The sequence below is a fragment of the Blautia segnis genome (assembly GCF_014287535.1).
Lineage (GTDB): Bacteria > Bacillota > Clostridia > Lachnospirales > Lachnospiraceae > Blautia_A > Blautia_A acetigignens.
The window spans coordinates 57355-146824 of the sequence record NZ_JACOOT010000019.1; the positions used below are offsets into that span (position 1 = coordinate 57355).

88 protein-coding genes, 3 pseudogenes and 1 riboswitch (1 of these 92 cut by a window edge) are annotated in these 89470 nt (G+C 47.2%); of the genes and pseudogenes, 12 read left to right on the forward strand and 79 right to left on the reverse strand.

The window, feature by feature from the left end; all coding sequences use genetic code 11:
• From H8S54_RS08470 to H8S54_RS08485, 4 genes are all read right to left on the reverse strand, one after another.
• Positions 1 to 1328, reverse strand: the 5' portion of a protein-coding gene (locus H8S54_RS08470) for an alpha-L-fucosidase (RefSeq protein ID WP_186901288.1). 106 nt of this gene lie to the left of the window's left edge; only the first 1328 of its 1434 coding nucleotides appear in the window; the start codon lies at positions 1326 to 1328; its stop codon lies beyond the left edge, outside the window.
• Positions 1329 to 1342: 14 nt separating this feature from the next.
• Entirely contained in the window at positions 1343 to 2170 is an 828-nt protein-coding gene (locus H8S54_RS08475; RefSeq protein WP_117850267.1) for a carbohydrate ABC transporter permease, read from the reverse strand.
• Positions 2171 to 2180: 10 nt separating this feature from the next.
• A complete protein-coding gene (locus H8S54_RS08480) occupies positions 2181 to 3062 on the reverse strand; it encodes a carbohydrate ABC transporter permease (protein ID WP_117850265.1) in 882 nt (293 codons plus the stop codon).
• 111 nt (positions 3063 to 3173) lie between these two features.
• Positions 3174 to 4520 (reverse strand): carbohydrate ABC transporter substrate-binding protein, encoded by a 1347-nt coding sequence (locus H8S54_RS08485; RefSeq protein WP_117850262.1) that lies wholly within the window; start codon positions 4518 to 4520, stop codon positions 3174 to 3176.
• A 278-nt stretch (positions 4521 to 4798) separates the two neighbouring features.
• On the opposite strand from H8S54_RS08485, the gene H8S54_RS08490 reads away from it, so the two are divergent.
• Genes H8S54_RS08490 through H8S54_RS08500 form a run of 3 tightly spaced genes read left to right on the forward strand, consistent with a single transcriptional unit; the run spans position 4799 to position 10198 of the window.
• Positions 4799 to 6568 carry a sensor histidine kinase gene (locus H8S54_RS08490; RefSeq protein ID WP_186901289.1) on the forward strand — a complete coding sequence of 590 codons (1770 nt, stop codon included), beginning with the start codon at positions 4799 to 4801 and terminating at the stop codon, positions 6566 to 6568.
• A 29-nt stretch (positions 6569 to 6597) separates the two neighbouring features.
• Positions 6598 to 7776, forward strand: a complete 1179-nt coding sequence (locus tag H8S54_RS08495) for a response regulator transcription factor (protein ID WP_173767762.1) — start codon at positions 6598 to 6600, stop codon at positions 7774 to 7776.
• A gap of 43 nt (positions 7777 to 7819) precedes the next feature.
• Complete coding sequence (locus H8S54_RS08500; protein WP_186901290.1) at positions 7820 to 10198, forward strand: glycoside hydrolase family 95 protein; 2379 nt, start codon at positions 7820 to 7822, stop codon at positions 10196 to 10198.
• Positions 10199 to 10605: 407 nt separating this feature from the next.
• On the opposite strand, the gene H8S54_RS08505 is transcribed toward H8S54_RS08500, so the two are convergent.
• From H8S54_RS08505 to H8S54_RS08600, 21 genes and pseudogenes are all read right to left on the reverse strand, one after another.
• Positions 10606 to 11658, reverse strand: a complete 1053-nt coding sequence (locus H8S54_RS08505) for a HigA family addiction module antitoxin (RefSeq protein ID WP_186901291.1) — start codon at positions 11656 to 11658, stop codon at positions 10606 to 10608.
• A 22-nt stretch (positions 11659 to 11680) separates the two neighbouring features.
• Positions 11681 to 11896, reverse strand: a complete 216-nt coding sequence (locus H8S54_RS08510; protein ID WP_243176724.1) for a type II toxin-antitoxin system RelE/ParE family toxin — start codon at positions 11894 to 11896, stop codon at positions 11681 to 11683.
• 247 nt (positions 11897 to 12143) lie between these two features.
• A complete protein-coding gene (locus H8S54_RS19335; RefSeq protein ID WP_408610270.1) occupies positions 12144 to 12308 on the reverse strand; it encodes a DUF6783 domain-containing protein in 165 nt (54 codons plus the stop codon).
• 290 nt (positions 12309 to 12598) lie between these two features.
• The gene (locus H8S54_RS08515; RefSeq protein ID WP_021926933.1) at positions 12599 to 13699 is read right to left on the reverse strand and encodes an ABC transporter ATP-binding protein; all 1101 of its coding nucleotides are present in this window, start codon (positions 13697 to 13699) and stop codon (positions 12599 to 12601) included.
• A gap of 2 nt (positions 13700 to 13701) precedes the next feature.
• On the reverse strand, positions 13702 to 14754 hold the full coding sequence (locus H8S54_RS08520; protein ID WP_117850245.1) for a FecCD family ABC transporter permease: 1053 nt from the start codon (positions 14752 to 14754) through the stop codon (positions 13702 to 13704).
• A gap of 67 nt (positions 14755 to 14821) precedes the next feature.
• Positions 14822 to 16015 carry an ABC transporter substrate-binding protein gene (locus H8S54_RS08525; protein WP_186901292.1) on the reverse strand — a complete coding sequence of 398 codons (1194 nt, stop codon included), beginning with the start codon at positions 16013 to 16015 and terminating at the stop codon, positions 14822 to 14824.
• 16 nt (positions 16016 to 16031) lie between these two features.
• Positions 16032 to 19034 (reverse strand): hypothetical protein, encoded by a 3003-nt coding sequence (locus H8S54_RS08530; RefSeq protein ID WP_186901293.1) that lies wholly within the window; start codon positions 19032 to 19034, stop codon positions 16032 to 16034.
• A gap of 203 nt (positions 19035 to 19237) precedes the next feature.
• A riboswitch (cobalamin riboswitch) is annotated at positions 19238 to 19435 on the reverse strand.
• A 156-nt stretch (positions 19436 to 19591) separates the two neighbouring features.
• Positions 19592 to 21022, reverse strand: a complete 1431-nt coding sequence (locus H8S54_RS08535; protein WP_186901294.1) for a VanW family protein — start codon at positions 21020 to 21022, stop codon at positions 19592 to 19594.
• Positions 21023 to 21053: 31 nt separating this feature from the next.
• A pseudogene (hisI, locus tag H8S54_RS08540) lies at positions 21054 to 21368 on the reverse strand (phosphoribosyl-AMP cyclohydrolase); the annotation flags it as partial.
• A 36-nt stretch (positions 21369 to 21404) separates the two neighbouring features.
• Complete coding sequence (gene hisB, locus H8S54_RS08545) at positions 21405 to 21992, reverse strand: imidazoleglycerol-phosphate dehydratase HisB (protein ID WP_021926940.1); 588 nt, start codon at positions 21990 to 21992, stop codon at positions 21405 to 21407.
• On the reverse strand, positions 21989 to 23302 hold the full coding sequence (hisD, locus tag H8S54_RS08550) for a histidinol dehydrogenase (RefSeq protein ID WP_186901295.1): 1314 nt from the start codon (positions 23300 to 23302) through the stop codon (positions 21989 to 21991). Before hisD ends, hisB begins: the two co-directional genes overlap by 4 nt.
• A gap of 73 nt (positions 23303 to 23375) precedes the next feature.
• Positions 23376 to 24011, reverse strand: coding sequence for an ATP phosphoribosyltransferase (gene hisG / locus H8S54_RS08555; protein ID WP_021926942.1), 636 nt, complete (start codon positions 24009 to 24011; stop codon positions 23376 to 23378).
• Positions 24008 to 25144: an ATP phosphoribosyltransferase regulatory subunit gene (gene hisZ / locus H8S54_RS08560; protein WP_021926943.1), complete on the reverse strand. Its 1137-nt coding sequence runs from the start codon at positions 25142 to 25144 to the stop codon at positions 24008 to 24010. The genes hisG and hisZ overlap by 4 nt, the downstream gene beginning before the upstream one ends.
• A 303-nt stretch (positions 25145 to 25447) precedes the next feature.
• On the reverse strand, positions 25448 to 25978 hold the full coding sequence (locus tag H8S54_RS08565; RefSeq protein WP_186901296.1) for a Holliday junction resolvase RecU: 531 nt from the start codon (positions 25976 to 25978) through the stop codon (positions 25448 to 25450).
• Between the two features lie 2 nt (positions 25979 to 25980).
• Positions 25981 to 26550: a signal peptidase I gene (gene lepB / locus H8S54_RS08570; protein WP_021926945.1), complete on the reverse strand. Its 570-nt coding sequence runs from the start codon at positions 26548 to 26550 to the stop codon at positions 25981 to 25983.
• Entirely contained in the window at positions 26534 to 27532 is a 999-nt protein-coding gene (locus H8S54_RS08575) for an RluA family pseudouridine synthase (RefSeq protein ID WP_021926946.1), read from the reverse strand. Before H8S54_RS08575 ends, lepB begins: the two co-directional genes overlap by 17 nt.
• Before the next feature lie 11 nt (positions 27533 to 27543).
• On the reverse strand, positions 27544 to 28155 hold the full coding sequence (locus tag H8S54_RS08580) for a hypothetical protein (protein ID WP_021926947.1): 612 nt from the start codon (positions 28153 to 28155) through the stop codon (positions 27544 to 27546).
• A gap of 10 nt (positions 28156 to 28165) precedes the next feature.
• Complete coding sequence (locus tag H8S54_RS08585; RefSeq protein WP_173767471.1) at positions 28166 to 30076, reverse strand: YgiQ family radical SAM protein; 1911 nt, start codon at positions 30074 to 30076, stop codon at positions 28166 to 28168.
• Positions 30077 to 30117: 41 nt separating this feature from the next.
• Entirely contained in the window at positions 30118 to 30963 is an 846-nt protein-coding gene (locus H8S54_RS08590; RefSeq protein ID WP_021926950.1) for a GTP pyrophosphokinase, read from the reverse strand.
• 142 nt (positions 30964 to 31105) lie between these two features.
• Positions 31106 to 31939, reverse strand: a complete 834-nt coding sequence (locus H8S54_RS08595; RefSeq protein WP_243176726.1) for a M23 family metallopeptidase — start codon at positions 31937 to 31939, stop codon at positions 31106 to 31108.
• 207 nt (positions 31940 to 32146) lie between these two features.
• Positions 32147 to 33598 (reverse strand): aminoacyl-histidine dipeptidase, encoded by a 1452-nt coding sequence (locus H8S54_RS08600; protein WP_186901297.1) that lies wholly within the window; start codon positions 33596 to 33598, stop codon positions 32147 to 32149.
• A 268-nt stretch (positions 33599 to 33866) separates the two neighbouring features.
• Here H8S54_RS08600 and H8S54_RS08605 point away from each other — a divergent pair, with 268 nt between their 5' ends.
• Positions 33867 to 34790, forward strand: coding sequence for a nucleoside recognition domain-containing protein (locus H8S54_RS08605; protein WP_186901298.1), 924 nt, complete (start codon positions 33867 to 33869; stop codon positions 34788 to 34790).
• A gap of 64 nt (positions 34791 to 34854) precedes the next feature.
• Here the strand turns inward: H8S54_RS08605 and H8S54_RS08610 are convergent, their stop codons facing one another.
• From H8S54_RS08610 to H8S54_RS08635, 6 genes are all read right to left on the reverse strand, one after another.
• The gene (locus H8S54_RS08610; protein WP_117850224.1) at positions 34855 to 35490 is read right to left on the reverse strand and encodes an ATPase; all 636 of its coding nucleotides are present in this window, start codon (positions 35488 to 35490) and stop codon (positions 34855 to 34857) included.
• Positions 35491 to 35507: 17 nt separating this feature from the next.
• Positions 35508 to 35996, reverse strand: a complete 489-nt coding sequence (gene coaD / locus H8S54_RS08615) for a pantetheine-phosphate adenylyltransferase (RefSeq protein WP_021926955.1) — start codon at positions 35994 to 35996, stop codon at positions 35508 to 35510.
• A gap of 9 nt (positions 35997 to 36005) precedes the next feature.
• Positions 36006 to 36560 carry a 16S rRNA (guanine(966)-N(2))-methyltransferase RsmD gene (rsmD, locus tag H8S54_RS08620; RefSeq protein ID WP_117850221.1) on the reverse strand — a complete coding sequence of 185 codons (555 nt, stop codon included), beginning with the start codon at positions 36558 to 36560 and terminating at the stop codon, positions 36006 to 36008.
• On the reverse strand, positions 36557 to 36952 hold the full coding sequence (locus H8S54_RS08625; RefSeq protein WP_021926957.1) for a methylglyoxal synthase: 396 nt from the start codon (positions 36950 to 36952) through the stop codon (positions 36557 to 36559). The genes rsmD and H8S54_RS08625 overlap by 4 nt, the downstream gene beginning before the upstream one ends.
• A 347-nt stretch (positions 36953 to 37299) precedes the next feature.
• Positions 37300 to 39357 carry an ATP-binding protein gene (locus H8S54_RS08630; RefSeq protein ID WP_186901299.1) on the reverse strand — a complete coding sequence of 686 codons (2058 nt, stop codon included), beginning with the start codon at positions 39355 to 39357 and terminating at the stop codon, positions 37300 to 37302.
• 285 nt (positions 39358 to 39642) lie between these two features.
• Positions 39643 to 40059, reverse strand: a complete 417-nt coding sequence (locus H8S54_RS08635) for a YolD-like family protein (protein ID WP_186901300.1) — start codon at positions 40057 to 40059, stop codon at positions 39643 to 39645.
• A gap of 177 nt (positions 40060 to 40236) precedes the next feature.
• Here H8S54_RS08635 and H8S54_RS08640 point away from each other — a divergent pair, with 177 nt between their 5' ends.
• The gene (locus H8S54_RS08640) at positions 40237 to 41814 is read left to right on the forward strand and encodes a Y-family DNA polymerase (protein WP_173767515.1); all 1578 of its coding nucleotides are present in this window, start codon (positions 40237 to 40239) and stop codon (positions 41812 to 41814) included.
• Here H8S54_RS08640 and H8S54_RS19340 read toward each other — a convergent pair.
• Positions 41774 to 41947, reverse strand: coding sequence for a DUF6783 domain-containing protein (locus tag H8S54_RS19340; protein ID WP_408610271.1), 174 nt, complete (start codon positions 41945 to 41947; stop codon positions 41774 to 41776). The two genes, H8S54_RS08640 and H8S54_RS19340, sit on opposite strands and share 41 nt — an antisense overlap.
• Here H8S54_RS19340 and H8S54_RS18950 point away from each other — a divergent pair.
• Complete coding sequence (locus H8S54_RS18950; RefSeq protein WP_408610268.1) at positions 41918 to 42013, forward strand: DUF6783 domain-containing protein; 96 nt, start codon at positions 41918 to 41920, stop codon at positions 42011 to 42013. The two genes, H8S54_RS19340 and H8S54_RS18950, sit on opposite strands and share 30 nt — an antisense overlap.
• Here the strand turns inward: H8S54_RS18950 and H8S54_RS08645 are convergent.
• A complete protein-coding gene (locus H8S54_RS08645; protein WP_021926961.1) occupies positions 41997 to 43082 on the reverse strand; it encodes an endonuclease/exonuclease/phosphatase family protein in 1086 nt (361 codons plus the stop codon). The genes H8S54_RS18950 and H8S54_RS08645 overlap by 17 nt on opposite strands.
• Positions 43083 to 43157: 75 nt before the next feature.
• Positions 43158 to 43394, reverse strand: coding sequence for a GyrI-like domain-containing protein (locus H8S54_RS08650; protein WP_021926962.1), 237 nt, complete (start codon positions 43392 to 43394; stop codon positions 43158 to 43160).
• 165 nt (positions 43395 to 43559) lie between these two features.
• On the opposite strand from H8S54_RS08650, the gene H8S54_RS08655 reads away from it, so the two are divergent.
• Entirely contained in the window at positions 43560 to 43796 is a 237-nt protein-coding gene (locus H8S54_RS08655) for an alpha/beta-type small acid-soluble spore protein (RefSeq protein WP_021926963.1), read from the forward strand.
• Positions 43797 to 43908: 112 nt separating this feature from the next.
• On the opposite strand, the gene H8S54_RS08660 is transcribed toward H8S54_RS08655, so the two are convergent.
• The 7 genes from H8S54_RS08660 to H8S54_RS08690 all read right to left on the reverse strand — a co-directional run bounded on the left by H8S54_RS08660 (position 43909) and on the right by H8S54_RS08690 (position 47549).
• Positions 43909 to 44649, reverse strand: a complete 741-nt coding sequence (locus H8S54_RS08660) for a hypothetical protein (RefSeq protein WP_021926964.1) — start codon at positions 44647 to 44649, stop codon at positions 43909 to 43911.
• Positions 44643 to 45353 (reverse strand): ABC transporter ATP-binding protein, encoded by a 711-nt coding sequence (locus H8S54_RS08665; protein ID WP_186901301.1) that lies wholly within the window; start codon positions 45351 to 45353, stop codon positions 44643 to 44645. Before H8S54_RS08665 ends, H8S54_RS08660 begins: the two co-directional genes overlap by 7 nt.
• Positions 45354 to 45431: 78 nt before the next feature.
• Entirely contained in the window at positions 45432 to 45782 is a 351-nt protein-coding gene (locus tag H8S54_RS08670; RefSeq protein WP_186901302.1) for a GntR family transcriptional regulator, read from the reverse strand.
• A gap of 180 nt (positions 45783 to 45962) precedes the next feature.
• Positions 45963 to 46235: a hypothetical protein gene (locus H8S54_RS08675; RefSeq protein WP_243176729.1), complete on the reverse strand. Its 273-nt coding sequence runs from the start codon at positions 46233 to 46235 to the stop codon at positions 45963 to 45965.
• A gap of 61 nt (positions 46236 to 46296) precedes the next feature.
• On the reverse strand, positions 46297 to 46695 hold the full coding sequence (locus H8S54_RS08680) for an HI0074 family nucleotidyltransferase substrate-binding subunit (protein WP_021926968.1): 399 nt from the start codon (positions 46693 to 46695) through the stop codon (positions 46297 to 46299).
• Positions 46667 to 46948, reverse strand: a complete 282-nt coding sequence (locus H8S54_RS08685) for a nucleotidyltransferase domain-containing protein (protein ID WP_021926969.1) — start codon at positions 46946 to 46948, stop codon at positions 46667 to 46669. Before H8S54_RS08685 ends, H8S54_RS08680 begins: the two co-directional genes overlap by 29 nt.
• Positions 46949 to 47120: 172 nt before the next feature.
• Complete coding sequence (locus H8S54_RS08690; protein WP_178105259.1) at positions 47121 to 47549, reverse strand: hypothetical protein; 429 nt, start codon at positions 47547 to 47549, stop codon at positions 47121 to 47123.
• Positions 47550 to 47695: 146 nt separating this feature from the next.
• Between H8S54_RS08690 and H8S54_RS08695 the strand changes: the two genes are divergently transcribed.
• Positions 47696 to 47941, forward strand: a complete 246-nt coding sequence (locus H8S54_RS08695; RefSeq protein WP_186901303.1) for a helix-turn-helix transcriptional regulator — start codon at positions 47696 to 47698, stop codon at positions 47939 to 47941.
• A 69-nt stretch (positions 47942 to 48010) separates the two neighbouring features.
• On the opposite strand, the gene H8S54_RS08700 is transcribed toward H8S54_RS08695, so the two are convergent.
• From H8S54_RS08700 to H8S54_RS08720, 5 genes are all read right to left on the reverse strand, one after another.
• Entirely contained in the window at positions 48011 to 49495 is a 1485-nt protein-coding gene (locus H8S54_RS08700) for a L,D-transpeptidase family protein (RefSeq protein ID WP_186901304.1), read from the reverse strand.
• 19 nt (positions 49496 to 49514) lie between these two features.
• Complete coding sequence (locus H8S54_RS08705; protein ID WP_021926972.1) at positions 49515 to 50369, reverse strand: YitT family protein; 855 nt, start codon at positions 50367 to 50369, stop codon at positions 49515 to 49517.
• A 6-nt stretch (positions 50370 to 50375) separates the two neighbouring features.
• Positions 50376 to 51632: a DNA polymerase Y family protein gene (locus H8S54_RS08710; RefSeq protein WP_207725601.1), complete on the reverse strand. Its 1257-nt coding sequence runs from the start codon at positions 51630 to 51632 to the stop codon at positions 50376 to 50378.
• Between the two features lie 138 nt (positions 51633 to 51770).
• Positions 51771 to 54698, reverse strand: a complete 2928-nt coding sequence (locus tag H8S54_RS08715) for a TIR domain-containing protein (RefSeq protein ID WP_186901305.1) — start codon at positions 54696 to 54698, stop codon at positions 51771 to 51773.
• A gap of 1 nt (position 54699) precedes the next feature.
• Positions 54700 to 54912, reverse strand: a complete 213-nt coding sequence (locus tag H8S54_RS08720; RefSeq protein WP_147342965.1) for a hypothetical protein — start codon at positions 54910 to 54912, stop codon at positions 54700 to 54702.
• Between the two features lie 287 nt (positions 54913 to 55199).
• On the opposite strand from H8S54_RS08720, the gene H8S54_RS08725 reads away from it, so the two are divergent.
• Positions 55200 to 56423 carry a dicarboxylate/amino acid:cation symporter gene (locus H8S54_RS08725; protein WP_021926975.1) on the forward strand — a complete coding sequence of 408 codons (1224 nt, stop codon included), beginning with the start codon at positions 55200 to 55202 and terminating at the stop codon, positions 56421 to 56423.
• A 206-nt stretch (positions 56424 to 56629) separates the two neighbouring features.
• Here H8S54_RS08725 and H8S54_RS08730 read toward each other — a convergent pair.
• A pseudogene (locus tag H8S54_RS08730) lies at positions 56630 to 57112 on the reverse strand (iron-containing alcohol dehydrogenase); the annotation flags it as partial.
• Between the two features lie 44 nt (positions 57113 to 57156).
• Positions 57157 to 58392: a galactokinase gene (locus H8S54_RS08735; RefSeq protein ID WP_117849904.1), complete on the reverse strand. Its 1236-nt coding sequence runs from the start codon at positions 58390 to 58392 to the stop codon at positions 57157 to 57159.
• A gap of 297 nt (positions 58393 to 58689) precedes the next feature.
• On the opposite strand from H8S54_RS08735, the gene H8S54_RS08740 reads away from it, so the two are divergent.
• Positions 58690 to 59571, forward strand: a complete 882-nt coding sequence (locus H8S54_RS08740; RefSeq protein ID WP_186901306.1) for an AraC family transcriptional regulator — start codon at positions 58690 to 58692, stop codon at positions 59569 to 59571.
• Positions 59572 to 59707: 136 nt separating this feature from the next.
• Here the strand turns inward: H8S54_RS08740 and H8S54_RS18450 are convergent, their stop codons facing one another.
• The 9 genes from H8S54_RS18450 to H8S54_RS08780 all read right to left on the reverse strand — a co-directional run bounded on the left by H8S54_RS18450 (position 59708) and on the right by H8S54_RS08780 (position 65989).
• Positions 59708 to 59842: a hypothetical protein gene (locus H8S54_RS18450; protein ID WP_279288573.1), complete on the reverse strand. Its 135-nt coding sequence runs from the start codon at positions 59840 to 59842 to the stop codon at positions 59708 to 59710.
• Between the two features lie 125 nt (positions 59843 to 59967).
• Positions 59968 to 60504: a hypothetical protein gene (locus H8S54_RS08745; protein ID WP_021926979.1), complete on the reverse strand. Its 537-nt coding sequence runs from the start codon at positions 60502 to 60504 to the stop codon at positions 59968 to 59970.
• Positions 60505 to 60681: 177 nt separating this feature from the next.
• Positions 60682 to 61752, reverse strand: a complete 1071-nt coding sequence (locus H8S54_RS08750) for a hypothetical protein (protein ID WP_173767487.1) — start codon at positions 61750 to 61752, stop codon at positions 60682 to 60684.
• Between the two features lie 43 nt (positions 61753 to 61795).
• On the reverse strand, positions 61796 to 63535 hold the full coding sequence (locus tag H8S54_RS08755) for a helix-turn-helix domain-containing protein (RefSeq protein WP_117849900.1): 1740 nt from the start codon (positions 63533 to 63535) through the stop codon (positions 61796 to 61798).
• The gene (locus H8S54_RS08760) at positions 63532 to 63984 is read right to left on the reverse strand and encodes a hypothetical protein (RefSeq protein WP_186901307.1); all 453 of its coding nucleotides are present in this window, start codon (positions 63982 to 63984) and stop codon (positions 63532 to 63534) included. Before H8S54_RS08760 ends, H8S54_RS08755 begins: the two co-directional genes overlap by 4 nt.
• A 130-nt stretch (positions 63985 to 64114) precedes the next feature.
• Positions 64115 to 64621 carry an NUDIX hydrolase gene (locus H8S54_RS08765; protein ID WP_243176731.1) on the reverse strand — a complete coding sequence of 169 codons (507 nt, stop codon included), beginning with the start codon at positions 64619 to 64621 and terminating at the stop codon, positions 64115 to 64117.
• Complete coding sequence (locus H8S54_RS08770; RefSeq protein WP_021926985.1) at positions 64618 to 65148, reverse strand: EutP/PduV family microcompartment system protein; 531 nt, start codon at positions 65146 to 65148, stop codon at positions 64618 to 64620. Before H8S54_RS08770 ends, H8S54_RS08765 begins: the two co-directional genes overlap by 4 nt.
• A gap of 35 nt (positions 65149 to 65183) precedes the next feature.
• Positions 65184 to 65612 (reverse strand): BMC domain-containing protein, encoded by a 429-nt coding sequence (locus tag H8S54_RS08775; RefSeq protein WP_021926986.1) that lies wholly within the window; start codon positions 65610 to 65612, stop codon positions 65184 to 65186.
• Positions 65613 to 65623: 11 nt separating this feature from the next.
• On the reverse strand, positions 65624 to 65989 hold the full coding sequence (locus H8S54_RS08780) for a BMC domain-containing protein (protein WP_021926987.1): 366 nt from the start codon (positions 65987 to 65989) through the stop codon (positions 65624 to 65626).
• A gap of 211 nt (positions 65990 to 66200) precedes the next feature.
• Between H8S54_RS08780 and H8S54_RS08785 the strand changes: the two genes are divergently transcribed.
• A complete protein-coding gene (locus H8S54_RS08785) occupies positions 66201 to 67571 on the forward strand; it encodes an MATE family efflux transporter (protein WP_279288574.1) in 1371 nt (456 codons plus the stop codon).
• Here H8S54_RS08785 and H8S54_RS08790 read toward each other — a convergent pair whose 3' ends face one another.
• From H8S54_RS08790 to H8S54_RS08875, 19 genes and pseudogenes are all read right to left on the reverse strand, one after another.
• Entirely contained in the window at positions 67572 to 68489 is a 918-nt protein-coding gene (locus tag H8S54_RS08790) for a M14 family zinc carboxypeptidase (RefSeq protein WP_243000131.1), read from the reverse strand.
• Positions 68490 to 68610: 121 nt separating this feature from the next.
• A complete protein-coding gene (locus H8S54_RS08795) occupies positions 68611 to 70845 on the reverse strand; it encodes a hypothetical protein (RefSeq protein ID WP_186901309.1) in 2235 nt (744 codons plus the stop codon).
• Positions 70846 to 70933: 88 nt separating this feature from the next.
• Positions 70934 to 72175: a glutamate-5-semialdehyde dehydrogenase gene (locus tag H8S54_RS08800; protein ID WP_334298048.1), complete on the reverse strand. Its 1242-nt coding sequence runs from the start codon at positions 72173 to 72175 to the stop codon at positions 70934 to 70936.
• Between the two features lies 1 nt (position 72176).
• Entirely contained in the window at positions 72177 to 72758 is a 582-nt protein-coding gene (locus tag H8S54_RS08805) for a 5-formyltetrahydrofolate cyclo-ligase (protein WP_117849891.1), read from the reverse strand.
• A complete protein-coding gene (locus H8S54_RS08810; RefSeq protein WP_021926993.1) occupies positions 72736 to 72957 on the reverse strand; it encodes a DUF896 domain-containing protein in 222 nt (73 codons plus the stop codon). The genes H8S54_RS08805 and H8S54_RS08810 overlap by 23 nt, the downstream gene beginning before the upstream one ends.
• Before the next feature lie 36 nt (positions 72958 to 72993).
• The gene (gene proB, locus H8S54_RS08815) at positions 72994 to 73851 is read right to left on the reverse strand and encodes a glutamate 5-kinase (protein ID WP_021926994.1); all 858 of its coding nucleotides are present in this window, start codon (positions 73849 to 73851) and stop codon (positions 72994 to 72996) included.
• Between the two features lie 354 nt (positions 73852 to 74205).
• Complete coding sequence (locus tag H8S54_RS08820; RefSeq protein WP_173767498.1) at positions 74206 to 75219, reverse strand: DUF3048 domain-containing protein; 1014 nt, start codon at positions 75217 to 75219, stop codon at positions 74206 to 74208.
• A 31-nt stretch (positions 75220 to 75250) separates the two neighbouring features.
• Positions 75251 to 75445, reverse strand: a pseudogene (locus tag H8S54_RS18955) (DUF6783 domain-containing protein).
• A gap of 35 nt (positions 75446 to 75480) precedes the next feature.
• A complete protein-coding gene (gene ybeY, locus H8S54_RS08825) occupies positions 75481 to 75978 on the reverse strand; it encodes an rRNA maturation RNase YbeY (RefSeq protein WP_021926996.1) in 498 nt (165 codons plus the stop codon).
• Positions 75979 to 76168: 190 nt separating this feature from the next.
• On the reverse strand, positions 76169 to 77191 hold the full coding sequence (locus H8S54_RS08830) for a PhoH family protein (RefSeq protein WP_021926997.1): 1023 nt from the start codon (positions 77189 to 77191) through the stop codon (positions 76169 to 76171).
• 89 nt (positions 77192 to 77280) lie between these two features.
• Positions 77281 to 77943: a signal peptidase I gene (locus H8S54_RS08835; protein WP_021926998.1), complete on the reverse strand. Its 663-nt coding sequence runs from the start codon at positions 77941 to 77943 to the stop codon at positions 77281 to 77283.
• 3 nt (positions 77944 to 77946) lie between these two features.
• Positions 77947 to 79812 carry a DUF2357 domain-containing protein gene (locus H8S54_RS08840; RefSeq protein WP_186901311.1) on the reverse strand — a complete coding sequence of 622 codons (1866 nt, stop codon included), beginning with the start codon at positions 79810 to 79812 and terminating at the stop codon, positions 77947 to 77949.
• Positions 79813 to 79888: 76 nt separating this feature from the next.
• On the reverse strand, positions 79889 to 81595 hold the full coding sequence (locus tag H8S54_RS08845) for a hypothetical protein (protein WP_186901312.1): 1707 nt from the start codon (positions 81593 to 81595) through the stop codon (positions 79889 to 79891).
• Positions 81596 to 81600: 5 nt separating this feature from the next.
• Positions 81601 to 82368: a signal peptidase I gene (locus tag H8S54_RS08850; RefSeq protein WP_021927001.1), complete on the reverse strand. Its 768-nt coding sequence runs from the start codon at positions 82366 to 82368 to the stop codon at positions 81601 to 81603.
• A gap of 71 nt (positions 82369 to 82439) precedes the next feature.
• The gene (locus tag H8S54_RS08855) at positions 82440 to 83222 is read right to left on the reverse strand and encodes a hypothetical protein (RefSeq protein ID WP_117849877.1); all 783 of its coding nucleotides are present in this window, start codon (positions 83220 to 83222) and stop codon (positions 82440 to 82442) included.
• Between the two features lie 3 nt (positions 83223 to 83225).
• Complete coding sequence (locus H8S54_RS08860) at positions 83226 to 84086, reverse strand: hypothetical protein (protein WP_117849875.1); 861 nt, start codon at positions 84084 to 84086, stop codon at positions 83226 to 83228.
• Positions 84087 to 84126: 40 nt separating this feature from the next.
• Positions 84127 to 84999, reverse strand: a complete 873-nt coding sequence (locus H8S54_RS08865; RefSeq protein ID WP_186901313.1) for a hypothetical protein — start codon at positions 84997 to 84999, stop codon at positions 84127 to 84129.
• 32 nt (positions 85000 to 85031) lie between these two features.
• Positions 85032 to 85982 (reverse strand): hypothetical protein, encoded by a 951-nt coding sequence (locus H8S54_RS08870; RefSeq protein WP_186901314.1) that lies wholly within the window; start codon positions 85980 to 85982, stop codon positions 85032 to 85034.
• 224 nt (positions 85983 to 86206) lie between these two features.
• A complete protein-coding gene (locus H8S54_RS08875) occupies positions 86207 to 86734 on the reverse strand; it encodes a hypothetical protein (RefSeq protein ID WP_173767508.1) in 528 nt (175 codons plus the stop codon).
• Positions 86735 to 87211: 477 nt separating this feature from the next.
• On the opposite strand from H8S54_RS08875, the gene H8S54_RS08880 reads away from it, so the two are divergent.
• A complete protein-coding gene (locus H8S54_RS08880) occupies positions 87212 to 87946 on the forward strand; it encodes a Fic family protein (RefSeq protein WP_186901315.1) in 735 nt (244 codons plus the stop codon).
• A 139-nt stretch (positions 87947 to 88085) separates the two neighbouring features.
• On the opposite strand, the gene H8S54_RS08885 is transcribed toward H8S54_RS08880, so the two are convergent.
• The 3 genes from H8S54_RS08885 to H8S54_RS19350 form a co-directional block, all read right to left on the reverse strand.
• Positions 88086 to 88370 carry a DUF2442 domain-containing protein gene (locus H8S54_RS08885; protein WP_021925129.1) on the reverse strand — a complete coding sequence of 95 codons (285 nt, stop codon included), beginning with the start codon at positions 88368 to 88370 and terminating at the stop codon, positions 88086 to 88088.
• Positions 88371 to 88474: 104 nt separating this feature from the next.
• Complete coding sequence (locus H8S54_RS19345; RefSeq protein WP_186901316.1) at positions 88475 to 88864, reverse strand: hypothetical protein; 390 nt, start codon at positions 88862 to 88864, stop codon at positions 88475 to 88477.
• Positions 88864 to 89400, reverse strand: a complete 537-nt coding sequence (locus H8S54_RS19350) for an RpnC/YadD family protein (RefSeq protein ID WP_186901317.1) — start codon at positions 89398 to 89400, stop codon at positions 88864 to 88866. The genes H8S54_RS19345 and H8S54_RS19350 overlap by 1 nt, the downstream gene beginning before the upstream one ends.
• Between the last annotated feature and the right edge of the window lie 70 nt (positions 89401 to 89470).

An 89470-nucleotide genomic window follows, 5' to 3' on the forward strand; every position in this document is an offset into this window, starting at 1 on the left:
TTCTGATATCCTATAACGGTTCCTTCATAAACCGGAACCCACTTCTCTTCTTTTTGTGCGTAGACACAAAAGGCCTCCACTCTCTGGCTGTGCTGGATTGCCTCTTTTATTACCAGATAGCCCAGTGCCTTTTGGGTATGCAGATTGAAAATAAGTTCCGCTGGGAAAGCTCCGGTTTTGGCATCTGTCTCTGGCTGGTACCAGGTGGTTCTGGTGTCTGTGAGAACATTCTGAACCGGATGAGCGGCATCTTCGGAGGACGCAGTTATCTCTGCAAATTCTGCAAGATTGCCGGAAAATGCACTTCTCTTCCACTGTCCCAATTCTGCCAGCCTGGCAACATCATTTGGATGGAGCAGCCCGTTTGGCATAGGCGGAACATTAAGAAGAAAGGTAGCGTTTCCACCTACAGATCCGCAGTAAATAGAAATCAGCTCTTTAAGGCTTTTTACCTGATTATCTTCTTTTGCGTGATAAAACCAGCCCGGTCTTATGGAGGTATTGACCTCAGCAGGATACCAGATCAGGTCCTTTTCTCCCTGAAGAGCGGCTCTGCTTCCAAGATCCTCCATGTCACTTGTAATTTTTCGCTGACGGAATTCCTCATCATCTGCCTGCTGGCTTTTTTCCTGTATGCTCTCTGCCAGTGCAGTACGGGCAGGAACTACACTCCACTCGGATTTACGCACATCTCCGGCTTCATTGCCGCACCAGCGGATATCCGGGCCGCATACACAGATGCAGGCGTCTGGCTGATATTTGCGCACGCAGGCATAATAGCGTTCCCAGTCATAGACCTGTTTTTTGCCATTTGGTCCCTCGCCGCAGGCACCATCCAGCCAGACACTGAATATTTCTCCGTATCCGGTGAGCAGCTCGGTAAGCTGAGCCAGATAGTAATCATCATATTCCTTTCCCGTTCCATAGCAGGGCTGGTTCCGGTCCCAGGGGGAAAGATAGATTCCGAATTTCATGCCGTGACGGCGGCAGGCATCCGAAACCTCTTTGACTACATCACCGGTTCCCTTTTTCCATGGGCTTGAGGCAACGCTGTGACTGGTGTATCTGGTGGGCCAAAGGCAGAAGCCGTCGTGGTGCTTGCAGGTGAGGATCACGCCCTTCATGCCTGCGCTTTTGGCTGCAGATACCCACTGGTCGGCATCCAGCTTGGCAGGGTTAAAAAGCTTGGGATCTTCGGTTCCGTCGCCCCATTCTCTGTCTGTATATGTATTCATTCCGAAATGAAAAAATGCATAGAATTCCGTTTCCTGATAGGCAAGCTGCCTGTCACTTGGAACAATTCGAATTAATTCCTGATCTGTTGGCATATATAAACTCCTCTCTAACCCTTTAAGCCGCCTGCGCCGATTCCCTGCAGCAGATATCTTTGTCCAATAAGATAAATAATAATCGTCGGAATCATGACGATCACAAGTCCTGCAAACAATGCACCCCAGTCTGTAGCGTACTTTTGCACCTCAAACAGGTTTGCCATACCAATTGGAAGTGTTTTTTTTGCATCCTCTGTGAGAAGTACAAGAGCCAGCGGATATTCATTCCAAAAGCCCATGGCACTTAACATGGTAATGGTAGCGATTCCAGGCTTGGCAAGAGGAACCATTACCTTAAGCAGAAGCTGAAGGTTGGTAGCGCCGTCAATTCTGGCAGATTCCTCATAGTCCCTTGGCACAGCGGACATAAAGCCCTGGAGAGTAAAAATACAAAACGGAAACTGCATGACTGCATAAACAAGGCACAGTACCGGAAGATTGTTCAATCCGTTTATTGCCTGTAATTCCAGAAACAGAGGAATCATAATATAGGTTGCCTGCAGGAAAATGCATGCCATATAAATGGTTGAGATCAGCTTGCTCCCTACAAAACGGTATCTTGCCAGCGCATAAGAAATAGGAATAACAAATAAAAGCAAAAGCACGGTTGAAAGTACCGTTACCAGTACGGAATTTCCAAAATAGGCTGCAATGTTTGCTTTTCCCCAGGCTGCAATAAAGTTGTCAAAATTCAGTGCTGCAGGCAGCGCATAAGGATCCGTCAGATACTCTGTATTGGTTTTAAATGCAGACATCAGGTTCCAGAAAAGCGGATAAAGAAAAATAATCGTGAACAGAATCATCAGGATTCTGACACACCATGTTCTTACAGTTTTCATCAGTTCCCTCCTATTCTTTTTCAGACGACAGCTTTCGTGAGATTATTGCAATGATAATTGCAAGTACAAGGGTAAACATGGCAATAGCCATAGCATATCCGAAGTTGGCGTTTCGCATGCCCTGGGTATACATATACTGAAGAAGGACACTGGACGCCCCGTTTGGTCCGCCGCCTGTCATAACATTTGACAGGGTGAAGCTTAGGTTTATGGTTCCGGAAAGAGATAAAATATAGGTGGTTCCAATGGATTTTCGAAGAAGCGGAATGGTGATCTTAAAAAATTTCTGTGTTCCGGTAGCACCATCAATAGAAGCTGCCTCGTACACCTCCTGGGAAATTCCATCAATAGAAGCCACATGCATTACCATATAATATCCGATCGCCTGCCATACCAGAGCAGCACCGATACACCACAGAGCAGTTTTTCCCTCTCCAAGCCAGGCATGCTTCCAGGTGGAAAGATGAAACATATCCAGAAGATGGTTCAGAATTCCTCTTGTAGGATTAAACACAAAGGACCACACAATACCTACAACTGTCATGGATATAATACTTGGGAAAAAGAAAACAGTACGGTAAAAGGATTTTTCCTGAAGCTCGCCCTGGGTGAGAATAAAGGCAAAGATCAGACTAAGGAAAATAGTCACAGCCGGGATCACCAGCATCAGCTTAAAGGTGTTAAGCAGAGCCCGGATAAAATCTTTGTCCTGAAACATGTAAATATAGTTATCTAAAAATACGAATTTGCTGTTAAAGCCAACGCTGAGTGCAGTAGAGCTGGTAAAGGAAAGGTAAACTGCATTCACCATGGGAACGATCATAAAGATGATCGTAAGGATTAAAGCCGGAAGTGTACATAAGGCTATGAATAATTTCGGTTTTTTTACCACGCTAGGTCACCTCGTTTTTATATTAAAGTTATGGAAATATCCGTTTTGGGTGAAGAAAGGCTGCTGCATACATGTGCAGCAGCCTTTCTATGGAAAACAATATTCCTCCTGTTATTTTGCAGCTTCTTGGTCAGCGCGAATCTGCGCAAAAGCATCTTCTACATTCTGAGCCCACTCTTCTACTGTCATTTCATCATTCATAACAGAAGTGATCGGGTTGAAGATTTCATCCTTAGGATTCACCTTACAGTCAGCCGGAACTGCGGAGAAGCTCATAATCAAGGAGGATGCCTTTGCTTCTTCATAGATTCCGTACATGTTGTAGATTGCTGCAGACAGCTTGTCCTTTGCTACCTCGCGGGCACTCTTGGTTGCGTAAAGTGCACCGGAAGCCTCTGCAAATGCAGATACAGATTCATCGCTGTACAGGAAACGGAGGAATTCCTTTGCAAGCTCTGGATTCTTTGCAGCTGCCGGAATGGAGAACTGCTCGCAGCTGTCGAATATGTAATGCACATCGTCTGCGTTCTCAGTCGGAATCGGAGCCATTGCAAACTCAAAGCCCTCTTCTCTTGGAGCATCCTGCATCTCATTTTCCATCCAGGTTCCATTCGTGATAAATGCTGCTTTTCCAAGCATCATTTCTGTCTGGGATTCCGTATGGTTCATGCCCACAGTACCCTCTAACAAATAGCCTTTTTCTGCGATCTCTTTGATATGGGTAAGGGCCTTTAACACACCTTCGTTATTGAAAGAGCCTTCCTCATAATTGGCAATCCTGGTAAGGGCTTCCTCGCCGCACTCATTTGCGATTGCCGGCCAGAGCATTTCTTCCATGTATCCTGGATAAATTCCCTGATAGGTAAAAAGCGCACGTCCGTCAATATCCTTCAAGGTATCGCCAAGTGTGAAAAACTCATCCCATGTTTTGGGAACTTCCAGATTATTTTCCTCGAAGAAGGTCTTATTGTAGATCAGACCCTGCGGGCCGCTGCTAAATGGTGCAAGATAGATTTCGTCATCTCCGTAAGGCGCACATTTGGTGCTGGAAAGGATACCATCTGTAATATCATCCCGAAGAGTTCCGGTTCCTGCATAGTTTTCTCCGTCAAATACATCGTCCAGATTGAGAAGCGCATGCTCCTTGATCAGGGAAAGGATAACGCCATCCTCGGCTCCATCATTGAGGCAGATAAAATCCGGTGCGTTTCCGGCTACGATCTGTGGACGGATGATATCACCGATAGTCGGGCTGATGGTCATGTTTACCTTCACGCCCTCATGGCTTGCTTCAAAAAGCTCTACCATCTGGTTCCAGTAAGCATCTCCGTATCCGCCCTGGAAAATGGCAATGTTCAGTTCCTGCTCTTCTGCTTCCGCAAATGCTGTGAGCGGGGAAAGTACAGTAGCTGCGCTCATGGCAAGGATCATAGCGGATGCTGCAAATCTTTTTTTCATAGGGTGTTTCCTCCTTCTGGTTGGCTGTTTTATTATGTTTGCCTGATGATGCTATTATATTTGAAAAATCATTTATAGTAAATCGACAAAATAACTCTTGCTATGGAACATTTTCTTGTAAAATATATCTGATATGGATTTTCTTGCGGCATATATGTATTATTTTTTTGTCTTTTGCTTTTACATAGATTATTCTGTTTTTTTCCTGTATAATGAATGAAAATAATAATATTTTGACAGATATCCGTTAGAGGACAAAAGCAATGGGAGGATCCGCCATGGGAAAAAAACATCATTTTCAGGGATTTCGTAAATTCAGTATCAAAACAAGACTTGTAATTGCCCTTCTGATGATTTCTATTATTCCATTAGCGGGGATCAGCGGCTATTCTTTTCATATATTTTCCGTGGCACTTCAGGAGAAGCTTTCTGCGTCCATTTCCCAGACCCTGTCCATGATCAATCTGAACATGGTAAGCGAGATTGAAAAATACCAGTATCTGTGCGGCTCTATCTGCATCAGCGAGGAGATTAAGGAAGGCCTTCTGAAAAAAGACATGACGGACATGGAGAAGAATCAGGCGATCAATGAGATCCAGAGCATGATCCGCAATAAGATCATCTATCCCGCCCAGGCGAAAAACATTACTGTCTATGATACAGAAGGAAATATTTTTTATGATCTTGGCTATGACGGGTTTTATCAGGAGGATGTGGACAAAATCCTTTCCCGGCTTGAGGAGCAGGATCAGGATGTGTGGGCTTACGTACACACTTACCGGGACCGGGATATTCTGGTTCTTGGAAGAAGGATTTATGAGCAGTATTCCAAAAGCCGGGTAATCGGATATACCCTGATTTCCATTGAGGAGAAAATTTTTTCCAAGACGGTACTGGAGCCTGTAGGGCTGTCGGATTCTTCCAATATTATGTATATGAATATGGATGGAACCGTGCTTTCTTCCTGGAACCGAAGTATATCTCTGGGGAAGAAAATTGATAAAGAGCTTATGAAAAGAATCGGGGAAATGCTTCCAAAGAAAACAGATTCCTTCAGTATCCAGGAGGATGGGGAGGAACAGCTGGTAACTTACATTTATAACAAAAACCTGAATCAGCTATTTGTATATACCATGCCCTACCACTATATTAATTCAGAGGTTTATGCCATGCTAAAGCAGATTCTTGTGGTGGTGATGCTTCTGGTTTTGCTGTGCATCGGGATCGTAGCCATGGTATATCAGGGAATTATGTCTCCCATTAAAAGAATGCTGGAATTCTGTAAAGCACTTTCCCATGGGGACTTATCTGTGCGTATTCAGGACAATCATAAAGACGAGCTTTCCAGACTTTCCGGAAGTATGGATCATATGGCAGACACCATTGAACATCTGATGGCTCAGCAGAAGGCTCAGGAAGAGAGAAAAAGGGAACTGGAGCTGCAGATGCTTCAGTATCAGCTGAATCCTCATTTTCTTTTTAACACTCTGAACAGCCTTCGGTTTGTGGCTGCTATGCATAAGGATCTGATCGTAAGCGATGGAATTCAGGCACTAAGCAGTCTTTTACAGAATACCCTTACCAATAAGAACGAATATATTACCATTCGGGAAGAACTGGAAAATCTGGAAAACTATTTTTCCATTCTCAGAATCCGCTACGCTGGCAGCTTTGAGTATTCCTTCCATGTGGAGGAGGATGAACTGCTCTCCTGCCTGGTTCCCAAGCTGATTTTGCAGCCACTGGCAGAAAATTCGGTGATGCATGGCTCTTCAGATGACGGTACCGTAATGGAAATCCAGATTACCTGCTGGCGAGAAGAAGATCATGTGGTTATAGAGCTGTCCGATGACGGTAAAGGCTTTAAGGTGACGGACGACGCCCTGGCACCTCGCCCGGAGCGAAAAAAAATTGGCGTTGCCAATGTAAATGATCGGATCCAGCTGAATTTCGGACGGGAATACGGGCTGAAAATTGACAGTCAGCCAGGAGAAGGAACCAGGTGTACGCTTACTCTGCCGGAGCTCTATGCGGATTCACTTTCATAAAATACACAATTGGTCGGAAAGGATAATACATGTACAGTATACTGATTATTGATGATGAGCCCATTGTAAAGATTGCCCTTCGCTCCATCCTGCCCTGGGAGGAGCATGGCTTTTCTATTTGCGGAACGGCATCAAATGGGCTTGAGGCACTGCCTCTGATTGGCCAGCATCATCCGGATGTGATCATCACAGATCTGAAAATGCCCGGGATGGATGGGCTGGAGCTGATCCGTATCTTAAAGGAACAAGGATATCCCGGTGAAATTCTGGTGCTTAGCAATTACGAGGATTTTGATTCTGTGAGAAGTGCCCTGCTGCTTGGTGCTGCAGATTATCTGCTGAAAATTAAGATCCAGCCGGATACCCTTCTTGCCTGTTTAAATAAAACGGTAGAAAAATTAAAGGACAGAGTGCCCAGTCATTGGGAAACTGAAAAAAAGGATCCAAAAGAGAATATGCAAGCGCTGCTGCTGGAATTTTTCAGGAAGGATGCAAAGCTTTCAGATTTTATTGCTGAGCACGACAAAACCAGACTTGCGTTTATGGAAGCTTCCTGTGCCATCTGCTATGTAACCTTTGAGAAGTTTTTATCTAACGAAGCGTTTTCCATATCCGGAAATCTTCTGCGGGATATGATCCTGGATGCGGTCCAGGGAGTGCTGCAGCCCTATATTCTGGTACTGAATGATTATAGCGCATTGGTTGTTTTTTCCCAGGCAGAGCTGTCTGGCAGTGAAATTAAGGTGGAGCAGCTGGTGAAAAAACTGTACAATCGTTTTACCATGTACCAGTCCTTTGCACCGGATATGCCCTATCAGGAAATGATGAAAAATTATGAGGAAGCACGGAGTGTATTCCGGGAATTTTCCTCCAGTGAGGGACATTATAAAGCAGATGTGGCTAAGACCCTGGAATATATGGAGGAAAATTATATGTATAGGCTTACCCTGGCTTCTATTTCCGCAAATGTGAATTTAAGCTCCAGTTATCTGTGCAGGATTTTTAAATCAGAGGTTGGAACAAGCATTACCAACTATCTGAATAATCTGCGGGTGCGCAAGGCTGCAACCTTGATCAAAGAGAATACCCTATCCATGAAAGAGATTTCTTCCATGGTAGGAATTGATGATCAGCTTTATTTCAGCAGGCTGTTTAAGAAATACATGGGGATTTCCCCATCAGAATATGGAAAGAAGTATCATCAGTAGGCGGATCATAATACCAATAAACAATAAGGAAAGGACTACATATATGGAATTATATTTTAAAAATTCGGCAAAATGCTGGCTGGAAGGATTTCCTCTGGGAAATGGACGAATAGGAGCAGTTATTCACGGAGCCCCGGATCATGAAGTACTGCAGTTAAACGAAGATACCTTATGGTCAGGCTCTCCTTACAGCGGACAGACCGGGCTTTCCCCTGAAGTGGTGAAGCAGGCCGGGGAGCTTGCAAAAGCCGGGAAATATGAAGAAGCAAAAATGGTCATAGAAAAGAAGCTGGAAGAAGCTGAGGATGTACAGGTTTATCTGCCCTTTGGAGATCTGCATCTGGATTTTGTGGAGGATAATTATGGTGCTGATGAAGATACATTTGCAGGTGCTTCACCAGATTCTGATACATCTGTGACAGATTATGAAAGGTGTTTGGATTTAGACCGGGCTGTGGCCTTTGAGCACTATGTGAGAAATGAAGCTAAGGTTACACGTACCTGCTTTATCAGCTCACCGGCTCAGGGACTTGTGTATCAGATCAAAAACACCAAGCCATTCTCCATTTTTATTCACTGTGACGGAGCCTTTATCCGTGAGAAGGATTATAAGGAAAATCATTTCACGCTTACCGGAATCTGTCCGGGAAGAAGCGGACTGAAGGTTATTAAGGAAAATAAACCGGAAGAGTTCCTTTTCCCCGAAGAACCAGAGCTTCAGGGCGTACACTTTATAGGAGAAGGGTGTGTAACTGCAGAAGGTGGAAGGGCTGCCGTGTCTGCGGATGGAATTCTTTTGGAGCATGTGACAGGGGTGGAAATCCGTATGGCAATCCGTACCAGCTTCCGGGGATTTGACAAAGCATATACCAGCCAGTATTCCGATACAGAAATTCGTCATATGCTGGCTGATGATTTAGAGAAACTTTCAAAACCTTTTGAAGAGCTGCTGGATGAGCATGTGAAAGAATATAAATCTTTTTATGGAAGAACTTCATTAAGACTGTGGGATGATGTCCAGAAGCTTTCGAATGGAAATTCCCGGTATGATCTGCGGGAGCGTCTTGCCGCATTTCATGAGGGTGCATCTGACCCGGAGCTTTATGCAATCTTGTTTGCTTTCGGAAAATATCTGCTCATCTCCTCTTCCAGGCCGGGAACCCAGGCTGCCAATCTGCAGGGAATCTGGAGCAATGATATTATTCCCCCATGGTTCGGAGATTTCACCGTAAATATCAATACAGAAATGAATTACTGGATGACAGGTCCCCTGAATCTTGCTCAAATGCAGGAGCCGCTGGTAAATCTTTGCAAGGCACTGGTAAAAAACGGACAGCAAACTGCCAGAGAGCTGTTTAACTGTGAGGGAACCGCCTGCTTCCACAACACGGATATCTGGGGTAAAACCTCTCCGGCAACGGGAAAGGCGGTATGGTCGTTCTGGCCATTTGGGGAGGCATGGCTCTGCCGAAACCTGTTTGACCAGTATTTATTTACAGAAGATAAAGAGTATTTGAAGGAAATTATGCCTATACTGGAGGAAAATGTGCGATTCTGTCTGGCTCAGCTTCAGGAAACAGATCAGGGACTTGCTATCTGCCCCGCTACTTCACCGGAAAATCTGTTTTATGAGGATTGTTCCGTGGCCAAATACAGTGAAAATACCCTTGCCATTGTAAGAAATCTCTTTCGGGATTATGTGAAGGGCTGTGAAGTACTTGGTCTGCAGAGCCAGATTTTGTATGATGTACTGGAAGCCTTGGAGCGCATGGTACCTACTGCGGTGGGAAGCAAGGGGCAGATTCTGGAGTGGAACCAAGAATTTCCGGAGCAGGATGTGCATCACCGCCATGTTTCCCATCTTTATGAGCTTCATCCTGGCTGCGGCATTACTTTGCAGACACCGGAATTGTATAAAGCAGTGAGAAAGAGTCTTGAGCTTCGGGGAGACGAGGGGACCGGATGGAGTCTGGCTTGGAAGGTTCTGATGTGGGCGCGTATGGAGGATGGCGCTCATGTAGAGAAAATTATGAAAAATCTGTTTTACGTGGTAGATCCAACGGAAGAAATGGGAATGCGAAGAGGCGGTATCTATCCCAATCTGTTTTGTGCTCATCCGCCATTCCAGATTGACGGAAACTTAGGCTACAGTGCTGCTGTCGCCGAGGTTCTGGTTCAAAGCCAGGGCGAAGAGCTTGTCCTTCTCCCTGCGCTCCCACCCTCCTGGAGAAACGGGGAAGCCACCGGGTTCATTGCCCGTGGGAACATCCGCGTGGATCTTAAATGGGAGGGGAAGAATGTCACCTATACCTTAACTCCTGCTCATGATACCACTTTGCGTCTCCGTGTCGGAAAAGGGGGTGTGAGGGGGTATTCACTGCGTGGGGGTGTGGCATACGAAGGAAATGGGGGGCTGAGCTGAGGGGGGATTTAGTTAATCAAGGCGGACGCCTCTGGACACCTGTTATTCCACGCAGGTCGGTGCAACGCTCCGGTGAACTAACTGCTAACTACGGCTAAATCGTTCAGGAGAGCCTTCACGATTAAGCCTTCATAAGCAGTGGATTTCACCTCCGCTAAGGACGCACCTGAAATGACCTGCTTAGGAGTAACAGGTGTCCAGAGGCTGTGCATCGGCTGGAATTCCCCTTAATGCCAGTAAATAAGTATCAGTCTGAATTCCCTCTCAGTGTCAGTGAAGAAGTATCGTTTTAGCACATTCTCCTTGCGAACTCACGTCCTGGTAACAAAACAACTAAAACAACTGCTTCACTAAGTCCCGCCAATGTGGCAAAAACTGCATCATTTCTGTAGGACAGAAAGTTTCAATTACCCAATAATAACATAGTGTTCTTTCAACTCATTGAGCATATTATGCTTAATTTCACCTTCATTTTGCAATCTGCCAACTACAATTCCAGGAGCAATATGAATCATTCCTGCAAATACCCTCACCGCATCAATGGAAAATACATGATTCTCTTTAAACTTTATAAAAGCATCTGTTGGAATCAGCTGATCTCTCGCCCATTCATTTGCAGCAATTTCATCCTGCTCCGATGTTCCATCAGAATTTCCTATGTGTCCAAGCATAATATGCCCTAACTCATGGAACAGGCTGAACCAAAATTTGTCCGCGTCACTTCCTCTGGCAGTCAGGCCCAAAACAATTTTGTTTCCATCAAGAAATGTAGCTCCGTGCAAAAAAGAACCCTTCAAATGCGGCAAAAAAACTAATGCAATTCCATACTCCGATAAAAGAAATTTTAATTTAGGACTAAACTGTTTCGGCTCCATCAGTGTCAGCTTTCGAATCTCATCAAGTCTATTATTGAATCCTTTCACATTTATCGGTTTTGTTTCAATTTCCCTGGCAATAACCTTTACTCTTTGCGCCCAGGCCATAAGTGCCAAATCACTTTTTTCCGTAATCGCCAGTCTGCGGCAGGCAATTCGTGTAATCTGCCTGTTTTCTAACAAGGAAAGTTCCACAATCCCAAAATATTTTCTTAAGTTGATCACTTTTTCTTTTATATTTCTTGTAGCAGGAACCCAGCCATATTTTGCCATTTCACTATAAGGAAACTTTCTGGCAATTTCTTCATCCTGTTCCATTAAATTTTCAGCTTCAACCTTAATTAACTTCTCTCTGTAGGCGGCTTCAAGGTTATTCCAAAACTTGGCATACACACCAAGAACCACTTCCAGTCTGACTGCACAGTCTGGAGTAAGCTGCACCTCTCCATTAATAAGCTTGCTGATATGCTTCTCTGACATATTCATTCTTGCGGCAAATTCTTTCTGACTCATGCCTCTGTCAGTTAACTGCTCTTTGATTGTGGCTCCAGGTGGTGTCGCTATATAACTTCTGCTCCTGACCATAGTAATACCTCCGATATACTAGTTAATGATAATCAACGATTTCTAAAATATTCGCAATCTGGATTTCATTTCCATTTTTTTCAAATACTAACCGGTACGGATGAACAAGATCCATAGCATACTGGCCCTTTCGGTTTTGCGTTAAAGGATGACAGCGACCAATACGAAATTGAATCATCATTTCCACTGTGTCAGCCGCTGATATTTCACCTATACGCATGTCTATTTTTTCTGCCATTTGGGCACCGTATGTTTTTCAGCGACCTTGATATCCGTACAAATTTTCCTGATTTTATTGTTTTTGTACGTAATTTCCAACCGCCACTCTCCTATAAAAAATTTACCTGCTAGGTTAATAAAATATTAGCACATTTCTTAATATGTGTCAATTTTACAATTAACCTAACAGGTAAATTAAATATCCTACAACCATCTCGATTCCAGTGAGTTAACCGGAAACTGATGCTAAGATGCAGTTTAGTGAATCAAGGCGGACGCCTCTGAACACCTGTTATTCCACGCAGGTCGGTGCAACGCTCCGGTGAACTAACTGCTAAAGACGCACCTGAAATGACCTGCTTAGAGCGTGTTTGAAAAATCATTCCCGCAATCTGCACGCCCCACTTTGCTAGAATTCTCCTTAATGCCAGTCAATAAGCATCGGTCTGAATTCCCTCTCAGTGCCAGTTAAGAAGTATCGTTTCAGCACATTCGCCTTACCAGTAACCAGTGAGTTCACAAGGTATATTCGTGAGCAGGTCATTTCAGGAGCGCTCTTAACGGAGACGAGATCCACTGTCTACGAAGACTTAACATTGAAGGCTCTCCTGAGATGTTTAGTCGCAGTTGGCAGTTAGCTCGTCGGAGTGTTGCGACGACCTGCGATGAATATACCTTGCGAACTCACGTCCTGTAAACGACTGCTTCACTAAATTCCCCCTCAGCCCCTAACCATCTTTCCGCTCTTTTTTGCCGCCTCAATCAACTGCCCCAGCCGCATATTACAGCTACCCACAGGTACATCCGTGCAAATGATTCTCTCACACTGCTCCATCACACGGAGGGCTTTTTGAAAGGTCTCTTCAGAAATATCCATAAAAGGCCTTTCTGTTATCACATCTGCCGCCAGAAGTCGTGCCAGACGGTAGTCTACATCATTGGTATAAAGAATTCCCGCAATAAACGGCGTATGCTCCTTCTGCAGCTGCCGGAATACAGGAATACCGGTTCCGTTTCCGCAGATCACAAATGTTTTCGCCTCTCCCTCCGGCTTTGGAAGTTCAATACTTCCAAACAGAGGATCAAAAAAGCCATTGTTAATGTCATACAAATCCCGGATCATATTTTCCTCAAAAATATCCTCCGGCCTTCCGAAATGGGAAATGGTATCTCCTTTTACGCAAATAATCTTATCCGCAATCTTCTGTGCCAGATCGATTTCATGAAGAGACATGATCACTGTAATATGCTTCATTTTTGCCATATCCCGGAGAATGGAAAGCAGATCCAGCTTATGCTTGATATCAAGGAAGGAGGTTGGCTCATCCAGGATAATAATATCCGGCTCCTGGCAGATGGCACGAGCAAGCAGAACACGCTGCCGCTGTCCGTCACTGATATTGTTAAAATCACGGCTTCCAAGCTCCTGGGCATGTACTGCACGCATGGCCTCTTCTACTTTTTCCTCATCCTCTCTTGTAAGAAGACCAAGCCGTCCTGTATAAGGATAGCGTCCTGTTGCCACAATATCATGGCAGGTCATCAGCTCCGGCTTCATACGCTCTGTGAGAACCACCGCCATACGGGTGGAAAGATCCCTAAAAGAAAAGGAGGTGAGATTCTGGTCGTCAAAGTAAACCTTTCCGCCAATAATCTGCAGCTGACGGGTGATACTTTTCAAAATTGTAGATTTACCGGAGCCATTTGGTCCGATCAAAGTCACAATTTCTCCTTTTTTGATGCCAATACAGATATCGTGGATCAGTGCTTTTTTGTTGTATCCTACGGACAGATGGTCCATTTTAAAATAGTAATTTTCCATCTTTAGTTTCCTCTCTTTTTACGCAGCATCATAAAAATAACTACCGGTGCACCAAATATGGAGGTGACAGTACTGATATTCAGCTCTAGCGGTGCAAATGCCATTCTGGCGATCAGGTCACACATCATACAGAAAACAGCTCCTCCAAGAAAGGTTCCCGGGATAATAATAAGTGGTCTTGATGTGTTAAAGCTTCTTTTCATCAGGAAGGGAACTGCGATTCCAACAAAGGAAATCGGTCCGGCAAAAGCAGTTACGGTTGCAGACAAAATGCTGGAAAGCAGGATCAGGGCAACACGGAAGAAGCGGATATTTACTCCCATGCTTTGGGCGTATGCCTCTCCAAGCTGATAAGCACCTATGGGCTTTGACAGAAGGAAGGTCAGAATCAAGGTAATTCCGATTACCACAAAGGAAATATATACGTTGCTCCAGCTCATACCGGAAAAGCTTCCCTGAGACCAGCCGTGGAGATTAACAATATCGGAATCATCTGCAAAGGTAACTACAAAGTCTGTCACTGCAGAGCAAATATAGCCGATCATAATTCCGGCAACCAGAAGGGTAGCCATATGCTTGATCCTTTTTGAAATCAAAAGGATAAATCCAATTGAAATTAAAGAACCGATAAAGGCTGCAATGATCAGGGTATAAGAAGTAACATTTGCTGCTCTTCCAAGATAATAAATCATGGTAAGAGCTACTACCATTTTTGCACCGGAGGAAATGCCAAGTACAAATGGTCCGGCAATTGGGTTTTCGAAAAAGGTCTGCAGCAAAAAACCGGATAAGGATAAAGCGCCGCCCAAAATAGCTGCCATCAGGATTCTGGGCAGACGGATTTTCCAGATAATGCTGTACTCTTTTGTATCTGTCACTTTTTTTAAAAGAATATCTGCGATTTCTGACAGGGAAATATGGACATTACCGGTATTGATATTCAGCACGGTGATCACGCAAAATGCCAGGATCAAAAGAATAAACACCAGGGCGTAGCGGGATCTTCTTTTGAAATTTTCCATGTGGAAGCTGGTTCCACCAGGTTGTTTACTCATTCTAGGTTTACTCCATTTGTGTTTTATTATGGGAAAGCGGACCACTTTACAGAAGTCCGCTTAAAAATCAGTTCAATTTGTGCAGGAAGGTCATATCCTCCTCGCTGCCGCCTGTGAGCATCAGGTTAAAATCATTGATCAGCTCGCCGATGGTATCCGTATGCTGATACATGGAATTATCGGTGATCCATACATTTCCATCCTTTACTGCCTTGAAATCAGCCAGAAGACTGTCCTTAGCCAGAAGGTCGTCAAGGCTCTTTACAGAGGCATCAATGCTGGTATTGTAGATCAGATAATCTGCATCCACAGCAGTGTTGTAAAACTCTTCCATTGTGATGGAAACAGAGGTTTTGCCGCTGTCATCCTGAAGGTCTGCAAATGCATTTCGCCCGCCTGAAATGTCGATCATGCTGGAAATGTAATCTTTGGGATTTCGGACAACCGGGGAACCGCTGGTGTTGATATAGAAAAATGCCACGGTTTTCTCTGTGTTGGTGAAATCCTTTAATTTCTCAATGATCTGCGCCTGACTGTCAAAGAAAGCGGCTGCTTCCTCTTCCTTGTTCATCATAGCTCCGTAAAGCTTGATCCACTCCGTACGGCCAAGGGGCTGGCTTTCATAGCTGGAACGGTCGATAAATACCGGAATTCCAAGGGTTTCGATCATCTCCTGTACCTTTGGTGCGTGGAGGATCATGGTGGACTCAACTGCAAGATCACAGTCATCTCCTACCAGAAGCTCGTAATCCGGCTCATCATATTTACCTGCGAAAGTCATGTCGCCATTATTGATGGCATCTGCTGCTGACTGGATGTACCAGCCGGATGCGTCCAGTCCGGATAATTTGATGGAAGCTACCGCGCCGATGGCATCAAACAATGCCATTGGGGAAGTAGCTGCCATGTAGATCGTATCCAATGGCTGCTGGAGAACCTGAATGCTGTCATCCAGACCATCCGGTGCCTCCATTCCTTCCGGTACTACAAGGTACTGTGCATTATCATGGACATCCAGAAGCTTATAGCCATCATTATAGTAATACACATCAAAGCATTCTGCAAAGGACAGCTCCATGGTGGACTGGTAAGTAAGTCCCGGAAGCTCTGGTGCTGTATGGTCAGAGGAAGTGTCCACGGAAGCATCCGTTTCAGCTACTTCCGTATTTTCTTCTGCCCATACAGGAGTTACTGCTGTAAAAGTCATCACAGCTGCTGCAAAAATGCCAAGAATCCGGTATTTCAGCTTTTTATCGTACATAGTTTTCTCCTGCGGTTTATGCCTCTTCATCTGTTTCAGTGAAAATTGCCTGGTATGCTTTTGTCCATTCTGCTTTTGCATCCTCATTCTCTTCGTCTGCAGAGCGGTCAATAATAAACGGAATCTTCAGGGTTGCATACTTCGCTGCCATATCCTTCAGTGTTTCCAGCTTTTCTTCTGTTTCTGTTTCTTCTGCAGGAAGGATATCGGATGGAAGGATGGCAAGATTGCACTGGCTCTTAACAAGCTCTTTATAGTCGGTGTCATCGTATTTGCCTGCGAAGGATACAGAGCCATCCTCTAATGCTGCAGTGAGGCTGTCAGAGGTTACCTCGTCTTTTTCCAGGCCAAGGCTGGTAATCTTGTCAGTAAGACCAAGCTCATCCAGGATGTTAAGCGCACCCTCAGATGCAACGTAAACGCTTTCAACCGGTTTTTGGATCAGGATTACGTCTTTATCAAGACCTGCAGGGATCACTGCGCCTTCCGGCACGATCAGGTATTTGATAACATTGCCTGTGTAAAGCTTCTCAGAAGCGGATGCATCTTTATCTTCTGCCGCTGCAGCTTCCTTAGAATCTGCAGTTTCCGGTTTTCTTGCAGTGTCTGCGGTCATGTCAACCTCAAACAGGGTGATGCCTTTTGCATAGTTATACAGTTTAAAATATTTTGCATGCTCAAGCTTGGTTTCATTCTTGTACTCAAGCCCTGTGATCTCCGGTGCACTTTCATCCAGCTTCTTGTTTCCTGTGGAAAGCATACTGTTCTCATCTGCCGGATTTTCCTTGTCTGTTTTTTTCGGATCGCTTGCACCCTTTAATGCAGCATAAATGGTGTAAGTAATCTCATGAGCCTGAGACATTCTGGTGGTCATACCGATGATGGTATTGTTCTGGTTTAATGCAATCGGAATGGTGAAGGTGGAGGTACCGCCTCCGCAGGATCCGTAATAGGTGTTGCCGTTTGCCTTTACATATCCGTAATATTCACTGCTGAATACAATTGTTGCATAGGCTTTTCCGCCGGTTACAGTAATCTTATTACAGGAAATACTTACCTTACCGGTACCGCCGGACCAGGAGAAGCTGTCTGGTGTGTAGGTTCCGTCTGCCAGTGTGGTGGAGCTGTTTACAGAGGAGGTTCCTCCGCTAAGATCAGAGTCATATTTGGACTCCTTATCCGGTTCCGGATTTGGTGTTGGTGTAGCGGTAACAGCTGCTGTTGGAGTTGGTGTAGGAGTACCTGTCAGTTCAACGGATGGTGTCGCAGTCGGTGCCGGAGTTGTGTCTGGTTTCTGAGTGTCATCCTTGATATCACCGATCTTATTTAAGGTAGCTGACTCAAAGGTCAGGGTTCTGTCATACCAGGTCTGTCTTTTGTGAGAAAATGCAGCAATTGAAAGTCCCTGATCAAGAGATTCCACCGGAATTTCATAAGTATATTTACCATCAGCATTTACAGTGTATGGAATCCATTTGGAGGAATCTGCTTTTGCTGCCTGCTCACCGGTTCCTGCAAAGAGGTAATCATAGCCTGTGCCGCTTAAGGTAAGAACTGCTGTCATCTTTCCGTTTTTGGAGGTAAGGGTACAGCCTACTACTCGGAACATGGAGGAGCTGGAAGTTACATCCACATTGTAGATTCCGTTCTCACATGCACCGGATGGAACCTTAGTTGGCTCCGGTGTAGATGTTGGAGCCGGAGTTTCGCTTGGAGCCGGGGTCTCACTTGGCTGCGGAGCCTCGCTTGGACTCGGAGCTTCACTTGGCTGCGGGGTCTGTGTTGGCACCGGAGTTACCTCTGGCTGCTCACCGTATCCGGGAACTGCCGGGATTGTAATGGTAAGGATTCCTTTTTCATACCAGTGCTGGCTCTTCTTGGAATGAGGTACTACAGAAACAGTCTGTGTCTCCTTGCTTGCAGGAACTTCGAAAGTGTATGTATAGCCGCCTGCTGCATTCTCTACGCCGTGGACAGCTTTTGTCTCTTTATCTGCATCGCTGGAACTTCCGAAGTAAATCATGTCATAGTTCTGCTTCTCTGTGGAAAGGGTTACGATGTATTTGTCGCCCTCTAATTTTACAGTAGAACCAGTGATCACGAACATGGCAAATTCGTTGCCGTCTTCTTTTACCAGCTTGATGCCAGCGTCCTTGATCTCGTTGTCAGAGGCTGCCGGAGTCTCGGTTGGAATTGGTGTGGCGGTAGGCTCTGGAGTTGCGGTAGGCTCCGGAGTTGCGGTTGGTTCTGGTGTGGCAGTTGGTTCCGGGGCTTTCATTCCTGGAACGTTTAGCTTCAGATCCTGGGTCGTATACCATGCATTATTTTTTACAGAATGGGGAACCAGATAAATGGTCTGAGCTTCTGCCTTTGCATCAATTTCGAAAACGAAGGTATATCCGGTTTCTGTTTCTGTTCCTGCGATTGCATTGGCATCCATCACAGATGCAGCATCTTCTTTATGTCCAAGGTAAATCTTATTGTAGTTCTTTCCGTTAGAAGTCAGGGTTATTTTAATTTTATCACCCTTTAATTCTGCAGAGGAGCTTGCAATTTTGAACATTTTGTAAGCAGTATCATCTGCTTTATCAATGGTCATGTTTGAGCCGTCTTCTTTTAAATCCTCTGGCATGGTATAAGTGGCAATCCCATTGCCGGAAGCTTCTTCTGCAGCCGGAGCTTCTGTTACAGCTGCGTCTTCTGCTGGCTGAGCAGCAGTCTCTTCTTTGGCATCCTCTGTCTGTGCTGGCGCTTCTGTAACAGAAACCTCAGCAGTTTCTGTCTGCTCCGGAGTCTCTGTAGGTGCCGTGGTCTCTTCCGGAGCAGTTGTTTCTGCCTTCTCTTCCTGTGCAGGAGCAGTCTCCTCTTTCGGAGCTTCTGTCACAACAGCTTCTTCCGCCGGAGTTACCGTAACCTGTACGCCTGTACTCTCACTTTCTGCCTGTGTAAGGGCAGCCGGAGTGACGGTCATTGCCACAGAAAGAAACAGTGCCAGAAAGCGTTTTGAATTTCTTTTCATTTTTCTCCCTCGATTCTTTTATGGTTATCTTCTGGTATTGTTGCCTGAATAAATCAAAGACTGCCTCAGAGTATTCGGAAAATTCCAGAAAACTCTTCTAATGCAAAAAAATGCCCGCTCCCATAAGGGAACAGGCACCAGAAATCAATATATCCCATAGTCGAAATATATGCTACATGAGAATGAAGTGCTTTCCTCGGAAGCTTTCATTAACGAATTCAGCAGGTTTCCTGACTTACAGATCAATACGAAATCCAGCCTTCTCAGCAACGCATTGCCAATGGCATCTTCGGATTTCATTCCCTGTTTACAGTGACCGGATCGCTCAGGATTTGCACCTGATTCCCTCTTAGCCAGCAGATTCTTTTTTCTGCAAAGGCACTGAAAACGGATTTATTCAATTCATTTCATTATAGCAGACTATTATACTGAAATCAATAGGCTGCCAAGGCACTTTCTACCTGACAGCCTACAATTTGTTACTGTTCACTCCGTGCCCAGTAACTACAATTTAACATATATTTTAAATTATTGTGCGGGAAATACGCAACATCGCTTTACTGTTTATACTGACTATACCCAACCTCTTCTGTGCGGAGCAGGTTTCCCGCCTCATCATACACGCTGCGGTAGGTTTTGCAGGTGTTGGGATCGGAGTGTTCGGTGGTGATCTCTACAGTATTGTTGTTCTCCTTTGTACCGTAAATGGATACGGTCACAGACTCTTCTGCTTCGTCATAGACTGCGGAAATCTTAATGGGATAAGAGGTATTGTTCTGGAAGCGGAAATCCTGGCTTCCGTAAACAACTGCTGCATCCAGTCCGTCATCCACATAGTCAATACGCGCTGCATGGTTATGGCGTTCTACGATGGAAAGATCCGCCTGCAGGCACGCCATAAACAAGGTGGTGGACACCTGGCAGATTCCGCCGCCGATATCCTGGGCGTGCTCGCCGCCTACGATTACCGTCGCTTCCTTATAGCCCCGCTCTTCTGTTCTGGGACCTAAGGTATCATTGTAGGAAAAAGTCTGTCCCGGCTGCAGTTCCACCCCATCGCATGCTTCTACTGCAAGCTTCAGATTGGTGATCCGGTTCTTGGTACCGCCGCCGTAAGTGGTATAGGTTCCAAGGAGGTTCAGATAAGGCAGAGCCTCAATTTCCTCCGTGGAAACCTCTGGCAGAGTGATTTCAAGCGGAATGGTGATTACCAGTCCCTCTCTTGCCCGGTCAAGCCGGTTCTGTGCGGCTTCCACATCAAAGGAAATGCCCGTCACAGCAGGAATGATCTCGTTGTTTTCTCCGAGAGAAGCATCTGTGGCCTCTGTATGTACCTGCTCATAATAAGCTTCCATGTCAAAAGCTTCCGGCAGAGTTTCCATAGTCGGACATTCAATCACGGTCTCGTAATCTTCCCGGGAAATGGCACTTAGAATCTCTTTTTTCAGAGCGTCCAGATCCGGTCCAATTCCGGTAACGCCTTTCGTAATCACAAGACTGGTATCTGTGAGCTCACAGGAGGTCTGAATGGTAGTAGAACCGTTCTGAATCCCGGCTGTATTCAGCACCTCATCTAGGTCATCCTGATTGCGTATAGTAGGAAGAAGGGTCAGCTCCTCCTTCGTCTTGCTGTTCATAAGCTGGATGCGGTCTGTACCATGGGTAATCCAGGAACCATGTCCAAGGGAATAGGCACTTGCCACAACGGCTTTCGCATCTATGCTCAGCGCCGGATAAATGGACACCTGAAATTCCTGTCCGTTCAGAGTGACCGTCATCTGCTTGTCCTGATAATTTTTCTGGAAATCCTCTGTAATGGCGATGATGGCTTCCTCTTCGGTCATTCCCTGGATGGCAATGCCGTTTACTTTCAGCTTTGTCCAGATCACATTGTCTGTAAGAAAATGGCACCACAGACAGTATGCGCCCACAAGAAGCACGAAGAAGATCAGAACCTTGGTCAGGGTGTTTTTCATTTGTTTGTTCATATGATAGTTTTACCTTTGGCTTACTTTTTTAGAGCAGCGGGGTAAAAAAACATGTCCTGTTTCCAGTATGACACGCAGCACCTACCTGCTCCACTTTTGCCAAGATTGTATCATTATCACAGTCAATAGTCAATGATTTCACGTACTGAACATGGCCGGAGGTAAGTCCTTTGGTCCACAGCTCGTTTCGGCTGCGGCTCCAGTAGGTCATTTTTCCCAGTTTCAAAGTGGTAAGATAGGCCTCTTCATTCATATAGGCAAGCATCAGAACCTGGTCTGTCTTGTAATCCTGGACAATGACCGGAACCATGCCGTCACTGTTCAGCTTGAAATCAGACCAGGACAGTTTGCTTTTTAAATTTTCCATGTAAAAATACTCCTTTTACAAGCTTCCCTTTGTGGAAAGCACGTCTGTAATGCGGGGGTCAAACGCTACCGCCATGTCCAGGGCTTTGGCGAAGCTTTTGAACATAGCTTCTGCCATATGGTGGTTATTTCCCGGGGTAAGAACCTTAATGTGAAGATTCATGGACGCAGTGTAGGAAACCGCATAAAAAAATTCCTTTACCATTTCTGTGGACATATCGCCAATCTTTTCGCTTGTGAACTCTCCGTCAAAGGAAAGATAGGGACGTCCTCCAAGATCCACTGCGCAGAGCACCAGGCACTCATCCATAGGAAGAATGCAGCTTCCGTAGCGGCGGATTCCCTTCTTGTCTCCCACTGCTTCTTTAATGGCAGTGCCAAGGACGATTCCCGTATCCTCGATGGTGTGGTGATCGTCCACCTGAAGATCCCCTTTCACCTTCACATCCAGGTCAAACAGTCCGTGGCGGGCAAAGCCGTCCAGCATGTGGTCAAAAAATCCCACGCCAGTGTCCAGGCTGCTTTTGCCGCTTCCGTCCAAACCTAGCTTCAGGGAAATCTGGGTTTCTTTTGTGTTTCGTGTTACCTGGGCCTCTCTTGTCATGGCTCCTCCTTTTTGTCCTCATCCTCAAAACGGACTGCAATGGAATTTGCATGTGCGGTCAGCTGCTCGGAGATGGCAAACTGGATGATATCCTTGTGGATTTCTTTCAGTGCAGATCTGGAATAATATACAATGCTGGATTTCTTAATAAAATCATCCACAGAAAGTGCGGAGAAGAATTTGGCAGTTCCGTTGGTTGGAAGTACGTGGTTCGGCCCTGCAAAATAATCGCCCAGGGGCTCGGAGCTGTACTCACCGATAAAGATAGCGCCTGCGTTTCGCACCTTCATCATCACCTCGAAGGCATTCTTGGTCACGATCTCCATATGCTCGGATGCGATCTCGTTAGCCGCATCAATGGCTTCATCCATATCCTCTGCAATGAGAATGTATCCGAAATTCTCCAGGGATTTTTCAATGATCTCTCTTCTGGAGAGAACCTTCAGATAGCCATCAATCTCTTTCTCCACATTCTGCGCCAGCTCAGTGCTGGTGGTAATGAGGATTGCAGAAGCCATCTCGTCGTGCTCTGCCTGGGAAAGAAGGTCAGCTGCAACATAGTGTGGGTTGGCAGTCTCATCTGCAAGAACCAGGATCTCACTTGGTCCTGCGATAGAATCAATGCTGACATGGCCGTAAACGGCTTTCTTTGCCAGTGCTACGAAAATATTTCCAGGTCCTACGATCTTGTCTACTTTCGGGATGCTGGCAGTACCGTAGGCAAGTGCGCCGATAGCCTGTGCGCCGCCCACCTTGTAGATCTCGTCAGCGCCGGCTTCCTTGGCTGCAACTAATGTAGAAGGATTCACCTTTCCGTCTTTTCCCGGAGGGGTGGTCATTACAATGTGGGGCACTCCTGCAACCTTGGCAGGCACAATGTTCATAAGAACGGAAGAAGGATAAACTGCCTTTCCTCCTGGAACGTAAACGCCTACACGGTTCAGAGGAGTTACCTTCTGGCCCAGCATGGTGCCGTTCTCTGTGCTTGTAAACCAGCTGTTCTGGCGCTGTTTCTCGTGGTAGCTGCGGATGTTTACAAGAGCCTTGCGGATGACTTCCAGTAAGGAGGCGTCCACTGCCTCATAGGCCTCCTGGATTTCCGCTTCGGTTACACGGATGGTGTCTGCGGTAACCTCTACCTTATCAAATTCCTTTGTATAGGAGAACAGGGCTTCGTCTCCTTTTTCCTTCACATTGGCAAGAATGTCTGCAACAGCTGCTTCAAATTTGCCATAATTGTTTGGGCTTCTTTTTAACAGATTTTCCAGAATATCTTTTGTAGATTCCTTTGTTAATCTTACTGTACGCATTTTACTTCGTCTCTCTTTCTGTCTGTAACTGACTTTCCAATATGATCATATCGCTGGCTTGCGACTTTTTTCTTTAAATCACTTCTCTCAGCTCTTCGATCAGCTTGCTGATCCGCTCGTTTTCCATTTTCATGCTTACCTGGTTCACTACCATTCTGGCAGAAAGAGGGCAAACCTCCTCCAGAACCTTCAGGCCGTTCTCACGAAGGGTGCTTCCGGTCTCCACAATGTCCACGATCACCTCGGAAAGCCCTACAATAGGAGCAAGCTCAATGGAACCGTTCAGTTTAATGATCTCAACCGTCTGGTGCTTTTTGTTATAGAAATAATCCTTGGCAATATTTGGATACTTGGTTGCCACGCGGATGAGCTGGTTGGATGCAAGAAGGGGCTTTGCGCTCTCCGGTCCGCACACGCACATGCGGCAGGCACCAAAGCCAAGGTCCATCACCTCATAAAGCTTCCGTCCCTCTTCTAATATGGTATCCTTGCCTACAATTCCAATATCCGCTGCGCCGTATTCCACATAGGTGGGCACATCCGGTCCCTTTGCAAGGAAAAAACGCATTTTCAGTTCTTCGTTTACAAAGATCAGTTTACGGGAGTCTTTGTCTTTCATCTCCTCACAGGTGATTCCTGTTTTTTCCAGCAGAGCAAGGGTCTTGTCTGCAAGTCTTCCCTTGGTAAGGGCAAAAGTCAGATATCTCATAATTCCACCTCACATACCTTCGTTACTTTCTCCGGGCGAAGGGCTACGTTCTTGCCCTGGGCGCGAAGTTCTTTGGCTTCCTTGATTGCCTGGATCCGGTTCTCCTTGCGGTAAGTGATCACGGTCACGTCATCCGGGTCTTCCATTTCCAGCTTCTGTCTGGAAAGTGCCATAAGAAGGTTGTCTACCACAATGGCAAATCCAATGGAAGCTGCCGGCTTACCGAAATGCTTCATCAGCTGGTTGTAGCGGCCTCCCTTGATCAGAGGCTCTCCTGTGCCGTAGGTGTAAGCCTGGAAAATAATTCCGGTATAATAATGATATTTGCTGAGCATGGCAAAATCAAAGGTAATATACTTCTCATAACCATAAACCTTAAGAAGCTCATAAATTTCTTCTAAGCGTGCCACTGCCTTTAAAGCCTGCGGGTTATCGGTCAGGGCTTTGGCCTTCTCAAGAACCTCTGCGGAACCGAACATCTGAGGAAGCTGGGAAAGAACCTTCGCAAGGGATTTGTCCATCTTCTTGCTCTTAACAAGCTCTTCCACGCCGAAATAATTCTTCTGGGAAATCAGTTCCCGAAGCTCTTCTTCCTCTTCCTGGCTCATTCCGGTCTGGGCAAAAATGGCCTTATAGTAATCTACTTGGCCTACGCTTACCTGGAATTCTGTCAGACCAGCAGTCAGAAGGCACTCTACAGTCATGGCGAGAATCTCTGCATCTGCCTCCGGGGAATCATCTCCCATGCGTTCCACGCCCATCTGTGTGGTCTCTTTGAGTCTGCCGCGGAAGCTGGAATTGTTGATGAAGGTGTTGCCTGTGTAGCAAAGGCTTACCACTTCCTTCTCCGGGTTAAAATAGGTGGCACAGGCTCTGGATACGGACGGGGTGAAGTCCGGGCGAAGCACCAGGGTATTGCCCTCTCTGTCAAAAAATTTATAAAGATCCCTGGAGGGAATGGTTCCCACTTCCTTGCTGAATACTTCGAAATATTCAAAGGTGGGAGTCTCTATATCTTCAAATCCATACTGATGGAATACGTGGTGAAGCTTCTCCTGAAGCCTGCGCTTTCGGCTGCATTCCTGACTGTAAATGTCCCGTACTCCTTCCGGCGTATGAAAAATCCTCTGCATATCATATTCCTCCATGTTGTTTCTTAGTTGTAACTGCGATAATGCCACAGTTCTTCTTTGTTTTCTTTTGTGGTGGATAACAGGGAAAATCGATTGTCAGTTCCCGATGTTTTCGTAGTTTGTTAATCTATAGACACTTTACTACGCTACCACGATAATACAAAATCAATGTTGATTATAGTAGAATCAAGTGAGAATGTCAAGATATTGTTTCGTCCCGTTACCGGCAGGTCGTGCCGATGTTACCTATGAACAGTAACGCCGATGTTACTGTTCACGATCTGCCCGGTAACTTTATTGGCATTATCGTCTCTCCAGATCCAGCTTAATCCCCTCCAGATAAGGCACCAGCACCCCGCCCTTTTTCGGCAGGTAAAATTCTTCGGTCAGTTCTTCCTTCCGGAAACTCTTTCGCCCGCCCTCTTCCATCCTTTTCCAGAAGCCCATCAGCTCCCGGAAGGTCAGATAGTAGAATTCATTTAAATAGCTGAAAAATATAAGAAAAAATGCCACGCCGTTCTGTTTTTCAAAGTCCTCCATAAATTTCACCTGATGGGGGTGGATATTTGCCAGAGGAAACGTCTGGGCGCTGCATTCTTTTGCGTCAAAGCAGACAGGAATTCCCTGTACTGCACCTATGTAGTCAACGGTACTTCGCTGGTCAAAGTAGGCCAGGGTAATATGCCGGTTCTCCTTGTCCATGCGTACCGGAGTGATGGGGGTCGGGATCTTCTGCACAAGGGCAAGTCCCTTTTCCCTGTATTGTTCGTTGGTTCTGTTTACCAGGTCCTCCAGGGTAGAACCCCGGAGGCCTCGGCTGATCCATGTGGCCATGGTTACGGCTCCTCGTAGCCAAGAAGCTTGATAGACGGATAATATCTTACAATCGCTTTTCCCACGATCTGGTCAAACCGCACGAAGGTGTTGGTCCAGAAACGGGAATCCTTGGAGTTGTTTCGGTTGTCTCCCAGCATAAAATAGCAGTTGTCGGGAACAGTATAGGGTCCGTAGCTGCCTCGCATTTTCTCCGGGATAAAGGAGTCATCAAGAGGCGTCTCAGATCCGTCGATGTACACCTTTCCGTCCTTGATCTCAACGGTTTCTCCCGGAAGACCGATCACACGCTTAATGAAAAGCTGGCTCTCGTCATCCGGATACTTGAATATTACAATGTCAAAACGTTCCGGATCTTTGGTCTTCTTGGAAATCTCATGTCCGAACAGATCCAGGTTGATTCCGTAAGCAAGACGGAAGCCGAAAATACGGTCTCCGGTCATAATTGTTTTCTCCATGGACTCAGAAGGAATTTTCGCGTTGATCAGTACCACATTGTTGACCACCAGGACCACTGCCACTACAATGATGATCATTTTTACATAGTCCCATACTTCATGCCAGATTTTCATATGATTTATTCTCCTCTACGTGTTCCTCTTTCAGGATATTTTGAAACTGCCGGGGCAAAGGTGCTGTAAATTCTCTGCCGGACAGATAGGAAAGCCGCCCGGGAATTTCCGGGATCTCCAGTCTGTATGCATGGAGCAGCTGGGATTTCAGGCCATATTTCTTACGGTACTCCTCGTTAAAGGCGCGGGAGCCGTACTTGTAATCTCCCACAAGAGGGTGGCCGGTTCCAGAAAGGTGGGCCCTGATCTGATGGGTCCGTCCTGTGATCAGCTCCACCTCAAGAAGGGTGACGCTTCCGTTATCCCCAAGGGGACGGTATCTGGTCTCAATGGGAAGTGCTCCAGGGGTTTCTTTTTCCTGTACTGTTACTTTATTACATTTTTCGTCTTTATGCAAATAACCTTTGATATATTTTTCGTTTTTTATGACGCCCTTTACCAGACAGCGGTAAAACTTGTGAAGGCTTCTGTCGTGGAAAAGGCCAGAGAGCTCCTGCAGCCCGGCAAGGGTTTTGCCCGCTGCCACAATTCCGCTGGTATTTCGGTCCAGGCGGTTGCACACGGACGGGCGGAAGGTGTGAAGGGAAGCTTCTGTCACAGCTCCCTCCTCTAAGAGATATCCGGTGAGGTATTCCACCATGGACGGCTCCTTATCATCCGCAGGCTGGGAAAGCATGCCTGCAGGCTTGTTGATGAGAAGCACATTTTCGTCCTCGTATACAATCTCAAGCTTCTGGTGCGCCCTTGCCACCTTTTCCTCACTGCCGGAAAATTTTTCAAAGGTTTCATCGGAAAGGAACAGCTTCACATGGTCGCCGGAAGAAAGCTTCTCATTGCCTGTGGCTTTCCCTCCGTTTAAGGTGATGTTCTTCTTGCGGAGCATTTTGTAAAAAAAGCTTTTGGGCGCTTCCCGAAGAAGCTTCCCAAGATACTTGTCAAAACGCTGTCCCGCTTCGTTTTCGTTAATGATAAATTCTTTCATGGGAGTCCCCTTTAAATGCAAAGATTCAGGATCACATGTTTTACCATATCATCTCTTGTAAAATCCGGATATCTGGGATCCGGGGTGAATTTAAGCCCTTCTTCTAAGGAATCCTTGTGGGCGTTCATGGAATCCAGGCGCTCCAGAAACGGCCGGAGCTCGCTAAGGATCTTCACATCTACCTTGTAGCCGTTCTTGCGCACAAGCTTCTGGGCCTCTTCTGCCATAAAACCTGTGTCAGCCTTGGGATCGCTGGTGTAGCCCACCACTGTATTGCCGCACACGGCGATGGCGTCGATGGCACATTTCTTCTCGTAGAAAGTCATGTACATCTCATATGCCATCACAAGGTCTCCCTGATGGGCATGGATCTTCTTGTATACAGCAGGGTTCACAGGCTTGGCAAGCATGACCATGATCACGTCTACCACAGCCTTGCAGCCGGGAAGGGAGCCCACCAGGGCAATGATGGTCCAGATGGTGTTCCTTGTGCCAAGGTAGATCCACATGCTGATAAAAATAAATAAGGGTACGCCAAGCAAAATGGCAGCAATGATGATCCTGCGCTTCCGCTCACGCTTCAGATACCCGAATTCTCCTTTGTTTGTCTGCATTAATTTCATGAAAACACTCCTATTTCTGCTTTTTTCTTGTGTGGTTATTACGGATGGTTTTCTTTCTGCCGGAAGAGACATGTCCCTGCTGGTGCCCGAAACGGGATTTCTCACCGGATGCTTTCTCATGTCCCTCTCTGATTGGACGGATCAGGCACTTCTCTCCATAGCCTACCAGGTCCATGCGCCCTGCAATCTTCAATCCCTCCAGAACCAGCTCCCGGTTGGCAGGATTCTTATACTGCATAAGGGCACGCTGAATGGATTTCTCATGGGCGTTCTTAGGCACGTAAACCTTCTCCCCGGTAAGGGGATGGATTCCGGTGTAATACATGCAAGTGGACAAGGTGGACGGGGTGGGATAAAAATCCTGTACCTGTTCCGGGGTAAATCCAAGATCCCGCACATATTCTGCCAGCTTTACCGCCTCCTTCATGGTACAGCCAGGATGAGAGGACATAAAATAGGGAACTGCAAACTGCTGCAGCCCGGCGCTTTTGGTAGCCTTGTCAAATTCCTTCAGGAACTTCTGGTAAACCTCATGGGAAGGCTTGCCCATGTATTTCAGAACCTGGTCAGAAACATGCTCCGGTGCCACGCGAAGCTGTCCGCTTACGTGATACCGTGCAAGCTCATTGAGAAAGGTCTTGTCCGGGTCTGCAAGAACGTAGTCAAAACGCACGCCGGAACGGACGAATACTTTCTTTACTTTAGGAACAGCACGGAGCTTCCGAAGCAGGGAAACGTAATCCTTATGGTCTGCGGTCAGATTCTTGCAGGGCGTTGGGAAAAGACAGTGCCGGTTCTTGCACACGCCCTTGGTCAGCTGTTTCTGACAGGATGGCTGGCGGAAATCTGCGGTAGGTCCGCCTACATCATGAATATAACCCTTGAAATCCTTATCCTGGGTCATATGAAACGCTTCTTTGAGAATGGATTCATGGCTTCTGGTCTGCAGGATCCTTCCCTGATGGAAGGTGAGGGCGCAGAAGCTGCAGCTTCCAAAACAGCCCCGGTTGCTGGTGAGGCTGAATTTGATCTCCTCCAATGCAGGAATGCCGCCGTCCTTCTCGTACATGGGGTGATACTGCCCGGTATAGGGAAGGTCGTACACATCGTCCATCTCATCCTGGGTAAGGGGAAGAGCTGGAGGATTCTGGATCACATAGCCTTTGTTTCCGTAGGACTCTGCCATGGTGGCTGCTGTGAATGGGTCTGTGTTCTGATACTGGATGGCAAAGCTTCTGGCATAGGCCATTTTGTCCTCTTTCACTTCCTCGAAGGAAGGAAGAACAACAGGCTGGTAGGTGCGGGAAAGGTCTTTACACTTGTACACCGTTCCTGCCACATAAGTGATCTCCTCCACAGGAATGCCGCTGTCCAGGGCTTCTGCAATCTCGATAATGGAGTGCTCGCCCATTCCGTAGGAAATCAGATCTGCGCCAGAATCCATAAGAATGCTGTGCTTCACTTTATTTTCCCAGTAGTCGTAGTGGGCCATTCGCCTTAAGCTGGCTTCAATCCCGCCGAGAATAATGGGTGTCTTCTTATAGGTCTGGCGGATCAGGTTGCTGTATACGATCACGGCGCGGTCCGGGCGAAGTCCCATCTTCCCGCCGGGGGAATAGGAATCCTTCTGGCGATGCTTGCGGGCAACGGTGTAGTGGTTCACCATGGAATCCATGTTGCCTGCGCTGACCAGAAAGCCAAGACGGGGCTCCCCAAGCACGGTGACGCTTTCTTTTTTGCGCCAGTCCGGCTGAGGAATGATGCCCACCTTGTACCCCCGGCTCTCCAGAAGACGGCTGATAATGGCGCTTCCAAAGGAAGAATGGTCCACATATGCATCTCCTGTCACGTAGACAAAATCAAGCTGGTCCCAGCCGCGCTCTTCCATATCTTTTTTGTTAACGGGTAAAAATTGTGACATTGATTCTTTTCTCCTATGTATGGTCAAAATCCGGCAGGGCGTCAGGAAATGCATCCTTTCCCAGGCTGGTGACCGCCGATGTCATGGTAGACAGCCTGGGCCCGGTAGCCCTCTGCGATAATGTCAAGCTGTCTGTGGAAGCGCTCCAGCTGCTTCAGATCCTTGGTATGGAAAACCCGAAGGAATTCGGTCTGGATCTTGATCACTTCTCTCTCGCTGGATACGCGGTAAAGATTCTCTATATTATTGAGAATATCCTTCACAAGGTTGGACTGCATCTGGGAAGAATTCTGTGCATCCATGATCTCATTACGCACAGAGGACATCTCCTGGTCCAGAAGGATAATGGCGTCTGCCGCATTGGTCAGGCGCTCTGCAACATGGGGAGGCATGTCCCCTTTGTACTTGTACTGAAGGGAATGCTCGATGGTGGCCCAGAAGTCCATTGCCATGGTGCGGATCTGAATCTCCGCCTGAAGCTTCCTGGGGCCGTTTAAGGTTTCCACTGTATAATAAATGATCAGGTGAAGGCTTCTGTAGCCGCTCTGCTTCACATGCTTCAGATAGTTCTTCTCACTTTTGATGGTAATGTCAGAACGGTTCTGGATCAGGGAGGCGACTGTCTCAATATCTTCCTCAAACTGGCAGATAATGCGGATTCCGGCAATGTCTTCCACTTCCTCTTCCATGCGCTCCATGGGAATATGCTTGCGCTGCATTTTCTCCAGGATGCTGGCCACGCTTTTCACGCGGCCGCTTACCTGCTCGATGGGGGAATACAGATCATTTTCTCTGTGTTCGCTGATAATGTGTTCAAATTTGACGATCAGTTCCTTGACCGCCAGTTCGTAGGGGCATAAAATGCTTCTCCATAACTGTATTTCCATATAAATCGCTCCTTACAAAACGAATGCCCCCGAATTGCAGGAGCTGCTTTACAGCGAAGCAATTCGCGGATATCAGGGCGCGGGAAAATATCTTCCCCGGCACTATTGAGTTATTATAACATATATTTCGAAAAATTTGTTATCAATACGTGTATTTTTTCGCTTTTTTCTCCATAGCCTGTAAAACATAGTAGGGATTTACGCCAAGCTCCTCTCCCGCCTGGGTATCTATATAGATTCCAAGATGAAGATGCACCGGGAATTTCCCGGCGGTTCCTTCCTCTCCGTATCCGGTATCGCCCATATATCCCAGGATCTGGCCCGCTTTTACCGGTTCCCCGATCTGAAAATTTTTCTCATAGGAAGCAAGGTGAGCGTAATAAAAATAGCCGCCGTGGGAAGCACGTATGCCGATCCGATACCCGCCAAGAGGAAGCCATCCGATTTTTGCCACAGTTCCAGAAGTCATGGAGATCACTGGATAAAATCCGGATTCTGAAATCCTGCCAAAAAGATCACAGCCCTCGTGGGTGCGGCTGCCGCCATAATCCCGCCTGGCGCCAAAGGTGTTTTCATAGGAAATCTCTTCCTGAATGTCCGTCCCGGTCCGGGCGGGAATGGGGAAGGTTTCCAGGTCGTTCCAGATGGCGCTGTAGCAGTCTTTCAAAAAAAGATACTCGTCCTGTTTAAAGCGAAGATAGGGGCAGTTGTCGCCGGAAATCTTTTTGGGGTAAAACCTTTGGTTCAGCATAGTGGCAGTAAGAAGATCGGCAAATTCTCCATCCGTGTAATTTCCTGCTTCCAATTGCTGGTAAAGCAAGGGCGAAAGTGCCTGTTCACGGAAGCTTTCTGTAAAACAGGTGTCCGTGTGCAGCAGGGATGCCCTGCTCCTTTGCTGAATAAAATTCTGAAGCGCAGTTACCGCAAACAAAAGAAACAGAAGAAGGATCAGCTGTTTTCCGGTCTTTCTTTTCATGGCATTTCCTCTCTTAGATATGGGAAAATGTGGGGCGATTTTTTTACCCTCAGATAATATATGTGGAAAAGGAAAAAGTAGAACAAAAAAACAGCTGCGGCGGAAAAATTTTTCCTGTGCAGCTGTTTTGAAATTGTCAGAATAATGATTCAATTGGAACTTTTTCGATGAGAATCAGTTGCAGGAAAGCGAATCTTTAAGGCTGATTCAATCTTTCAAATTTTTCAAAACTTCTATTAAATATTCCCACACCCGTTTCACAGAACCCATGTCCAGACGCTCCTCAGAGGTGTGGATATCCAGAATATCCGGGCCAAGGGAGGTGCAGTCAAGCCCTTCCATTCTCTCATAGAAAAGTCCGCATTCCAGTCCAGCGTGGATGGCAACTACTTTCAGTTCTTTGCCGTACAGGTCACGGTACACTTCTACCATCTTATCCCGAAGAGGGGAATCCTTGCGGTACTCCCAGGCCGGATAATCGCCCTCTGTGTCGTACTCTCCGCCCAGGAACTCTGTGAGATACTGGATCTTGTGGGAAAGGGCTTCCTTGGCTGTGCCTACAGCGCTTCGGATGCTGGTCTGTACAAACAGCTCATCTCCGTACAGTTTCAGGATTCCAGGGTTGCAGGAGGTCTCTACCAGCCCTTCAATGGTGCCGCTCATTTTTTTCACGCCAAAGGGCAGGTTCATCAGGTAGAAAATTACTTTCTCCTGGCTGGTTGGGTGAAGGACGGATGCGTCTGCTTCCCCTTCTTTTGTTGCCTGGATGGTAATGTTTTCATCGGAGCCTGTGTATTCATCCCGGAAATCCTTCTGCATTTTTTCTGCAAGAGAGCTAACTGCAGATACTTCCTCCGGCAGCACAAGAATGGAAGCCTGGCACTCTCTTGGAATGGCGTTGTCCTTCTGGCCGCCTTCTAACTCTGCAAGGGCATAGCCGCAGACCGCACCCAGCTCATAGAGGAACTGGCCCATGAGAATGTTGGCGCTGGCACGGTTCTTGTCGATCTCCGCACCGGAATGGCCGCCTGTAAGGCCGCAGATCTTCACAGAAAGCTTTTCCCCGGATGCGTCCACACGCTGTACCGGAAGGTAAGAATTTCCGGAAACGCCGCCTGCACAGCTTACCCACAGACTGCCTTCGTTCTCAGAATCCAGGTTGATCATCCGTCTGCCCTTTAACACGCTGCAGTCGAAGCCGTCTGCGCCGAGAAGTCCGATTTCTTCATCTGCTGTGAAAAGGACTTCCAGTGCAGGATGGGGAAGATCTGTGCTGTCAAGAATTGCCAGCCCGTAAGCCACTGCAATTCCGTCGTCACCGCCAAGTGTGGTTCCCTCTGCCGAGAGAAAATCACCGTCTGCACGAAGATTTAAGCCGTCTTTGGTAAAATCATGTTCTACCTCCGGGCGCTTTTCGCAGACCATGTCCATATGTCCCTGAAGGATCAGCACAGGGGCTTTTTCATAGCCTGGGGTGGCTGGTTTATAGATTACCACATTGTTCATGTCATCCTGCACGTAGTCAAAGTCGTGGTCTTTGGCGAATTTTACCAGATAATCACTGATCTGCTTGGTATTTCCGGAGCCGTGGGGAATGGCGCAGATTTCTTCAAAATAGTGGAATACCTTTTTCGGTTCATAGTTTTCTAATACTGGCATGTAAAATTACCTCCGTTTTCGTTTTTTATGGAAAGTTTCGTTCTTTTTAGAATAAGATGTTAGTACGAAAGAACTGTCTGATTGCTGTTCACTGGCAGCGTTCCGCAAGGTGCTTTACTATGAAAGCCCCCAGACGGCAGCCAGGAACGAACCATGCCCCGCACGAGCGAATTCTTGGACATCGGGATGGTCGGCAGTTGTGGAAGCGCCCATAGGCGCAGTACAGCTGATTCAAGTGAACAACAACGTCAACATTTATGAGGTCAATATGAAAAAAAGAATCACAATTCTCACCATATGCCTGCTTCTGGCATTTCTTCTTGCATTCCCAAAGGAAGCACTGGCGGCTGCGCGGGAGGGACTGGGGCTTTGGCTGGACACCCTGCTTCCCACTCTTCTGCCCTTTTTGATCCTGACCGGGATCCTGCTTCGCACAGATGGAATTACAAGAATTGTACAACCAATCGCACCATTTTTCAAGGTGCTTACCGGACTTTCCGGAGAAGGAGCCTACGCCTTTGTTCTTGGCCTGCTCTGCGGCTATCCCATGGGTGCAAAGCTCACCGCCGACCTGTATCACGCCGGGAAAATCAACCGCCAGGAATCGGAATACCTGCTGACCTTCTGCAACAATCCAAGTCCTGCCTTTCTTGTTACATATGTGGGCCAGATCTGTCTGGAGGGAAAAGTTCCGGTGGGATTTCTGGTGGGAATTCTGTTTCTTTCAGATATGACCTGCATGTGCTTTTTCCGCTTCTTCGTCTTTCGAAAAAAAAGCACGCCTGTTTTTGCAGACCTGGAATCTACAGAAAACAGGGCAGCCGCACAGGGAGGCATCCTCGATTCCGTGATCATGAACAGTTTTGAAACCATGGCAAAGCTGGGCGGCTACATCCTGATGTTTTCCATTATCTCCGCCTGCGTCAGCCATTTCTGGTTTCTGCCGCCTGGGGGCAAATATATTTTTTTTGGAATGATCGAGGTAACCACAGGCGTCCACGGGCTTTTGTTTTCTGGCTTTCCTTTCCGGCTGCGGGTTCTTCTTGCCCTTTGCATGAGTGCATTCGGCGGGCTTTGCATTGTGGCGCAGACAAAAAGCGTACTTGGAAAGGATCTCTCCCTTCGTCCATACGCTTCTGCAAAATGCCTGAACACAGCCATAACCGCTGTGCTTACCCTTCTCTTCTTATAAAACTGGCACAGCATATATGAGAATACGCTGTGCCAGAGAAAAATTCCTGATTATGGACAATCATTTAGTTATCGCCAATCTCATTTAAAAGGTCTTCATCTTCCTTGGATGTCTCTGTATCAGATGTCTGATAGGATCCGGAAATGGCAGCTGCCTGTGCAGTCTGCGGAGCAAGCTCCTGACGGTTGTGATTTACAACGTCCAGGCAAGCCTGAAGGGCATCGATGAATCCTTTGTATTTGCCGCCTGCATCCTCAAGAGTCTGATTCAGAACGGAGCCGATGTTGGCCATCATATCATCTGTATAGGTGATCGCACTGAGACGAATGCTGTTGGCATCCTGTGTAGCGGAGTCAAGGATCTCCTGAGCCTGACGGTTCGCTGCATTGATGGTCTCGTTGGCCTGAGCGTATGCCTTCTGCATGATCTCATGCTGTGTCACAAGCTCCTGCGCTTTATTCTGAGCATCTGCGATCAGAGCGTCAGCCTTGGTCTGTGCATCCTCAAGGATAGCATCCTTATTGCTGATGATCTTCTGATAACGCTTGATCTCATCTGGTGTCTTAAGACGGAGTTCACGAAGAAGCTCCTCGATTTCTTCCTTATTCACTACAATCTTGGTTGTAGAAAGCGGCTGATATTTACAGCTGTCTACATACTCTTCGATTTCTTCAATGATCTGTTCAATTCTGCTGCTCATAGTAAACTCTCCTTATTCTATTTCTTCAAATCGTGCATCTTTTCCTTTACAGCTTTGGTAATTTCCGGCGGAGCAAATTTGCTCAGGTCGCCGTCATAGCTTGCCACTTCCTTCATGATGGTGGAACTGAGGTAAGCATATTCCAGGCTGGTCGTCAGAAACACGGTGTCAACATCCGGAGCAAGTACCCGGTTCGTCTGTGCCATCTGCAGCTCGAACTCAAAGTCCGTCACTGCACGGAGCCCGCGCACGATTACCTGTGCATGATTCTCTCGGGCAAAATTCACAGAAAGACCTTCAAATGCCTTAACAGTGACATTCGGCATGTCTTTTGTTGCCTTTTCTAGTATATTAACACGTTCTTCCACAGAAAACAACGGACTTTTTGCAGAATTATGCAAAACTCCTACGATTACTTTATCGAAAGAAACGCTTGCACGTCTGATTACATCCAGGTGACCGTAGGTGGCCGGATCAAAACTTCCAGGATAAACAGCTATTACCATGTATTTTTCTCACTTTCCCCGGCATAAAAATATATGCTTGTTGGTCTTATATTCTTTGGAACGCAGCTGCCGATATCCAAGATCCTCCACATATCCGAAATCTGTAGCCAAATCAGCTTCGATGATGATCAGTGTATTCTCATCAAGGATGGTGCTGTCCTGAAGATACTCCAGAACCTGGCGCTCCAGTTCGTGATTATATGGCGGATCCATGAATATGCAGTCGAAAACGCCCTTCCCCTCCAGGGAACGAAGGGCCTGCAGCACATCCATGTTCAGCAGTTTACCACTATCTGCAAGTTTTGTAAATGTAAGATTTTCTTTTATGCAGGCACATGCCTTGGGATTTTTCTCAACAAAAACAGCCTGAGCAGCTCCGCGGCTGAGTGCTTCAATGCCGATGGCTCCGCTTCCGCTGAACAGATCAAGAAAACGACAGTCCAGAAGTTCAGGCTGAAGAATATTAAAAAGAGTTTCTTTGATGCGGTCCGTGGTGGGGCGTGTTTCCATGCCCGGCACGGTTTTAAGGTTTAGTCGTCTTGCTTTTCCTGCGATGACTCTCATTTCAGATTCAGTCTCCAATCCAGATCTCCACGGGCCAGCCCCAGAATAAGAAGTTCTGCTGTAGCGATGTTGGTCGCTACCGGAATATTATACTGGTCACAGCGCTTCACAATGGCTGTGATATCCGGCTCCTTCGGATCTATCATAACAGGATTATAGAAAAGTATTACCATATCCAGATCCTGCCGCTCTACCATCTCCATGAACTGCTTATCGCCTCCGATACTGCCCGGTAAAAATTTGTGGACATGAAGGCCGGTAGCCTCTTCGATTCTTCTTCCTGTAGTGCCTGTAGCATAAACCTCATGCTTGGCCAGGATATTCTTATAGGCGATACAGAAATCTTCAATGAGAACTTTTTTGCTATTATGTGCAATGATACCTAAATTCATAATTCACCTCTCCCATTTCTTTCTGTTTATTGAGACAATTATAGCAAATTGACAAAAGAAGTGCAAGAAAAAGCTGAAAATATATACAAAATTCATTTTTGTTAAAAAATGTTCACATTTTCTTTTCTTATTTGCTCCTATCATCATCCAGAGCAAAGTGTGCAGCATAACTAATTTTTTTAACTTTTTATTCTTTCCCATGTAGGCCTTCCCCCTCAAAACTATTACTTTATAGTATACCTTTCCCCCAATAGATTCGACAACGAAGAGATACAGCTGTTTTTGCAATAAAAAACAGACTGCCGGAACTTATTTTAGCAGTCTGCATCTTTATTTTAAATAATAATTTACTTAGAAAGAACCTGTTCCATTGTTTTCAGCAGGACCTGAAGGTCGAAGGGCTTCGCGATATGGGCATTCATTCCGGCGGCAAGGGCTTTCTTTTTGTCTTCCTCGAAAGCATTTGCGGTCATGGCGATGATTGGAATGCGGGCCTTCTCCCCATCTAATCTGCGGATTTCCCGGGCAGCATCGTAGCCATTCATGTTCGGCATCTGGATGTCCATAAGGATCAGGCTGTAGTAGCGGTCTTTGGCATTTTTCACCATTTCCACGCAGATCTGGCCATCCTCGGCGCGTTCTGCCAGGAAGCCGTTCTCCTCTAAAATGGTCATGGCAATTTCTGCATTTAAGTCGTTGTCCTCTGCAAGAAGGATCCGCCTGCCTGCAAAATCAGATTTTTCATCTGAAGGAAGCTGGATATGTAAAAAGTCGATCTGCTCCTTTGATGCAGTTGGAAATGTTAGTTCAATGGTGGTCCTGGTTCCTTTTCCAAGCTCGCTTTCTACCTGGATGGTTCCCTCCATCAGCTCAACCAGCGCTTTCACAATGGGAAGTCCAAGTCCGGTCCCCACTACCTTGCTCTCTGTACTTGTGCGCTCTCTTGTAAACTCCTCGAAAATGTGGGGCAGATATTTCTCGCTCATGCCGATTCCGGTATCTTCCACAATCACGCGGGTAGAGACGCAATCGGCTTTTGGAGAAGGGATTTCCGTAACGATCAGGGAAATCTGTCCGCCATCCGGCGTGTATTTCACAGAATTGCCCAGTACATTTAAAAGGATCTCACGTACCTTGGTTTCATCGCAGATCACATAGTCATGGTTGATATTCAGCCTGCAGGTATATTGCAGGTCTTTCTTCCTCATGGTTGGCTCGAAAACAGCTTCTAAGGATTCCAAAAGCTTTCTCGAATTCACAGGTGCCGGATTCAGGGATGCCTTTCCGCTTTCAATCCTTGCCATTTCCAGAATATCGTTGATCAAAGAGAGCAGAAACTCACTGGAAGATTTAATCTTCTGGATATAGTCGGCAACCTTTTCCCGCTCTGTGATATGCTCCTCCAAAAGCTCGGAAAAGCCGATGATGGCGTTCATTGGCGTCCGGATATCGTGGCTCATATTGAAAAGGAAGCGGGTCTTGGCTTCGTTTGCCAGGCGGGCCTTGGCGGCGGATTTCTCAATCTCTCTGGCATATACCCGGTCCTTGTAGCGCTGCTGCTCAAACTGCCAGAATCCGATTCCCGCCAGAAATGCGATGGCAAGGGCAATCACAAAATCTGCCAGAACCGTGTTGGCGGATAACCAGCCGTTCCTTGCTGCAATCTCGAAATACCAGGTATCATTTGGCACCTTGCAGGCAACTTCCAGTGCAGAGGTCAGATCCAGGTCATCACACTGCGCAATGGAAACATCCTGGTCTGTGCTCATACTGTGCTTCCAGATCCGGTAGTGATAGTTGGCATTTTCAAGGGAATCAAGCCCCAGCCTGTCCACAAATTTATCCCAGTTCAGAACCAGAAGGGAAAATCCCCAGAAGGTTTCTTCCCCGGATGCATCTTTCATATAGATCGGGTCAAAAAGAAGGGCTCCGGTGCCGCCCTGTACCAGTTCAAAAGGGCCGGCAATGGTGTACTGGCCGCTTTCCTTGGCAAGCTGGGCTTCCTTCCTGCGCTCAGGATGGGTGAGCATGTCAAGTCCGATGGCTTCCTCATTTCCCTCCAGGGGATATACCTGGGAGACCAAACCGTCCTTGGCCAGCTCAAAGGCTTCGATTACATGTTCCTCGTCCTGAAGCAGCGTGGCCATCTGGGCAAACTGATTGTCCGTAACCACATAACCGCTTTCTACCACGTTTTTCATAAAATCGGAAGCGACCAGATACTGGTTCATCTGGGATTCGATCCGGTTTACTGTGGACTCTGCGGTAAAGGCAGCTTTCATCTGCTCTTCCTTCACCTGGTTCTGGTTCAAGATCACAGCGCAGATCATAACAACAGCGAAGGTTATCAAAAAGGCAAATACAGTGTGCAGCCTGATTGTTTTCGGGGTGATTTTTCTATTCATATCAAAAATGACTCCTCATCCATATGCTGAATGAGTTTATACTACCACAGATTCTTGCTTTTGTCCATTTGTTCCCCATTTTTCCTTAGAGCGTGTTTGAAAAGTTACTGTTCACTCCGTGCCCAGTAACACGCTTCGCGATGCACAGAAATCATGCTTTGCATGATTTCGCGCCGCAATCCTCGGGTTTTCTGTGAACTTTGTTCACAAAAAACACCTCGCGGAATATTACCTATGAACAGTAACTTTGAAAAAGCAGATCACGGAATAATCCTTCTGCTTTATTTAAAACTGAATATCATATATGTTTTCTAAGGGGATGATTTCGCCGTTTGCGAGAGTCAGGCTTCGCCGGGTGTGATCGATTTTGGTTATGTTTCCGGTAAAGGTGTGATAAGCGCCGCCCTCTTTTTTGGTGTCTGGAATAAAGTAGGTGATCGTGATCTCTGGGCGTTGGGAAAACTGCGTCTCAAGATCATGGAGCCGGATGTCCAGAAGCTCTTTCTCCGATTCGTCCAGCTCGATCTTCGGCTGGGTCAGACGCCTGGTTTCCTCTGCAGCCGCCTCATACCCCGTCAGCGCCGCAAACGGCGAAAACTGCGCCGCCCGGTCCATAATGTCCATAGGCGGATGGGTTTTAGAAACATGATGGGGCAGATCGATCATGTCGTCGTATTTATTTGTACGGTGTAGGGATGACATACTATACCTTCTCCTTTGCATTATCAGATTTTTCACTTATCATAACATTTCCCAGAAGTTTCCTCAATAGTGTTGAAAATTAAGGATGCCGCAGATTCGTCCCTTTTTTTGACCTGCAAAATGGATTATAATAAGAGAAAGAGAAACAGGCGGCAAGGGAGATTCTTTCTTATGGACATGAATGATTATGAAAATGATCGAAATATAGATTTGAAAAAAAATAAAACAGATTTGCAGAACCGCACTTATCTGTGCATCGATCTGAAATCCTTTTATGCATCCGTGGAATGTACCAGGCGGGGGCTGAATCCGATGGTGACGAATCTGGTGGTGGCGGATGCGTCCCGTACATCGAAGACGATCTGTCTTGCGGTTTCCCCGGCGCTGAAGGCATATGGGATTCCTGGAAGGGCCAGGCTTTTTGAGGTGGAACAGAGGATCAAAAAGGCCAACTACATGCGGCAGAAATACGCGCCGGGGCACCAGTTTACCGGGGCTTCCTGCGATACAGGCGAGCTTTTTGCCCATCCGGAATATGCCATCGACTATATCATTGCGCCGCCCAGAATGTCCCTCTACATGGAACAAAGCACCAGGATCTACAAGCTGTACCTGAAATACGTTGCACCGGAAGACATCCATATTTACTCCATTGATGAGGTCTTTATCGATCTGACCGATTACCTGCCCTCTTCCGGCAAAACAGCCTGGGAATTTGCCCGGGAAATGATCCTGGATGTGCTGCAGACCACAGGAATCACAGCCACAGCCGGAATCGGCACCAATCTTTACCTTGCCAAGATTGCCATGGACATTATGGCCAAGCACATTCCCGCAGATGAGTACGGCGTCCGCATTGCTTTTCTGGATGAGAGGGAATACAGGCTGCAGCTGTGGAGCCACAGGCCTCTTACAGATTTCTGGCGCGTGGGAAGGGGCTATGCGAAAAAGCTTGAGGAGAACGGGATTTTCACCATGGGTGATATTGCAAGATGTTCTCTTGGCGGACCTGGGGACTACTATAATGAGGAGCTTTTGTACCGGCTGTTCGGAATCAATGCCGAACTTCTCATCGATCACGCCTGGGGCTGCGAGCCCTGTCGGATTTCCCACATTAAGGCTTATAAACCGGAATCCAGCAGCATCTGCTCCGGTCAGGTTCTGACATGTCCCTATCCAGCGGACAAAGCACGGCTGGTGGTACAGGAAATGGCGGACCTTATGGCTCTGGATCTGGTAGAAAAAGGCCTGGTAACAAACCAGCTGGTGCTCACAGTGGGATACGACATTGACAACCTCACAGATCCCGCCATCCGAAAAAGTTACCACGGTCCTGTGACAACCGACCGCTATGGCCGCCAGGTTCCCAAGCATGCCCACGGGACGCAGAATCTTTCCCTGCAGACCTCCTCTGCCAGACTTCTCACAGAGGCCGCCCTTAGGCTGTATGACCGCATTATCAATCCGCACCTGCTGGTAAGGCGCTTTTCTCTTACTGCCAATAACCTGGTTCCGGAATCTGAGAGGAAACAGAACACTGCCTTTGAACAGATGGATCTTTTTACTGATTATGCTGCACTTGAAAAACAACAGCAGGAGGAGAACGCGCTTCTGGAAAAAGAGAAGAAAATGCAGCAGGCCATGCTGGATATCAAGAAAAAATTCGGGAAAAATGCGATTTTGAAAGGTATGAACCTTCAGGAAGGCACCACCACTATAGAGCGTAATAAACAGATTGGCGGACACAAGGCATAGGGGAATTCCCCGGTACCTTGTGCCCGCCTAATATATCCCTCATTTTGCAGTGCATTTCGCTCGAATTCGGGTGCGCAGCACGGGCTACGACAACCGAATTCGGGTGAAATCTCCCGCAAAGTGGGGCGTGCAGATTGCGGGAATGATTTTTCAAACACGCTCTAGCAGGGGAATCAGCAATATCAGGATTTCAGTTTAAATTTCATATACACCGGGTCGTGATCGGAATAGGAATATCCGGTGTTGATGTTTTCGTAGGAAATGCATTCCATATTGTCAGACAGGATAAATCCGTCCAGGGTGACGGTGTAGGTCACATCCGGCACGTACTCCATGTCTGCGTTGCGGGCGCTGTTCCACAGGCTGTCCCGCTCTTCTTCTGTAAGAAGGTCAATGCCGAAGGTAAAGTGCTCCGGCAATTCTGCCCTTGGGAACGGATAAGCCCAGGACTCTCTTTCGCTGTCGTCATCTTCAGACGCCTTTAAATCATGATTGAAATCGCCGCCGCACAAAACATAGTTTCCAGCTTCGTATTCTTTCTCCATGTCAGCGGTAAGCATGCTGATCTGGCCTTCCCGGATCTCATCGCTGTTTCCGTAGGCAGACATATGTAAGGCAAAAATCACCAGTTCTTTCCCATTTTCCACAGGCACTCTGGAAATGCTGTAGCATCTGTCCAGATCAAAAAACTTGGTAAAGGATGTGGACACCGGAAAGCTTCTTCGAAGTGCAAAAGTCACCGGATATCTGGAGAAGAGCCCGATGCCGGATTTGCTGCTTCCATGGGGCTGGGTAAATGGATAGAACAAAAATGCGGAGTCATAATTCTGTGCAAACACATAATTGTAATCCGGGAAGCAGTCCTTCAAAATAGAATATTCATCTACATGGTAACTTCTTGTGGAGTCCAGATCCACCTCTTCGATCATGGCAAAATCCGGATCATAAGAGGCTGCCAGCTCTCCTGCTCCCTGAACGGCATCCAGCACGCTGTCCTTGCTTTTGGCCCAAGAGGATTTGCCTCCGTCCATGAAAAAGCTGAAATCCGGGGTGTAGGCGCCGAAACCAATGTTGTAGGTAAGGGCAGAATATTCCGTATCAGTGTGAAGGGAAGAAAGGTTTGATGTCTGCGCTGCAGAAGTTTCCACCTTAAGTTCCTGGTTGTCCGGAATCCGGTGGTAACTGGCGAACAGATAGATCAGGTATCCTACAAGCAGTACCAGAACCGCCCCAAGCAGGATTCCCACTGCTTTCAGAAATTTTTTCATATTGTAAAAGCTCCTTTATGTAAGATTATAGAAAGCTTAACATAAAAGGAGCCTATTCACAAGTTCATATTCATTTTATAAAGAGTTGCTGCCGGGAATCCTTTCGTTTACAGCAACTACCGGGATACTGATTTCCGTGACGAATTTCTCCGTGTCGCTGGTGAGACCATAGTCGATCATAGTGATTTCTCTGGAAAAACCAGTCACCTGCAAATTATGATCGTTTATATATTTCAGAAGCTTCTCATACTGCGCAGGTGCTTCCCCGTGACTTCCACGGAAACGAATGCTGACACAGAGGGTTTCTGGCATACTTTCCACTTTGCCGTCATACTGATCTTCTTCATCCAGAAGAAAAAATCAAGCTATGTTTTAAATTTTTCAGTCCATTAATTCCCAGTGTATTTTCTTTTTCAAAGCACATACTAGCAATGTAACATCAAACAAAACATTTCTTAACCAAGGAGGAAAATGATTATGTCAAACAATACTTCTTCTAACAAAGCAGCTGTACCAGAAGCAAAGGGCGCATTAAATCGTTTCAAATTTGAGGTTGCAAATGAGCTGGGTGTGCCGCTTACAGACGGATACAACGGAAACCTTACTTCCAAGCAGAACGGAAGTGTCGGCGGCTATATGGTGAAAAAAATGATCGAGGCGCAGGAGCGTTCCATGTCCGCAGGACAGGGCAGCCAGCAGAGCGGTCAGTACTAATCTTTTGAAAAAGCCTGATTAAAAAAGCAAAAAACTACAGGGCATTCCTTACTCCTTATGAAAGAAGCAGGTAATGCCCTGTTTTCATGTAATGATTGCAGACGAAAAAATATTATACGCTCAGTTTCTTTTCCATGATCCATCCGCTGATCAGGTAGATGATCGCAGAGATCACCAGCACAACTGCAATATACAAAGCAAATGTACTTTCTTTACTTTGCAGCGTCGGAACTCTGTCCAGTACCATGCCAAGAAGAATGGAAAGAATGATAAAAATAACAAAGGATACCACACCGCTGGCCTTTTTGCCGGCAAGAACACTGGCGGATAAAATTACGGCAAAATCTGCACTGACAATGTAGGAGATCCAGCTTGCCAGAAGTGTAAAAAAGGCAAAGGCAATGCTGACAGGATCAACAGATATATGCATGCTCACATACAAAACATCGTTTACCATATTCCAGACTTCCTTTAGTCCGCCGACGTAAAAATACGCGGCAGCTGCATCGATTGCTGCCAGGGCTGCAAAAAACGCGCCTGTGATCAGTATGGAGATTCCGTTTTCCAGAATTTTGGCTCCAAGGATCTGGTAGCTGCTTTTGGGAGTGAGGAACAGCATGTAGCTCTGTTTGGTGTTCAGATCCCGGTGCAAAACGGTTACGCTTTCCAGGCCAATGTACAGGATACCCATAGTTGCACACAGAACCAGAAACATAATCCCAGAGGAAAGGAACACATCCTTTTTCAAAAATATTCCCAGTAAATAAACGATTTCAGATAAAAGAGTAATGCTTAATAAGATCAGTTTTGAAAATGCGGTTTTGCGAAATTCATATTTCATTAACTTTAACATACTGCTTCTCCCCCATGTCCATAAATTTCACGATAAAGATCTACGACAGATTTGTGCCGACTGATACGGAGCTCCTCTACCATGCACTGTTCTACCAGATGGCCATCCTTCATGAAAAGGGCTGCGTCTGCCACGCGCTCCAGCTCGTCTACCAGATGGCTGGAAACCACCAAAGTCACATCCGGATCAACCGCTTCCAGAATGCTTTTCATGATTTCATCTCTTGCAAGAAGGTCGATACCGTTTAATGGCTCATCCAGAAGATAGATCTTTGCCTTTCGAGCCATGGTCACGGCGATCTTCAGCTTCGCCATCATACCGGAGGAAAGCTTCTTGGCTTTCATGTCCTCGGTCAGCTCCATACGGGTGATCATCTGCTGATACTTTTCCATGGAAAAATCCTCGAAGAAATCGGCGTAATAGTTTCCCACATCCGCTACGGACATCCAGTTGTAGAAGTATGGCTCTGTGGACATGTAGGCGATTTCCTTCTTGCTTTCTTTGCCGATGGGCTGGTTCTGGTAAAGGATCTCACCGCTGGTTGGCTTTACAAGTCCGGCAGTCATCTTCATCCAGGTGGTCTTGCCGCTTCCGTTGGGACCGAGCATAGCGTATACAAGTCCTGATTCTAACTTCAGGGATACGTGATCGACAGCGGTTTTGCTGCCGTATTTTTTCGTTGCTTCTTTGCTTTCTAAGATCATTTTCATACACTCCTTGTTATGATTCTGATTTTGCAGCTGTCTTACCTAACCAAAAATGCAGGTTGTCGGACAGTATTTTTATTTTTGCTTTTCCAGAAGAGTGATCGCCTCGCTTCTGGAAAAACCAAGCTGCTCCATGCCTTCCAGAAAATCCCGGATCAGTGTGCCGGCCATTTCTTCTTTCATCTGGTCTACTTTCCCGGGGTCTTCTGTGACAAAGGTTCCCATTCCGCGTCTGGTGAAGCAGACGCCCTCGCTTTCAAGCTCCTTATATACGCGGCTGACAGTATTTGGATTAATGGTGTATTCCACCGCCAGGTCGCGCACAGAGGGAAGCTTGGCTCCCGGGGGCAGCTTGCCTGTTACAATATCTCGCTTGATTGAATTGGCTGCCTGGAGATAAATCGGCAGCGCCGGATTATATTCCATGATGCCCTCCTTCTTTGTATCACTGTCATAGTTGAATAGTACACTAGAAATATAGAATTGTCAAGAAAGATTTTTAGAATTATTAAAAATTTCCTTGAATAAAAAAACAGCAACCGCCGCGATTGCTGTTTTTGAAAAGAATTGTGTAAAAAACTTTAGTTTTATAAATTCGCCTTTGCCTCAAGCTTTCGCATATGCAAAAGATACACTACCAGAATCGCGCCGCCGATGAAAATCCAGAAGGTTTACAAAAATACCAACCAGAGCCACGCAGCTTCCCACTGCTGCCAGAGTCCTGTCCCCTGCAAATCTGCCGACTACGGCAACATCCGCAGAGTTAAACAGCTGCTGCAAAATACTGCTGAATGCCAGCGGTATGGCAAAGATGATCAGCTTGCCGGCAAGACCGCCGTTTAGCATATCCATTTCTTTTGATTTTTTTACTTCTTCCATCTCTTACGAAATCACTTTCTGTTTTTATACTATTACGCCATATCTGGGGACACTTATTTTCTTAAAACAAGTTCTCTACTTTCTCCTGAAATTCTTCGAATTTGGTTATATAGACGTCGACGATTGTCTGGCAGCTGTTTTTTACGATGATGCCATCATAGTCGTGTGCCAGCAGGTTTCTGACCTTCAGCATCTCCATCCATTCGTCTCCCTCAATCAGGTTTGCCTGGAAAGATTCTCTTAAGACTTCACGAGGCGAACCAGCAACAAAGCCTGTGATTGCATAATACTGAACCAGGATATCTTTCATTACTTTCCATGCAAGATCAAAGGTAATACTGAATTTGGCACTGGTTCCGCTTAATACAAAAGAATCCGTCATATCACGTTCTCTGGCTTCAGAAAGAGAAGATAGAGAATTTTTAAAAGATTCATATCTTTTCGTAAATTTTTCGTCCATACTTTTCTATGTCCTCCAATAAAAGATTATTTTGGCACTCTTCCAGGCCAACAAGATCAATGGTATATAGTGTGGGGATTTCTTCCAGCTCTTCTCTTAGGTTTTCTATGTCGTCCACGCCTTTTACTGCAATATCAATGTCGCTTCTTTCCAGTGCAGTTCCCTTGGCGCGAGAGCCGAAAAGGATTACTGTGGTGGCTCCATTTCTTTTGCATATTCCAATGATTTCCTGCATCACGTCTTCTATCTGCATACTTCAACATCCCTCTATAAAAAATATTCCCCACCTCTCTCAGCATTTCCTAAGAGATGGGGAGATCTGTATTTATAATACGTGATGGCGGGGAATAAATCAATATGAATCTTTTTCTGCTGACTCACAGCAGTGTAGGTTCGGTATTTAATAACACTGTGAGGATTCAGCATCAGCCGGTGATCATTTTCCAAATTCCGCGGAGAAAATGACCGTTGGCGAATTCCAGGAGGGCGGGGACGAGGCCGCCTTTCATGCCGCCGGAAATCTGCATGCTGCGTAAGGGGGCTCCGGCAGAGGATGCATCTTTCATTTCCTCCACAGAATTATCCATGGTAAACTGACCTTTTCGCGGCTTCACAAAATGATAGGGTCTGCCAAGCATGGCTTCCAATTCTTTCTGGTTTGGCTTTCCCTTGCAGGTTTCGTACCAGCTGCCCGGCTGCCATGCGGGAACCTCTTTCAGCAACGCGTCCGTGGTATTTCCCTTTTCATCGCAGCCAGAAGCATAAACGGAACCTGGCAGAAAGTTCAGCGGCTGGCTGATTCTGGCGGGATGGATGTAAACGATGCCTTTTCCCTCAGTGATTCCTATATCCAACAGTGCGAGCTTCTCGCTTCCCCAGAAAAGCTGGTAAATCTCCAGTACCGGATGCTGCTGGATTATACGAACAAAGTAGAGCGCCTGCGCCTTGGAAAGCAGCCCCCCGGCTTACTCTGGATGTTGCCAATTACATCCAGCATCATATGTCTGAGAACATCACTGTGGAAAAGCTGGCAAAAGAGCTGTTTTTGAGCCGCCCTTATCTTTCCAGGCGGTTTAAGGAAGAGACCGGGGAAAGCCTGACAGATTTTATTTTAAAAGAAAAAACGGAAGAAGCAAAGCGCCTCCTCCGTTATTCGGGTAAATCTCTTACTGCAATCGGAAACTATCTGGGATTTTCTTCCCAGAGTCATTTCGCGCGGGTATTTAAAAAATATGCCAAGGTGTAACATAGTTAAAATAAGTTGTCAATTTATATTTGTTCATTTCGTTGTTAAATTTAAGTAAATTGATGCAATTTAATACAAAATAATGGGATACCCGCCCTCTATGGTGTTATAAATAATCGAAGCCTCATCTGGCGGAAGGTTTACGCAGCCGTGGCTGCCTCGGGTTTTATATGCGTCACCGCCGAAGGAGGACTGCCAGCTTGCATCATGGAGACCCTGGCCGTAGACGAAGGGCATCCAGTACTGCACGGTTGTCTCGTATCCATACTCCTCACTGGAAAGGGTGAAGGGGCTTGCCTTGTAGGCGATGGGGTAAGCGCCTGTGTAGGTGGCACGCTCCGGTGTAGGAAGGCCGCTGATGATGTCCGTTTCTGTAACCAGCGCGCCATCCTTGTACAGCCACAAATGCTGCTGAGACAGACTGACCTCAATATAGCTTCCGTTCAGATCATCGGTTCCATTTCGTGACAAACCAGCCTTCTCATAAACAGGCTCACGGGTAACGGCTTCTCCGCTCTTTAAATCTGTAAGGATCTGCTGGACTTCCCCACTCTGGTCGATCCGATAGCCATATTCATTGTTGCTCACTTCTATGACGCCACCGCCTGTGGTCTGGAAAGATCTTGGTACATAAATGGTATTATATTTTCCAGCCAGGTTCTCCACGTAGGACTGAACCTGTGCCTCATCCACGGTAATCCCGTCGTCTGAAATCTGCAGCCAAGCTCCTGTGGTCTCCCCGTTCAGTACCTCCGTCACACTTCCAAAGGTGTAGGTAATGGAGGCATTTCTGTAATTGGAAAGAAGGGTGTTCAGCTCTGCTGCTTTTTCATTCAGTTCTGTGGAATCTGCGGTTACCTCTGCTGCCTTGTAAAGGTTTTCGTTCACCTCTATCTGCAGATTATTTTTGAAAAAAGAATCGTCCAGGCTCTGGCCGACGTAGGCTTCTGTGTACTGTCTTAATTTTCCCTCATCGATCTGGTTTCCAAGCTGATCCCGAATTACCACGTAAGTGTCCTGCTGGCTGTCATACTGAATGCTCGCACTCTGGGAGGCAACTCTCTCACCGCTTCCGGAAAAATTCCCTTCCGTTAACGCATCTGAAAACTTCTGGTCATCCCTCTGCACATTTAAGATCACCACATCATTCTCTCTTCCACGAAAAAGCTTCCAGTTCTGTTGGTGTTCCTCCATAATCTGTTCCAGTTGGGAAAGCAGATCCGCCTGGTCCAGGGAATAACCCAGGTTTCCAAGGGTGACGGTATATACCGTATTTCCATTTTCCACGTAGGTCAACTGCTTCGATTCGAAAGCAGAGCTTAAGGTCTCGCTGGCTTTTTCGGGAGTAAGACGGGAAACATTTGCTCCGTTGACGGTAATGTTTCCGCCCATTGTCTTTGTATTTACTACGATCTCATATGCGATCAGACCAATCACCAGAAGAACAAGGATTACAATACAGGCAGTAAGAACTCCCTTCAGTTTTTTCTTCTGATTCCGGGATTTCTTCCCGGATTCTTTAATCCCATTCTTTCTTTTTTTCTCTTTGCTCATATCTGCTCTCACCTGTCTCTCACATCTTCGGCTGATAGCGCATGTCTGAAACATTGTAAACCGTCACAAAAGCTTTCGGGTCTTCGTGGTTGATGAAGTTCATCAGCTTCTGATATTCGTTTTTGTCTACAATGGTGATGATCTCATTGCGCTTCTGCAAGTTGTACGCTCCAATAGACTCGTAAATCGTCGCGCCGCTGTGAAGATCCTCGATGATAAACCTTCGAAGCTCCTCCTCTTTCTTTGTGATAATGCAGACGCGCCGTTTGATATTGTGGTCGAAAATAAAGTGATCCAGCACCATGCCGTTGAAATACGTTCCCAGAATACTGAGCACCACCGTTTTCTTATCGTACACAAGTGCCGCGGAAAGTGCCACGCACATGCCGGAAAGGGACATGGCTTTGCCAAGCTCCATGTGCAGGTATTTGTTCATGATCTTTGCCACAATGTCCAGACCGCCGGAGGACGCATTCCGGTTAAACAAAATGCTAAGTCCTACGCTGACCACCAGGATGTAGCAGAGCACATCCAGTTCCTGGCTTCCGGTCATGGATTCAAAATCCGGGAAAATCCTTTCAAAAAGACCGATAAACAGCGGCAAAACAATGCTTGTATAAACGGTCTTTACTCCAAATTCCCTTCCGCAGGTAAAAAATCCGATGATCAGGAGCACCACGTTCAGGATCATGGTGATGGCAGACAAGGGCAGGGGAACAAAGTTGGACAGCACAATTCCAAGACCGGAAATGCTGCTGACCGAGGTATGGCTTGGCACCAGGAAAAAATAAACTGCCGCCGCAATAATAGCCACTGCCCAGGTAAGAATCACAGTTTCTTTTATGATATTTTTGTAATCCAGTTGTTTTTTCATAGCTTTTTAGTCTTTCTTATCAGTTTTATTTCGCTTTTGGGTCTCATTCTCCATCTGCGCTTTTGCTTTCCGTCCCATGCCGGTGTTGCTGTTCATAATGCTGGCGCGGGTGATCTTGTCGTTGCCAAACTTCATGCGGATGGCATCCAAAGCAGCATCCAGCTTCTGGCGCTGCTCTTTTTTCTTCGTATCCTCAAACAACGACATCTGCTCAAAGCTCTCATCTGTCAGTCCGGTGAGAGCAACACCGATCAGTCGAAGGGGCTGCCCCTTCCAGAATTCCAGAAACAGCCTTCTGGCATTTTCGTAGATCTCATCGGTCACGTCCGTGGCACTGGAAAGGCTGGTCTGATGGGAACGGTTCTTGAAGTCCAGGGTACGGAAGGTGACGGAAATACAGCTGCATTTCTTCCCTTTCCGCCGCATGCGGGTAGCAACAATGTCGCACTGCTCCAGAAGAATGGGAAGCACCTGTTCCACGGAAACAATGTCGTCATTGAAGGTTTTCTCCACGCTGAAGCCCTTGCTCTCTTCTGCCTGGGCAAGCACCGGGGAATTGTCGATTCCTCTGGCATACTGGTAAAGCTGATGTCCTGTCTTTTCCCCAAGCAGAGATTGGATGGCGGATTCCTTTTCCCTGGCAAGCTCGCCGATGGTATGGATTCCGAAATCCTGCAGCCTTTTCTCGGAGGCTTTGCCCAGAAACAGAAGATCCCGGATGGGAAGGGGCCACATTTTGACCGGAATTTCTTCTGGAAACAGGGTGTGCACCTTGTCCGGCTTCTCGAAATCTGAAGCCATTTTGGCAAGCAGCTTATTGGTGGAAATCCCCACATTCACAGTGAAGCCAAGCTCTGCGTGGATCTTGTCCTTGATCTCATGGGCGGTTGCAATGGGATCCGGGTAGATCAGGGAGGTGCCTGTCATATCCAGGAACACTTCGTCAATGGAAAAGGATTCCACCACAGGGGCATAGTCCCTGCAAATCGCCTTAAATGCCAGGGAATTCTCTGTATAAAGGCGAAAATCACTGGGAACCACCACAAGATTGGGGCATTTCCGAAGAGCCATGGCCATAGGCTCCCCAGTCTGAATGCCGTACTTCTTGGCGGGAATGGATTTGGCAACCACGATTCCCGTGCGCTTCTTTGGATCTCCGCCCACCACAGAAGGGATTTCCCGCAGATCTGGAAGCCCTTCCTTCACTCGTTTCGCCGCCTCCCAGGAGAGGAAGGCACTGTTTACATCTACATGGAAAATCAACCGTTCTATAGGGGATCACCTCCTGCTGCGCGGCTTAAATCCTGCCACAAACATTTCTGCAATCTGCCCGCCTCACTTTGCAATATCATTCACACAAATGAAAGCAATACAGACGTCAGAAATCATCAGCCTTATCGCTTAATCACAATGATAAGCCGCCTTCTGCTCATCCGTCAGGCCCTCGCCGTTCAGGAATTCCTTACCATTTGCATAAGTTTCATCCATGGAAAGGAACGGTACTCCGTAAATAGTATCCACACCGTCGAAGATCAGCACCTCGCCCTTTTCGTTCATTCCAAGACCGCCTTTGATTCTGGCGATCGGGGAGGATGGCTCTTCCCTGCTGTATACGTCCAGTCTGGTCTCTCCGTTGTCAGAAAGGTAAAGAGCTGTGAAATAAGGCTGCCCTTCCGGTGCATCAAAGGTATACAAGGTATTGGCCTCAGAAATGGTCAGGATCACTTCTCCTGTGGAGGTATCTACCACATAAGCCCCCTTATCACTGCTGCAAAGGAAGGCATATCCGCCGTTTACACACTCCATCCAGGAAAATTCCCCAAGATCCATTCGGGCAATCTCTTTTTTCTCCGCGAAATTGTAGAGAACATAATCGGTCTCTCCGGCAGGCTGGTACAGCACGTAATCTGCTTCCCCACTGCTGCTTGCGCCCGTTTCTTCCACAGACAGAACTTCCTTTCGATCCGGATCCAGAACCACCAGCGTACTGGTATCACCGCCGTCGTTTCTTTCTTCTACCAGATAACCGTCCTTGGAAATAAATGCCATGATACAGTCTTCCGGTACTTCTTCTGTATAAACCGGCTCCACCTCATCTGCGGACTTATCTGTCTTATCATAGCTGTATTTTTTCATAACACCGTCTTCTACCATATAGGCAGCATCTGTCTCAAGGTTGCCGCCTACTCCGTCCGGAAGATCTGTAAGCAGTTCTCCGGTTTCCCCATCATAGACGCTGATGGTTCCGTCCAGATTGTCACAGCTGACCAGATTATCATTGATAACATTCATATAGGAAACTTCGTTGTCAAACTCAGCTCCGTTCATGGTGGACAGATTTACCATGTAGGAGTTGTCTGTACAGTTCACGGCCAGCATCCTCTCACGGCGGATCAGATGTGCCACCTTTTCGTTGGAACGCTTCTTCATGGAAGCGGTTTGGGAGGTACTGCGGTTATTTTTCTGATAAATACGGAATTCATAATCGTTGTAGGTATAGGTTACCGCATAGGTATCTCCTATGCAGATTTCCGAACACTCCTTGCCGTCTCCAGCAAGGCTTCCGATCCGGTATGGATCCTTTGTAAAATCCACATATTCCAGGGTTCCGTCAGAGTCGCTGACAGCAAAGGTGGTATTTTTCCCATCTCCTGTATAGACAGCATCCGCAATGTTTCCGGCTGCGCTGTAAGTCTTCTCAACCTCTCCGGTTTCCATGGAAGCACAGTTCAGCTGGTTTCCATCACGGAAATAGATCAGTCCCCGGCGGGAATCTGCATAACAGATGTCGGTCTCGATCTTACTTGTGGTTTTGTGAACCTGGTTCTGATCCATATCCACAAATCCATAAAGCTCGTCTCCTCCATAGGTGAAAAACAGCTTGTTTCCGCACCATGAGCTGTCATTGAATACACAGTTTTCATATTTCACATCGTCCAGATATTTCACTGTATTTCCAGTATTGGTATTAATAATATAAAGATTGTTCTGTTCGTTGTTATCCTCATCCACAACTTCTGCGACGGCTGCATACCTGCCGTCATCACTCATTCCGAAAAATACGGCTTCCCCATTCTCCCAGCTGCGCTCAGAAAGCAGCGTTCCATCTGCGGTATAGACGGTCAGGCTGTTTTCCTCTATATTAAACACACTGACTCTGGAACCATCGGCACTTGCGCTGACAGTCATGCCATAGGCGCCCTCCCAGAGCACCTCCATCGTGTTCATGTCAATGACCTGGAGTCCCTCTTTGCCGGCAATGGCGCAGCGGTGATCCCCGAAAAAGGCAACCTTGGAGTTACAGCTGCGGTATCCGTTGTAATCCGGGTTTACCGGAAAATCTGCCACAACCTTTCCAGCGGCAATGTCATAGAAATGAAGGGTATAATCTGAGGAGCTTACAAAGTCAATATAGGCAATGTAATCATCATACGGGCTGACCAGCACCGCATCCATGGTCTGGGTCTTCACATTGCTTCTCGCCGCGTATCCCTTCTGGTAATCGTAGGTCTGCAAAGCATTGGTAAGGGAAGCCATAGCCGCGCCCTCAAAAGGACGATCATCTCCTAAATCCTCCGGAAGACCTTCCATGGCAAGCATGGCTGCCAGCTTCAGGTTATCCGCAGAATAAGCGGTATCCGAATACTCTGCCAGCAGATAGGACTGGGCAGACTGGGTCTTCTGCACCTGTTTCTGCAGCTTCTGGTTCTCCCTTACAGACATGGCAAGGAAAGCACAGACAACAGCAAAGCTGACGCCGCCGGCTGCAATGCCTCGCTGGAGCTGGCGCTGCTGTTCTCTTTGACGGAGCTGGTCGAACTCGCAGTGCAGCATGGCTGCCACAATACGCAGCTGCTCCACTCTCATCTTGTGCTTTTGCTTTGCCGGCGTCTCGCCGCGCACATCTGCAGCCAGAGGCTCTACCTCAACTTCCTGCCCGTTGATCACCGGATGGGTGATGGCATAGGGAAAGCTGTCCACAGGTTCCCCTTCTGCAAGCACTGCAATAATATGATCACTGCCCCGAAGCTTCTGGAACAGCTCGATCTCACGCATGCACCACTTGGATTCCTGAAGCCTTGGGGTACAGATCACAATGAGAAACTCAGACTGTCCAAGGGCCTCCTCAATATTGTTGTACAGACTGCTGGAGCTTGGCAGCTCGTCCACATCACGGAAGATCCTGCCTACCTTTTTTCGTCCAAGCTTGGCTGCCAGCTTCGCCGGAACACGGTAATTTTCCAGCATATTATGAAGGGTCTTTGCCGCAAACTCGTCATTTCCGCCGTGCCTGTAGCTGATAAAGGCCGTATATTTCCAGTTTCCCATTTTATTCGCACCTCTCATAGCTTCGTAAAAATACAGATTTCTCGATGGTATAAACATCCGAAAGGTCATCCTCCCGGACTGCAATGTAATCGCCCTTGGCACCTTTTAAATATTTGTATTTGTCCCACTGGGTGAACACCTTGGCAGAGGCCTGAAGCTCCCTGGCGTAAATATGGTACTTGCTCCTGGCCTGGCAGGTTCTGATGTATGGCACCAGCTGGTAGGCTTCCGGAAAACATCAGGAAAATTGCTGTCACGAAATTCCTGCTATCCTCCAGCAGTTCTGTTTTATTTCAGTATAGCACGCATGTGTGAAATATGTCCAGTTTCTTCTGCTTATTTCGACGTTTTTCCCCTGTCTGTACCTGTGAAAATACATTCTTAGCCCGTCTGCTGCTTCGTAATGTATTTGTAACACATCAGTTTTATTACTGTAACATATAGAATGTGAGATTATGGTAAAATGTTGAAATATTCTGGGTTATTTTAAGGAGGGAACAAATGAAGAGTTTTTATGCGTGGTATAAGAAACATATCACAACCGCAATTTTTACCGGGCTGATCCTTGGTATTCTCACCGGACTTTTTCTGGCGAACCGCTTCGAGCCTGTACTGACTGTTACCAGCCTGATTGGAAGCATCTACATGAACGCCCTGAACATGATGATCTTCCCGCTGGTATTCTGTTCCATTATTATGGGTATCACCAGTATTGGAAGTGCCCGCACCACTGGTAAGATCACTGCAGGTGCCATGATCTTTTTCCTGTGCACCACTGCCCTTGCCAGCCTGGCAGGACTGATCATCCCGCGACTGATCAACCTTGGCAAGAACGTTAAGTTTGAGATGGCAACCTCTGACATTCAGGCTACAGAGATGACCAGCATTCTGGATACCATCAAGAACCTGATCCCGTCCAATCCGGTGGCTGCTTTTGCCAACGGAAACATGCTTCAGGTCCTGGTGTTTGCCGTGATCGTAGGCTTCACCCTGATCGCCATCGGGGAAAAGGGAGCGGCCCTTCTGAAGGTGATCGACTCCTGCAATGAGGTATGTCTGAAGGTCATCAGCACAGTTATGTATTTTACCCCAATCGGTGTCTTCTGTACTATCGTTCCGGTTGTGGAGGCCAACGGTACCGAGACTATTATCTCACTGGCTACCCAGCTTGTAATCCTGTACCTTGCATTCTTTGGATTTGCCTTTATTGTGTACGGCGGCGCTGTGAGGTTCATCGGTAAGGAAAGTCCGGTGAAGTTCTTTAAGGCAATGCTTCCGGCTGCGTTAAACGCATTTGGAACCTGCTCCAGTTCTGCTACCATCCCGATCAGCAAGCAGTGCATGGAGGATGAGATGGGCGTCTCCAACAAGATCACCAGTATTGCCATTCCTCTTGGCGCTACCGTAAACATGGACGCGGTTTCCATTCTCATGTCCTTTATGATCATGTTCTTTGCAAATGCCTGCGGAATCAATGTGAGCATTTCCATGATGATCGTGATCCTTCTGGCCAACGTGCTTCTGTCTGTGGGAACACCGGGAATCCCAGGAGGCGCCATTGCTTCCTTCGCAGCCCTTGCCACCATGGCAGGTCTTCCGGCAGGCGTTATGGGCGTGTACATCAGCATCAATACCCTTTGCGATATGGGTGCTACTTGCGTCAATGTTATTGGTGATATGGCAGGCTGCGTAGTTCTGAAAGAAAAGATCAAGCTGGACGAATAATCCGGCGGTGCCTTTTCCAAATACCAGCATTTTACACAAAAAGCTGTAAAAGCTTCTGGATGATAAGTCACACATAAGATATGAACTTATCATCCGGATTTACTTTTACAGCTTTTTTATTTGCCCAGATATTCAGGCACTTCTTACATAATCTTTCTGAACAGAGCAGTCAGGTCTTCTACGCTTGCGTCTTTCGGGTTTCCTGGTGCGCAGGCAACGCCGTGAGGAGTATCATAGACAGCACCTAAGGTGTGTGCCATGGAGTGTGCGATTCCAAGTCCTACGTTAGAGAAGCCCATTCCTGCAATGTACTGTCCAAGAGCCATGCCCTCACGTCCCTCTTTGGTGTTTTCAACAGCACCTCTTAAGGATTTGGAGATCAGTTCGATGGCTTTGAGATGGAACATATCTGTCATTTCCCATGCAGCTTTTGTGGTGTATCCCTCGATGGCATGTGTCAGGGCATCCATACCTGTGGATGCGGTAAGTCCTTTTGGCATGGAGGACATCATCTCAGGGTCAACAATTGCGATGATCGGCATGTCATGAGGATCTACACATACGAATTTTCTCTTTCTCTCAACATCTGTGATAACGTAGTTGATGGTAACCTCAGCTGCAGTACCTGCTGTAGTTGGAACTGCAATAATCGGAACGCACGGATTCTTGGTAGGTGCGGTTCCCTCAAGGATTTGGCTTTTTCGCCTTTTTCAGGTTTGAATTCACTCATTTCTCAACCGATATGGGCTGCGCCTACGGCACGGATGTCCATTGGATATACATTGTCTCTGCCTACATACTGAGCAATATACTCTACATAATTGTCCATCTCTTTTTCCGGAACGATGGCTGCGATAACGCCTGCGAATCCGCCGCCGTGTACTCGGCAGATACCGCCGCCGATCTTGTTCAGGAACAGCTGGGTCAGGGCAAGTACAAGAGGGATCTTCTGCTCGTGGCAGTCCTTAATGCAGTAGCAGTTCTGAAGCAGCTCCCAGGAAGATCTTCCGGACTCATCCATCAGCTTCAGGAATTCCTGGTAGTTCTCCTCTCCGATGGCATCGGCTGCGCGCTCTACGCGGGAGGTCTCTTCGAAGAAATGGATGGCACGAAGGATGGCTCTGTCGTCCTTGATCTCATTGACATGTGCAAGAAGATTCTCAAGGGTGGTCTCATGAAGAAGCTCTGCGCCAAGTACCTTGGCTGCTGCTTTCATCTCTCCCGGAATCTCAGAGTACTCCTGGCTCAGGTCTGCATGGCCTTTTCCTGTGTTTACGATTACCAGCTTGTGGCCGAATTTTCCAAAGGAGAAATCAAGCTTGCTGTATTTCAGGTCGTTTCGGTCTGCGAAGTCAAAAAGAACCGGTCCGCCTACTGCGCATGCCATCTGATCCATCATTCCGGATGCCTTGTCCCAGTAAACATTCTCAGCGTACTGGCCGATCTTTGCATAGTCGGTGTAGGTCATCTTGCTGTCGTTGAAGAAATAGTCGATGATAACCATGATCAGCATCTCAAAGGATGCGGAGGAGCTTACGCCTGCTGCTGCGATTACGTTGGTGCTTACATAAGCATCGAATCCGGCTGTCTTGAAGCCGTTTTTCTTCGCGCCTTCCATCATTCCTGCAAGGAGGGCGAAGGTTCCTTTCGGGTAGTTGGCTCTGCTGATGCGGTCAAGGTCTACTACGATCTCGTCTCTGTAGCCTTCGCTGGTGATGTGGATCACATTGGTGCCGTTTGGTGCTGCAGCGCCGATGGTGTCAAGGTTGATGCTTCCTGCGATTACCTTGCCGCCGTTATGGTCTACATGGTTTCCGATAATCTCGGTTCTTCCCGGAGAAGTGAAGAAATCTGCATGGTCATGCTTGTAGATCTTGGCAAATTTCTCTGCAAGATCCTGGAAGCGTTCAGTACATTTCTCGGTTTCTCCGTAGATTTTCTCAAAGCTTGCTTTTTCTGGTAAGTTCATAGGGATTCTCCTTCTTTATGATATTATGTGTAAATAATATAATTAGGTTGATATGGTGTCTCTTATGTAATATATCTCTTATTATATCGCATCCAATATGGAATACCTTAAATAATTTGCGCAGTATCAGTAATATCTTGCGTTTTTAAGACTTTATAGTGTATAATACAAGTACTTTACAGGTAAATTTATGCGATTCATCACTGTTCACTCTGTGTCCGGCAACAGGCTCTAGGCACACTGCCAGTAAACAATCGCTGCGCTTTTACAATGTATTAAAAAAGAAAGGCACACACCATGGCGCAGATCATCACCAACCAGTTTCAAAAAGAATTAAAACAGCACGGCAGCGAGCATTTCCCTTTCCTGGTAAGCTACCAGAAGCTTTCTGAATATGAATCCGGGGCTTTCATGTGGCACTGGCATCCCGAAATCGAAATCACCTATGTGCAGACCGGCTCCATGTGCTACAAGGTGAACAACCTAACCTACCATCTGAAAGAAGGGGATATCGTGTTCAACAATTCCAATGCCCTGCACTCCGGTGCCATGGAAAACCACCAGGACTGCTCCTACATTCCGGTGACCTTCGACCCCAGGCTGATCTACGGATTTTTCCAAAGCACCATAAACAGCAAATATGTGGACCCGGTGATCCAGGATCCCCGCCTGCCTGCTGTCTGCATTGATCAGAGCGAAACCTGGCACAGTGCATTCCGGGAGCATCTTCTTGCAATTATTTCCCTGGATCAGAAAAAGCCTGAATTTTATGAGCTGGATATCACCATTCATCTGCAGATGATGTGGCGGCTGCTTCTCTCCCACATTACCTACGAACCCCAGGACACCCAGGAAAACAGTCCGGATTACGACCGGCTTAAGAAGATCCTTTCCTATATTGAGGAAAACTACAGCCACCCCATTACCCTGAAAGACATTTCCGGGCACATCCACCTTTGTGAAAGTGAATGTACCCGGCTGTTTAAGCGGCACATGAATACCACCTTATTTACTTATCTTCAGGAATACCGCATTGAGCGAAGTCTGGAGGATCTCTGCAAAGGAACGCAGATCAGCATCGTGGCAGAAAACGCAGGCTTCTCCGATTCTAATTATTACTCCAAGGTTTTCGCCAAGGTAAAGGGTTGCAGCCCCCGAGAATATAGGAAACGGCAATAAAACAGTTCAAAAATGCCCGTTTTTTACGAAAACAAAATTTTTCCCAGCTTTTCCTTTTTCCAAATCTTCTTTCCCTCCTGAAAAAGCTGAAGATACTCTAACTTGCGCTGTACGGTTTCTGCGATCTGGCTGGCTCTTATTTCCGGCATTCGTCAAATACAGGTGCCATTTTTATCAGCTTATGTCTGTCACTGCTGTACAAAAAGCCAAAATTATTATAATGCCTGTCTGTGTTGCTGGAATAAGCACCCCCAACGTAAGGCAGTTTCATAGTCCCCTGTACTCTGCCCCACGTTTCAGCAAATATAAAAAGCCGTTTGCAGTGCTGTACTTCTAGAAAAATATAGCAGTGCAAAACGGCTTTTTTGTTTAAGAGAAAAAAATGATTTGTATTTATCAGGTGAGGCTTACGGAGGTCAGGATCGAGCAGATCGTATCCACGTTAGCCGCGTATCCCACGCCTGTTACGCAGAACAGGTACTGCCTGTTGGTGGGATGGAAAAACATGATAGCGCTGCAGTCGCTTTCCTCGATCCGGTAGGAAACGCAGGGGATTCCGTTGATGGAAACGATATCGTCCACCTGGTACCCTCCCTGTCCGATGGCAGCGGCAACCTCTTCAATGGTCTCGGCTCCGTCGCTGTAAGCCCACACTACGGAAATTCCAGGCGCAGTCTCAGCACCGGAAGAATCTCCTGCAATATAAAGCACACCCTGCTGGCTCTGCTCTTCCGTCACATTGTACACATCCCAGTCACTTGGCAGATACAGCTGAAAACCATCCTCAAAAGGAACCCAGGTTCCCGCATATCCCACAGTGTCCTGAGAAAACGTGATGCTTCCCATCTGTGTACCATCCCCACTGCCGTCAGAAGAATCTGCACCTGTCTGCCCATCCTCCACGCTGGAGGAAACACCGCCGATATTTCCCACAGTACCGCCGGAAGCAGTGTCATTTCCTGCTCCGCCCTGCTTTAGTACATCGCTTACAGTGCTTTCAATATCTTCTATGGGGTCTGAGGCAGCTGTATCTGAGGTTACAGAACGGGTACTATCTACATGCTTTGTGTAGTCACTGTCTCCACCTGCAAGATGGGCAAAGCTTCCTGCTTACCCTGCCCATCTTACAGAGTGCAGCATTGCCTGCACCGTATCGTTATTACGCACATCTCCTCCTGTAAGATAGACCACTTCCATTACCGAATCGCTCTGGTCCATAAATACGATTCCGTAATCGTCTTCATTGGAAAAGAAGGCGCAGGGGATGTCATTGATGGTTTCTGTTTTTTCTACGGTATAGCCTTGCTGAGCCATGGCATCCTGTGCCACCTCAAATAAAGAACTGTAATTGCCCTCGGCAAGCTCCGCGTCGATTTCCTCCTGGGTGTAACCATCTGTCAGGTTCATGGACATAGCAACCAGGATGGCATTCTGGTCGGAGGACATTGCGGCGAAGTAAATATCGTTTGCCTGATCTTCCTCGTCCAAATCCACAGATTCCCAATCCGATGGAAGATACAGCTCAAATTCCCCTCTCACCTGAACCCAGCTTCCTGTGTATCCCGCCTGGGACTCCTGGAAATCAGAGGTGTCAGAACTTCCATTTCCTCCCGGAATCCCCGGTACAGTTGTGGCAGCTCCAATGTCTGCAGAGCTTCCAGATGCAGGAACCCCCACAGGTGCCCCCTCACTTAACATATAAGCATTCTGCTTCACAAAATCAATTTCTGCGTTCATCTGCTGAAATTCGGCGGCCACGGCTTCGTCCTCTGTGTAGGCCTGGAAATCAGTGGGGAAGATCATGAAATAATTCATCACCGAATCCTCACTGAATCCGATATAGGTAAAATCCGGCAGCTCGGAAAAATCGTGATTGATGGTGCAGGACAAGGTAAACAGTTTGCCGCCGTCCTCCCCATATTTTTCCTGCCATTTCTCATGGCTTGCCTTGTGATAAAAGGCGGCAGAATTGTCCGTTGTCACAATTTCAAATTTCCCCTGCCAGTCAGCAGGAAGGGTAACTGCAACTTCCTCAAAATAATAGATCAAGGATCCGTCCGACAGCACGTTATCCGTATACGCCATCAGATCCTGGGAGCTGTCCGCCCCGTAAACATTGCCGGAAAACAGCATGGTTCCCATGCAAACTGCGGTAATTGTCTTTCTCCATGATTTTTTCATTTCTACACGCCTCCTTCATGTTATATGTTATATGATATATGGATTAAATAAGCCCCTCATCCCGGATTGGAAGAACCACATTTTCCAGTGCATATCGCAGCTTGGGATGATGGATCACAAAGTGAATGGACGGTGCCTTATTCTTGGAAACCATGCACCATTTTTCCTGGTGACAGGTAATCTGGATATTGTGAAAGCCCTTGACCTTTGTAAAAGAAAACTGATAGTTTTCATGCGTCCTGGCATATTCCTTTGCCGCTTCCACGCAGGTCATATATTCCTCATAGGTAAGCACAACATCCTTTTCCAGAAAACACTCTGCCAGCGGAAGCATCACCGGATATTTGTCATACTCCTCTTTTGTCACCTGGGACAGCTCATCCGAAACCGGGCTGTGAGCCAGTATGGTTTCCATCCGTTCACGCTCCCTGGCATATACTTTAAGAATTCTGGAGCACTTGGCTTTCTCCATCTGATTCTTCCCAAGAAGCTCTTTCAAAAGCTCCTCTGGCATTACAAACAGCGGCGGTGCTGCCAGAATCCTTCTGCGCCTGCCCTCCACGTGACTGTCCTTTTCCAGGAAATCGAAAAGACCTTCTCTTTTTTCCTCCCTGTAAATTTCCATCAAAAGATGTGCCTTTTTCAGCAGATATTCTGTGTTTTTCCTGCAGATCTCCACCTCTTCCCTGCGGCTGGTCAGATAATAGTGGGCGGTGTCATGGTGTCCGCTAATGCAGTCCCCTGTCATTGCCGCCTGACCTGAGGTGTAATGGAGATGGCAGTAGACCTTGTTCTGAATCCCCTTCAGATAATACGGGGAAATCTGCCCGGTCATATAAAGAGGAATCCAGTTTTCCAGCCCCAGCATCATGTCCTTCATAGGCCGCTCCACGTCATGGATAATGTGAATGTGAAGCCCTTTTTTCAGAACCATGGCAAGGCCAAACATATATTTCTTTGCAAATTCCTCATCCTGAGCCATGTCCTCCACAGGCATGTCGCAGCACAGATGCAGCGGCTCCATAGATTTAGATAATACTGTGTGCTTCAGAAAATCCAGCTCTCCCTCCCGCATTTCCTTCAGTCCATAGTATTGTCTGGAAACTGGAAGCTGGAAAGGTACCTTAGGTACCTTGAAGCTGTCAAAATGAATGGCCCGTATGTAATCATCCAGGTTAAATTCATCCATTTTCTGCAAAAAGCCGGATATGTAATCCATTGTCTCAAATTTTCCCACACAAAGCCAATTCTGCAAAAGGAGAAAGGAATTCTCCGGATGCGTCAGTGTCTCATTGTCACAGCCTGTCAGTGCAGCAATTTTGCTTAGCTCCTCCTGACCGGAAAAATTCCTTACAATATATCCGCATACATTTTCTGCAAAGCCCCGGACATCTGAGGGTGTTCTTTTTCCTGTTCGGATCTTGGAAATATAGGACGGATCATAGTGCAGGGCAGATGCCATTTTGGATACATTGATTTCCAGTTCCCGAAGAAGAATATCAAACTTTTGGTAATAAAAAATCTCTGTTTTTTCTTCCTGCTTCAAGGCTGCCAAAAGAGCCTCCAAAGCCCTTTCCTGATCTATTTTCTTTCCTTTTTGCTCTGCAGTCAGGGCAATTCCTGCTGCAAGCTTTTTCAGATAATCACTGTCTGCACCGGGAATACGTTCGCCCTTTCGGTATCGGCTGAGAATGGTTTCGGAAATACCGCTGTTTTTGGCAAGCTCCCTGCCGCTGCAGGAAAGCTCTTCCATATATAAATTCAACTGCTCCTGAAATGTCACCTTATACTAACCTCCTCCCAGAAAAGCTCTGCATTCTCCAAGTCATAAAGCTCTGTCTTGCCCTGGTTCCTCCATTCCAGGCTTCTGCCATTCAGCTGAAAGGACACCGTTGTATTATCCGGAAAGAAAAAGGAAATGACATCATATTGATCCGTTACAAAAATGTCTGTCCTATCACCAATCCGGATCTGAAGAAAGGCATCTACAGCTGTCCTGATTTCATCCGGGGAAGTAAGCTTCGTCACCGTTAACAGTCCTTCCGTGTCCTTTCTGAATTCTATTTCGGAGGGCAGCACCTTTTGCATATCCTTCATCTGGCTGCTGCCAGGCAACTCATAAAGGTAAGCTCCGGTGAGAGTGCTTTTTTCCTCCGGTAAGCTTTGGGAAGCCTTGCTTCCTGTCGTAATGCAGCACATAACTGCAAAAATGAAAAAAATGATCCGAGCCATTCTGGTGTCCTCCTTTCTTTGTACTTAGCAGGTAACTGCTCAATACCTTAATAGCTACTTTCAGTATACACTATAAATCTGTCCTATAAAGCAAATTGCCACATTTGTCTATGACAAATGTGGCAATCCGTTAGTATGACTGACTCTCAAGAGGACGTCCATCCAGTACGGTCTCTACCAGCTCATCCCCTTTATAGCTTAATTTCAGTGAGAAGAAGGGAACATCCTCATTCAGAAGCTTCAGAAAAATCTTATCCCCCTCCCATAAGCTCAGATTCCAGATCTCGTCCTTAGGAATCCATTTCAGTTTCCCCTCGTCGCATTCCTTCATGGTTCCTGTAAAACCATCTGCAGTGTAAAGGCACATGTATTCCGTGCCATAGCCCTCCTGTGAAAACGTGACAATCCCGCGGAATTTCCAGGAGGTAAGGGTATAGCCCGTCTCCTCAAAAACCTCCCGGAGCATACACTCCTCCGGGCTTTCTCCCTCTTCAAAATGACCTCCCACGCCAATCCATTTCCCCTTGTTCACATCATTCTTCTTGGAAATGCGGTGCAGCATCAGATACTGACCGTCTCTTTCCAGGTAGCATAAGGTGGTAAGGGGGCTTCTCTTTGCTTCTGTCTGTGCCATCATCTGATTCCCTCCGGATAAGTGACTCCCTCAGGAAGAGGATCCCACTCATTTAAGCCAAGGCTTTGTTTAAACTTGGCCTGCTCCAGGGTAAGGCTTGGAGGATCCTCCTGCAGATATTCCATAAGCTCGTCAATTCCCTCTCTTGTCACATTGTTGACCATGAAAATCCGCTCGCAGCCTGCATTGATCAGCCACTGCTTTACCATGGGGATATTGGCGTAGGGGGAATCAATCTTGGTGATGATGCCGATAAGGGGACGCAGGATAAAGGAACGGCAGCTTGCCCCAAACAGATTGAACGGCTCATCTGCTGCCTGCACGATTGCCACCACGTCTGCCTCAAAGGAAAAGCAGGCAAGTCCCACGCTGAACCGCTTGGACTCCGCATATTCCCCCGGAGAGTCAATGGTATCATCATTGGAATTGGTGTATTGCGTTTTTATATAATGAAGCTCCTCGCCTTTCAGCGCCTGTGTCAGTGAGGTCTTGCCGGCTTCGCTTCTGCCCATCAGAAAAATCTTCTTCATCTATCTCGTCCCTTATCTTTAGCTATACTCTTTACTTAACTTTTATGAACTGTGCACACCTTAAAGCCAAGCTCCTGGTCAAAAAAGCGCACAACCTCTTCTACCGCAGTCTGCACCTGTGACAGTCCGCCTGTCAGGATCAGGGAGCCGCAGAAACGGTCCATAAACCCGATCTGCACATCCGCACTCTTCATGGCAACGTCCGCTGCCACCACAACTGCCTCCCAGGGGGTAAAACGGATCAACCCGATGGCTTCCCCTGTATGGTCCTCCCCCTCATGAACCCCGATATGAAGTCCCAGATTCTCATAAATGCAGGACTGGGAAGGGCTGATCACGTGGGCCAGGCAAACCTCCTTGCCGGGAACACGCACGCGGGTCATGCGCAGCTTCTTCCCCTTCAGGTGCTCATAATCATCATGGAACAGCATTTCCAGCAGTTCTTCCTTCGTTATTCGCTCCATGCCCATACTTCCTATCGCTTCGTAATATTGCAGACTACATATCCTAAGGAATCACGGAAATAATCCACGATCTCTGTCATAGCGGACATTACATCGGAAATCTCTCCTGTGATGATCAGGGTTCCTGTGAAACGGTCTGCAAAGCCAAGATATACGTTGCCGCTCTTTACCGCAATGTCAGATGCGATAACTGCGGACTCCGGCGGTGTCATATTCATGATGCCGATTGCAGAGGAACGGTAATCCAGCTGAGGATTCAGTCCTAACTTCTGATAAATAATCGGTGCCGGGCCTCCCATTACATGGGCAAAGGTAATCTCCTTACCTGCCACAGTCTCCTGTACGATTCTAATCTGTTCTCCATGATCATTTGCCATTTATAGAATGCCTCTCTTTCGAAAAAATCTCTTCACATACTATTTTTAATTGTACCATTTGCTCCATAAAATAGCAAGCATCAGCCTTCGCTTTCAGCAATTTTTTCAAAATAAAATGGTGACATCTTACCCGTAGTGTGATAAAATAACTTTCGCTTCAAAAACAAGAAAAAATGAAGCCATTTTATATGAAACTTTTAGTACAGATTTTTTGAAAAAGAAGGGGTTTAGAATGGAAAAAGACATGACCAAAGGCAAGCCATTGCCTGTGATCCTGAAATTTGTGCTTCCGCTTATTATCGGAAACATTTTTCAGCAGCTTTATAATATGGCGGACACGATTATCGTAGGCCGTTTCGTAGGTGCCGATGCCCTGGCGGCAGTTGGCTCCACCGGAACCATCATGTTCCTTGTAGTTGGCTTTGCACAGGGAATCACCGCCGGGTTCTCGGTACTCACCGCCCAACGGTTCGGCGCCAAGGACGAAGAGGGAGTGAAGGTCAGCGTTGCCAACGGAATCCTTCTGTCCCTGATTTTTACCGTAGCCATCAGTGCTCTCAGCATGATCAGCATGCACGGTTTGCTGAAATTGATGAACACGCCGGACAATATTTTCCAGGATGCCTACACATACATCATGATCATCAGTGCGGGAATCATTGCCACTATTTTTTACAACCTGTTTTCCTCCTACCTGCGTGCAGTGGGAAACAGCCGGACTCCGCTGGTCTTCCTGGTCTTTTCCGCAGTGCTGAACGTGATTCTGGACCTGGTATTCATTATCAACTTTAAGATGGGAGTTGCAGGGGCTGCCAGCGCCACCATACTTTCCCAGGGAATCTCCGCGATCCTTTGCCTTGTCTACATTTACACAAAAATGCCTGCCCTTGCGCCGAACAGACACCACTGGAAGCTTCATAGCAAGGAGAGCCGCCACCAGCTGGCTATGGGAATCCCCATGGCTCTTCAGTTTGCCATCACCGCTTCCGGAACCATGGTGATGCAGTCTGCTATTAACCTGTTTGGCTCCACAGCAGTGGCCGCGTTTACAGCTGCCAACAAGGTGCAGAACCTGGTTACACAGGGAATGATCGCCATGGGACAGACCATGGCCACCTACAGCGGCCAGAACTTCGGCAAGGGTGATATCCCCCGTATCCGCCAGGGTGTGAAGGCTGCCCTTCAGGCCTGTATCGTATACTCTATCGGTGCCGCCATTCTTGTGTGCCTGCTTTTAAAGCCTGCACTGGGACTGTTCTTTACCGGAGATGTGGACATGAGCGCCATGCTTCCCTGGGCGAAAACCTATGTGTACTTAAGCGTGATCTTCTATATTCCGCTTAGCACCATCTTCGTATTCCGAAATACCATGCAGGGATGCGGCTACGGCTTCCTTCCTATGATGGGCGGTGTGTCCGAGCTGATCGCCAGACTGGTGGTTGCCATGATCTCCATGGCTCTCACAAGCTACCCGCTTGCCTGCTTCTGTGACCCGGCAGCCTGGTTTACCGCAGCTGTCTTTACAGGTGTTTCCTATATCTTTGTTATGAAGGATATTCGGAAGAAGTATGAAACAGCCTGATTAATTTTCCAGCGAGAAAATGTACTCCAGCGGCAGCAAATGAATCTCTTCATAAATTTTCGTTTGGCTTTCTTCGCCAGCTTTTCCATCGTTCCCGGGTGCGGGAACCTTGATGCGAAAGGCTGGCTGTTTTATTGTCTGAATATAATATTGTTCCGGGGTTCCCATCCCTTTGAATTTCTTCCCGGAAGACTGTGAGCCTGGTTCCCGTTCCAGATGATAGGACGAGGATTTCTGCATATGTCTGGCAAGACGGTACGACCTTGGCAGACCTCCCATCCCCTGTTCGCTGTGATAATACACGATTTCCCTGCCGGCCTGTCCGAAAGTGAGAAGCCCTCTGCCTCCGTATTCCTGCATGATCCGGATCAGTGCCTTCGTCTCATTCTCGCTGGCAGGCTCCTCTCCCATCCTGGAACGAATGTAGTGGACAGTGGGGAAATTATGACAAATGTCCACGCCCCGGGCATTGTACCCGAAATCTTTCGCCGGAATGCTCTGCATCCGAAGCATCTGCCGGTAAATGGGATTTCGGATCATGGAAAAACCGCTCTGGTTGATCTCATATCCATCCGGATTCAGAAGGGGAAGAAAACAGATCCGGATCTTGTCCAGCAATTTTTTCACCTCGTAAAATTCTTCCAGCTGCCAGCCGCATTCATAAGCCCGGCAGTACTCTTCTGCCATCTGAATCAAAAGCCGGGGAAGCAGGTTCTGGGTTCCGTCAATTCCAGCCACGCAAAAAATCATCTGCGCTCCGTTTCCCACCTCTAACATAGGAATCAGCCTGTCATCATGGCTGTTTCCCACTGCGCGAAACTGGCAAAAGCCGCTGTAACGGCCAGCAAGCTCCCATAATGTGTAGTAGAGCTTTTCATATGTATGATTTTGTTCTTTTGGCATAAATTCTGCCCGCATATTCTACCTCCTGCAGCGGAGGAAAATCTCAGGCAGTATTGCATTTTCCGTACCAGCCTGTCCCCCGCCGCAATAGTATTATATGCAAAAAGGCAGGTCAAAATGACCTGCCTTATCATACTTAGTTCTCTCTTTTTCTCTTTCTTACCAGAACATATCCGCCTGCTACAAGAGAAAGACTTGCAAGCATCATCATGGTTGCAATCGGAGAATTGTCGGCTGTTCTTGCATTGCTTGCAGAAGAAGAGCCTGTAGAACTGTCATCTCCGCTATAGTTCTCAGGATCTGTGGAATCACTGCCGTCTCCGGAGCCGCCATTATAGCCGTCTCCACTGCCGCTTCCATCTGTACCGGTTGGAGTAATCGTGCCGGACGGTGTTACGGTGAACTCAATTGCCTTGGAGTAGAATTTCTGCTCCAGAGCCTCCTGTACGCCGGAAACAGCTACCCAGTCAGTGCCGTTGTATATGTACTTCTGGAAGAAGATATACATGGTAAAGGTCTTGGCATCCTTGATACCGTATTTGTTTCCAATAGAGAAACTCTTCTCATATCCGCTGCGGATATTATCCTTATTCACACTCCATCCATAAGGTACCCATTTGGTATCTCCCTTAACCGGATTGGTATTCTCGGTTCCTGCACCAACAACCTTGAAGTTGTACATAGTCTTCGGATAGAATGCCAGCGGCTCCTCAAGACCGGTTACCTTGCTGTCTGTTACAGGAGGAGTAAGGGCCGGACGTGTGGTCGGAGTCGGTTCAGCCGGTTCCTCTGTTGGTGTTGCCTTGGCATCCAGAGTCAGTACAAGAGGTTTCTCAGCCTCCACGCCCTTGGAATCTACGCCATAAACTACAACCTTAATATCTGTATCATATGCAACACCTGTAAGCTGTACCTCAACTTTCGTTGCGATATCTCCTTCTGCCACATTATTGTTCTTCACATCTTCAAAGCTTGGAGTATCCTCTGATTTCTTCACCCAGGTTGCGTAATATTTACCGCCCACACCAGCATCATTGGTAGTGAAGCTCAGGTCTACAGTATGATCATACGCTGTATTCCAGGCCAGGGACTCTGCTTTCAGTTTCATACGTTCAACAGTTGGTGTTTTCACTTCTTCCAGCTGTCCAGTAGTTGTATTAACTGTATATTTATCAGTGTCCAGGTAATGTACATGCTCCAGTACATTCTCCATAGTGGTGTAAGCATTTCCATCTGCATCCTTGCCGATTGTGACAAATGCTTTCACTACATCTGCATCGCTTCTTCTCACCTGCAGGTTTGCAGTATCTGAAAGGACTCCCGTAGCTGCAATATATGCGTTCTCACCGCTCAAAACGATACTGTTCTCGTAATTCACTCCATCATCGTAGTTTTCGCTGACGATCACATTGCCAGATACACGGATTTCACCTTCACTGTAAATTGCTCCGCCCTTATCCATCGACTGGTTGTCCGTGATGGTACCGCCGCCAAGACCAATACTTCCGCCCTGGTTGTAAATTGCAGAGCCAGGCGCGCTGGTACGGTTGCCTGTTAAGGTAACACCGTCAGACATTCCGAAATATCCCTTCTCAAGAGAAACAATAGAACCTGTTGCATCATCTGCGGAAGAGGCATCTACGGTCAAAGATAAAACTGTATCCCCATTCTTGCCTGTGCCAAATTGAAATGCGGTGTTCTCCCCCTGAACCATAAACATATCATCCAGGAATCCATCTGCACGCTTGATCACAGTACCGTCCTCTGCTGCTGCGATGGACACATTCCGGCTGTCAGAGATCACGATGGTATCGGAAATCTCAATGGTACCTGTCACAAGAATCTGGGATGGAGCCGCATTCTTATCTGCGTTGGCCGGTGCCATCAAAATTGCATCTGCCAGAGTCTTGCACTCGGTCTGATTGCCCTCGGCATCCTGGAAATAAATCTTGCAGGTGGAAGTCTCTTCCTCTGTTCCAGCCTCCTCTGCCTGTGTGGCAATGCCAGCTTCTCCGGCTTCCTGAGTCTCTGCATCTCCGCTTCCGAATCCGTCTGCCAGGCTGCTGTCGGTGCTCTGATCTGCTGCAGGAGTATCTGTCTGATCCTGGGATGGTTCCTGCGTGGCGGCATTATCTGCAGTGTTATCCTCTGCTGGCGGTGCTGCCGGTGTCTCCGCTGCGGCATCCCCTTCTTCTGCCGGAGCAGCGGTATCCTGAACAGGCTCTGCAGCCTCATCTGACTCCACGGCAGCTGCTGTATCGTCTGTTGTCACGGTCTGGGCATCTGACTCTGCGAACGCCATAGTTGCCGGAGCCATTCCGGCAGCAAGAGTTCCAGCCATGATCAACGCTAAAATCTGCTGTTTTTTCATTTCAAAAAGTCCTCCTTATAAACGAGTCCCCCGTATTAAGTATTAACATCAAAGTCCAGTATAACATATTTCATTTCAAAAATCAAACTTATGGGCGAATCTGTCCATTTCCATAAATGATATATTTCGTAGAAGTAAGGGCCAGAAGTCCCATTGGGCCGCGGGCGTGAAGCTTCTGGGTACTGATTCCGATCTCTGCTCCGAATCCGAACTCAAAACCATCAGTAAAACGGGTGGAAGCATTTACATACACTGCTGCCGCATCCACCTCATCCAGGAATTTCTGCGCGTTGTTGTAGTCCCGGGTGATGATTGCCTCTGAATGTCCGGTATTGTAGCGGTTAATATGACGGATAGCTTCCTCCACAGAACTAACCACTTTAATAGAAAGAATGTAATCCAGGTACTCGGTTCCCCAGTCCTCCTCCGTAGCAGAAACCGCATCCGGAATCAGTGCTTTGGCTGCTTCATCCGCACGCATTTCTACATGCTTGGTGCGAAGCCGCTCTGCCAGAACCGGAAGGAACGCATCCTTCACTTTCTCATGAACCAGAAGGGACTCGCAGGCATTGCACACGCCCACTCTCTGGGTCTTGGCATTCATCACAATGTCTGCCGCCATGTTAAGATCCGCGCTCTCATCCACATAAATGTGACAGTTGCCTGTACCGGTCTCGATTACCGGGATGGTGCTGCCGTTTACAACCGCCTTGATCAGTCCCCGGCCGCCTCTTGGAATCAGTACATCCACGTACTCGTTCATTTTCATAAACTCTGCGGTGGTCTCTCTGGAAGTGTCCTGGATCAGCTGGATGGCATTCTCTGTAAGATCCTGGGCTTTCAGGGCACTGCGGATACAGTCCACAATGGCAGTATTGGAATGGATGGCATCGCTTCCGCCTTTTAATATCACAACATTGCCGGTCTTAAAGCAAAGGGCAAAAGCATCTGCGGTCACATTTGGTCTGGCTTCATAAATGATTCCGATTACACCGAGGGGAACTCTTTTCTGACCGATCATCAGTCCGTTAGGACGTTTCTTCATGCCGGTTACTTCCCCAATAGGGTCGTCAAGAGCCGCTACCTGGCGCAGACCCTCTGCCATTCCCTCTATTCTCGCTTCCGTCAGCATCAGACGGTCCACAAGGCCTTCCGGCATATGGTTGCGTCTGCCGTTCTCTACATCTATGGCATTGGCCGCAAGCAGCTTATCAGCGTGTGCCACAAGGCTGTCTGCCACTGCTTCTAAGACTTGATTCTTCTTCGCAGTGCCAAGATTGCGAAGAATCACTTCCGCTTCCCGGGCATTTTCGCCCAGAGTCTGCAGCATTTCATTCATTTATAAGTCCTCCCTTCGGTAAGGCATTCCTGTAAATATTGCTTTGCGTCACAATGATCTGCGGGCAGATATCGGTCGGCTCTGTGGGAACCTGATCCAGGATCTGGAAATCAAAGGCAACTGCAACCCGCTGAGTATCCGGATGCTTCTCCAGAAAACGGTCGTAAAAGCCTCCGCCGTATCCCACTCTGTGGTTCTCACGGTCAAAGGCCACTCCCGGCATGATCATAAGGGCATCCGTCCAGTCCACAGTCTCTCCTTCTGTAGGCTCCGGAATTCCGAAATATCCAGGAGCGAGCTGGGAGAAATCTGTCAGGCGGTAAAAGACCATGTCCTTTCCCACCACCTTGGGAACTGCCACTTCCTTGCCGGATTTCCAGGCTTCCTCAATAATAAACCTTGTCATGACCTCATGATTGTAATCTGCATAAGCCATAACGCGGTCTGCCTGCAAAAATTCCGGAAGCCGGATCACGCGCTCGGTCAGCTGGCGGCTCCATTCTTCCACCTGCTCATCGGCGCACTGCTTCCTGGCTGCAAAAATCTGTTTTCTAATGAGTCTTTTTTCTTCCATATTTTTCTCCAAGGTTCACAATGGTACCATCGGCTTCCTTGATGTCAATATTGTCAAGCTGGTTGCGCAGGTTCATCTTGATAGTGGCAATATACTCCTTGCGAAGCTTCGCCTGCTCAATTTTCTCTTCCTCTGTAAGACCAACACTCTGTGCCTTGTGATGAAGGGTGTTGATCCGATCAATCATTTTACTGTCCATATTATACTCCTCTTCTATTTATAATCTGTAATACACTTATAACAATTTCTCTATATAATCTATCAGGTAAAACTCTTCCTGCTTCTTTCCTACGAAAAGGGTGCCGCATTTATCCCCCTCCACAATACGGTGGATGTTATGGAAGTCGCCGCCGTTGGCGATCACCATATCCGTGCCTGCCGCTGTGGCAATTCTGGCTGCGGTCAGCTTGGTGGCCATGCCGCCGGTACCAACTTTGCTTCCGGTGGAGCCTTTTCCCATGTTCAAAAGCTTGTCATCCAGCTGCTCAACTGTATCAATAAACTCCGCCTCCGGATTGGTATTGGGATCATCTGTGAAAAGCCCGTCTATATCGGACATCAGAATCAGAAGATCTGCACCGATCAGGGCTGCTACCACTGCGGAAAGGGTATCGTTGTCTCCGAATTTCTCCAGGGACTGCAGCTCGTAGGTGGAAATAGAGTCATTCTCATTTACAATGGGGATTACACCCATAGACAAAAGCTCATTGAAGGTATTCTCCGCATTCTTACGGTTGGCATTGTTTACCATGGTGTTCTTGGTCATCAGGATCTGGCCTGCCATCTGGTTGTACTCTCCGAACAGCTTCTGGTAGATCATCATCAGCCTGGCCTGTCCCACAGCTGCACACGCCTGCTTCTGGCGGGACTCCTGAGGCTTCTCCTTAAAGCCAAGGGCTGCCGCGCCCACTGCAATGGCTCCTGAGGATACCAATACCACATCCTTGCCCTGGTTGCGAAGATCTCCCAGCTCTCTTACCAGTACCTCAAGCTTGCGCAGGTTCAGTCTGCCTGTCTGCGGATGGGTAAGGGAGGAACTGCCGATCTTGATTACCACACGTTTTTTCTCTTTCAGTCTTTCCCGGTAATTCATTGTTCTAGTCAACTCCGTTAATCGTTAATGTAATAAAAAAATAATAACCCTTTTGGCAACTGTTCAGCACCTTCACAGTTACCTTTTTGCTACTTATCTTACATCATTTTTCTTCATTCGTCTATAATTTTGGATAATGGATGAATAATTTCAAAAAAAATTCACATTTTCCAAAAAAAATTAATATAAATGCTTCTGGGGGCAGGCTCTAGGGCCTGTTTGAAAAAGGCTCTAACCTCATATAAACAAAACAGGGATCTCAGGGCGCGGCATAAACACGTACTTGTCCCTGAAATCCCCCATTCTCTTATTTACTATTACTATAAAAATCCTGGTTGGCAGCCATGAATTCTGTCACTGCAAAGTCACAGATCCTACAGAATCATTGAGCACGATCTCTACCCAGGTCTTGCCGCGGTTCAGCTGGATCTCCTGGCCGTTGGAATCATAGTAATGGGTAGTACCCCACTGGGAATCCTTACTCCAGGTAATATCGATTGCCTTGCCTCTGGTAATGTATTTGCCGCTGCCGCCGGACTGGGTATCAATGTTCAGATAGCCATTGGCATCATAAGCCTGATAACCGGAATACTGAAGAATAATGTTGTCACAGGTCAGCTGCTGTCCTGTCAGCTGGTCCACATGAGGTGCATTAAACTGGAAGCGGCTGTATTCCTTGGTCTCGGCATTGTATTCAAACCAGGGATGATTGTCCCAGAAGTTATCCAGCTTCACAAGGGTCGCCGGTGCTCCTTCATCCAAAGTAATCTCTGTTCCCTCCGGCGCAAACTGATAATGTCCGGTGTAGCCCTCCGGATACTGCTGGCTGTAGCCAAGGCTCTGGATTCCTGCCTGAAGGTGGGCTGCATCTGTGTAGGCATTGTGAGGTGCCACACGGTCTGTAGTCCGGTAATAGGCATTTCCAAGAGTCAGTCCGTTCAGATTATCGATCACATGCTGATCCAGATACTGAAGTGCATACACAGCCTGTCCATAATGTGCGTAAATGGCATCAAATTCATTGGCGTAGAAAATATAATAATCACGGCAGCTTCGCACAGAGCCGATTCTCTGCAGATTATCGTAATCCTCGATGACCGCCATAAGCCTGGTAATGCCGCCCTCCACAGGTGCTTCATAAATAACCCCGGCATTTCCGGTACCGCTCTGGGGTGCACCGTTGGTATCATTGCCCAGCATGACTGCAATGGGGCGTCTTCTTCCAACGCTCTCAGGCACATCCTCTCCGGTCAGATAGCTTGTCACCTGCATTTCCAGATTGTCTTCTGCCTGTACGCTTACGGCTGAACCAGCCAATGTGCAGGAAATCAGCACGCCTGCAAGAAATTTCAGCATTTTCTTCTTCATGTCTTTTCCTCCTTACGCTGTCAACAAATCTTCATCCTAATACGGCGAATATTAAACAGCTGCTATATTGACTTGTCTTAATTTTTACCGTATTAGAGCCTGTTTGAAAAATCATTCCTGCAATCTGCACGCCCCACTTTGCGGTATATTTTGCCCGAATTCAGTTGCCGTAGCCCGCTACGGCGCCCTCATCCGGACAAAATCTCCCACAAATTGTGACGCACATCTTGCAGAAAGCCTTTTTCAAACACGCTCTAGCTATCAGCGGGTAATTCCAAGCTCATCCAGTGCCTTCGCCTGTCTTGCCTCCATATCCGCAGCTTCCTCGGGAGTCATATGGTCATATCCCAGAAGATGCAGCATACTGTGGGCAACCAGGAAGCAGAACTCACGCTTCACACTGTGTCCGTACTCTTCTGCCTGTGCAGCTGCCCGCTCTGCGGAAATCATAATATCCCCCAGAAGAAGCTCTCCGCTGTCCAGGTCAAAACAGGACTCATCGTCCTCTGCCACAGAATAATCTGCCGGAGTCTCAAAAGGCAGCATTGGGAAAGAAAGCACATCTGTGGCTCTCTCTATTCCCCTGAACTCTGTATTTACACGCTTGATCTCTTCATTGTCCGTAAGAACCAGATTCACCTGTGCATCCCATGGACATTTCTCCATGTCCAGCACCTTCTCGGCAACGATTTTCGCAAGAGCGGGGCAATCCAGGCCCAGGTCAAAATCTGTCTCACATTCATATTCTATTGTAACCAAAGCTTTCCCTCCTGGTGTAATGTACAACCTTTCAGTGATCCAAAGGGATACTCCAAACTAAGCGAACTGAATAGTTGTACTTATTTTATAATATTCCAATTCGTATCTGTAATGACAACTTTCCCTTTTGAGAGTTCCATCATCAGCCAAAAACCTTCGCCGTCAGCCTGGCAGCAAACTGGGGGCACACTTAAGATCTTCCACTCCTTCGAGCTGCCCGCTTCTGCGTCTTCTCCGCAGCCTTCGCCTCTTCCTTCTCAAATGCCTTAACAATATCCTTCACAATCTTACAGCGGACAACGTCACGGTTGGTCAGAGAAATCGTGGCAATGTCATCCACATTTTTCAAAATAGACGCACATTTCTGCAGACCGGAGTCGGTCTCCTTGGAAAGGTCGATCTGGGTCACATCTCCGGTAAGAATCATTTTGGAGCCCACACCGATACGGGTCAGCGCCATTTTCAAAATAGGAAGCGTAGCATTCTGGCTCTCGTCGATGATGATCATACTGTTATTCAAAGTACGTCCTCGCATGTAGGCAAGAGGTGCCACCTCAATGATTCCCCTCTCCCGCAGCTTGGCCGCCTGATCCGGGCCAAACACATCATTCAAAGCATCATACAGCGGCTTCAGATAAGGGTCTACCTTCTCCTGCAGGTCTCCCGGAAGAAAGCCAAGCTTCTCTCCCGCTTCAATAGCAGGACGGCTGAGAATGATTCTCTCAATCTCATCATTTCGGAACATCTCCGCCGCATAGGCAACTGCCAGATAGGTTTTACCTGTACCAGCCGGTCCGATGCAGATGGTGACCGTATTGTTTTTCAATGCGTTAATGTAGTTCTTCTGGCCGATGGTCTTGGTGCGAATGGGAATGTTCTTGTAATTCAGAGTTACCGCATCCCCCAGTACCTTACGGGTACTGTCTGCAATATCCTCGTCCTGGTCATCCCCCTCGTCCGTCTCATCCAGAAAACGATGGATCATATCCACAGAAAGCTGCTGCTGTTTGCTTAAAGCTTCCTGCATGGCTTCAATAATATTCACGGCACTGCGGATCCGTCCGTCATTGGTGCCGCTTACGGTAATACTGGAATTTCTCTGGGTAATAGATACCCCAAGACGCTTCTCGATCACCTTGATCAGCTTGTCATTGATACCGAAAAGCTCCTGTAAAATGTCTAATGAGTCAATCTCTATATTCGCGGATTTCAAATGCTGCTCCTCCTTATTTCTGAGTGTGCTTCAAAAAATATTCTGCCAAATATGGGTCACCATTTGCAGAAATGCTTTTTCGCCACACTTTATTCTGTCTCTTCTGGCTTCTGACTTTCCGCGTCAGATTCTTTTATACTATCCTGCTTCTCCAATTCTTTCTTCTTACGAAACTGCTCTACCGCTTCCCGGATGGCTGCCTCTTCCTCTTCCTTCGCAATCTTGCGGGCAAGGGAAATTGTCTGGAAAAAATTGCTCAGCAAAATCACAGCCAACGGTACCAGGATCACCGGGATAAAAATCAGCGGATTGGAAACCAGTCTGGAAATTTTTCCCAGGATCACAGATGACCAGATCACTTTTCCCACAAGGTATTCTGATTTCACATCATAGGGGTCTTCCACATTATTCCCATCTCCCTTGGTGGTATAAACATACTGACCGCCATCTTTCTCGATCCTTACCACACGGTGAGTATTCACCGCCCCGTCCAGCATAGGATCAGAAGAATAAAAAGAAATCACATCTCCCTCCCTGATCTGGGAAGGATCGGTCTCCTGCACCAGGATCATGGTATCCACATCATAGGTAGGCACCATGCTTCCGGTAGTGATCCGAAGCAGAGTAAAACCGCCTATACTGGGCGGTTTTCCAGGCTTGGTCAGCAAGACCATGATCAGCACCACAATGGCTGCTGCTATGATCACTACTGATATAAAATTGACAATGCCGTATATTATTTTTTTCAACATGGATTAATTGTCATCCTCTTTGTTCTTACGGTCGCGGCGATCCTGCAGAGCGTTCACGATATAGTGGGACAAAGTATTGGCCTGGGCTTTGGCAATTGCTTTTTCCCTCTCCTTCTTCGCCTCTTCAAGCTGCTGCTTCACCTGCTCCAGGGATTCTGCAGATTGCTTCTTCACACGGTCCACATCCTTCTGGGCTTTCTTCTGTGCAGCTTCCACTTTCTTCTTCGCTTCTAACTGCGCTTCCTTCACCGCCTGATCTGCCTTCTTCTGGGCATCGGAAACATCGGTACGTGCCTTATTTCTGGCTGCTGCGATCATGCGGTCAGCTTCTGCCTTTGCAAGACGGGTACTCTCTTCCAGCTGGTCGGCGCGTTCTTTGGCCTGTGCCATCTGCTCTCTGGCAGATTCCATGGTCTGCTGTGCTTCCTGGCTGGCCTTCTGGGCAGCAGTTTTCTCTTCTTCAGCCTTGATGCGGGCTTCCTCACTCTGGCGGCTTGTCTCCTCTGCCTGCCAGCGGGCTTCCTCCGCCTTGCGGCCGTTCTCTTCTGCTTCCTTCAAAGCCTTGCAAGTCTCCTCATGGGCACTCTGGGCTGCCTTTAAGGTCTCCTCGCTGTCTTCTAACTGGATCTCAAGAGTAGTCCGCTGTGCTTCCAGCTGGGACTTCTGCTCTTCTAAGGCTTCCATCTGGTCCATCAAAGACTGCATCTGCCACTGAAGATCATTGAGGGAATCCTCCAGCTGGGATTTCTGCTCCTCGATTTCCTTGCAGCGGGCAGTCTCTTCCTCCAGCTTCGCCTCCGCGTCTAGCTGCGCCTGAGTCACTTCCTCAATGATCACCTTGCGCACTTCCACATCCGGAATATTGTAATCCTCTACAATCTCTTCCTTGATCTCCTTGATGAATTTGGGCTTCACGGGAGCAGGATGCTTGCTGGCGATCTCGGACATTTTCCGAGGATCAGATTCCAGAAGACTCTTAAATACGGTATAGTTGGTGATCAGGTTGGTGTACATCTGCAGCAGGTACTCTTCATCGAATTCCAGAGCGGAATCCCGCTCCTCGATGGTGTATCCCACCTCATCATAGCTTTCAATAAACTGCCAAAGCTTGTAGCAGGTACGGTAATCCGGATCCTTCATCATCAGGTTGGTACGCTGGATGGGGCTTCGCACCTTGGCACAGCCGTTCATAATGTCACAGAAAGAGCTGCTCCTTAAGGTTCTGGCCATTCTTCGCACACGGTCAATTCTTTTGAAGACGTCCATATTGTCGCTGTCATTTTCCACAAAGCTCTGACGATTCTTGATGGTCATCTCTATTTTATAGGAAATTTCCTCATAAGCATCGTCAATCTTGCTCTCCATGCTCATGGTATTGCAGGTCTCATCCCCTGTAGACCAGAAGATGACATCCGTACGTTTATCAACGAATGAGAAAAGCCTCTGGATCAGATGATAAACAAAACGGTTCTCATACAGATCATAGCTCTCCTCTGTGGTCACATTAAGAATACGGGTTGGCTGAATCTCCCCGTTCTCATTGGACGCAATAAACTGGGTATTCTGACTTAAGTGGCGCACGCTGTCTGCCGTAATTTTCTTGGCAAGGGCAACGGGCACAACCTCCTCAGATGTGGCAATAAACCTTCTGGGCTTATCTACGATATTGAAAATGGACTCAATACCTTCCTCCACAACAGTCAGCCACTGCTCATCTACAACCTTATGCAAAATCCGGTTCTTCTGCTGCAGGGTATTGTCTCCTGCCTGAACCATCTCGAACAGATATTGGAAATACCTGTCATCCTCCAGCGTCTCCCCGACCTGGGTGGTATATTTGGCATATAAGTCGCCTATCGTATTTGCCATCTTCGTTCTCCTTAACTACTTCTTAATGCAACGGTTCAGCACCTTCGCAAAACAGCGGCTGCTGAACCGTTACTCTTTAATACAGATTCTGGATTCTTCTCAGGTAAGACTTGCTGTCCTCCATGCCTGCTTTTCCGAAGGTCTTCTCGATGTAATTGATCAGGCCTGTGATCTCATCTCTTACAAAGCTGACGTTCATACTTTCGAATTTCTTCAGAACCTTACGTGCCACAATGTAATCCATGGCGTCAAGCTCTGTACCGCCGCAGGCTACATAAACCGGAATGAAATCATACATCTGCTTCATAATACGGTTACCAAAGGAAAGCTTGAATCTGGTAACCAGATAGCTGTCAAGCTTCTGCATCTTATCCATAAGATCGTCGCTGATCGGGTGCTCCACCTTGGCTTTCTGGAACAGATATTCCAGATGCTCGGTGGTCACATAGCAGGCCGGCTGCGGGTCGCACTCAAAGGCATCGGCTCTTTCATTGAGCTCGATTGGCATAGCACGGTCGTAAACCTTATCGGTAATGGTAAAGGTAGAATCATCGTTGTTCGCAGTACCCACAAACCAGGTGGCATCGGAAACATGGATCTTACCGCCATCCATTTTCACAGGATCACCCTCCCATGCGGTAGGAACCAGATCCAGAACCCACTCATCCTTGCTCGGCATCTCAAGTACGGAAAGCATTTCTGCAAAATAGTACTCAATACGGGCAAGGTTCATCTCATCCAGCACGATCAGGGTCGGCTCTTCACGGTAGTTCGCTTCATACAGCGCTCTCAAGAACTCAGTCTCATTGAAGCGCTTGGAAAACTCATTGAAATATCCTAACAGCTCACTTCTGTCACGGTAAGAAGGCTGCACGGAAACAATGGTCGCCGGATTGTAAAGATAACGGCTGAAGGAATAAGGAAGACTGGTTTTACCAGTACCGGAAATACCTTCCAGGATCAGAAGCTTACTTGCTGCCATACCGGCAACAAATCTGCGGACGATCTCAGGTGTATAGTAAAGCTTCAGCTGGCTTGCTGCAAAAAGGCGGTAGCCCTCTGCAAACTCTTCCAGTGTGATATCGTTGTTGTACTCGGGAATCTGATAGTTGGCATACTTCTCGTCCACAAGGGTAAGCTTGGGGAAACGATGGCCGATATTCTTCTTCGCTTCAGAAATAACGGCGTTTACAACCGGGGCAGACGCCATTGCAGCTGCTGACGGCACGCCCGCAGCACCAGCCACTCCGCCTTCTGCGGCAGCAATCACAGCACCGGCAGCCACAGCTCCCGCACCTGCTGCAGTAGCAGCTGCTTCAGCCAGTCCCTTGCCGCTTGTAACCTCGCCAACAGTGGGAAGCACATCATCGGTCAGGGCAGACGCCCCAACGTAAGGAATCCGCTTGGTGCCGCCCATGGCATTGACCTTCAGCGCCAGAATGCTGTTCTTCTCTTCCATCAGAGAAAGGACCTGCTTGTTCAGACGTCCGATTTCTTTATATAATGCTGCATTGTCTGTCTTGTCTGCCTTCAGCTGATGACGCAGGATCATATGGCGCACCAGAATGATCACCAGCAGCACCGGAATGGCAAACAAAATGATCATCAGGATCACTGACAGGATCTTGGCAAACACTTCCAGTGTAGGAAAATATGTACGGAAAATCAGGAAATACTCTGCCCAGCCTGTAATAAACAGCTTCAGAAAAGCCACCAGCCAGGTCACAATGTTATAAACAACCTGAGACAAAAGCTCATAGGCAAATTTCAGGAATTCACTCACAGTCTTTATACCCTCCCATCCGGGTCATTCTTCTTCGCCTTCTCAAGCTCCTCCTGTGCCTTCGCACGAAGCGCCTCAGCTTCCTCACGCATACGTCTGGCCTCCTCAAGGGCTGCCTCCGCCTCGCTCTTAGCCTTCTGTGCCTGCTCCTGATCCTTCTGGTCAGCTTCTCTTGCTGCCATGCGGATCGCTTCCTCTTCCTTGGCAGCTTCAACCGCCATTGCACGCTTCAGGCTGATGCTGATCATGATCAGATGATAGATCTGGTATACGAAGAATAAAAGCATAGGAAGCACGATCACAACCAGGAATCCCATGCTGCTGGAAAGGAAATCCATTACCTTGCCAAGTCCGGTTACGTGTCCCACATATTTACCAACAATATCTCCGTCTGAAATTACATGAAGATCGGCGATGCCGTTGTTGTTATCACCGATGGTGGTGTAGCTTCTGGCATCTCCCACTGTCTCAATACTCTGGATACGGTGGGTATTCAGTGCATATTCATTATCAATAATTGTGTGGAAACAGATAATATCCCCTTCCTTCAAAGTGGAAGGATCACATGTATGGATAAAGATCAGATCCCCTGCGCTGAAGGTAGGAGCCATAGAATCAGACTGTACGGTAAGCGGTGTATAGCCGAAAAGATTGGCCACATTCTGGTTGTCCCTGGATGCCATGGTAGTGAATGCATAAAGAGCAGCTACCAGGATCACCACCCACAGAAGCACACTGATTACGATGGTTCCGATACGTTTTAATACTTTCATTTGTTTTCTCCCTCTTAACGAAAAATGTATGTTTTTATTTTATTACGAAGTCCTCTCAAGGTCAATACCAACTATTGCCCGGAGAACGTATTTCCATTTTCATCGGTACCTGTAAAACGCATTCTGATGGAATAATCCGCAGACTGCAGTTCGTCTGTGCAGGCCTCGTCTGTGCCTTCCATCCAGATATGTACCACAACCGCCTTGTCCTGCCCCTCTTTCAGGGAAAACATGGCGTTATTATCGGAAATGCGCATGGCAGAGGCACTTCCAATGCCAAAGGTGCGAAGCGTGCCGCTGTTCTGAAGGGAATCTCCCATGCCGGGATCATACACCCAGTTCTGGCCATCCGCGGTAAAGGAGATGCGCATAGCCTGGGGAAGCTGGCTGTTTCCCGAAGAAATCAGGGTTCCATCCTCTGCGCTACTGCTGCTGTTGGCACTTGTGAGATGGACGATCATGTCCTTTTCTGCCATAAAGTGCAGGGTAAATTCCAGATAAACGCCGCTTGCGGCATCTGCTGCACTGCCGTTCTCAAAGGTAAACGTGCTGCAGTCCGAGGTGGTTACAGGCTTCATAGGCGTTGTCTCCATGGAAAAGCCTTTTTCCTGAAGGATCCTTGCCGCAATGGACTCAAAGGACAGGGTTTTCACATACTGGCCAATGGTTCTGTGGGCATCCAGGTCCATTCGCAGATCCACATCCGACACAATGTCCAGGCTCATGGAACGAACCCTGGTGTTGTCTGCAATGGAAAACCATGCCACAGTTGCCGCCGTCACCGCAACCAGAGCCATCAGCACCAGAAGCACTGAGGTGTAGAAACGGCTTCGGATCACTTTATTCTTTTTCATCCGTTACACCTCCCCCTGGTTCAGTGCCCCGAAAAATGCAAGGTGGATGTCCGCCATATCCTGGCTGATTCCGTCGGAGCAGTCCGGGTCACAGCCCTCCAGGTAAAAATAAATATCCAGCGTGTAGATCTGGTTCAGATTCATGGTAAGAAGCGGTCGGGACGGAAGGCTGATGCTGTCGCTTGTAAAGGAAACGGTGTAGTCCGCGATCGGCTGGCTTGGATCCGTGGCAGCGCTTACAGTGCCGTTCTGGTACTGAAGCACCTGGTTGCTTCCAAGAGTCTGGCCGTTTATTACCGTGTTGTAAACCTGCTGGCTCTGGGAGCTCTCATCCTCTGTAAGCCGAAGGATCACGGCGGAAGAAGTGGCCCCGTCAAACACAAGGCCCAGCCTGGAGGCGGTAAGAAGCGCTCCGCTGGATGCCTCTCCAAGAAGCCCGTCGCTCTGATCCAGATAAAGATTCACAGTGGTTCCATCGGACCAGCCTGTGCCCTGTGCCCTGATATAAAGCCTTCCATGATAATAGTACTGCTCATTTTCCACCTGCAAAAAGGCGGATGCCATTCCATCTACTGTGGCAGGGGAATAAACAAAATCAGAGAGATTCACGGTGGAAACCGGCATCAGCTGGGTGGCTGTAGTCTGGTTCACCTGGGTGATGGCAGCGGTCTCCACGCTTTGGAAGCTGCTTCCTCCCTGGCTGCTTAGCTGAAGCTCCAGTGTCTCCTCTCCTGTCCTTGCTGTGGCCGTGCTTGTGGAAACCGCCCGGTTGGATGTAAACCATGCATAGGTGGCTGCCCCAAAGGCCAGAAGGGCAAATATGGTAGTAATGCCCAGGAACCAGGACCTGAAGACGTTTTTCATTCTGCTTCTCCTTTCCGCTGCTTTTCAGCAGGCGATAATCCTACTGGTTTGCACTCACGTCCACGCCTGCAAAGGCAAGCTGGATCTGTGAATCTTTATTCTGTACCGGGTCGTAGCACTGCTCATCGCAGCCTTCCAGATACAGCCAATATTCAACGGAAGCCACCTCATCCTTTTCCAGGGTCAGTAAAGACTGGCTTCCTGCATTATATTCATTCTCATTGGTTCCCGCCTGCGCCATATAATCGGAAATGTTCAGGGAGGGATCATCCACGTAAGTGGGCTCTCCTGCTGAAGTCGCAGAGGAAACAACCGCGGAGCTTCTGGATATGGTGGTCCTGGACTGTGCACTGCCTGTGCTTCCAAGAGCATCCAGTTTGAAAATCAGATTCTGAGTTCCTGTGGAAGAGGTGATTTTCAGGCCAAGGCGCATCGCGGCAAGGGCCTGCGCATCGCTTCCAAGGTTCAGATTCTTGGGTTCAAAATATACGTCGCATGCAGCGTTCTGGCACTGCAGATATACGGTGCCGTGAATGGCATCCTGATTTACCTCGGAGTCTGCACTTGCATAAAGCACCGTAATTCCCTCCTTGGTCTGGGTGGTGCCTTTGTAAAAATTCTGCAGATTGGCTGTAGAAATGGGCTTCAAAGAAGTTGGATTTCCATCCAGAACCAGTTCACAGCTTTTGTCAAAGGGGCCATTGGAGCTGTTGGAAATCAAAAGAACGGTATCTCCAGTTCCGATGGTTCCTGCCATAGGCGTTACATTGGTGGAGGAAAGCCCTGAAAGGGTAAACCATGCATAGGTAGACCCTGTGAAAACTACCAGAAGCAGCAGGATCCACAAAACGGACAGATGAAAGGATTTTTTTAAATTTTTGACATCATGGTCATTGCCATGCTCATTGCTCACGGGCGTCACCTCCCTGGGGGATTTCATGAAACTCACTCATTATTAACTCCTGCAAAGGAAACTGCCAGGTTGCGCAGTGTCTGGCTGCATAAATTCGCGGTGCAGTCCTCATCGCAGCCTTCCAGCCAGATGTAGATCTCAATCTCTACCGGTGTTCCCACCGCCCCATCTCCTGCTCCGGTGATGGTACACAGCTTCAGGGAACTATCTTTCAATGTTACCGTTCCAGTGTTCTTGTTATACTCACAGTAGGCATCCGTCGTATACGGCGAAAACGCCACTGTGCTGCCGTCTGTCCTGGAACTGTCCAGCACATAGCCTTCACGGCCAGTGGCAGTGTTATAATCTGCCTGAGGATTCTTCTTATCACTGATTGCAAAAATATATTCCCCGTCCACAGACTGGTTCTGTCCTGCCTGATGGACCACCAGGCCTACGCGGATGGCTGACGAAATAGGATTTTTCTCGTCACTGTCCTCGAAACCGATATCGGAAAGATAGATATCCGTGGAGGTGCCGTTGGTGCGAAGAAACAGGCTGGTCTGATAGTAATCGGTCTGCTCTCCGGAGCCAAAGATGCTCGCCACAAGCCCGGACTGGCTGCTGCCTTCTGTAAATCCAAGCACTTTCTGGAAGCCGCCGCTGATTCGGTTGGTAGATACCGGAACCAGCTGTCCCGCAAAGCTGTCCAGAACCGCCGCGGAACCGTAAGTGCCGCTGTAGGAATTGCTGATCTGCAGATTCACACCGGCTCCTGCTGCCATACGCACATTGGTAGTGTGGCGGCTGGTATTATAGATATACCACGCATAAGTCGCTGATGACACCGCCAGAAAAGTAAGGAGCAGAGCCACCATCGCAGCTGTAAACCGCCTCCGCAGCTGCCTGGGATTCTCCTGCTTCCCAACACCGCCCCCTGACGCCATCCCCTTATCCAGGGATGAAATTGTATCATTCGGGTTTAAATTGTTATCGTAATTCATATTTCGACCTTATTCTATTTTTTTCGTGAATACACAGATTTTATTATAGCAGTTCCGGGGAGTATTTTCAATAAATTGGAAAAAGAAAATAGCGTAACAAAAGAAAGCCCCGGGCGGGTTCTCGGCATTACGCGGTATGTATAGACCCCACAGTCCGAATAATCAACTCAATAAAAATGGAGCAGGCAATGACTGTCCTAATCACAATCCAATGTTATAATTTTCTACTTGTTTTGCAGCAAAGTAAGCTTTTCTCTCAGAACCAAAAGTTCCTTTTCTGCATTGTCAGCGCGCAATTTTTCTAAATCTGCTCGGCGGCGTTCTTTTTCTGCGTTCATTCGTTCTTTTTCGGTATTCTTCTGTTCTTCTTTTCTTCCCAGTTCCTTTCCCAATTGTTCGCCTAACTCTCTCCCGGCCTCAAATTCCTCTTTCCGGAGCAGCTCTTCTTCCCATTCCCGATCATATTCAAATATACTCATTGCGACTACCTCCGCGCGGTGCTTCAGGAGAAAGTCCCGCAAAATCCCCTCCTGAATGCACTCTTCCACTGCTTTTTCTACCGTTTCGTTTAAACTCAGCGTTTTCTTGTATGTTCTTACTTTTGACACGTACTGGGCATATTCTTTCAGGATTCGGCAGCTCTCCATCAGTTTCTGGTTGTGGCCTTCATTGATGTTGATTACCAAAACCTTCAATTCCAGTGCAGGTTCTCCACTGACAGTTTCGTATGCATCGGACAAACGGTGTTCCATCCGTTCCCCGATCTTACGATTCCCATTGTAAAACACGATAAACTACGGCGCAGGAATTTTTAATAGGTACTCCTTTCCCAGGAGACCTGAACCCACTTATTTCGAAATCTCCTGCTCTTAAATATTTTTGGGTTAAAAGCATAGATTTCTGAAATGTGTTTAGATGATAGACCGTGCAAATGCACCTTATGATTGAAAGAAATATGCTTTTGTGTTATCATAGCACAATCCGGTCTTTTTGGGAAGAGAAAATATATTAAAAATATATAAAATTAATTTTATATGTCATATATTGATGACCATAGAAATATTTACCGGGGTCTATTTACCGGGGTCTGGTACCAATGCTAGCAATATTTATATATGTTTTTAAATAGATATAAAAGTCTTTTTTATTTTTGCTTATTAATAAAACATATGGTATGATATTGTTAAAGCAAAAAGATAATCCGTTTTTATTGCGAGGTGACATGAAATATGGAATTAAACCGACTGCTACAAAAGAAAAACATATACAATCGAGGGAAAGCCAAAATTGATTCTGTAACACTGTCTTCCTATGAGAAAGATTTTGAGTTGACATATACCCATAATTCTACGGCCATAGAAGGAAACACGCTTACTTTAATGGAAACAAAGGTGGTTCTTGAAGACGGGATTTCCGTGGGAGGCAAGGCTCTAAGAGAAATTTATGAGGTGGTAAATCACAAGAAAGCCTACCGCTATATAAGAAGCTGTATAAATGATAGAAAAACTCTGGATGAGAGTATTGTAAAAGAGATACATGCTATATTAACAGAGAATATTATGATAGGTGGAATTTACAGAAATCAGGAGGTGAGAATCAGTGGGGCTGGACATACTCCGCCAGCTGGAAATGCAATGTATGTTCAGATCAAAAATTTCTATGCAGACCTTGAATGGAAAAAGAAAGTGTTAAATCCAATTGAATATGCCGCCTGGACACATGCAGAATTTGTCCGAATTCATCCGTTTATTGACGGAAATGGCAGGACATCAAGGCTGCTTATGAATTACCAGCTGATGGCCAATGATTTTCTACCTATATCGATTGCCAAAGAAAACAGGCTGAATTATTATAGTGCGTTGGAAGAGTATGCTGTAAATGAGAATTTAGTTCCTTTTACAGATTTAATTGCCGATTTGGAAGAGAAGCAATTGGATTCTTATATAAGACTAATCAACCAGTAGGAGGAAGGGAGTTTTCCGGCATTTTCGGGTGTATCTAAAGAACTGCCAGAGAACTCTGCCCTCTACCAGCCTTATTTGATAGTTCTGGAACATATTTACTTACCTAAATATTTACCGGGGTCTGGTACCTTCACGCCCATTAAGCCAGATAAGCGTAACTATGCTCGTACATGTATTCAGGAGCACAATCGATGTCTTCGTCCATCCAGGTAACAATGCCATCTACCACCTTGCAGTCTTTAAAAATTTTTTCATCAGCCAGTGGCGCAAATGCTGAACCAGTTAAAACTGTAGCATCAAACAATCGCTGTTCACCAGTGGAAAATGTAAGAATCATCATCATATCATCCAAAGGTTTGGCTGACAATATTTGGAGATTTTCCGGCTTTTCACTGGCATAAACAATTCCGTTTAAAGTAAACATAAAATAGCCCTCCTTTACTGAAGTGGTTTGATTTTGTCGAAGTGTTCACCTTTTACAGCTTTGTTCCAGGCTGCATTTACCGGGGTCTGGTACCTTCTCACCCATTACTTGTTTTGCAGCAAAGTAAGCTTTTCTCTCAGAACCATAAGTTCCTTTTCTGCATTGTCAGCGCGCAATTTTTCTAAATCTGCGCGGCGGCGTTCTTTTTCGGTATTCTTCTGTTCTTCTTTTCTTCCCAATTGTTCGCCTAACTCTCTCCCGGCCTCAAATTCCTCTTTCCGGAGCAGCTCTTCTTCCCATTCCCGATCATATTCAAATATACTCATTGCAACTACCTCCGCGCGGTGCTTCAGGAGAAAGTCCCGCAAAATTCCCTCCTGAATGCACTCTTCCACTGCTTTTTCTACCGCTTCGTTTAGACTCAGCGTTTTCTTGTATGTTCTTACTTTTGATACGTACTGGGCATATTCTTTCAGGATCTGGCAGCTTTCCATCAGTTTCTGGTTGTGCCTTCATTAATGTTAATTACCAGAACTTTTAGCTCCAGTGCAGGCTCTCCTCTGACTGTTTCATATGCATCGGACAAGCGATGTTCCATACGTTCTCCGATTTTACGGTTCCCGTTGTAGAATACGATAAACTGCGGCGCTGGAATCTTCTGCTGTCTGCTGGAGTATAAAGAAATTCCTTTTTCTTTTATGTACTTCTCGTATTCCTTGGCTATGTACATCAGATCACGCAGCGGGATATTAGGATTGTACGTAGATTGATGCTCCCATAGAAATAAATCCAGGTCCAGAATAAATGCCAGATCATTCTTCATACTCATGTATATGGCATTCTCTAAGGTCACAATCTCCAACTGGTCACAGTTGCTGTAGTTTTTCCCATTCAGCGCATTATACAACGACAACAGATTTTTCTTATCTGAAAAAAGCATTCGAAAAATGGTATCCTTGTACTTCTTGTTTGCAGCCGGAAGGATGCTTTGCTCCTCCTGTACTCCACTGCCAGCTTGTAGTTCCATCATAATAGGTACTCCTTTCCCAGGAGACCTGAACACGCTTATTCCGAAATCTCCTGCTCTTAAATGTTTTTGA

Bases quoted from the DNA above. Each gene is read 5' to 3' on its own strand.
- H8S54_RS08475 (WP_117850267.1), bottom strand. From the start codon at position 2,170: ATGAAAACTGTAAGAACATGGTGTGTCAGAATCCTGATGATTCTGTTC.
- H8S54_RS08485 (WP_117850262.1), bottom strand. From the start codon at position 4,520: ATGAAAAAAAGATTTGCAGCATCCGCTATGATCCTTGCCATGAGCGCA.
- H8S54_RS08490 (WP_186901289.1), top strand. From the start codon at position 4,799: ATGGGAAAAAAACATCATTTTCAGGGATTTCGTAAATTCAGTATCAAA.
- H8S54_RS08495 (WP_173767762.1), top strand. From the start codon at position 6,598: ATGTACAGTATACTGATTATTGATGATGAGCCCATTGTAAAGATTGCC.
- H8S54_RS08500 (WP_186901290.1), top strand. From the start codon at position 7,820: ATGGAATTATATTTTAAAAATTCGGCAAAATGCTGGCTGGAAGGATTT.
- H8S54_RS08505 (WP_186901291.1), bottom strand. From the start codon at position 11,658: ATGGTCAGGAGCAGAAGTTATATAGCGACACCACCTGGAGCCACAATC.
- H8S54_RS08510 (WP_243176724.1), bottom strand. From the start codon at position 11,896: ATGGCAGAAAAAATAGACATGCGTATAGGTGAAATATCAGCGGCTGAC.
- H8S54_RS08515 (WP_021926933.1), bottom strand. From the start codon at position 13,699: ATGGAAAATTACTATTTTAAAATGGACCATCTGTCCGTAGGATACAAC.
- H8S54_RS08520 (WP_117850245.1), bottom strand. From the start codon at position 14,754: ATGAGTAAACAACCTGGTGGAACCAGCTTCCACATGGAAAATTTCAAA.
- H8S54_RS08525 (WP_186901292.1), bottom strand. From the start codon at position 16,015: ATGTACGATAAAAAGCTGAAATACCGGATTCTTGGCATTTTTGCAGCA.
- H8S54_RS08530 (WP_186901293.1), bottom strand. From the start codon at position 19,034: ATGAAAAGAAATTCAAAACGCTTTCTGGCACTGTTTCTTTCTGTGGCA.
- H8S54_RS08535 (WP_186901294.1), bottom strand. From the start codon at position 21,022: ATGAACAAACAAATGAAAAACACCCTGACCAAGGTTCTGATCTTCTTC.
- hisB (WP_021926940.1), bottom strand. From the start codon at position 21,992: ATGACAAGAGAGGCCCAGGTAACACGAAACACAAAAGAAACCCAGATT.
- hisD (WP_186901295.1), bottom strand. From the start codon at position 23,302: ATGCGTACAGTAAGATTAACAAAGGAATCTACAAAAGATATTCTGGAA.
- hisG (WP_021926942.1), bottom strand. From the start codon at position 24,011: ATGAGATATCTGACTTTTGCCCTTACCAAGGGAAGACTTGCAGACAAG.
- hisZ (WP_021926943.1), bottom strand. From the start codon at position 25,144: ATGCAGAGGATTTTTCATACGCCGGAAGGAGTACGGGACATTTACAGT.
- H8S54_RS08565 (WP_186901296.1), bottom strand. From the start codon at position 25,978: ATGGCCACATGGATCAGCCGAGGCCTCCGGGGTTCTACCCTGGAGGAC.
- lepB (WP_021926945.1), bottom strand. From the start codon at position 26,550: ATGAAAATCTGGCATGAAGTATGGGACTATGTAAAAATGATCATCATT.
- H8S54_RS08575 (WP_021926946.1), bottom strand. From the start codon at position 27,532: ATGAAAGAATTTATCATTAACGAAAACGAAGCGGGACAGCGTTTTGAC.
- H8S54_RS08580 (WP_021926947.1), bottom strand. From the start codon at position 28,155: ATGAAATTAATGCAGACAAACAAAGGAGAATTCGGGTATCTGAAGCGT.
- H8S54_RS08585 (WP_173767471.1), bottom strand. From the start codon at position 30,076: ATGTCACAATTTTTACCCGTTAACAAAAAAGATATGGAAGAGCGCGGC.
- H8S54_RS08590 (WP_021926950.1), bottom strand. From the start codon at position 30,963: ATGGAAATACAGTTATGGAGAAGCATTTTATGCCCCTACGAACTGGCG.
- H8S54_RS08595 (WP_243176726.1), bottom strand. From the start codon at position 31,939: ATGAAAAGAAAGACCGGAAAACAGCTGATCCTTCTTCTGTTTCTTTTG.
- H8S54_RS08600 (WP_186901297.1), bottom strand. From the start codon at position 33,598: ATGCCAGTATTAGAAAACTATGAACCGAAAAAGGTATTCCACTATTTT.
- H8S54_RS08605 (WP_186901298.1), top strand. From the start codon at position 33,867: ATGAAAAAAAGAATCACAATTCTCACCATATGCCTGCTTCTGGCATTT.
- H8S54_RS08610 (WP_117850224.1), bottom strand. From the start codon at position 35,490: ATGAGCAGCAGAATTGAACAGATCATTGAAGAAATCGAAGAGTATGTA.
- coaD (WP_021926955.1), bottom strand. From the start codon at position 35,996: ATGGTAATAGCTGTTTATCCTGGAAGTTTTGATCCGGCCACCTACGGT.
- rsmD (WP_117850221.1), bottom strand. From the start codon at position 36,560: ATGAGAGTCATCGCAGGAAAAGCAAGACGACTAAACCTTAAAACCGTG.
- H8S54_RS08625 (WP_021926957.1), bottom strand. From the start codon at position 36,952: ATGAATTTAGGTATCATTGCACATAATAGCAAAAAAGTTCTCATTGAA.
- H8S54_RS08630 (WP_186901299.1), bottom strand. From the start codon at position 39,357: ATGAATAGAAAAATCACCCCGAAAACAATCAGGCTGCACACTGTATTT.
- H8S54_RS08635 (WP_186901300.1), bottom strand. From the start codon at position 40,059: ATGTCATCCCTACACCGTACAAATAAATACGACGACATGATCGATCTG.
- H8S54_RS08640 (WP_173767515.1), top strand. From the start codon at position 40,237: ATGAATGATTATGAAAATGATCGAAATATAGATTTGAAAAAAAATAAA.
- H8S54_RS08645 (WP_021926961.1), bottom strand. From the start codon at position 43,082: ATGAAAAAATTTCTGAAAGCAGTGGGAATCCTGCTTGGGGCGGTTCTG.
- H8S54_RS08650 (WP_021926962.1), bottom strand. From the start codon at position 43,394: ATGCCAGAAACCCTCTGTGTCAGCATTCGTTTCCGTGGAAGTCACGGG.
- H8S54_RS08655 (WP_021926963.1), top strand. From the start codon at position 43,560: ATGTCAAACAATACTTCTTCTAACAAAGCAGCTGTACCAGAAGCAAAG.
- H8S54_RS08660 (WP_021926964.1), bottom strand. From the start codon at position 44,649: ATGTTAAAGTTAATGAAATATGAATTTCGCAAAACCGCATTTTCAAAA.
- H8S54_RS08665 (WP_186901301.1), bottom strand. From the start codon at position 45,353: ATGATCTTAGAAAGCAAAGAAGCAACGAAAAAATACGGCAGCAAAACC.
- H8S54_RS08670 (WP_186901302.1), bottom strand. From the start codon at position 45,782: ATGGAATATAATCCGGCGCTGCCGATTTATCTCCAGGCAGCCAATTCA.
- H8S54_RS08675 (WP_243176729.1), bottom strand. From the start codon at position 46,235: ATGGAAGAAGTAAAAAAATCAAAAGAAATGGATATGCTAAACGGCGGT.
- H8S54_RS08680 (WP_021926968.1), bottom strand. From the start codon at position 46,695: ATGGACGAAAAATTTACGAAAAGATATGAATCTTTTAAAAATTCTCTA.
- H8S54_RS08685 (WP_021926969.1), bottom strand. From the start codon at position 46,948: ATGCAGATAGAAGACGTGATGCAGGAAATCATTGGAATATGCAAAAGA.
- H8S54_RS08695 (WP_186901303.1), top strand. From the start codon at position 47,696: ATGTCTGAGAACATCACTGTGGAAAAGCTGGCAAAAGAGCTGTTTTTG.
- H8S54_RS08700 (WP_186901304.1), bottom strand. From the start codon at position 49,495: ATGAGCAAAGAGAAAAAAAGAAAGAATGGGATTAAAGAATCCGGGAAG.
- H8S54_RS08705 (WP_021926972.1), bottom strand. From the start codon at position 50,369: ATGAAAAAACAACTGGATTACAAAAATATCATAAAAGAAACTGTGATT.
- H8S54_RS08715 (WP_186901305.1), bottom strand. From the start codon at position 54,698: ATGGGAAACTGGAAATATACGGCCTTTATCAGCTACAGGCACGGCGGA.
- H8S54_RS08725 (WP_021926975.1), top strand. From the start codon at position 55,200: ATGAAGAGTTTTTATGCGTGGTATAAGAAACATATCACAACCGCAATT.
- H8S54_RS08735 (WP_117849904.1), bottom strand. From the start codon at position 58,392: ATGAACTTACCAGAAAAAGCAAGCTTTGAGAAAATCTACGGAGAAACC.
- H8S54_RS08740 (WP_186901306.1), top strand. From the start codon at position 58,690: ATGGCGCAGATCATCACCAACCAGTTTCAAAAAGAATTAAAACAGCAC.
- H8S54_RS18450 (WP_279288573.1), bottom strand. From the start codon at position 59,842: ATGAAACTGCCTTACGTTGGGGGTGCTTATTCCAGCAACACAGACAGG.
- H8S54_RS08750 (WP_173767487.1), bottom strand. From the start codon at position 61,752: ATGAAAAAATCATGGAGAAAGACAATTACCGCAGTTTGCATGGGAACC.
- H8S54_RS08760 (WP_186901307.1), bottom strand. From the start codon at position 63,984: ATGGCTCGGATCATTTTTTTCATTTTTGCAGTTATGTGCTGCATTACG.
- H8S54_RS08765 (WP_243176731.1), bottom strand. From the start codon at position 64,621: ATGATGGCACAGACAGAAGCAAAGAGAAGCCCCCTTACCACCTTATGC.
- H8S54_RS08770 (WP_021926985.1), bottom strand. From the start codon at position 65,148: ATGAAGAAGATTTTTCTGATGGGCAGAAGCGAAGCCGGCAAGACCTCA.
- H8S54_RS08775 (WP_021926986.1), bottom strand. From the start codon at position 65,612: ATGGAGCGAATAACGAAGGAAGAACTGCTGGAAATGCTGTTCCATGAT.
- H8S54_RS08780 (WP_021926987.1), bottom strand. From the start codon at position 65,989: ATGGCAAATGATCATGGAGAACAGATTAGAATCGTACAGGAGACTGTG.
- H8S54_RS08790 (WP_243000131.1), bottom strand. From the start codon at position 68,489: ATGCGGGCAGAATTTATGCCAAAAGAACAAAATCATACATATGAAAAG.
- H8S54_RS08795 (WP_186901309.1), bottom strand. From the start codon at position 70,845: ATGAAAAAACAGCAGATTTTAGCGTTGATCATGGCTGGAACTCTTGCT.
- H8S54_RS08800 (WP_334298048.1), bottom strand. From the start codon at position 72,175: ATGCTGCAGACTCTGGGCGAAAATGCCCGGGAAGCGGAAGTGATTCTT.
- H8S54_RS08805 (WP_117849891.1), bottom strand. From the start codon at position 72,758: ATGGAAGAAAAAAGACTCATTAGAAAACAGATTTTTGCAGCCAGGAAG.
- H8S54_RS08810 (WP_021926993.1), bottom strand. From the start codon at position 72,957: ATGGACAGTAAAATGATTGATCGGATCAACACCCTTCATCACAAGGCA.
- proB (WP_021926994.1), bottom strand. From the start codon at position 73,851: ATGAATTACCGGGAAAGACTGAAAGAGAAAAAACGTGTGGTAATCAAG.
- H8S54_RS08820 (WP_173767498.1), bottom strand. From the start codon at position 75,219: ATGAAGAAGAAAATGCTGAAATTTCTTGCAGGCGTGCTGATTTCCTGC.
- H8S54_RS08835 (WP_021926998.1), bottom strand. From the start codon at position 77,943: ATGTTGAAAAAAATAATATACGGCATTGTCAATTTTATATCAGTAGTG.
- H8S54_RS08840 (WP_186901311.1), bottom strand. From the start codon at position 79,812: ATGGCAAATACGATAGGCGACTTATATGCCAAATATACCACCCAGGTC.
- H8S54_RS08850 (WP_021927001.1), bottom strand. From the start codon at position 82,368: ATGAAAGTATTAAAACGTATCGGAACCATCGTAATCAGTGTGCTTCTG.
- H8S54_RS08855 (WP_117849877.1), bottom strand. From the start codon at position 83,222: ATGAAAAAGAATAAAGTGATCCGAAGCCGTTTCTACACCTCAGTGCTT.
- H8S54_RS08860 (WP_117849875.1), bottom strand. From the start codon at position 84,086: ATGAAAAACGTCTTCAGGTCCTGGTTCCTGGGCATTACTACCATATTT.
- H8S54_RS08870 (WP_186901314.1), bottom strand. From the start codon at position 85,982: ATGAATTACGATAACAATTTAAACCCGAATGATACAATTTCATCCCTG.
- H8S54_RS08875 (WP_173767508.1), bottom strand. From the start codon at position 86,734: ATGGAACACCGTTTGTCCGATGCATACGAAACTGTCAGTGGAGAACCT.
- H8S54_RS08880 (WP_186901315.1), top strand. From the start codon at position 87,212: ATGGAATTAAACCGACTGCTACAAAAGAAAAACATATACAATCGAGGG.
- H8S54_RS08885 (WP_021925129.1), bottom strand. From the start codon at position 88,370: ATGTTTACTTTAAACGGAATTGTTTATGCCAGTGAAAAGCCGGAAAAT.
- H8S54_RS19345 (WP_186901316.1), bottom strand. From the start codon at position 88,864: ATGGAAAGCTGCCAGATCCTGAAAGAATATGCCCAGTACGTATCAAAA.
- H8S54_RS19350 (WP_186901317.1), bottom strand. From the start codon at position 89,400: ATGATGGAACTACAAGCTGGCAGTGGAGTACAGGAGGAGCAAAGCATC.